Annotated in this window: 109 protein-coding genes, 1 tRNA gene and 1 pseudogene (1 of these 111 only partly in view); 58 read left to right on the forward strand and 53 right to left on the reverse strand. The window is 68.4% G+C overall.

Annotation, left to right across the window (positions count from 1 at the left end; genetic code table 11):
• The 4 genes from AC1DVI_RS06055 to rpmG form a co-directional block, all read left to right on the forward strand.
• The coding region (locus tag AC1DVI_RS06055) for a hypothetical protein (protein WP_476957163.1) at positions 1-246 on the forward strand (246 nt) is incomplete at its 5' end.
• Between the two features lie 114 nt (positions 247-360).
• Positions 361-2,646, forward strand: a complete 2,286-nt coding sequence (gene rnr, locus AC1DVI_RS06060; protein ID WP_476957164.1) for a ribonuclease R — start codon at positions 361-363, stop codon at positions 2,644-2,646.
• Positions 2,647-2,861: 215 nt separating this feature from the next.
• The gene (locus AC1DVI_RS06065; RefSeq protein WP_149165312.1) at positions 2,862-4,385 is read left to right on the forward strand and encodes a S41 family peptidase; all 1,524 of its coding nucleotides are present in this window, start codon (positions 2,862-2,864) and stop codon (positions 4,383-4,385) included.
• Positions 4,386-4,546: 161 nt separating this feature from the next.
• The gene (rpmG, locus tag AC1DVI_RS06070) at positions 4,547-4,714 is read left to right on the forward strand and encodes a 50S ribosomal protein L33 (protein WP_012974790.1); all 168 of its coding nucleotides are present in this window, start codon (positions 4,547-4,549) and stop codon (positions 4,712-4,714) included.
• 104 nt (positions 4,715-4,818) lie between these two features.
• Here rpmG and AC1DVI_RS06075 read toward each other — a convergent pair whose 3' ends face one another.
• The 5 genes from AC1DVI_RS06075 to AC1DVI_RS06095 form a co-directional block, all read right to left on the reverse strand.
• Positions 4,819-6,216, reverse strand: coding sequence for a PleD family two-component system response regulator (locus tag AC1DVI_RS06075; RefSeq protein WP_476957165.1), 1,398 nt, complete (start codon positions 6,214-6,216; stop codon positions 4,819-4,821).
• Between the two features lie 27 nt (positions 6,217-6,243).
• Positions 6,244-6,621 carry a response regulator gene (locus AC1DVI_RS06080; RefSeq protein ID WP_149165310.1) on the reverse strand — a complete coding sequence of 126 codons (378 nt, stop codon included), beginning with the start codon at positions 6,619-6,621 and terminating at the stop codon, positions 6,244-6,246.
• 186 nt (positions 6,622-6,807) lie between these two features.
• On the reverse strand, positions 6,808-8,544 hold the full coding sequence (locus AC1DVI_RS06085; RefSeq protein WP_476957166.1) for a sensor histidine kinase: 1,737 nt from the start codon (positions 8,542-8,544) through the stop codon (positions 6,808-6,810).
• A gap of 108 nt (positions 8,545-8,652) precedes the next feature.
• On the reverse strand, positions 8,653-9,459 hold the full coding sequence (locus tag AC1DVI_RS06090) for a GGDEF domain-containing protein (RefSeq protein ID WP_476957167.1): 807 nt from the start codon (positions 9,457-9,459) through the stop codon (positions 8,653-8,655).
• A gap of 248 nt (positions 9,460-9,707) precedes the next feature.
• Complete coding sequence (locus AC1DVI_RS06095; protein ID WP_476957168.1) at positions 9,708-10,694, reverse strand: 2-hydroxyacid dehydrogenase; 987 nt, start codon at positions 10,692-10,694, stop codon at positions 9,708-9,710.
• Between the two features lie 105 nt (positions 10,695-10,799).
• On the opposite strand from AC1DVI_RS06095, the gene AC1DVI_RS06100 reads away from it, so the two are divergent.
• On the forward strand, positions 10,800-11,681 hold the full coding sequence (locus tag AC1DVI_RS06100; protein WP_476957169.1) for a cell envelope integrity EipB family protein: 882 nt from the start codon (positions 10,800-10,802) through the stop codon (positions 11,679-11,681).
• A 149-nt stretch (positions 11,682-11,830) separates the two neighbouring features.
• Positions 11,831-12,058: a hypothetical protein gene (locus AC1DVI_RS06105; protein ID WP_476957170.1), complete on the forward strand. Its 228-nt coding sequence runs from the start codon at positions 11,831-11,833 to the stop codon at positions 12,056-12,058.
• A 111-nt stretch (positions 12,059-12,169) separates the two neighbouring features.
• Here the strand turns inward: AC1DVI_RS06105 and aspS are convergent, their stop codons facing one another.
• A complete protein-coding gene (gene aspS, locus AC1DVI_RS06110; RefSeq protein WP_476957171.1) occupies positions 12,170-13,999 on the reverse strand; it encodes an aspartate--tRNA ligase in 1,830 nt (609 codons plus the stop codon).
• Between the two features lie 166 nt (positions 14,000-14,165).
• On the opposite strand from aspS, the gene rnd reads away from it, so the two are divergent.
• Both rnd and AC1DVI_RS06120 read left to right on the forward strand, forming a co-directional pair.
• Positions 14,166-15,332 (forward strand): ribonuclease D, encoded by a 1,167-nt coding sequence (rnd, locus tag AC1DVI_RS06115; protein WP_149165304.1) that lies wholly within the window; start codon positions 14,166-14,168, stop codon positions 15,330-15,332.
• A 264-nt stretch (positions 15,333-15,596) separates the two neighbouring features.
• Positions 15,597-16,886, forward strand: coding sequence for a hypothetical protein (locus AC1DVI_RS06120; RefSeq protein ID WP_476957172.1), 1,290 nt, complete (start codon positions 15,597-15,599; stop codon positions 16,884-16,886).
• Between the two features lie 30 nt (positions 16,887-16,916).
• On the opposite strand, the gene ppx is transcribed toward AC1DVI_RS06120, so the two are convergent.
• Together ppx and AC1DVI_RS06130 are read right to left on the reverse strand one after the other, a co-directional pair.
• A complete protein-coding gene (ppx, locus tag AC1DVI_RS06125) occupies positions 16,917-18,470 on the reverse strand; it encodes an exopolyphosphatase (protein WP_476957173.1) in 1,554 nt (517 codons plus the stop codon).
• 19 nt (positions 18,471-18,489) lie between these two features.
• On the reverse strand, positions 18,490-20,637 hold the full coding sequence (locus AC1DVI_RS06130) for an RNA degradosome polyphosphate kinase (RefSeq protein WP_145623822.1): 2,148 nt from the start codon (positions 20,635-20,637) through the stop codon (positions 18,490-18,492).
• Between the two features lie 216 nt (positions 20,638-20,853).
• Here AC1DVI_RS06130 and AC1DVI_RS06135 point away from each other — a divergent pair, with 216 nt between their 5' ends.
• Both AC1DVI_RS06135 and AC1DVI_RS06140 read left to right on the forward strand, forming a co-directional pair.
• On the forward strand, positions 20,854-21,372 hold the full coding sequence (locus AC1DVI_RS06135) for a SixA phosphatase family protein (protein WP_476957174.1): 519 nt from the start codon (positions 20,854-20,856) through the stop codon (positions 21,370-21,372).
• Positions 21,373-21,443: 71 nt separating this feature from the next.
• Positions 21,444-23,066, forward strand: coding sequence for a CYTH and CHAD domain-containing protein (locus AC1DVI_RS06140; RefSeq protein ID WP_476957175.1), 1,623 nt, complete (start codon positions 21,444-21,446; stop codon positions 23,064-23,066).
• A 97-nt stretch (positions 23,067-23,163) separates the two neighbouring features.
• Here AC1DVI_RS06140 and AC1DVI_RS06145 read toward each other — a convergent pair whose 3' ends face one another.
• The 5 genes from AC1DVI_RS06145 to AC1DVI_RS06165 form a co-directional block, all read right to left on the reverse strand.
• A complete protein-coding gene (locus tag AC1DVI_RS06145; RefSeq protein ID WP_476957176.1) occupies positions 23,164-23,943 on the reverse strand; it encodes an SDR family oxidoreductase in 780 nt (259 codons plus the stop codon).
• Complete coding sequence (locus AC1DVI_RS06150) at positions 23,882-24,646, reverse strand: HdaA/DnaA family protein (protein ID WP_476957177.1); 765 nt, start codon at positions 24,644-24,646, stop codon at positions 23,882-23,884. The genes AC1DVI_RS06145 and AC1DVI_RS06150 overlap by 62 nt, the downstream gene beginning before the upstream one ends.
• A gap of 13 nt (positions 24,647-24,659) precedes the next feature.
• Positions 24,660-25,721, reverse strand: a complete 1,062-nt coding sequence (locus tag AC1DVI_RS06155; RefSeq protein WP_476957178.1) for an AI-2E family transporter — start codon at positions 25,719-25,721, stop codon at positions 24,660-24,662.
• Entirely contained in the window at positions 25,718-26,278 is a 561-nt protein-coding gene (locus tag AC1DVI_RS06160) for a CDP-alcohol phosphatidyltransferase family protein (protein ID WP_476957179.1), read from the reverse strand. The genes AC1DVI_RS06155 and AC1DVI_RS06160 overlap by 4 nt, the downstream gene beginning before the upstream one ends.
• 88 nt (positions 26,279-26,366) lie before the next feature.
• Positions 26,367-27,821 carry a DUF2066 domain-containing protein gene (locus AC1DVI_RS06165; RefSeq protein ID WP_476957180.1) on the reverse strand — a complete coding sequence of 485 codons (1,455 nt, stop codon included), beginning with the start codon at positions 27,819-27,821 and terminating at the stop codon, positions 26,367-26,369.
• Positions 27,822-27,977: 156 nt separating this feature from the next.
• On the opposite strand from AC1DVI_RS06165, the gene purM reads away from it, so the two are divergent.
• The 3 genes from purM to AC1DVI_RS06180 all read left to right on the forward strand — a co-directional run bounded on the left by purM (position 27,978) and on the right by AC1DVI_RS06180 (position 29,918).
• Entirely contained in the window at positions 27,978-29,012 is a 1,035-nt protein-coding gene (gene purM / locus AC1DVI_RS06170) for a phosphoribosylformylglycinamidine cyclo-ligase (protein ID WP_476957181.1), read from the forward strand.
• Positions 29,000-29,668, forward strand: coding sequence for a phosphoribosylglycinamide formyltransferase (gene purN / locus AC1DVI_RS06175; protein ID WP_476957182.1), 669 nt, complete (start codon positions 29,000-29,002; stop codon positions 29,666-29,668). The genes purM and purN overlap by 13 nt, the downstream gene beginning before the upstream one ends.
• A 100-nt stretch (positions 29,669-29,768) precedes the next feature.
• A complete protein-coding gene (locus AC1DVI_RS06180) occupies positions 29,769-29,918 on the forward strand; it encodes an aa3-type cytochrome c oxidase subunit IV (protein WP_109072472.1) in 150 nt (49 codons plus the stop codon).
• A 42-nt stretch (positions 29,919-29,960) separates the two neighbouring features.
• Here the strand turns inward: AC1DVI_RS06180 and AC1DVI_RS06185 are convergent, their stop codons facing one another.
• Entirely contained in the window at positions 29,961-30,440 is a 480-nt protein-coding gene (locus AC1DVI_RS06185; protein ID WP_476957183.1) for a hypothetical protein, read from the reverse strand.
• A gap of 172 nt (positions 30,441-30,612) precedes the next feature.
• Complete coding sequence (gene ndk / locus AC1DVI_RS06190; RefSeq protein WP_145623832.1) at positions 30,613-31,035, reverse strand: nucleoside-diphosphate kinase; 423 nt, start codon at positions 31,033-31,035, stop codon at positions 30,613-30,615.
• A gap of 215 nt (positions 31,036-31,250) precedes the next feature.
• Between ndk and AC1DVI_RS06195 the strand changes: the two genes are divergently transcribed.
• From AC1DVI_RS06195 to AC1DVI_RS06205, 3 genes are all read left to right on the forward strand, one after another.
• Entirely contained in the window at positions 31,251-33,146 is a 1,896-nt protein-coding gene (locus AC1DVI_RS06195; protein ID WP_476957184.1) for an ABC-F family ATP-binding cassette domain-containing protein, read from the forward strand.
• Positions 33,143-33,847: an exopolysaccharide biosynthesis protein gene (locus AC1DVI_RS06200; protein WP_476957185.1), complete on the forward strand. Its 705-nt coding sequence runs from the start codon at positions 33,143-33,145 to the stop codon at positions 33,845-33,847. The genes AC1DVI_RS06195 and AC1DVI_RS06200 overlap by 4 nt, the downstream gene beginning before the upstream one ends.
• A gap of 245 nt (positions 33,848-34,092) precedes the next feature.
• Entirely contained in the window at positions 34,093-34,605 is a 513-nt protein-coding gene (locus AC1DVI_RS06205) for a class I SAM-dependent methyltransferase (protein WP_236778273.1), read from the forward strand.
• Positions 34,606-34,614: 9 nt separating this feature from the next.
• On the opposite strand, the gene AC1DVI_RS06210 is transcribed toward AC1DVI_RS06205, so the two are convergent.
• Positions 34,615-35,376, reverse strand: coding sequence for an SDR family NAD(P)-dependent oxidoreductase (locus AC1DVI_RS06210; RefSeq protein ID WP_476957186.1), 762 nt, complete (start codon positions 35,374-35,376; stop codon positions 34,615-34,617).
• A 124-nt stretch (positions 35,377-35,500) separates the two neighbouring features.
• Here AC1DVI_RS06210 and AC1DVI_RS06215 point away from each other — a divergent pair, with 124 nt between their 5' ends.
• Positions 35,501-36,367 (forward strand): YicC/YloC family endoribonuclease, encoded by an 867-nt coding sequence (locus AC1DVI_RS06215; protein ID WP_476957187.1) that lies wholly within the window; start codon positions 35,501-35,503, stop codon positions 36,365-36,367.
• A 10-nt stretch (positions 36,368-36,377) separates the two neighbouring features.
• A complete protein-coding gene (gmk, locus tag AC1DVI_RS06220; RefSeq protein ID WP_237905785.1) occupies positions 36,378-37,025 on the forward strand; it encodes a guanylate kinase in 648 nt (215 codons plus the stop codon).
• A 193-nt stretch (positions 37,026-37,218) separates the two neighbouring features.
• Here the strand turns inward: gmk and rsmA are convergent.
• The 5 genes and pseudogenes from rsmA to AC1DVI_RS06245 form a co-directional block, all read right to left on the reverse strand.
• Positions 37,219-37,854, reverse strand: a pseudogene (gene rsmA / locus AC1DVI_RS06225) (16S rRNA (adenine(1518)-N(6)/adenine(1519)-N(6))-dimethyltransferase RsmA); the annotation flags it as partial.
• A gap of 82 nt (positions 37,855-37,936) precedes the next feature.
• The gene (locus tag AC1DVI_RS06230) at positions 37,937-38,503 is read right to left on the reverse strand and encodes a hypothetical protein (protein WP_476957188.1); all 567 of its coding nucleotides are present in this window, start codon (positions 38,501-38,503) and stop codon (positions 37,937-37,939) included.
• A 119-nt stretch (positions 38,504-38,622) separates the two neighbouring features.
• The gene (locus AC1DVI_RS06235; RefSeq protein WP_476957189.1) at positions 38,623-39,474 is read right to left on the reverse strand and encodes an alpha/beta fold hydrolase; all 852 of its coding nucleotides are present in this window, start codon (positions 39,472-39,474) and stop codon (positions 38,623-38,625) included.
• A 28-nt stretch (positions 39,475-39,502) separates the two neighbouring features.
• Positions 39,503-40,312, reverse strand: coding sequence for a lytic transglycosylase domain-containing protein (locus AC1DVI_RS06240; RefSeq protein WP_149165285.1), 810 nt, complete (start codon positions 40,310-40,312; stop codon positions 39,503-39,505).
• A 76-nt stretch (positions 40,313-40,388) separates the two neighbouring features.
• Positions 40,389-40,943, reverse strand: coding sequence for a hypothetical protein (locus tag AC1DVI_RS06245; RefSeq protein WP_476957190.1), 555 nt, complete (start codon positions 40,941-40,943; stop codon positions 40,389-40,391).
• Between the two features lie 183 nt (positions 40,944-41,126).
• On the opposite strand from AC1DVI_RS06245, the gene AC1DVI_RS06250 reads away from it, so the two are divergent.
• Together AC1DVI_RS06250 and AC1DVI_RS06255 are read left to right on the forward strand one after the other, a co-directional pair.
• Entirely contained in the window at positions 41,127-43,433 is a 2,307-nt protein-coding gene (locus tag AC1DVI_RS06250) for a hybrid sensor histidine kinase/response regulator (RefSeq protein ID WP_476957191.1), read from the forward strand.
• A gap of 123 nt (positions 43,434-43,556) precedes the next feature.
• Positions 43,557-43,679, forward strand: a complete 123-nt coding sequence (locus AC1DVI_RS06255; RefSeq protein ID WP_476957192.1) for a hypothetical protein — start codon at positions 43,557-43,559, stop codon at positions 43,677-43,679.
• A 3-nt stretch (positions 43,680-43,682) separates the two neighbouring features.
• Here the strand turns inward: AC1DVI_RS06255 and pdxA are convergent, their stop codons facing one another.
• The 3 genes from pdxA to lptG form a co-directional block, all read right to left on the reverse strand.
• Positions 43,683-44,708, reverse strand: coding sequence for a 4-hydroxythreonine-4-phosphate dehydrogenase PdxA (gene pdxA / locus AC1DVI_RS06260; protein WP_476957193.1), 1,026 nt, complete (start codon positions 44,706-44,708; stop codon positions 43,683-43,685).
• Positions 44,708-46,153: a peptidylprolyl isomerase gene (locus AC1DVI_RS06265; RefSeq protein ID WP_476957194.1), complete on the reverse strand. Its 1,446-nt coding sequence runs from the start codon at positions 46,151-46,153 to the stop codon at positions 44,708-44,710. The genes pdxA and AC1DVI_RS06265 overlap by 1 nt, the downstream gene beginning before the upstream one ends.
• Before the next feature lie 139 nt (positions 46,154-46,292).
• Entirely contained in the window at positions 46,293-47,387 is a 1,095-nt protein-coding gene (lptG, locus tag AC1DVI_RS06270; RefSeq protein WP_476957195.1) for an LPS export ABC transporter permease LptG, read from the reverse strand.
• 226 nt (positions 47,388-47,613) lie between these two features.
• On the opposite strand from lptG, the gene AC1DVI_RS06275 reads away from it, so the two are divergent.
• From AC1DVI_RS06275 to AC1DVI_RS06285, 3 genes are all read left to right on the forward strand, one after another.
• Positions 47,614-49,116, forward strand: a complete 1,503-nt coding sequence (locus tag AC1DVI_RS06275) for a leucyl aminopeptidase (RefSeq protein WP_476957196.1) — start codon at positions 47,614-47,616, stop codon at positions 49,114-49,116.
• Between the two features lie 49 nt (positions 49,117-49,165).
• The gene (locus AC1DVI_RS06280) at positions 49,166-49,615 is read left to right on the forward strand and encodes a DNA polymerase III subunit chi (RefSeq protein WP_476957197.1); all 450 of its coding nucleotides are present in this window, start codon (positions 49,166-49,168) and stop codon (positions 49,613-49,615) included.
• A 200-nt stretch (positions 49,616-49,815) separates the two neighbouring features.
• Positions 49,816-51,063, forward strand: coding sequence for an ATP-binding response regulator (locus AC1DVI_RS06285; protein ID WP_476957198.1), 1,248 nt, complete (start codon positions 49,816-49,818; stop codon positions 51,061-51,063).
• Positions 51,064-51,480: 417 nt separating this feature from the next.
• Here the strand turns inward: AC1DVI_RS06285 and spbR are convergent, their stop codons facing one another.
• The 3 genes from spbR to uvrB all read right to left on the reverse strand — a co-directional run bounded on the left by spbR (position 51,481) and on the right by uvrB (position 55,262).
• Positions 51,481-52,596: a SpbR family protein gene (gene spbR, locus AC1DVI_RS06290; protein WP_476957199.1), complete on the reverse strand. Its 1,116-nt coding sequence runs from the start codon at positions 52,594-52,596 to the stop codon at positions 51,481-51,483.
• Positions 52,597-52,745: 149 nt separating this feature from the next.
• Positions 52,746-53,024 (reverse strand): neuropeptide-like protein 29, encoded by a 279-nt coding sequence (locus AC1DVI_RS06295; protein WP_476957200.1) that lies wholly within the window; start codon positions 53,022-53,024, stop codon positions 52,746-52,748.
• A 99-nt stretch (positions 53,025-53,123) separates the two neighbouring features.
• Positions 53,124-55,262 (reverse strand): excinuclease ABC subunit UvrB, encoded by a 2,139-nt coding sequence (gene uvrB, locus AC1DVI_RS06300; protein WP_237905770.1) that lies wholly within the window; start codon positions 55,260-55,262, stop codon positions 53,124-53,126.
• 271 nt (positions 55,263-55,533) lie between these two features.
• Here uvrB and AC1DVI_RS06305 point away from each other — a divergent pair, with 271 nt between their 5' ends.
• The gene (locus tag AC1DVI_RS06305; protein WP_476957201.1) at positions 55,534-55,914 is read left to right on the forward strand and encodes a type II toxin-antitoxin system RelE/ParE family toxin; all 381 of its coding nucleotides are present in this window, start codon (positions 55,534-55,536) and stop codon (positions 55,912-55,914) included.
• Positions 55,884-56,228, forward strand: coding sequence for a helix-turn-helix domain-containing protein (locus tag AC1DVI_RS06310; RefSeq protein ID WP_476957202.1), 345 nt, complete (start codon positions 55,884-55,886; stop codon positions 56,226-56,228). The genes AC1DVI_RS06305 and AC1DVI_RS06310 overlap by 31 nt, the downstream gene beginning before the upstream one ends.
• Positions 56,229-56,360: 132 nt before the next feature.
• On the opposite strand, the gene AC1DVI_RS06315 is transcribed toward AC1DVI_RS06310, so the two are convergent.
• Entirely contained in the window at positions 56,361-57,233 is an 873-nt protein-coding gene (locus AC1DVI_RS06315; protein ID WP_476957203.1) for a branched-chain amino acid aminotransferase, read from the reverse strand.
• Between the two features lie 140 nt (positions 57,234-57,373).
• On the opposite strand from AC1DVI_RS06315, the gene AC1DVI_RS06320 reads away from it, so the two are divergent.
• Entirely contained in the window at positions 57,374-57,886 is a 513-nt protein-coding gene (locus tag AC1DVI_RS06320; RefSeq protein WP_476957204.1) for a MarR family winged helix-turn-helix transcriptional regulator, read from the forward strand.
• Between the two features lie 38 nt (positions 57,887-57,924).
• Here AC1DVI_RS06320 and AC1DVI_RS06325 read toward each other — a convergent pair whose 3' ends face one another.
• Positions 57,925-58,200, reverse strand: a complete 276-nt coding sequence (locus AC1DVI_RS06325) for a hypothetical protein (RefSeq protein WP_149165270.1) — start codon at positions 58,198-58,200, stop codon at positions 57,925-57,927.
• A gap of 154 nt (positions 58,201-58,354) precedes the next feature.
• Entirely contained in the window at positions 58,355-58,561 is a 207-nt protein-coding gene (locus AC1DVI_RS06330) for a cold-shock protein (RefSeq protein WP_014197503.1), read from the reverse strand.
• A 324-nt stretch (positions 58,562-58,885) separates the two neighbouring features.
• Here AC1DVI_RS06330 and AC1DVI_RS06335 point away from each other — a divergent pair, with 324 nt between their 5' ends.
• From AC1DVI_RS06335 to AC1DVI_RS06365, 7 genes are all read left to right on the forward strand, one after another.
• Complete coding sequence (locus AC1DVI_RS06335) at positions 58,886-61,069, forward strand: hybrid sensor histidine kinase/response regulator (protein WP_476957205.1); 2,184 nt, start codon at positions 58,886-58,888, stop codon at positions 61,067-61,069.
• Between the two features lie 63 nt (positions 61,070-61,132).
• Positions 61,133-61,831, forward strand: a complete 699-nt coding sequence (locus tag AC1DVI_RS06340; RefSeq protein WP_149165268.1) for a response regulator — start codon at positions 61,133-61,135, stop codon at positions 61,829-61,831.
• 37 nt (positions 61,832-61,868) lie between these two features.
• The gene (locus tag AC1DVI_RS06345; RefSeq protein ID WP_476957206.1) at positions 61,869-63,230 is read left to right on the forward strand and encodes an ATP-binding protein; all 1,362 of its coding nucleotides are present in this window, start codon (positions 61,869-61,871) and stop codon (positions 63,228-63,230) included.
• Positions 63,231-63,252: 22 nt separating this feature from the next.
• Positions 63,253-63,585: an HNH endonuclease gene (locus AC1DVI_RS06350; protein WP_476957207.1), complete on the forward strand. Its 333-nt coding sequence runs from the start codon at positions 63,253-63,255 to the stop codon at positions 63,583-63,585.
• An 89-nt stretch (positions 63,586-63,674) separates the two neighbouring features.
• Positions 63,675-64,853 carry an NAD(P)/FAD-dependent oxidoreductase gene (locus AC1DVI_RS06355; RefSeq protein WP_476957208.1) on the forward strand — a complete coding sequence of 393 codons (1,179 nt, stop codon included), beginning with the start codon at positions 63,675-63,677 and terminating at the stop codon, positions 64,851-64,853.
• A 65-nt stretch (positions 64,854-64,918) separates the two neighbouring features.
• The gene (locus tag AC1DVI_RS06360; RefSeq protein WP_014197509.1) at positions 64,919-65,074 is read left to right on the forward strand and encodes a hypothetical protein; all 156 of its coding nucleotides are present in this window, start codon (positions 64,919-64,921) and stop codon (positions 65,072-65,074) included.
• A 90-nt stretch (positions 65,075-65,164) separates the two neighbouring features.
• Complete coding sequence (locus AC1DVI_RS06365; protein WP_149165265.1) at positions 65,165-65,416, forward strand: hypothetical protein; 252 nt, start codon at positions 65,165-65,167, stop codon at positions 65,414-65,416.
• Between the two features lie 163 nt (positions 65,417-65,579).
• On the opposite strand, the gene AC1DVI_RS06370 is transcribed toward AC1DVI_RS06365, so the two are convergent.
• Positions 65,580-65,673: transfer RNA gene (locus tag AC1DVI_RS06370), tRNA-Ser, on the reverse strand.
• A 198-nt stretch (positions 65,674-65,871) separates the two neighbouring features.
• On the opposite strand from AC1DVI_RS06370, the gene AC1DVI_RS06375 reads away from it, so the two are divergent.
• Complete coding sequence (locus tag AC1DVI_RS06375) at positions 65,872-66,105, forward strand: hypothetical protein (RefSeq protein WP_149165264.1); 234 nt, start codon at positions 65,872-65,874, stop codon at positions 66,103-66,105.
• Between the two features lie 19 nt (positions 66,106-66,124).
• Here AC1DVI_RS06375 and AC1DVI_RS06380 read toward each other — a convergent pair whose 3' ends face one another.
• The 4 genes from AC1DVI_RS06380 to gatC all read right to left on the reverse strand — a co-directional run bounded on the left by AC1DVI_RS06380 (position 66,125) and on the right by gatC (position 71,579).
• Positions 66,125-68,239 carry a PAS domain S-box protein gene (locus tag AC1DVI_RS06380; protein WP_476957209.1) on the reverse strand — a complete coding sequence of 705 codons (2,115 nt, stop codon included), beginning with the start codon at positions 68,237-68,239 and terminating at the stop codon, positions 66,125-66,127.
• 98 nt (positions 68,240-68,337) lie between these two features.
• Complete coding sequence (gene gatB, locus AC1DVI_RS06385; protein WP_476957210.1) at positions 68,338-69,789, reverse strand: Asp-tRNA(Asn)/Glu-tRNA(Gln) amidotransferase subunit GatB; 1,452 nt, start codon at positions 69,787-69,789, stop codon at positions 68,338-68,340.
• 21 nt (positions 69,790-69,810) lie between these two features.
• Positions 69,811-71,292, reverse strand: a complete 1,482-nt coding sequence (gene gatA, locus AC1DVI_RS06390; protein WP_476957211.1) for an Asp-tRNA(Asn)/Glu-tRNA(Gln) amidotransferase subunit GatA — start codon at positions 71,290-71,292, stop codon at positions 69,811-69,813.
• A complete protein-coding gene (gene gatC / locus AC1DVI_RS06395; protein WP_014198426.1) occupies positions 71,292-71,579 on the reverse strand; it encodes an Asp-tRNA(Asn)/Glu-tRNA(Gln) amidotransferase subunit GatC in 288 nt (95 codons plus the stop codon). Before gatC ends, gatA begins: the two co-directional genes overlap by 1 nt.
• A 264-nt stretch (positions 71,580-71,843) precedes the next feature.
• On the opposite strand from gatC, the gene AC1DVI_RS06400 reads away from it, so the two are divergent.
• Positions 71,844-73,520 (forward strand): methyl-accepting chemotaxis protein, encoded by a 1,677-nt coding sequence (locus AC1DVI_RS06400; protein WP_476957212.1) that lies wholly within the window; start codon positions 71,844-71,846, stop codon positions 73,518-73,520.
• Between the two features lie 37 nt (positions 73,521-73,557).
• On the opposite strand, the gene AC1DVI_RS06405 is transcribed toward AC1DVI_RS06400, so the two are convergent.
• Positions 73,558-74,097, reverse strand: coding sequence for a GNAT family N-acetyltransferase (locus tag AC1DVI_RS06405; RefSeq protein WP_476957213.1), 540 nt, complete (start codon positions 74,095-74,097; stop codon positions 73,558-73,560).
• A 135-nt stretch (positions 74,098-74,232) separates the two neighbouring features.
• Between AC1DVI_RS06405 and ruvX the strand changes: the two genes are divergently transcribed.
• From ruvX to AC1DVI_RS06420, 3 genes are all read left to right on the forward strand, one after another.
• The gene (gene ruvX / locus AC1DVI_RS06410; protein WP_476957214.1) at positions 74,233-74,820 is read left to right on the forward strand and encodes a Holliday junction resolvase RuvX; all 588 of its coding nucleotides are present in this window, start codon (positions 74,233-74,235) and stop codon (positions 74,818-74,820) included.
• 7 nt (positions 74,821-74,827) lie between these two features.
• Positions 74,828-75,757 (forward strand): AEC family transporter, encoded by a 930-nt coding sequence (locus AC1DVI_RS06415; RefSeq protein ID WP_476957215.1) that lies wholly within the window; start codon positions 74,828-74,830, stop codon positions 75,755-75,757.
• A 243-nt stretch (positions 75,758-76,000) separates the two neighbouring features.
• Complete coding sequence (locus AC1DVI_RS06420) at positions 76,001-76,717, forward strand: hypothetical protein (RefSeq protein WP_476957216.1); 717 nt, start codon at positions 76,001-76,003, stop codon at positions 76,715-76,717.
• A gap of 28 nt (positions 76,718-76,745) precedes the next feature.
• Here AC1DVI_RS06420 and AC1DVI_RS06425 read toward each other — a convergent pair whose 3' ends face one another.
• Together AC1DVI_RS06425 and AC1DVI_RS06430 are read right to left on the reverse strand one after the other, a co-directional pair.
• Positions 76,746-77,159 carry a GFA family protein gene (locus AC1DVI_RS06425; RefSeq protein ID WP_476957217.1) on the reverse strand — a complete coding sequence of 138 codons (414 nt, stop codon included), beginning with the start codon at positions 77,157-77,159 and terminating at the stop codon, positions 76,746-76,748.
• Positions 77,160-77,196: 37 nt separating this feature from the next.
• Positions 77,197-77,439, reverse strand: a complete 243-nt coding sequence (locus AC1DVI_RS06430; protein ID WP_476957218.1) for a DUF1127 domain-containing protein — start codon at positions 77,437-77,439, stop codon at positions 77,197-77,199.
• 163 nt (positions 77,440-77,602) lie between these two features.
• Here AC1DVI_RS06430 and AC1DVI_RS06435 point away from each other — a divergent pair, with 163 nt between their 5' ends.
• The 6 genes from AC1DVI_RS06435 to plsY are packed head-to-tail and all read left to right on the forward strand — an operon-like array spanning position 77,603 to position 82,379.
• On the forward strand, positions 77,603-78,556 hold the full coding sequence (locus tag AC1DVI_RS06435) for a transcriptional regulator GcvA (RefSeq protein ID WP_476957219.1): 954 nt from the start codon (positions 77,603-77,605) through the stop codon (positions 78,554-78,556).
• Positions 78,557-78,586: 30 nt separating this feature from the next.
• The gene (locus AC1DVI_RS06440) at positions 78,587-78,943 is read left to right on the forward strand and encodes a DUF6152 family protein (RefSeq protein ID WP_476957220.1); all 357 of its coding nucleotides are present in this window, start codon (positions 78,587-78,589) and stop codon (positions 78,941-78,943) included.
• Positions 78,944-78,956: 13 nt separating this feature from the next.
• Positions 78,957-79,463 carry a DUF6644 family protein gene (locus AC1DVI_RS06445; RefSeq protein ID WP_476957221.1) on the forward strand — a complete coding sequence of 169 codons (507 nt, stop codon included), beginning with the start codon at positions 78,957-78,959 and terminating at the stop codon, positions 79,461-79,463.
• Between the two features lie 55 nt (positions 79,464-79,518).
• The gene (locus AC1DVI_RS06450; RefSeq protein ID WP_476957222.1) at positions 79,519-80,481 is read left to right on the forward strand and encodes an aspartate carbamoyltransferase catalytic subunit; all 963 of its coding nucleotides are present in this window, start codon (positions 79,519-79,521) and stop codon (positions 80,479-80,481) included.
• Positions 80,474-81,778 (forward strand): dihydroorotase, encoded by a 1,305-nt coding sequence (locus AC1DVI_RS06455; protein ID WP_476957223.1) that lies wholly within the window; start codon positions 80,474-80,476, stop codon positions 81,776-81,778. The genes AC1DVI_RS06450 and AC1DVI_RS06455 overlap by 8 nt, the downstream gene beginning before the upstream one ends.
• Before the next feature lie 4 nt (positions 81,779-81,782).
• Entirely contained in the window at positions 81,783-82,379 is a 597-nt protein-coding gene (gene plsY / locus AC1DVI_RS06460; protein ID WP_476957224.1) for a glycerol-3-phosphate 1-O-acyltransferase PlsY, read from the forward strand.
• A gap of 8 nt (positions 82,380-82,387) precedes the next feature.
• On the opposite strand, the gene AC1DVI_RS06465 is transcribed toward plsY, so the two are convergent.
• Positions 82,388-82,771: a response regulator gene (locus AC1DVI_RS06465; protein ID WP_200483842.1), complete on the reverse strand. Its 384-nt coding sequence runs from the start codon at positions 82,769-82,771 to the stop codon at positions 82,388-82,390.
• 90 nt (positions 82,772-82,861) lie between these two features.
• Positions 82,862-84,751 (reverse strand): DEAD/DEAH box helicase, encoded by a 1,890-nt coding sequence (locus tag AC1DVI_RS06470; protein ID WP_476957225.1) that lies wholly within the window; start codon positions 84,749-84,751, stop codon positions 82,862-82,864.
• A gap of 243 nt (positions 84,752-84,994) precedes the next feature.
• On the opposite strand from AC1DVI_RS06470, the gene AC1DVI_RS06475 reads away from it, so the two are divergent.
• The 7 genes from AC1DVI_RS06475 (at position 84,995) to AC1DVI_RS06505 (ending at position 92,423) form a co-directional block, all read left to right on the forward strand.
• On the forward strand, positions 84,995-85,294 hold the full coding sequence (locus AC1DVI_RS06475) for a cupin domain-containing protein (RefSeq protein WP_014198409.1): 300 nt from the start codon (positions 84,995-84,997) through the stop codon (positions 85,292-85,294).
• A gap of 26 nt (positions 85,295-85,320) precedes the next feature.
• A complete protein-coding gene (locus tag AC1DVI_RS06480; RefSeq protein WP_114857400.1) occupies positions 85,321-85,740 on the forward strand; it encodes a hypothetical protein in 420 nt (139 codons plus the stop codon).
• A gap of 213 nt (positions 85,741-85,953) precedes the next feature.
• Positions 85,954-86,607: a metal-dependent hydrolase gene (locus AC1DVI_RS06485; protein WP_476957226.1), complete on the forward strand. Its 654-nt coding sequence runs from the start codon at positions 85,954-85,956 to the stop codon at positions 86,605-86,607.
• 231 nt (positions 86,608-86,838) lie between these two features.
• Entirely contained in the window at positions 86,839-88,437 is a 1,599-nt protein-coding gene (locus AC1DVI_RS06490; RefSeq protein WP_476957227.1) for a hypothetical protein, read from the forward strand.
• 181 nt (positions 88,438-88,618) lie between these two features.
• Positions 88,619-89,155 (forward strand): (2Fe-2S)-binding protein, encoded by a 537-nt coding sequence (locus AC1DVI_RS06495; protein WP_476957228.1) that lies wholly within the window; start codon positions 88,619-88,621, stop codon positions 89,153-89,155.
• The gene (locus AC1DVI_RS06500) at positions 89,152-90,150 is read left to right on the forward strand and encodes an FAD binding domain-containing protein (RefSeq protein ID WP_476957229.1); all 999 of its coding nucleotides are present in this window, start codon (positions 89,152-89,154) and stop codon (positions 90,148-90,150) included. The genes AC1DVI_RS06495 and AC1DVI_RS06500 overlap by 4 nt, the downstream gene beginning before the upstream one ends.
• Positions 90,147-92,423: a xanthine dehydrogenase family protein molybdopterin-binding subunit gene (locus tag AC1DVI_RS06505; protein ID WP_476957230.1), complete on the forward strand. Its 2,277-nt coding sequence runs from the start codon at positions 90,147-90,149 to the stop codon at positions 92,421-92,423. Before AC1DVI_RS06500 ends, AC1DVI_RS06505 begins: the two co-directional genes overlap by 4 nt.
• Here AC1DVI_RS06505 and ahpF read toward each other — a convergent pair.
• Both ahpF and ahpC read right to left on the reverse strand, forming a co-directional pair.
• Positions 92,354-93,949 carry an alkyl hydroperoxide reductase subunit F gene (ahpF, locus tag AC1DVI_RS06510; RefSeq protein ID WP_476957231.1) on the reverse strand — a complete coding sequence of 532 codons (1,596 nt, stop codon included), beginning with the start codon at positions 93,947-93,949 and terminating at the stop codon, positions 92,354-92,356. The two genes, AC1DVI_RS06505 and ahpF, sit on opposite strands and share 70 nt — an antisense overlap.
• A gap of 231 nt (positions 93,950-94,180) precedes the next feature.
• The gene (ahpC, locus tag AC1DVI_RS06515) at positions 94,181-94,744 is read right to left on the reverse strand and encodes an alkyl hydroperoxide reductase subunit C (RefSeq protein WP_014198402.1); all 564 of its coding nucleotides are present in this window, start codon (positions 94,742-94,744) and stop codon (positions 94,181-94,183) included.
• Between the two features lie 234 nt (positions 94,745-94,978).
• Between ahpC and AC1DVI_RS06520 the strand changes: the two genes are divergently transcribed.
• Positions 94,979-95,935, forward strand: coding sequence for a hydrogen peroxide-inducible genes activator (locus AC1DVI_RS06520; RefSeq protein WP_476957232.1), 957 nt, complete (start codon positions 94,979-94,981; stop codon positions 95,933-95,935).
• A 7-nt stretch (positions 95,936-95,942) separates the two neighbouring features.
• Here AC1DVI_RS06520 and AC1DVI_RS06525 read toward each other — a convergent pair whose 3' ends face one another.
• The 5 genes from AC1DVI_RS06525 to AC1DVI_RS06545 form a co-directional block, all read right to left on the reverse strand.
• A complete protein-coding gene (locus tag AC1DVI_RS06525; protein WP_476957233.1) occupies positions 95,943-96,539 on the reverse strand; it encodes a helix-turn-helix domain-containing protein in 597 nt (198 codons plus the stop codon).
• Positions 96,540-96,586: 47 nt separating this feature from the next.
• On the reverse strand, positions 96,587-97,603 hold the full coding sequence (locus AC1DVI_RS06530) for a sulfate ABC transporter substrate-binding protein (protein WP_476957234.1): 1,017 nt from the start codon (positions 97,601-97,603) through the stop codon (positions 96,587-96,589).
• Positions 97,604-97,796: 193 nt separating this feature from the next.
• Positions 97,797-98,702 (reverse strand): prephenate/arogenate dehydrogenase family protein, encoded by a 906-nt coding sequence (locus AC1DVI_RS06535; RefSeq protein ID WP_476957235.1) that lies wholly within the window; start codon positions 98,700-98,702, stop codon positions 97,797-97,799.
• Between the two features lie 160 nt (positions 98,703-98,862).
• Positions 98,863-99,957 (reverse strand): histidinol-phosphate transaminase, encoded by a 1,095-nt coding sequence (gene hisC, locus AC1DVI_RS06540; protein WP_476957236.1) that lies wholly within the window; start codon positions 99,955-99,957, stop codon positions 98,863-98,865.
• 24 nt (positions 99,958-99,981) lie between these two features.
• The gene (locus AC1DVI_RS06545) at positions 99,982-100,893 is read right to left on the reverse strand and encodes a chorismate mutase (protein ID WP_174440306.1); all 912 of its coding nucleotides are present in this window, start codon (positions 100,891-100,893) and stop codon (positions 99,982-99,984) included.
• A gap of 145 nt (positions 100,894-101,038) precedes the next feature.
• On the opposite strand from AC1DVI_RS06545, the gene metX reads away from it, so the two are divergent.
• From metX to AC1DVI_RS06560, 3 genes are all read left to right on the forward strand, one after another.
• The gene (metX, locus tag AC1DVI_RS06550; protein WP_476957237.1) at positions 101,039-102,262 is read left to right on the forward strand and encodes a homoserine O-acetyltransferase MetX; all 1,224 of its coding nucleotides are present in this window, start codon (positions 101,039-101,041) and stop codon (positions 102,260-102,262) included.
• 10 nt (positions 102,263-102,272) lie between these two features.
• Positions 102,273-102,923: a methionine biosynthesis protein MetW gene (gene metW / locus AC1DVI_RS06555; RefSeq protein ID WP_476957238.1), complete on the forward strand. Its 651-nt coding sequence runs from the start codon at positions 102,273-102,275 to the stop codon at positions 102,921-102,923.
• A gap of 98 nt (positions 102,924-103,021) precedes the next feature.
• On the forward strand, positions 103,022-103,606 hold the full coding sequence (locus AC1DVI_RS06560) for a PRC-barrel domain-containing protein (protein ID WP_476957239.1): 585 nt from the start codon (positions 103,022-103,024) through the stop codon (positions 103,604-103,606).
• Positions 103,607-103,610: 4 nt separating this feature from the next.
• On the opposite strand, the gene AC1DVI_RS06565 is transcribed toward AC1DVI_RS06560, so the two are convergent.
• Together AC1DVI_RS06565 and AC1DVI_RS06570 are read right to left on the reverse strand one after the other, a co-directional pair.
• Complete coding sequence (locus tag AC1DVI_RS06565) at positions 103,611-104,174, reverse strand: RBBP9/YdeN family alpha/beta hydrolase (protein WP_476957240.1); 564 nt, start codon at positions 104,172-104,174, stop codon at positions 103,611-103,613.
• Positions 104,175-104,235: 61 nt separating this feature from the next.
• Positions 104,236-105,012, reverse strand: coding sequence for a class I SAM-dependent methyltransferase (locus AC1DVI_RS06570; protein ID WP_035678754.1), 777 nt, complete (start codon positions 105,010-105,012; stop codon positions 104,236-104,238).
• A gap of 61 nt (positions 105,013-105,073) precedes the next feature.
• On the opposite strand from AC1DVI_RS06570, the gene gloB reads away from it, so the two are divergent.
• The 3 genes from gloB to AC1DVI_RS06585 are packed head-to-tail and all read left to right on the forward strand — an operon-like array spanning position 105,074 to position 106,953.
• The gene (gene gloB / locus AC1DVI_RS06575) at positions 105,074-105,835 is read left to right on the forward strand and encodes a hydroxyacylglutathione hydrolase (RefSeq protein ID WP_476957241.1); all 762 of its coding nucleotides are present in this window, start codon (positions 105,074-105,076) and stop codon (positions 105,833-105,835) included.
• Positions 105,836-105,889: 54 nt separating this feature from the next.
• The gene (locus tag AC1DVI_RS06580) at positions 105,890-106,495 is read left to right on the forward strand and encodes a glutathione S-transferase N-terminal domain-containing protein (RefSeq protein ID WP_476957242.1); all 606 of its coding nucleotides are present in this window, start codon (positions 105,890-105,892) and stop codon (positions 106,493-106,495) included.
• A 29-nt stretch (positions 106,496-106,524) separates the two neighbouring features.
• Positions 106,525-106,953, forward strand: coding sequence for a cupin domain-containing protein (locus AC1DVI_RS06585; RefSeq protein ID WP_476957243.1), 429 nt, complete (start codon positions 106,525-106,527; stop codon positions 106,951-106,953).
• A gap of 99 nt (positions 106,954-107,052) precedes the next feature.
• Here AC1DVI_RS06585 and yddG read toward each other — a convergent pair whose 3' ends face one another.
• The 4 genes from yddG to ade all read right to left on the reverse strand — a co-directional run.
• Positions 107,053-107,970 (reverse strand): aromatic amino acid exporter YddG, encoded by a 918-nt coding sequence (gene yddG / locus AC1DVI_RS06590; protein ID WP_476957244.1) that lies wholly within the window; start codon positions 107,968-107,970, stop codon positions 107,053-107,055.
• A gap of 226 nt (positions 107,971-108,196) precedes the next feature.
• On the reverse strand, positions 108,197-109,039 hold the full coding sequence (locus AC1DVI_RS06595) for a restriction endonuclease (protein WP_476957245.1): 843 nt from the start codon (positions 109,037-109,039) through the stop codon (positions 108,197-108,199).
• Between the two features lie 332 nt (positions 109,040-109,371).
• Positions 109,372-110,088, reverse strand: coding sequence for a hypothetical protein (locus tag AC1DVI_RS06600; RefSeq protein ID WP_476957246.1), 717 nt, complete (start codon positions 110,086-110,088; stop codon positions 109,372-109,374).
• A 154-nt stretch (positions 110,089-110,242) separates the two neighbouring features.
• Positions 110,243-111,261, reverse strand: the 3' portion of a protein-coding gene (gene ade / locus AC1DVI_RS06605; protein ID WP_476957247.1) for an adenine deaminase. 691 nt of this gene lie beyond the right edge of the window; 1,019 of the gene's 1,710 nt are visible here — the last part of the coding sequence; its start codon lies beyond the right edge, outside the window; its stop codon occupies positions 110,243-110,245.

The following is a 111,261-nucleotide window of genomic DNA, read 5'->3' on the forward strand; positions in this document are numbered from 1 at the left end:
TTTTCCCGGCAAAAGCGGTGCGATCCGCTCCCATTGATCATCCTGCAGCACCAATCGGTCCAAGGCCACCTCCTGCTCGGCAGCCTTGAATCAGGTTTCGCAAGCCGCGGGAACCCCCCTTCGCCACATGAATGTCAACAGACCCTAGTCCCCCAACCAATTTTTTCCTTTCCGATTGCCTTTTCCGTCGTTGCATCGAGCCTGAAGACGGTTGGCATCGCCCTCAGCAGCACCTTTCGATTTTGAAAACAGCCAACGAACGCTTTTGAAGCGTTCTTGCAACGGCGCGATGGCGTCGCGGTTGGATTCGCCGCCTCCAGGGCTTACTTAAGCGGTCCACCCTCCACGGCACGAATTCCCTTGAACGACACGCCCCGCCGCTCCGGCAGCTTTCCCGATAAGGACACGATCCTCTCCTTCATCCGCTCCAGCACGACGCCGGTCGGTAAGCGCGAGATCGCGCGCGCCTTCAAGCTGTCGGGCAGCGACGACCGCGAAAGACTGAAGGAGCTTCTCAAGGAGTTGGAGGCCGACGGTGCCGTGGAGCGCGGGCGCAACAAGCGCGTCGCCCCGCCGCAGTCGCTGCCGGAAGTCGCCGTGCTGGAGATGACCGGTGTCGATCCGGACGGCGAGGTCACCGCCCGCCCGATCACCTGGACGGGCGAGGGCAACCCGCCGCGCATCTTCATGATGCCGGAAAAGAAGGGCCATCCCACACTGGGAGCGGGAGACCGGGTGCTGGCGAAGCTGAGCCGCATCAACGACCGGCTGTACGAGGCGCGCACCATCCGACGGCTGGACGGCACCGTTGGACGCGTTCTCGGCGTCTATCACCCGTCGGCGGACGGCGGGCGCATCATCCCCACGGACAAGCGCAACAAGACCGAACTGCTGGTCCTCCCGGCCAACCGCAACGACGCCGAGCCGGGCGAACTGGTGCTGGCCGACCTGCTCCCCGCCGCCCGGCTGGGGCTGCCGCAGGCGCGCGTGGCGGAGCGGCTGGGCCACACGGCGGAGCCGCGCGCCGTCAGCCTGATCGCCATCCACACCCACGGGCTTCCTACCGACTTCCCGCCCGCCGCCCTGCGCGAGGCGTCACACGCCGCGGCTCCTTCCCTGACGGGACGGACCGACCTGCGCGCCCTCCCGCTGGTGACCATCGACGGCGCCGATGCCCGCGATTTCGACGACGCGGTGTGGGCTGAACCGGACCCCGACCCGATGAACCAGGGCGGCTGGCACCTGCTGGTCGCCATCGCCGACGTGGCCTATTACGTGCGCCCAAATTCGGCGCTGGACCGGGCGGCCTTCGAGCGCGGCAACTCCGTCTACTTCCCCGACCGCGTCGTGCCGATGCTGCCGGAGGCGCTGTCCAACGACCACTGCTCGCTGCGCCCGCAAGAGGACCGCGCCTGCCTCGCGGCGCATCTGTGGATCGACCGCCACGGCGCTCTCCTGCGGCACCGCTTCGTGCGCGGCCTGATGCGCTCCGCCGCGCGCCTGACCTACGAGCAGGTGCAGGCGGCTCGCGACGGCGCTCCGGACGAGGCGACGGCACCGCTGCTGGAGACGGTCATCGCCCCGCTCTACAGCGCCTACGCCTGCCTGTGGGCGGCCCGGCAGCGGCGCGGCACGCTGGAACTGGACTTGCCGGAACGGCGGGTGCGGCTCGACGCGCGCGGGCGGGTGGCGGAGATCGCAGCGCGCGAGCGTTTCGACAGCCACCGGCTGATCGAGGAGTTCATGATCTGCGCCAACGTCGCGGCGGCGGACGGCTTGGAGCGGGCGGGCATGCCCGGCCTGTTCCGCGTGCACGACCAGCCGTCGCTCGACAAGCAGGAGGCGCTGCGGGAGTTCCTGACCGGCCTCGGCTACACGCTGCCGCGGGTGCCGCGGCTGACCCCGGCCCATTTCACCGCGATCCTCGACCGCGCCGCCGGCACGGCGGACTCGCAACTGGTCAGCGAGGTCATCCTGCGCAGCCAGTCGCAGGCGGAATACAGCCCCGAGAACATCGGCCATTTCGGCCTGTCGCTCGACCGCTACGCCCATTTCACCTCACCGATTCGCCGCTACGCCGACCTGATCGTGCACCGGGCGCTGATCCGCGCGCACGGGCTGGGACCGGGCGGGCTGGACGACGCGGCCATGGCCGGTCTGACCGACATCGGCGAGCACATCTCGACGACCGAACGCCGCGCCGCCACGGCCGAGCGCGACGCCATCGACCGCTTCACCGCCGCCTTCCTGGCCGACCGCGTGGGCGCCCTGTTCACCGGGCGGATTTCCGGGGTGACCCGCTTCGGCCTGTTCATCCGGCTCGACGAGAACGGGGCCGACGGGCTGATCCCCGCCAGTACCCTGCCCGACGACCAGTACGAGCATGACGAGCGCGCCCACGCCCTGGTCGGCCAGCGCACCGGCCGCACCTACCGGCTGGGCGCCGCGGTGAAGGTGGTGTTGATGGAGGCCGATCCACTGACCGGCAGCACCCTGTTCGCCCTGCCCCGCGCGGAGGGGGATCCCTCCGGGGGATTTGCTGGCGGTACGGATCATCCGTTGCAATCCAGCCACCCTGACGACACCCGGCGTGGCACGCGGTTCGCTGGCCGCACAACCCAAAAGCAACTGAAGCGTGGCCGCTGAGTCACAGTGGTGGACATTCCACGACAAAGAGTCTTGCCCCCGTCTTTTGTCCCGCCAGCCCTCATTTCTGAAGTGCTATTCCTTATCCGTTCGAATCCGGTGGGAAACCATCCGGGTCCGCCTGTGGGAAAGGAGGCCGCGTACGGCGCGCCATGGGCATACGGAAACGAGGATTTTCGCCGCGCGGGCGTCTTTCGGTCCCACTCGCGGCCGCCATGCTCGCTGTCGGCCTCGGAAGCCTCGGCGGGACGCTGCCCCGTCCGGCCGAAGCCGCGACCGAAGCCGCCTTCATCAGCGAGCAGGTCTTCGCCGTCGCGTACGGCAAGATCGCCGAAGTGTATCTCCAACAGGTCGATTTCGGCCGCCTTGGTCTGGACGGGCTGAAGGGTCTCGCGACCATCGATCCGACCGCCCGCGCCGAGCGCCAGGGCAACTCCGTACGCCTGTACGTGTCTGGCAGCCTGATCGCAGAGTACGCCGCACCGTCCCTGTCCGACGCCGCCGGCTGGGCCGCCCTGACCACCAAGGCGGTGGAACGCGCCCGCCTCTATTCCCCCACCCTCTATCAGGCGGTGCCGGAGCGGGTCTATCAGGTGGTCCTCGATTCCGTGATGACGGATCTGGACGGCTATTCCCGCTACACCGGCACCCAGCGCGCCACCAGCGAGCGTGCCCAGCGCGAGGGATACGGCGGCATAGGCCTGTCGCTGGAGACGGCGAACGGGCGCACCCTGATCCGCAACGTGCTGCCGCGCAGCCCGGCCGACCGCGCCGGCATCCGCGGCGGTGACCAGCTTCTGGCGATCGACGGCGACCTGACCGCGCGCCTGACCGAGACGGATATGCGCGACCGACTGCGCGGCCCGACCGGGACCATGGTCCTGCTGACCGTGGCACGCGACAGCAACCCGCCGCGCCGCGCCCCCATCCGGCGGGAGCGCGTGGTCCCCAACACGGTGAACGCCAGCGTGTCCGAGCAGGTCGGCGTGCTGAAGGTGGACCGCTTCAACGCCGCCACCGCGTCCAACCTGCGCGACGCCGTCCTGTCCACGCGGCAGAGCATGGGCAAGGGCCTGCGGGGTTTCGTGCTCGACCTGCGCGGCAACCCCGGCGGCCTGCTCGACCAGGCGGTCGCCGTGGCCGACCTGTTCATCGCCCAGGGCAAGATCATCACCACCGAAGGCCGCCACCCCGACAGCCGCCAGCGCTTCGAGGCCGGTCCCGACGACATCGCCGACGGGATGCCGCTGGTCGTTCTGGTGGACGGGCGCTCCGCCTCCTCCGCCGAGGTGGTGGCGGCGGCACTCCAGGACTCCGGTCGGGCGGTGGTGGTGGGCGCCTCCTCCTACGGGAAGGGCAGCGTCCAAACGGTCACCCGCCTGCCCAACGACGGCGAATTGTTCCTGACCTGGAGCCGCATCTACACGCCCGCCGGCTACACCCTGCACCGCCAGGGCGTGCAGCCGACGGTCTGCACCAGCCGCACCGGGCAGGACGATCCCGTCGCCCTGCTGTCCGACCTGCGCGACGGCCGGGCGCGCCCGATGACCCAGTTCGCCGGCTGGCGCGCCCGCGCCGCCGACGACGAGGACGCCCTGGCCCGCCTCCGCGAAGCCTGCCCCTGGAAGGAGCATGAGCCGGAACTCGACCTGAAGGTGGCGCTGCGCCTTCTCGCCGAACCGGCGCTCTACCAGCGGGCGGTCGCCCTGTCCTCCACCAACACGGTGGCGGAGCGCTGAGTCGTTTTCCGCCCCGAATACAGGCGAAAACAAGGACGTCGATCGGCCCTTCCGGCCACTTTACAAAGGCTTGACATCGCGGCTGTAGCGGGTATCTTCCCCCGCTACGACGCCGCCCCGCCGGGCTGGCGGGTTTCGGATTTTTAGTCGGGATTGAGATCATGGCGAAGCAGAACACCGTCCTCATCAAGCTGGTGAGCACGGCCGACACCGGCTTCTTCTACGTGAAGAAGAAGAACCCGAAGAAGACCACCGAGAAGCTGTCGTTCCGCAAGTACGACCCGGTGGCGCGCAAGCACGTCGAGTTCAAGGAAGCCAAGATCAAGTAAGGTTTCCCGGACTGCCGGAATCAGAAAGGCCGCCTTTTGGCGGCCTTTTGTTTGTCCGGAAGCTGTCCGGCTTTTCCAAGGGGACAGCTTTGTCAGCCGCCCCGTCAGGGAGCCAGCAGGGCGTTGGCGGAAGGGTCGGCGATGGTGCAGTTGCGCCCGGCGCGCTTTGCCTCGTACAGAGCGTCGTCGGCACGGCGGATCAGCCCTTCGGCGGTGTCGCCCAACCGGCCGCCCACCGTCACGCCGATGGACACCGTGACCGGGATCTCGCCCACATCGGCGGACACTTTGAACAGCGTGTCGGCGATGCGGCTGCGCAACCGCTCGGCCACCGTCAGAGCCGCTTCCGCGTCGGTGTCGGGCAGGATGACCACGAACTCTTCACCGCCCAACCGCGCCACCAGATCGAAGGTGCGCAGGTTGCGGCTGGCGCGGCTGGACACCTCCTTCAGCACCTCGTCGCCCACGGTGTGGCCGTAGCTGTCGTTGACGACCTTGAAATGGTCGATGTCGAACAGCAGGATCGCCACCGGCTTGTGGTTGTCGATCGCCCTCTCCAGCAACCGCGGCAGGTGGGCGTTGATGTAACGGCGGTTGAAGACGCCCGTCAGGCTGTCGGTCAGCGCCATGGACAGGCTGTGTTCGTAGTTCGCGCGCAACCGCTCCTGGTAGCGCTTGCGCCGGATCTGGGTGCGGGCGCGGGCCAGCAGCTCGTTCCGGTCGATGGGCTTGCTGATGTAGTCGTTGGCGCCGAGTTCCAGCCCCTTGGCGGCGCGGTTCAGGTCGCCGTCCTCCACCATCAGCAGGATTGGCACCTGCCGGGTCCGCTCGTGCGAGCGGAGCTGGGAGCACAGGCGCAGGCCATCCTCGTTCAACAGGGTCAGACTGATGACCACAAGGTCCAAATCGTCGCCCAGCGCGCGCTCCAGCGCCGTGGCGCAGGTGTCGGCGGCCATCGCATGGGCGTGGTCGCGCTTCAGCGTCTCAGTGACCCTGTCCAGATCAAGAAGCGAATCCTCCAGCACCAGGACGCGGGCACCCTCGAAGGATTCGCTGTTCAGCGTACCGGTTGGCTCCAGAACCCCCAATTGGCCGGAGGTCGTCTCGCGCAGCCGCCATTCGTCCATCATCATCTTCAGACGGACAAGCGACCGCACCCGCGCGAACAGCGCGACGTCATTGACCGGCTTGGTCAGGAAATCGTCGGCGCCGGCCTCCAGCCCGCGCACTCGGTCGGCGCCGTCCGACAGGGCGGTGACCATCACCACCGGGATGTGCATGGTCGCGGGATCGGAGCGGATCTTCTCGCACACCTCGAACCCGTCCATGCCGGGCATCATGACGTCGAGCAGAACGATGTCCGGCGACTCCCGCCGGACCATCTCCAGCGCCTCAGGACCATTGCTGGCGGTGATGACGTTGAAATACTCGCGCGTCAGCTTCGCCGCGAGCAGCTTCACGTTCGGAAGGACATCGTCGACGACGAGGACGCGAGCGGACATGGAACGTGCGACCGATCCCGTAACAGGTTAGCGAAGGAATTTCTGAACGGCTTCCAGGAACTTCGTCACCGAGATCGGCTTGGCGATGTAGTCCTCGCAGCCGCCCTCGCGGATCTTCTCCTCGTCCCCCTTCATCGCAAAGGCGGTCACCGCGATGATCGGAATGGACTTGAGCGCCGGATCATCCTTGATCCAGCGCGTGACCTCCAACCCTGACACCTCCGGCAACTGGATGTCCATGAGGATCAGATCCGGACGGTGCTCCCGCGCCATGGCAAGGGCATCCATCCCGCTGCTGGTCTGAAGCGTCGCGTAGCCGTGCGCTTCCAGCAGATCGTGGAAGAGCTTCATGTTCAGCTCGTTGTCCTCGACGATCAGGACACGCTTCACGGTTCGGTCGTCCATCGGCGCCTTCTTGGGGCTGTTCGGTTCCGCGAGCATCGTGCCACCCGCGCTCCTGCTTGCAGCGACCACACCCGGAGAGACCGGTATAGCCCGTTCACTGTCCCGCCGCGACGGTTAAATTGTCGTTAGCGATGCCTCCCGCAGCCCGCTGTTTCCCTCGAAGTCCAGAGGATTCAACAGATTCCGTCATGCGATCAGCCGCTCCGGCGGGAAATGCAGGTCGATGCGCGTGCCCTCCCCCGGCGCGCTGGACAGGGTCAGCCGACCGCCATGGGCCTCCACCAAGGAGCGCACGATGGACAGGCCCAAGCCGGTCCCGGCGCCGCTGCGGATGCGTTCGCCCGGCACCTGCCGGAAGGGCTCAAGCACGGTGAGGCGGTGCTCCTCCGGAATGCCGATTCCGGTGTCGACCACGGCGATGCACAGCCCGGTTCCGGTCTCTTCCTCGGTACGCGTCACGTCAATGGCGACGCGACCACCCGCCGGGGTGAACTTCACGGCGTTGGACAGCAGGTTCAGCAGGATCTGTCGTAGCGACCGGCGGTCCGCCCGCAGGCGAGGCAGCGGCCGGGGAAACGAGGCGTCGAAGGAAAGCCCCGACGATGCCAGGGACAACTCCTGGAGGGCGTAGACCTCGCCCACCACAACCGCGATATCGACATCCTCGTCGTGCAACTCGACGTGCCCAGCCTCGATCTTCGACAGATCCAGCACGTCGTTGATGAGTTCCAGAAGATGCGCGCCCGAAGCGCGGATGTTGCCGATGAAATCGCGCTGCCGGTCGGTCAACGGACCGGTCCCCGGATGCAACAGGAAATCCGCGTAGCCGATGATGGCGTTCAGCGGCGTGCGAAGCTCATGGCTCATCCCGGTGAGGAAGTCCGACTTGGCCCTGTTCACTTCCGCCTGCCGCGCGGCTTGAGCGACGCGACGTTCCCGCTCCACGGCGCGTTCGGCGGTGTCCAGCATCAGGCTGAGCGCGTCGGCGGCCATGGCGGCCAGCATCCGGGTTGAGAACGGCACCACATAGGGCCGCCGGTGATGGCCGGAAATCACCCCCCAAGGCTTGCCGCCGTGGGCGACCGGCACGGTCAGGGCGGCTCCCGCCCCCATCCGTCGCAGGAAATCGAGCCGGTCCGGCGGTGGGCTGCGCAGCTGCGCGTGGGCCAGATCGGGCGGTGGGGCCGCGGTGTCGGCGTGCAGCAGGGGAACCGGCTGCGCCGCATGGTCGGGGATCACGCGCACCCGCGGATTCCCGTCCGGGGCGCCATCGAAGGCGGTCGCCGGCAGGGCGGCGCCCGGGTGAAGATCCGGGGCGGCGTGGTCCCAATCCGGCGCTTGGTCCTTCGCCACCACCTCGCCGTTGCCGAAGGCGTCGAAACGGCAGACGATCACCCGGTCCAGCCCGGTCAGACGGCGGACGGTGTGGGCGGTATGAGCCGCGATGGCCTCCAGCCCCGCGGCGTCGCGCAGGGCGGCGATCCCGGGCAGCACGCCGGCCGGCGGTGCCGTGGCGGCGCGGCTCTCCAGTCCGGCGGGCGGCCGCTCAACCTCCAGGATTGCCCGCCCGCCATGCTCATGCAGGAAGGCCAGCAGCGGCTCTCCTCCCGGCGGTGTCACGGTGGCATGCAACCCCAACGCCCGCAGGTCCGACGGCAAGGCGTGCAGTTCCGTCAGCAACGCCGCAAGCTCGGGCAGTTCCAGCACGTCGACGCTCCGACCCAACAGCCGCTCCGGAGCCAAGCCGAGGAATTCCGCCGTGTTGGCGCTGCAAGCAAGGATCGTCGCGCCATCGCTGCGCAAAGCCACCAGGGCGCCGTGCGGCTGTATCGCATCGGCGGCAGCGCAGATGGATGATTGCTCAGCCGGGGATTGGGGTGACGGGGGATTCGGGCGATCCGAAGACGTGTTCAGAGCGGGCACCTTTGCGACGGAAAGGTGCAGATGCTGCGGCGGGATCAGCGTCCGGTCAAGCGCGGCTTGGGGGGTGCGACAGGCTGACCGATCCGGGTTCCGGCGGCCCGCCCCAGTTCAGCCGCTGGCCCGACGGTTCGCCGCCGAACGCGCGCCGGGCTGCCCGGCCTTGCCTCCCGGCGAGCGTGGGCGGCGCCCCGCCTTGTTGCTGTACATGTGGGAGTCGGCGAGACGGATCACCTCCTCCTCCCGGTCTTCGGCCCCATAGGCCTGCACCCCGAAGGAGAAGCGGATCGGAAGGTCGGTGTTGTTCCACTGGACGCCGCGCCGACAGGCTGCCGCGGCGATCTGCCGGGCGCGGGCGGTGCCGCAGGCTGCATCGGTGTTCGTCAGCAGCAGAGCGAACTCGTCCCCGCCCAGGCGGGCCACCACGTCCTCCTCGCGAACCGCACCGACGAGCAGCCGGGCGACCTGCCGCAAATAGGCGTCGCCGGCCATATGGCCGTGGGTGTCGTTGATCCGCTTGAAGCCGTCCAGATCAATGATGACCAGAACCCCACCGCCCTTGCCGCTTCCTTTGGCCCTCTGCCGCCGCGCGGCGGCGATCTCACGCCGGAAATGGCTGAAGAAGCCGCGGCGATTCAGCAGACCGGTCAGTTCGTCCGTCATGGACAGACTTTCCAGGTAGGCGATTCGGTCACGCTGTTCGGCGATTGTGGCGCGGGCCTCGGCAAGCTGGCTTTCCAAGGCCGGTGCTTCGACGGTCACGACCGCCGCCGAATGGGCGATGCGGCCCCCGCGCAAAGGGGGCATCCGCAGCAGCCGGTCGTGGTTCCCCCGGTCGAAAGGCAGCCCGTCGTGGTGATCGGCGGCAATGGCTTCCAGATCCCGGGCCAGATCCTGGGCGGTCACGACGGCGCTCATGGGCTTTCTCCACATGATCGGCACTAGCTGCGCCGAACTCGAAGCAATCGCCGTGCCATATGAGGAAAACCAGAAGACTAGGCCGTTCGTCCCGGCAACTTCTGCCGGGCACGGCCGCCCCCAGGCAGAATTTGCCTGGAGAACGACCTGTTACGGAAAATTTTATCTATTTTTGATTTATTTTTTCTTTTGAACGGCTTTCGAACAATCGGCTTGTCCGGGATCGGACCGGCCCGCTTGCGACGACGTCACACCACACGGTCGGGCGGCGCCGCCCCGGCGAAGAAGGCGTCCAGATTGTCCAGCGCCTTGAATCCCATGGCGTTGCGGGTTTCGACCGTGGCGCTGCCCAGGTGCGGCAGAAGGAAGGCGTTTTCCAGCCCGCGGTAACCGGCGTGCAGGTTCGGCTCGTTCTCGAACACGTCCAGACCCGCCGCTGCGAGCCGCCCGGAGGCCAGCGCGGCGATCAGGGCCTCGTCGTCGACGACGGAGCCGCGGGCGGTGTTGACCACGACGGCCCCCGGCGGCAGGCGCTCGATCCGCTCCGCGTTCAGCCAATGGGTGGTTTCCGGAGTCGCCGGAAAATGCAGCGACAGCACGTCGCAGACCGCCAGCATCGCCTCGGGCTCGGCGTGGTAGACGGCGCCGGCCTCCTGCTCCGCGGGTAGGCGCCGCCGATTGGAGTAGTGGATGGTCATGCCGAAGGCCCGCGCCCGCTGCGCCACCGCCTGCCCGATTCGGCCCATGCCGATGATGCCCAGCCGCTTTCCGCCGAGATGGGTGCCGAGAAGCTGGGTGGGCGTCCAACCGCTCCAGGCTCCGGCGCGGATCATCCGCTCGCCCTCCGACGCGCGCCGCGCCGCGCCGAGCATCAGCAGCAGGGCGATGTCGGCGGTCGCGTCGGTCAGCACGTCCGGGGTGTTGGTGACGATCAGGCCGCGGGCCTTGGCCGCGTTCAGGTCGATGTGGTCGGTGCCGACCGAGAAGGTGGCGACGATCCGCACGGCGTCGGGCAGGGCCGCGATGGCCGCGGCGTCCAGCCGGTCCCCGGCGGTGCACAGGATGCCCTGGGCGCCGGCTTCCCCCGCCAGGGCGGCGATGTCCGCGCCGGACAGCGCGCGGTCCTGCGGGTTCAGCCGGGCGTCGAAATCGCGCGCGGCGCGTGCCTCCACCGCTTCGGGCAGGCGCCGGGTCACCAGGAGTACGGGCCGTGATGCGGGAGAGTCGCTGCGCATGAATCCGTCCTCAGCCTTCCGTTTATTCGGGGGGTCGGGCCTTCCGCTCCGACACCGAAACACCCATAATCCATCCGACGCTGCCAATCACCTGTGGATGTCGCTTTGCAGAACCGCCGCTCCGCCGCCCGCCTCGCCCTTTGCGCGACCTTCGGCGCGTTCCTGGTGTCCCTGACCGCCCTTCCCGCCACCGGCCCGGCCCAGGCGGCCCCCGCCGGCGCGGCCATGGGGGCGGCGGCCGGGGCGGCGGCCGGGGCGGCGGCGAACATCCAGCCTCACCGCGCCGTCTACAAGATGTCGCTGCTGTCCGCCCGCAACAGTTCCAAGGTCAGCGACGTGCGGGGCCGCATGCTGTTCGAATGGGCCGACGCCTGCGACGGCTGGACGACGGAGCAGCGTTTCCAGCTCCGTTTCGTCTATGCCGAGGGCGACGAGATGGCGATGACCACCAATTACACCACATGGGAGGCCAAGGACGGCCAGCGCTACCGCTTCAACGTCCGCAAGCTGATCAACGGGGAGGAGGACGAGGAGGTGCGCGGCGACGCCCGGCTGGCCAAGGACGGCACCGGCAGCGCCGCCTTCTCGAAGCCGGAGCCCCAGGACATGGAACTGCCCCCCGACACCATGTTCCCGACGGCCCACACCCTGGCGGTGCTCGACCACGCCGGCGCCGGCGACACCTTCTTCAACCGGGTCGTTTTCGACGGGGCCGATTCGGAAGGGGCGACCGAAGTGTCGACGGTCATCGGCGCGGCGGTCCAGACCAAGGAGGACAGCGCCGACCCGCTGCTGAAGGGCAAGAAGGCGTGGCCGGTGCGCATGGCCTTCTTCCCGTTGAAGAGCGATTCGGCCCAGCCGGAATATGAGATGAGCCTGCGGCTGCTGCAGAACGGCGTCGCCGAATCCATGCAGATCGACTATGGCGACTTCACCGTGAACGCCATCCTGGAGAAGGTGGAGGCGCTGCCGAAATCGGGCTGCTGATCGCCAAACGCAAAGCTCACAGCGCGTGGCGCATTTCGTTACAATTCATTCCGCCCTGTTTTGAGGTAAGTGGCCTAGACTGTGCATGGTTGCGCACTACGCCTCAGCGGATTCGTGGCGCGCACCGACAGCAGGATGAGGGTTTTCCTATGGCCAAGAAGCAGGTTTTGGTGGGACAGGTGTTCCAGACCGTTGGCGCGACCAACGGGCGGTCCTGGCGCGTGCGGGAGACCGTGACCCTGTTCGGCATCCCGCATGCCCGCGTGGTCAGCACGGAGGATGAGGGCGACGCTAAGACGCTGAGCTGCCTCGTTCTTGTCGATTCCAATTATTACCGCATGATCGGATCGCCCGCCGCCGGCAACGTCGCGGCCTGACGCCTTTCCGTTCCCAACAAGAAAGCCCCCCGGCCTCGCGGACGGGGGGCTTTCTTGTTGGCCGCCCTTCCCTCCCCGCCGAAGCGGGAAGGGAGGGAAGAGCCCGGATGGTCAGGTGGCGGCCTTCGGCGTCTCGGCGGCGACCTTCGGCTTCGGCAGGTCCAGCTTCAGGTGCAGTTCGCGCAGACGGGCCTGATCCACCGGGGCCGGAGCCTGCATCAGCAGGTCTTCCGCGCGTTGGTTCAGCGGGAAGGCGATGACCTCGCGGATGTTCGGCTCGTCGGCCAGCAGCATCACGATGCGGTCGATGCCCGGGGCCGAGCCGCCGTGCGGCGGGGCGCCCAGCTTGAAGGCGCTGAGCATGCCGCCGAAGCGGGCTTCCAGCTCCTCCGGCGGGTAGCCGGCGATCGCGAACGCCTTGTACATCACCTCCGGCAGATGGTTCCGGATGGCGCCCGACGACAGCTCCACGCCGTTGCAGACGATGTCGTACTGGTACGCCTTGATGTCCAGCGGGTTCATCGTGTTCAGCGCCTCCAGGCCGCCCTGCGGCATGGAGAAGGGGTTGTGGCTGAAGACGACCTTGTTGGTTTCCTCGTCCAGCTCGTACATCGGGAAGTCGACGATCCAGCAGAAGCGGAAGGCGTTCTTCTCGATCAGGTCCAGCTCCTCGCCGATCTTCGTGCGGGCAAAGCCGGCCAGCTTGGCCGCCGGGCCGGGCTGGTCGCAGACGAAGAAGACCGCGTCGCCGTCCTCCACGCCCGCCGCCGTGCGCAGTTCCGCCTGGGCGGCCTCCGGCACGAACTTGGCGATCGGGCCCTTGCCGCCCGCCGCCTCGAAGATGATGTAGCCGAGGCCCGGAGCGCCGAGGCCGCGCGCCCAGTCGTTCAGCTTGTCGAAGAAGCTGCGCGGTTTGTCGGACACCTTCGGGGCGCGGATGGCGCGGACCACGCCGCCCTTCTCCAGCGTCTGCTTGAAGGCGCGGAACTCCACGTCGTCGCGCTTGAAGACGGCGGTGACGTCGGTGATCTCCAGCGGGTTGCGCAGGTCCGGCTTGTCGTTGCCGTACTTCAGCATCGACTCCGCGAAGGAGATGCGGCGGAAGGGCGGCTTGTCGATGGCCGGCGGCGTCTCGCGGCGGAAGCCGCCGAACTCGTCGAAGATGCCGTGCAGCACCGGCTCGATGGCGGCGAACACGTCCTCCTGGGTGACGAAGGACATCTCGAAGTCGAGCTGGTAGAACTCGCCCGGCGAACGGTCGGCGCGGGCGTCCTCGTCACGGAAGCAGGGGGCGATCTGGAAGTAGCGGTCGAAACCGGCGACCATCAGCAGCTGCTTGAACTGCTGCGGCGCCTGGGGCAGCGCGTAGAACTTGCCCGGATGGTTGCGGCTGGGCACCAGATAGTCGCGGGCCCCCTCCGGCGAGGAGGCGGTCAGGATCGGCGTCTGGAACTCGGTGAAGCCTTGCTCGATCATGCGCCGGCGGGCCGACGCGATGACGCGCGAACGCATCAGGATGTTCTCGTGGATGCGCTCGCGGCGCAGGTCGAGGAAGCGGTAGCGCAGGCGCACGTCCTCGCCGGCGTCGGTGTCCTGGTTGACCTGCAGCGGGATCTGCTCCGCCTCGCCCTGCACGGTCAGTTCGGCGATCTGCACCTCGATGCGGCCGGTCGGCAGGCGGTCGTTGATGGTCTCCGCCGTGCGCTTGACCACCTTGCCGGTCACGGTGATGACCGATTCCAGCTTCAGCCGCTCCGCCGCCTGGAAGGCCGGGTTGGAGGTGTCGACCACGCACTGCGTCAGGCCGTAATGGTCGCGCAGGTCGATGAACAGGAGCTGTCCATGGTCGCGCTTGCGGTTGATCCAGCCCGACAGGCGGACAATCTGACCGGCGTTCTCTTCGCGAAGCTGGCCGCAGGTGTGCGTGCGGTAGGGGTGCATGGGTCGAAACACCTTGGAAAAGGTCGGAATCCTGCGCGGAAAGGCGGCCCGACACACCACACCGACAGCGCGGGAATGTCAAGTCGCCATCCGCGTTCGCTGCACGCCGGGAGAGTTGCCGAAGGGCGAGCTTTCGCGCGGACGCGCGCTCGTGTATGAAGCCCGCATGACACTGATCACGACCACCGAAGACCTTGACGCCTTCTGCCGCTCGCTGGCCGGGGTGGACTACATCACCGTCGACACCGAATTCCTGCGCGAGAAGACCTATTGGCCGCAGCTCTGCCTCGTGCAGGTCGGCGGACCGAACGGCGCGGTCGCCATCGACCCGCTGGCCGAAGGCATCGACCTTGCGCCGCTGTTCCGCGTGATGGTGGACCCGGCGATCCTCAAGGTGTTCCACGCCGCCCGGCAGGACGTGGAGATCTTCTGGCACCTGTCCGGCCAGATTCCCCACCCGCTGTTCGACACCCAGGTCGCGGCCATGGTCTGCGGCTTCGGCGAAAGCGTCGGGTACGAGACGCTGGTCACCAAGCTGGCCGGGGCGCGCATCGACAAGTCCAGCCGCTTCACCGACTGGTCGCACCGCCCGCTGACCGAGCGGCAGCTGACCTACGCCCTGTCCGACGTGATCCACCTGCGCCCGGCCTACGAGAAGCTGAAGCGCCGCCTCGTCCGCTCCGGCCGCGCCCATTGGCTGGAAGAGGAAATGGCCGTCCTGACCGATCCGGCCACCTATCAGGCGGACCCGGACAGTTCCTGGCTGCGGTTGAAGGTGCGGACCAACAAGCCGCGCTTCATGGCCGTCCTCAAGGAATTGGCGGCATGGCGCGAGCGCGAGGCGCAGCGCCGCGACCTGCCCCGCTCCCGCGTGCTGCGGGACGAGGCGCTGCTGGAGATCGCCGCCCATGCCCCGACCAGCGTGGACGACCTCGCCCGTACCCGCGGCATGGGCCGCGGCTTCGCCGAGGGACGGCAGGGCGCCGACGTGCTGGCCTGCGTTCAGAAGGGTCTGGACCTGCCGGACTCCGAACTGCCACGCGTCGAGCCGCGCGAGGAACCGCCGCCTGGACTGCAACCAGTCGTTGAGCTGCTGCGCGTGCTTCTGAAGATGAAGTGCGATGAGAACAATGTGGCGTCAAAGTTGATCGCTTCCGCCGCCGATCTGGAGGCGATCGCCGCGGACGATGGGGCCGATGTCCCTGCGATGCAGGGCTGGCGCCGCGAATTGTTCGGCGAAGACGCGTTGGCGCTGAAACACGGTCGCATCGGATTGGCGGTGCTCGACCGTCGTGTCCGCATCGTTCCGGCCGGCAATGGAGAGGGGTCGTAAACGGCCCCATCCAGAATCGTTCCAGAATGGCCCAAGAGTCGGTCCGGGACGTTACAGGTTCAGGTGGCTCCGAGACGTTTAGCCAAATTTATGAAACAATTCATCGCAATTAACAGCGCTTTAAGGCATTGTTAAAAAAGGTCAGGGCTAATAAGTCACGGGCTCCGTATCCATGCCGTGTATCGGTGCGGTTTGGTTCGCGGATGGAATTCTCGCCTATAAGGTGCGCACACGCCCTATGCGCACACCCGGGGGATTTCGCGTATGAGCAGGTTCGGCGGCAAACCACCCATGGGACGCGACCGCGTCCGCCTCTCCACGACGGAGAAGCAGGCTGCGGTCGCCGCCGCGAAGGACCAGAAGCCCGAATTTGACAACGACAAGCTGCTGAATCTGCTCCGCTCTGCGAAATCCGAACTGCAGGGTATGCGACTGATCCACATGCACCTGTCGCTGCTGCGGGACAAGGACCCGTCCAGCCAGATGATCGTCCGCACGATCATCCAGGAACTGGCGAGCAAGGCCTCCTATCTGCAATCCTTCAACATCTCCAACGGCGACGTCATCATCCTCTACAAGGGGCTGAAGCTGACCGGCGTCACCGATGTCTGCCAGAAGGTGGAGCAGATCTTCCTGGCCAAGACGACGCTGATCGGGGCAAACCCCTACAAGGAATTCTCGCTCTACTCGATCATGGAACTGGCGCTGAACTTCATCAACGTCATCCGTTTCATCGAGGAATTGCAGGCCAGCGAGACCGGCGATCATTCCAACGAAACGAAGCCGCCGATCACTCTGGAAGAGATGGCCAAGCTCGAACGCTCGATGCAGATGTTCGACCTGTCGCCTTTCCTCTTCAACCAGGCCATCGCCAACATCGGTCGCAACGCCGAAGAGGACATGGCCTATTTCGAACTCTACATCTCCATCAAGCTGCTTCAGGAGCGGCTCTGCCCGGACTACGACATCACGGCCAACAAGTGGCTGTTCAACTATTTCACGGCCAACCTCGACCAGTCGGTGCTGCGCGCGCTGAACCACGGGCTCAGCTTCATGCGGGGCCGGCGCATCGGCATCAACATCAACCTGTCCACCGTCATCTCCACCGGCTTCGTGAAGTTCGACGAGCGTCTCCCCCTCGATTTCCGCGGACAGGTGGTGCTGGAGATCTCCAAGGGCGACCTGATCGAGAATCTGTCGCTGTTCAACGAGGTCGTGGAGTTCGCCCAGGACCGCCGCTACCAGATCGCCGTGGACGGGCTGAACCCCTTCTGGGTGACGAACTTCGACCTGGAATATCTGAACGCCGACTACGCCAAGATCTTCTGGTCCAACGACATGCTGGAAATGGACCCGACCTTCGAGAAGTACTTCATGGAGCGCATCCAGGAGCAGGACCGCTGCAAGTTCATCCTGGCGCGCTGCGACAGCGTGTCGAGCCTCGTCTACGCCCACAAGGTCGGCATCACGATGGTGCAGGGCCGCGCCGTGGACAACATCCTGCGCAAGGGCGTGAGCGTCCGCGAAGCCATCGCCCACGCCAAGGTGGCGTGAGGGCGGCGGCTCCTCCGCCGCCCCCCGCTCCTACTCCGCCGCTTGCGGCCGGGCCGGCGGCACGATTTCACCCTTGCGGTTCAGCGCCTTCGCCAGCGCGTCCAGGCGCCGCTGCACCGTCTCGCCGGCCGGCACGCTGAAATCGTCCGGCAGGGTCAGCACCAGCCGCTCCCCCGACACCTTCAGAGCCGTACGCTGCAGCAACGCGGTGGCCCCACCGGTCAGCGTGTGCGCCAGCCGCAGCGCCAGCCCCAGCACCAGCGCCTTGCGCGCCTGGGCATCGCTCAGCAGCGACCGTGGCCCCGCGGTGACCGCGTTGGGCGTGCCCGGACCGTCGATGGAGCCTGCGTAACGCGCATAGACGGCCAGCGCCAGGAAGGCCCGCTCGTCATGGTCGATGCCGGGGAACGGGTAGCGCAGAATGCGCAGGCAGGCGTGCTCCGCCCGGTAGTCGGGATGCTCGGCCCAGCCGACGTCGCTCAGCAGGCAGGAGGCCTGCCGCAGCCGCAGGGCCGCGTCGTCCTCCCCGGCGAAGAGGTTGCCGGTCCAGGACACCAGCAGAGCGGGGTCGCCGATGCGGACGAAGCGTTGCGCCCAATCCTCCACCGCGGCGATCAGCGGGTCCTGCCGCTGTCCCTCCGGATCGAGCAGCGCGTACAGATGCCCTTCCCGCAACCCGTAAGCCGAGAACACCACGCTGGAGGGCTGGACCATCCGCAGCAGCCGCTCGAACACCAGCGCCGCGTAGGGCAGCGTGTCGATCCGGCGGCGGGAGCCGGACATCTTCTCCAGCGAGGACCGGCTCTGCTTGGCGATCAGCCCGGCGAAGTCCCGCGCCTCGGCGAAGGGCACCGTGTAGTGGTGGATGATGTGCAGCGGGTGCTTCACATGCTCCATGTGCAGCTTCGCCAGGGCCCGCCAGCCGCCGCCCACCGGGAAGAAGGGCTTCCCGCGCATCTGGGCCAGCCAGTCCAGCTTCTCCAGATGCTGGTCGATGGCGCGGACCAGCCCGTTCGGCTTGGCCGGGTTCATCTCCATCAGGCGCAACGGCCCCAGCGGCATCGTCAGATGCTCGCCGATCACGCCGCGCTCCAGCCGCACCAGTTCCAGGCTGCCGCCGCCGAGGTCGCCGACCAGCCCGTCCGCGGCGGGAGTGCCGGACAGCACGCCCATGGCGGACAGCCGAGCCTCCTCCTCGCCGCTGATGACGCTGACGTCGAGGCCGGTGCGGTCCTTCACCCGCTGGATGAAAGCCGCCCCGTCCGTGGCGTCGCGCACCGCCGCGGTGGCGATGACATCCAGCCGGCCGACGCGCATGCCGGCGACCAGAAGGGCGAAGCGTTCCAGGGCCTCCAGGCCCTGGGCCACGCCGTCCGGGTTCAGGCGGCCGGTCTTCTCCACGCCGCGGCCGAGCCCGCACAGGACCTTCTCGTTGAAGACCGGCAGGGGCGACCGCTTCAGAGCGTCATAGACGACGAGCCGGATCGAGTTGGACCCGATGTCGATCACGGCGATCCGCTCGCCCTTGTCGACCACCCTCTCAACGGCCTTGGTAGCGACCGTGTGTTCCTGCGCCGGCGTCATAGGCAACCGATGTCCTCAATCAAATGACCGTACGCAGCTTCAACCGCGGCGGCGTCTTTTTGCTGCTGAGCGCGCTGCCGCGCCCCGACAGGCTGGGGTTCGTCATGAAATAGTTATGGGCGCTGAACGCGTCCGGACCAGCCTCCACCCGATGATAAACGCCATCGGGGCCGAGTTTCCAGGTGTTCGCCTCGTCCTTCAGGTTGGCGACCATGATCTGGTCCAGCACCTGCTCGTGCACCGTCGGGTTCTCGATGGGCACCAGCGTCTCGATGCGGCGGTCCAGGTTGCGCGTCATCCAGTCGGCGGAGGAGATGAAGAGCTTGGCCTGCGGGCTGGGCAGCGCGTGGCCGTTGGCGAAGCAGATGACGCGCCCATGCTCCAGGAAGCGCCCGACGATGCTGCGCACCCGGATGTTTTCCGACAGGCCCTTGACGCCGGGACGCAGGCAGCAGATGCCGCGGATCACCATGTCGATCTGCACGCCCTTCTGCGACGCCTTGTAGAGCTGGTCGATGATCTCCGAATCGACCAGCGAGTTCAGCTTCACCCAGATGTGGGCGGGTTTGCCGGCGGCGGCGTTGGCGACCTCGGCGTCGATCAGCTGGCCCAGCTTCTGGCGCAGCGTGATCGGGGCGATGGCGATCTTCTCCAGCAGCTTCGGCGTGGCGTAGCCGGTCATGTAGTTGAACATCACCGCCGCGTCGTGGCAGAGCGCCGGGTCGCAGGTGAAGAAGGACAGGTCGGTGTAGACCTTCGCGGTGATCGGGTGGTAGTTGCCCGTCCCAAAATGGACGTAGCTGCGCAGCGCCTTGTTCTCGCGCCGCACCACTAGCGACACCTTGGCGTGCGTCTTCAGATCGACGAAGCCGTAGACCACCTGGGCGCCGGCACGCTCCAGGTCGCGCGCCCAGCGGATGTTGGCCTCCTCGTCGAAGCGGGCCTTCAGCTCGACCAGAGCGGTCACCGACTTGCCGGCCTCCGCCGCCTCGATCAGCGCGGCGACGATCGGGCTGTCCTTGCTGGTGCGGTAGAGCGTCTGCTTGATGGCGACCACCTGCGGGTCGCGCGCGGCCTGCCGAATGAACTGCACCACCACGTCGAAGCTCTCGTACGGGTGGTGGACGACGATGTCCTTGTCGCGGATGGCCGCGAAGCAGTCGCCGCCGAAGTCGCGGATGCGCTCCGGGAAGCGGGCGTTGAAGGGGCGGAAGACCAGATCCGGCCGCTCGTCGACGATGAGCTGGCGGGTGTCCGACAGGCCGATCAGTCCATCGAGCACGAACACGTCGTCGTTCGACACGCGCAGCTCGTGGCGCAGGAACTCGCGCAGGTCGGCGGCCATGCCGGCGTCGGTGGCCAGCCGGATGACGCTGCCGCGGCGGCGGCGCTTCAGCGCGCTTTCGAAGGTGCGGACCAGATCCTCCGCCTCCTCCTCGATCTCCATCTCGCTGTCGCGAAGGACGCGGAAGACGCCGTGGGCCTTCACCTGGAACGGCGGGAACAGCCGGTCGATGAACAGCATCACCAGCTTTTCCAGCTGGATGAAGCGGATCTCCGACCCCGGCAGGCGTATGAAGCGGTCGAGTTGCGCCGGCAGCGGGACCAGCGCGTCGAGATGCCGCCCCTTCACCGGCTCGTGCAGTTGCAGCGCCAGCGAGAAGCCCAGGTTGGGCAGGAAGGGGAACGGGTGCGCCGGGTCCACGGCGATGGGTGTCAGGATGGGGAAGATGTCATCCAGGAACTTGGCCTCCAGCCAGTCCTTCTCCCCCTCGGTCAGGTCCTCGGCGCCGACCACCATGATGCCGGCCTCGCGCAGGTCCTGCTTCAGGCTGCGCCACATGGTCTGCTGCGCGTTCATCAGCTCGACGATGCGCTGGTTCACCGCGGTGAGCTGCTGGGCCGGGGTCAGGTTCTCGGCGCTGGGGGTCTTCACCCCCGCGGCCACCTGCCCCTTCAGGCCGGCGACGCGGACCATGTAGAATTCGTCGAGGTTGCTGGACGAGATCGACAGGAACCTCAGCCGCTCAAGCAGCGGGTGGTTCGGGTTGGACGCCTCATCCAGGACGCGCTGGTTGAAGGCCAGCCACGACAGTTCGCGGTTGATGAAGCGCTCCGGCGCGTCCGCTTCAATGCAGGTCGCTTCCAAGTCCTGAAGTTCGGTCACAGCAGCCTCGGGCTTTTGCGTGATGGGTGGTGCCGCTACAGTCCGGTCGGGCCGGACCGCCCGCCGCGGTCGGCGGGCCAAGCAACCTACCCCAACTACGTTACGGTTTTGGGTCAGACAGCATAATACTGCCGTCACGATAATACCGCTGCGAAAACAGTCGCACCCCCCGCGCATCCCGCTGGGCCGCGATCCGGACAGGAAGGGACAGCCTCGATGAAGACCCTGTATCTCATGCGCCACGGCAAGTCCGCGTGGGACGATCCTTCCCTGGACGACCACGACCGCCCGCTGGCGCCGCGGGGCAGGAAGGCGGCCCGGCTGGTCGGCCACGAACTGAAGGACCGCGGAGCGCGCATCGGGCTGGTGCTGTGCTCCACCGCCCGGCGCGCGGCGGACACCGCCGACCGGCTGCTGGAGGTGATGGACGCGCCGGACATCCCTGTGGAGCGCGAGCGCGGCCTCTACCTGTGCGGAGCGCGGGTCCTTCTGGAACGGCTGCGCGACGCACCCGACTCTGTGTCGTCGCTGATGCTGGTCGCCCACAATCCGGACCTCCACGACCTCGCCCGTGAGCTGACCGGCAGCGGCGAGGAACGGCACCGCGCGGCGCTGGCGGAGAAGTTTCCGACCGGCGCCTGCGCGGTTCTTCTGTTCGAAGCCTCCCGCTGGGCCGACCTGGACAGCGGGGCGGGACGGCTGGCCGATTTCATCCTGCCGCGGAAACTCTCTTAACGCCCTTTTGCCAAATGGGGTATTTCAACCCCGAACCGAGCAGGCCCGGAACCGAGCAGGAGTCGCCCCCCGTGTCTTCCGCGCCCCAGAACAACGCGCCTCCGGGTGCAACCGCCGCGGTGTCGGCCACGGTGTCCGCCATGCGCGAGGTGGAGATGAAGCTCCACCTCGACCCGCGTGATCTTTCCCGCGTTGCAGACCTGTCCGCCCTGAAGGGCGCGGCGGAAGGTGCTCCGGCCGTCCGCAACCTGCGGACCGTCTATTACGACACGCCGGACCGGCGCTTGTTCCTGGGGGGCGTGGCCCTGCGGGTGCGGCAGGACGGCGACCGCTTCTTGCAGACGCTGAAGACCCTCAACGCCGCCACCCCCGGCGATTCGGCCGCCGTGGCCATCCGCAAGAAGTGGGATTGGACCATCCCCACGGCCGCCCCCGACATGACGCCCCTCGAAGCCGAGGGCGTGGCTGCCCTGGTGCCGGAGGACGCGCGGGCGGCGCTGGTTCCGCAATTCACGACGGAGTTCCGGCGCACCACCCTGCTCGTCCGCCCGGACGCCCTGACCTCCATCGAGGTGGCGGTGGACGAGGGCCGGATCACCGCCGGCAACGCCTGCGCCCGCATCAGCGAAGTCGAGCTTGAGCTGAAATCGGGCCGCATCGGCCGCCTGTTCGACCTCGCGCTGGCGCTCCAGCGCCGCGTTCCGGTTCGCATCGGGACGGAGAGCAAGGCGGAGATCGGCGATCGCCTCGTCACCGGACGCCTGCCCGCCCCCGCCCTGCCGGAACCGCTGGGCCTCACCCCGGTCACCACGGTGGCCGAGGCCTATCGCCACATCGTGCGGCACGGTCTGCGCCTGCTGCTCGCCAACGAGGCCTGCGCCCTGGCCGGGGGCGACGTGGAGGGGCTGCATCAGATGCGCGTCGCGCTGCGCCGCCTGCGCACCGCCATCCGTCTGTTCCGTCCCCTGGCCGGTGTGCCGGACGGCTGCCGAGCCAGGAACGACATCCGCTGGTTTTCCCGCCAGCTCGGCCCGGCGCGCGACTGGGATGTGCTGCTGTCCCACGGGATCGCGCCCTTCGCGGCGACGGAGAAGGCCCCGGCCGACGGAATCGCCGCGCTGACCGCCGCGGTGCGGGAAGCCCGTCGGGCGCCCGCGCTGGCGGCGGTGGAGGCGATCCAGTCGCCGCGCTGCACCGGGCTGATCCTGGCGCTCGGCGCTTGGCTGGAGGACGGGGCGTGGCAGTCCGGCGCCGCTCCGGAGGTTCGCGCCCAGCTCGACCGCCCGATGGTCGAACTGTCCGGCCTCTGGCTTGCCGCCCAGCACGCCAAGGCGCTGAAGGCTGGGGCGTCGAAGGCGGGCCGCGACCTGGACGGCGCCGACACCGCGACGCGCGACCGGCTGCGCCGCCGCCTGCGCAAGCTGCGCCACACGGCGGAGTTCTTCCGCGGCCTCTACGCTGAAACCGCAACGGTGCCTTTCATCGCCGCGCTGGACGCCCTGCTGGGTGCGCTCGACGCCGAGCACGACGCGGCGGTGGCCGGTGGACTTCTGCGCCGCTTGTCGGCGGATCGGCCGGAGCAGCGGCCCGCCACCGAAGCAACCGCCCGCTGGCTCGCCAAGCAGGCCGACAAGCGCCGCAAGACGCTGCCGGGGCTGTGGAAGGCGTTCCGCGACGGGCCGGTGTTCTGGTGAGGGCGTAACGTTGCCCCCATCCTAACCCTCCCCTGCGAAAGCGGGGGAGGGCCGGGGTGGAGGCCAGTTCCCTAAGACGGGCGTCTCAACCAGCCGCCTACAGCGTCCCCGCATAAGCGCCGCCGTCCATCAGCACGTTCTGCCCGGTCATGAAACCGGCGTGGGCGGAGCAGAGAAAAGCGCAGGCCGCACCGAACTCCGCCGGATCGCCGAAGCGGCCGGACGGGTTGCCGGCGCGACGGAGGTCCATCTCCTCGTCCAGGCTGCGGTTGTTGGCCTTGGCCCCGCCTTCCATGGTGGCGCGCAGGCGGTCGGTCTCGAAGGGGCCGGGCAGCAGGTTGTTGATCGTCACGTTGTGCCGCACGGTCTGGCGCGACAGCCCGGCGACGAAACCGGTCAGCCCCGCCCGCGCCCCGTTGGACAGGCCGAGGATCGGGATCGGCGCCTTCACCGCCGCCGAGGTGACGTTGACGATCCGCCCGAAGCGGCGGCCGATCATGCCGTCCACCGTCGCCTTGATGAGGAAGATCGGGGCCAGCATGTTGGCCTCGACGGCACGAACCCAGTCGTCGCGCTCCCAATCGCGGAAGTCGCCCGGCGGCGGGCCGCCCGCGTTGTTGACGAGGATGTCGGGCTCCGGACAGGCGGCCAGCGCGGCGGCGCGCCCCTCCTCCGTCGCGATGTCGCCGGCGGCGGTGGTCACGGTGGCGCCGGTCTCCTTGCGGATCTCCTCCGCGGCTGCCTCCAGCAGGTCGCGGCCGCGCGCGGTGATGGTGACCTGCACCCCTTCGCGCGCCAGCGCCATGGCGCAGGCCTTACCCAGTCCCTTGCTGGCTGCGCACACGATGGCGCGGCGTCCGGCAATTCCCAGATCCATCCTCGTCTCCTCCCTTCCCGGCCTCCAGACCGGCCAGCACCTCGCGGGCCAGCGGCACGGTCAAGGGACGGTGCGCGGCCAGCGAGGCGCGGTCAAGCGCCGCGACCACCCGACCCGCCGCCTCCAGCGACCGCTCCATCCGGGTCAGCAGATAGGTGATGAGGTCCATGCCCGGCCGCAACTGGCGGTCGGCGAACAGCTTGACCAGCACGGCGGCGAGCAGGGCGTCGTCCGGCGCATCCACCCCCACCGCGGGGGCTGCCTTGATGCGGGAGCGCAGGTCGGCCAGTTTCATCCGCCAGCGTGACGGCGGGCGGCGCGACAGCAGGAGCAGATGCCCGCCCGAGTCGCGGGCGAGGTTGTAGAGGTGGAACAGCGCCTCCTCCCGCGCCGGCGCGCCGGTCACCCGGTCCGCGTCCTCCACCACCACGGCGTTGGCGCGGGCCAGCAGGGCGTGCGGGTCGATCTGGTCCAGGGTGTCGCCCATGGCGATGGGGGCGTGGCTGCGCGCCCGCCAGACATGGCCCAGATGGGTCTTGCCACAACCGTCCGGCCCATACAGCGTCAGGGCCGGCGCCGGCCAGGACGGCCAGCGGTCGAGCCACGCCACCGCCTCGGCGTTGCTGGGCGCCACGAGGAAATCCTCGCAGCCCATGGCGGCGCGGTGTCCGAGGTCGAGCGGTATCTGAGCCGCAAGGGTCATGAGGCGGGAGCCATCAGGAAGGGGTACCGCGGTAGTAGGGGCTCTCAAGATAGCGCCCCAACGCGAAGCGTGTCAGCACCCCGATCACCGCCGCCACCGGAACCGCCAGCAGGACGCCGACGAAACCGAACAGCGACCCGCCGGCCAGCAGGGCGAAGATCACCCAGACCGCGTGCAGCCCGACCTTCTCGCCCACCAGCTTCGGCGTCAGGACGTTGCCCTCCACCGCCTGCCCGAACAGGAAGATCGCGATGACGAAGGCGACCCGCCACGGGTCGTCGAACTGCAGCAGGGCCAGCCCGGTGCTCGACACGAATCCGAACAGCGAGCCGACATAGGGGATGAAGGACAGGAGCCCCGCCATCAGCCCGATCACCAGCCCGAAATCCAGCCCCGCCAGCGACAGCGCCACCGCGTAGAACACCCCGAGCACGAGGCAGACCAGCGCCTGCCCGCGGACGAATCCGGCCAGCGTCTCGTCCACCTCGCGCGCCTGCTCCCGGATGGTCGCGGCGTGGTGCAGGGGCAGCCAGCCGTTCACCTTGTCGACCAGGATGTCCCAATCGCGCATCAGGTAGAAGGCCACGATGGGCGTGATGAACATCACCGACAGCACATCGAACAGCGCCAGCCCGCCGGACAGGATGTGCTTCAGCACCCGCCCGACCCAGCCGACGACATCCCCGGCGTAATTGCCGGCGGCGCCGCGCAGCCGCTCCACATCCTCCGTCGACAGGCGGTGGATCAGCCGGTCCAGCATCGGCAGCAGCCGATCCCGCGCCGCGTTGGCGTAGTTGGGAAGCACCTCGATCAGGTGGGACACCTGGGCCTGCACCAATGGCAGCAGCAGCAGGACCATCAGGACCAGCACCAGGACGAAGGACAGCAGCACCAGCGTCGTCGCCAGCCAGCGTGGCAGGCGCCATCGTTCCACCCGGTCGACCACCGGGTCCAATAGATAGGCGACCGCCAGCCCCATCACGAAGGGCAGCAGCATGCCGGACAGAAGCCACAGCACCAGAACGAACAGGCCAAGGCCGATCAGCCAGAAGCGGATCTGCTTGCCCGCCGTCACGGCACCCCTCCGTGCCGGCTGAACAGAAGACCGCCGCGGTAGACGTAGGCCAGCCCCGACAGCACCGTGGTTCCGGCGCAGGCCCAGATCAGCAGCGGCACCAGCTCCCGCCCGAACAGGTGGAAGTCGGGCAGCCCCAGCCCCGCCGGGGCAAGGACCGCCGCCGCCAGGGCAAGCTGCACCGCCGTGTTGATCTTGCTGACGTAGAGCGGCTGCATCGCCAGCGACTCCTTCAGCGTGTAGAGCAGCATCACCCCGCCGATGATCATCAGGTCGCGGAACACCACCAGGATGACCAGCCACAGCGGCAGCACGCCGATGTGGCCCAGCGAGACGTAGACGCTGACCAGCAGCGCCTTGTCGGCGATCGGGTCGAGATAGGCGCCGAGCACCGTGCGGGCGCGGAACATGCGGGCCACCGCGCCGTCCACGGCGTCGGAAACCCCCGCCCCGACGAACAGCCAGAAGGCGACCCCCAGCTCCCCGGCCAGGATGAAATAGACGGCGACCGGCACCACCAGGATGCGGCCGAAGGTGATGATGTTCGGGATGCTCACCGCGGTGCCTTCTGCCGTTGTCCCTTGCGCCGGCGCCCCGTCAAGGGCCGGTACCGGCCCGTCTGTAACGCCGTCACGCCCTCTACCGTCACGGGCGCGCCGTGCCTGCCGGCAGCGTGCCCAAAATGCGCGGCGGCGCCCCCGGTGCCGCCTGCGGCGCGCCGACCGGGGCCGGCGCCACGCCGGGATAGGCCGACGGCGCGGCGGTGGCCGGCGAGAAGACGGACGGAGACGCCGGGACGGATGCCGGCGAAACGGCGGCGGGCTGTGCCAGGGACGACGCCCCGGCGCCCTTCGCCAGCACCTGGAGCTGCCATTCCGGCGTGGGCGCGACCGGCGGGAGCGGCTGGCCCGGAACGGGCACCGGAACCGGCGCTGCGACCGCCCCGGTGCGGGCGAGGCCGAGATCGCGGCGGGCCAGCGCCTGGCGCAGCCGCTCGACGTCGCCGCGGTGGGTCAGCGCGACCAGCGCCTCGTAGCGGCTGATCGACAGCACGTCGGTGCGGGTGACCGCGTTGACCATGCCCAGCCGCTTGCGCGTCTCCACCCAGTCGTTGAGGCTGGCCAGCGGCACGCGCACCAGCGTCGCCTGCTCCGGCCCGCTCGCCACGGTGTTGTCGCGGCGGTAGGATTCGTCGATGGCGGCCGACACGAAGGTGGTCGCGCGGGTCAGGAAGTCGCCGGCCCGGTCGGCCATGTCGGCCTTCACGTTGACCGTCTGCTGGTCCCGCGCGCCGTCGGGGGTGTAGTGGGTCACCTCGACCGCCAGCGGACGGCCGAGATCCAGACCGCCCGCCGGCAGGTCGGTCTTGGCGACGATCACGCCCCCGGCGTTGTAGCGCTGGGCGATGCGGGCCAGAGCTTCCTGATCGCCGGACAGCGCCTCGTTCACGCCGATGGCGGAGATGTCAGCCAACTCCCCATCCGGGACGACCAGCGGCACCAGCGAGGCGCCGGTTTGCCGACCCTCCCAGGCCTCGCGCCAGTCGGTGCGGTCCTCCCACAGGACGGGGCGCCCGTCCACGACGGTGACCGGCAGGATCACGTAGGGCCGGGCCGGCGGCTCGACATACTGCTGGCCGCCGCCGGCCAGCGTTTCGCGCACGGAATTGGGGCGGAAGCGCACGGTGATGCTGCCGACATAGCGGGTGGCCGACACCTTCTCGTCGTCGATCTCGAAGCCCTGGACCAGCCGGGCGAGTTCGATGTCCGACACCCGCGGCACGCTGGGGGCGGTGGGGACGAGGCGCTTGTACAGCTCCGCCCACGCCTTCACCTGCGCGTCGCGGATCGCCTGATCGCGGGCGGCGTTGGCGTTGGCCGCGCTGACATCGACCTTCACGCCCGACACGGTGAAGGGGTCTGCCGCCGGAACCGCCGCGGGTACCGTCCCCGAAGCTGCCCCCGGAACGGCCGCGGGCGCCGCCACCGCGGGTGGAGCGGCGCCGGGCACCTGCGCGTCCACGGGGCCGGCCGGAACGGCCAGGGCCACGGTGATGGCGGCGAAGCCCGCAAACAGCGGCGCATGGCGGCGGTGGAGCATTGCAAAGCCTTCCGATTCGAGTATGTTCGGCCCGTTCCCTTATGACCCGGCCCAAAATGACCCGGTTCAGGTGGCCCAGGTATATAGCTCAGCCCAAGCGAGGATACCATCAGCACCCAGTCTAATAACACGTCCGACGCCTACAAGCAGGCCGGCGTGGACATTGATGCGGGCAACGCGCTCGTTGACGCGATCAAGCCGCTCGCCCGTTCCACCGCGCGCCCGGGCTCCGACGCCGGGCTGGGCGGGTTCGGCGCCCTGTTCGACCTGCGCGCGGCCGGGTATCACGACCCGCTGCTCGTCGCCACCACGGACGGCGTCGGCACCAAGCTGAAGGTCGCCATCCTGGCGAACCGGCACGACACGGTGGGCATCGACCTCGTGGCGATGTGCGTGAACGACCTCGTCGTCCAGGGCGCGGAGCCGCTGCTGTTCCTCGACTACTACGCCACGGGCAAGCTGGACGTCGCCGCGGGCCGCGCCATCGTCGCCGGCATCGCGGAAGGCTGCCGGCAGGCCGGCTGCGCGCTGGTCGGCGGCGAGACGGCGGAAATGCCGGGCATGTACGCCGAGGGCGACTACGACCTCGCCGGCTTCTCGGTCGGTGCGGTGGAGCGCAAGGACGCGCTGACCGGCGCCACCGTGCAGGACGGAGATGTCGTGCTCGGCCTCGCCTCCTCCGGCGTGCATTCCAACGGCTATTCGCTGGTCCGCAAGCTGGTCGAGACGTCCGGCCTCGGCTACGACTCGCCCTGCCCCTGGGACGCCGGGAAGACGCTGGGCGAGGCGCTGCTGACCCCGACCCGCATCTATGTGAAGAGCACGCTGGCCGCGGTGCGCGCCGGCACGGTGCGGGCGATGGCACACATCACCGGCGGCGGCCTGATCGAGAACATCCCGCGCGTCCTGCCGGACGGGCTGGGCGTCACGCTCGACGCATCCACGTGGCCGCTGCCTCCGGTCTTCAACTGGCTGATGAAGACGGGCGGTCTGACCCCGCTGGACATGGCGCGCACCTTCAACACCGGTCTCGGCATGGTCGTCGTGGTCCCGGCGGACAAGGCGAAGCAGGCGGCCGAGATCCTGGCCCAGGGCGGCGAGACGGTCTTCACCGTCGGTACCGTGCATGCGGTCAAGGATGGCGACGCCCGCGTCACCGTCACCGGCATGGACACGGCATGGTCGGCCTGACGCCAAACTCTCTGAAGGTTGGCGTCCTGATCTCCGGGCGCGGCAGCAATCTGCAGGCGTTGATCGACGCCTGCGCCGCCCTGGACTTTCCGGCGGAGATCGCGCTGGTGCTCTCCAACAAGGCCGACGCCTATGGGTTGGAACGTGCCGCATCCGCCGGAGTGCCCGTCGCCGTGGTCAGCCACCGCGACTTCCCCGGCGACAAGCGGTCGTTCGAGGAGGCCATGGACGCGCGCCTGCGCGAGGCGGGCGTGGAACTGGTCTGTCTGGCCGGTTTCATGCGGCTGCTGTCGCCCTGGTTCGTCGAGCGCTGGCACGACCGGATGATCAACATCCACCCGTCGCTTCTGCCCTCCTTCAAGGGGCTGGACACGCACCAGCGGGCGCTGGACGCCGGGGTGCGCTTCCACGGTTGCACGGTGCATTATGTGCGTTCGGAGATGGACGAGGGGCCGATCATCGCCCAGGCCGCGGTGCCGGTCCTGCCCGGCGACGACGCCGACCGGCTGTCCGTCCGCGTGCTGGAGGCCGAGCACCGGCTCTACCCCCAGGCGCTGCGCCTGATCGCCGAGGGCCGCGCCCGCGTCGAGGATGGCCGGGTGACCCTGTCAGGCCCGGCGGCGGCGCTGCCGACGCTCATCAACCCGCCGGCCTGAGCCGTCCCAAGCGGGGCCTTTGGCCAAGCGGGACCCTTGCCGCAACCGTCCGCACTCCCCACATTCTCCGCCGGAACCATAAAAGGGGAGGCAAAGCGCGATGGCGGTTACCGATCACGGCCACAATCCGGTCAGCGAGGATGTCGTCCGCCGTCACGAGGCGGGCTGGCACGCCTTCACCCGCTTCATGACGCTGGCGACCGCAGGGGTGATCGCCGTGCTGGTCTTCATGGCGATTTTCCTGGTCTAGCGGCTCTATCCGGCCGCCGACCGATCGGCCGCGGCGGGGCGCTTACGCCCCGTCCGGCAGACGGCCCAGCAGCAGGTCGCGCATTTCGCCGACCAGAGCGTCCACCTGCTCCTCCCACGTCTCGGTGCCGCCCTGAATGGCGTGCATGACGTGCGTCGCGAGGTGGATCAGCGCGGCGCGCACGCAATCCTCCGCCGGGAAATCCAGCCCCACCGTGTCCTGAAGGAACTGGCCGAGCTGGTCGGCGGCGTTCCAGGGATGGACGACCACCGTGTCGAAGCCGCTGGTCCCCAGGAACACCGCGTTCAGGGCCGTCGCCTGCGCGTTGATCGCGTCGATGGCCGCGTCCTGCTCGACGTTGCCGCGCAGCACCTCTTGGAAGGCCGCCAGGCACTGGTCGACGTAGCCGCGCACCAGCAGTTCCACCACGCCCGGATCGCTCAGGTCGTTCCTGCCCTTCACGAGGGGCGGCAGCGGTTCCAGCAGGGCCGCGACGATCGGCTTGACGTGCGGATTTTCCATGGCGGGGGTACTCCTAGCGGTAGAATCCCCGAATACTCGACTTCGCCACGCCTGTCCACGACGCCGTTACGCTGTCCAGGCGACAAGTTGCGGGCGGAAGAGCCTGAATCGAAAAGGGCCGCCCCGGTCGGGACGGCCCTTCGCGCAAGGCTGCGAAGCGGACGAGCCGCGATCAGCCCACCAGCTCAATGCCGGCGAAGAAGAAGGCGATCTCCTGAGCGGCGGTCTCCGGAGCGTCGGAGCCGTGCACCGAGTTGGCCTCGATCGACTCGGCGAACTCCTTGCGGATGGTGCCCTCGGCGGCGTTGGCCGGGTTGGTGGCGCCCATGATCTCGCGGTTGCGGGCGATGGCGTTCTCGCCTTCCAGGACCTGGAGCACGACCGGGCCGGAGATCATGAAGGAGACGAGGTCGTTGAAGAACGGACGCTCGCGATGCACGCCGTAGAACTGCTCGGCCTGGGCCTGGGACAGCTGGACGCGCTTCTGCGCGACGATGCGCAGGCCGCCGTCCTCGAACTTGGCGTTGATCTTGCCGGTCAGGTTGCGGCGGGTGGCATCGGGCTTGATGATCGAGAGGGTGCGTTCGACGGCCATGGCGGTGGGCTCCTGCTGGAAATGCGTTATGGGCGCCGCTGGTTTGGCCGGGGCGCCGGTTGCGCGGGGTTATATAGCCGCTTTTCGGCCACGGCAACCGGTTCGTGAGGCCGCTTCGCGAGGCCGCGCCGCGCGCCGCCGCGCGGCTGCCATGAAGGGTTGCCCCGCGGGTCGCGCTTCAAATCGCGGTTTCCCCGTGGTAAACCGGCGCCGATATGCTGCACATCAACGACCTGACGTTCCGCTACGGCGGACGTGTGCTGTTCGACCGCGCCACCGCGGTCGTGTCGAAGGGCCACCGCGTGGCGCTGGTCGGCCGCAACGGCACCGGAAAATCCACCCTCCTCAAGCTCATCGCCGGCCAGCTCCAGACGGACGCCGGAGCCATCGGCGTGCCCACCGGCACCAAGATCGGCATGGTGGCGCAGGAGGCCCCGAGCGGCGCCACCACCCTGATCGACGCCGTCCTGGCCGCCGACACGGAGCGCACCGCCCTGCTGGCCGAGGCCGAGACGGCCACCGACCCGATGCGCATCGGCGAGATCCACGCCCGGCTGGCCGACATCGAGGCCCATTCGGCGCCGTCGCGCGCCGCCCAGGTGCTCTCCGGCCTGGGGTTCGACGCCGACGCGCAGGCGCGGCCCTGCTCCGACTTCTCGGGCGGCTGGCGGATGCGCGTGGCGCTGGCCGGCGTGCTGTTCGCCCGGCCCGACCTGCTGCTGCTCGACGAGCCGACGAACCACCTCGACCTGGAGGCGACCATCTGGCTTGAGGGGTACCTCAAGAACTACCCCCACACGATCCTGCTGGTCAGCCACGACCGCGACCTCTTGAACTCGGTCCCCACGACGACCATCCATGTGGACCAGGGCCGGCTGGTGACCTACGCCGGCAACTACGACCAGTTCCTCAAGCAGCGCCGCGCCAACATGGAGCGGCTGCAGGCCATGGCGACCAAGCAGGAGGCCAAGCGCAAGCACATGATGGCCTTCGTCGAACGCTTCCGCTACAAGGCGACCAAGGCCCGGCAGGCGCAGAGCCGGCTGAAGGCGCTGGAGAAGCTGGAGACCATCACGCTGATGGAGGACGACGCCGAGGTCGTCTTCAACTTCCCCCAGCCGGACGAGATGCCCCCGCCGCTGATTTCGCTGGACGGGGTGACCATCGGCTACGGCGACCGCGCCATCCTGCGCCGCGTCAACCTGCGCATCGACATGGACGACCGCATCGCCCTGCTCGGCGCCAACGGCAACGGCAAATCGACGCTGGTGAAGCTGCTGGCCGGACGGCTGGAGGCGATGGCCGGCGAGGTGAAGCGCCCGACCAAGCTGCGCGTCGGCTATTTCGCCCAGCACCAGCAGGACGAGTTGGACCTGTCCCTGACCCCCATCCAGCAGACCCAGCGCATCATGCCGCTGGCGCCGGAGGAGAAGGTGCGCGCCCATCTCGGCCGCTTCGGCTTCCAGCAGAGCAAGGCGGAAACCCGCATCTCCGACCTGTCGGGCGGCGAGAAGGCCCGGCTGCTGCTGGCCCTGATGAGCCGCGAGACGCCGCACATCCTGATGCTGGACGAGCCGACCAACCATCTCGACGTGGACAGCCGCGAGGCGCTGATCGAGGCGATCAACGGGTTCGAGGGCGCCGTCATCCTCATCAGCCACGACCCGCACCTGATCGAGCTGACCGCCGACCGGCTGCTGCTGGTCGCCGACGGCACGGTGCAGCCCTACGACGGCGACCTCGACGACTACCGCCGCTTCCTCCTGGACCGCGCGCGGGCCGAGCGCGCCGCCGCCAAGGGCGGCGAGGCGGCGGACGCCGGGGCGAGCCGCAAGGACCAGCGCCGCGCCGCGGCGGAGGCCCGCGCCACCCTGGCCCCGCTGAAGAAGAAGGCCACCGACGCGGAGTCGCAGGTCAACAAGCTGACCGAGGAGAAGCGCAAGATCGAGGCGAAACTGGCCGATCCCGCCCTCTACAGCGGTCCCAGCGACAAGCTGCGGAAGCTGCAGATCGATCTCGGCGTCGTGGACAAGAAGCTGTCCGCCGCCGAGGAGGCATGGCTGGAGCATCTCGAAGCCTATGAGTCGGCGGCGGCGGAGGCCGGCGTATGAGCGTGCCGCGCAACGTGGCCTTCACCGGAGCGGGCTCGCTCCCCGCCACGGTCGCCCGCCGGGGACGCCAGGACCATGGGGAGGAGCGGACCTCCGACGTCCTGGCGGCCTTCCGCGCCAACCTGCCGGACGGGCGGGTGTCGCTGGGCGACCTGATTAAGGCGTTGGGCGACCGCTCGCTGGGCACCATCCTGCTGGCCCTGTCGCTTCCCACCATCGCGCCGGTGCCGCTGGGCGTGTCCTGCCTGTTCGACCTGCCGATCCTGCTGTTCTCCGCCCAGATGGCCTTCGGCAGGCGCGGCGCCGCCCTGCCCGGCTGGATTCTGCGCCGCTCGGTCAGCCGGTCGCTCGCCGCGCGGATGATCGACAAGGCGATGCCGCGGCTGACCGCCATCGAACGAATGCTGAAACCGCGCCACAGCCGCTTCGCCAGCATCGACGGAGAGCGCTGGTTCGGCGTGCTGGTCCTTCTGCTGTCGCTGACCTGCGTGGTGCCGCTGCCGCTGACCGGCTGGCTGCCCGGCTTCGCCCTCGTCCTGCTGTCGCTGGGCCTGATCGAGCGCGACGGGGCCGCGGTCGCGGTCAGCCTCGCCCTCACCGTGGCCGCGCTGGTCTTCTTCGCGCTGGTCGCCAGCAGCCTGTCCTACGCCGGGCAGACCTTGCTGTCTCTTGCACCGTCATATCCCGCGTTTATGGCATAGCTTCCGCCGCTTCGGCCGGTTGCGGGGGAACCCGGGATGCGACATAAGTGCGCTCTGGGATTGTTAGGTTCGGGACCCCCTGAGGCTCCAGCTTGTTTAGCCCCGGGGTAAAACGCTCAACAGCCAACGGCGAAAGGCCGATCATGACACCAACGGAAATCACCGTCGCGGAGAAGCAGAAAAGCGGCAAGACGCCGCCGGCCGCGTGGCTTTTCTTCCAGCGTTGGTTGGCAAATCCCCTTTCCATGGGTTCCGTTACACCATCCTCGGGCGCGCTCTGCCGGCTGATCGGGGAGCAGGTGCTGTGCGGGCCGGATCAGGTCGTCGTGGAGTTCGGCGGCGGCACCGGCGCCATCACCAAGGCCCTGCTTCAGCGCGGCATTCCGGGCAACCGCATCTTCACCTTCGAGATCGACGACCATCTGTCGCGCTTCCTGCGCGGCCATTACCCGGACGTCAACGTCGTCCATGACGACTGCCGCAAGGCCGCCGACATCCTCGGCCCGGAGCTGGTCGGCAAGGTCGGCACGGTGGTCATCGGCATCCCCATGCTGAACCTGCCGATGCGCGCCCAGAAGGAGGTCGTCGAGGCCTGTTTCCGCATCCTGCCCGAGGGCGGGCGCTTCGTTCTCTATACCTACGGCCTCGTGTCGCCGCTGAACCAGCGCGCGCTGGGCGTCAAGGGCAAGCGGCTGGGCTTCACCCCGCTGAACGTCCCGCCGGCCTCCGTCTGGGGCTATTGGAAAGCCAAGCCGTAATCCCCCCTATCACTCCTTGCGCGGCGCCTGCCGCAGCAGGACATCCGTCAAGCCCACCGGCAGAGCCGCCAGCAGCCACACGGTGGCGGCCATCGGCCAGGGGAAGGCGATGCGCGCCTTGTTGCGGGCCAGCCCGCTCTTGATGACCCGGGCGGCGCGGTCCGTCTCCATCAGGAAGGGCATGGGGAAGCGGTTCACCGCGGTCATCCGGCTTTTCACGAAGCCCGGACAGATCACCGTCACGCCGATCCCCTGCCCCGCCAGATCGCCGCGCAGCGACTCGCCATAGACCCGCACCGCCGCCTTGCTGGCGCAATAGGCGGGCGCGCCGGGCATGCCGCGGAAGCCGGCCAGCGAAGCCATCAGGGCGATCTGTCCGCGCCGCCGCTCCTGCATGCCGGGCAGCAGCGGGTGGACGCTGTTCAGCACGCCATCCACATTCACCTGGAAGATGCGCCGCGCCTGCTCGGCGCTTTCCACGCCGCCCCCGGTGCCCGCGGAGATTCCGGCGTTGGCGATGACCAGATCGACCGGCGCGCGGGCGTCCAGCGCGGTCAGCCACGCCGCCATGGCCTCGCGGTCCGCCGCGTCGACGAGCGCCGTTTCCACCGCCGCCCCGGCGGCACGGCAGCGCTCCGCCACCGCCTCCAGCCGCGCGGAGTCGCGCCCGCTCAGGCCCAGCGCGACGCCGGGAGCGGCGTAGGCGCGGGCCAGTTCCTCCCCGATGCCGCTGGACGCCCCGGTGATGACGATCGAGCGCGGATCGCGCATGCCCCTGTCCCCCTTGTCCCTGACGCTTGTTGCCTTGGCCGCCCGACGCTATAACGTGAGCCTCCCGATCCCACAAATACTCGTCGAGGCCGCTTTGCCCGCCCAACGCTCCGCCGTATCCAGCATGACCGGTTTCGCACGCGTGGACGGGCATGCCGACGGCTACAGTTGGACCTTCGAGGTGAAGAGCGTCAACGGGCGCAACCTCGACATCCGCTGCCGCCAGCCCGCCGGCTTCGACACGCTGGAGGCCGCCGCCCGCGCCGAGATCCCCAAGCGGCTGGCCCGCGGCAGCGTCAACCTGAACCTGACCGTCACCCGCAGCCAGTCGGTGTCGCAGCTCCGCATCAACCGCGAGCTTCTCGCCCAGGTGCTGGAGCTGGCGCGCGAGATCGAGGGCGCCGGCGCCGCGCCGCCGCGGCTCGATTCGCTGCTCGCCGTCCGTGGCATCATCGAACCGGTGGAGGAGGACGAGGGCGAGGCGCGGGAGCGGGTGGAGGCCGCGCTGAAGGCCGACCTCGGCCGGCTGATCGGCGAACTGGTCACCGCCCGCCTGTCGGAGGGGGCGCGTCTGGTCACCGTCCTGAACGGCCATCTCGACGAGATCGAGCGGCTGATCACCGCCGCCGCCGCCTGCGCCAGCACCCAGCCCGAGGCTTTGCGCGAACGGCTGCGCAATCAGGTCGCCGCCCTGCTCGACGCCGCGCCGGCCCTGCCGGAGGAGCGGCTCGTCCAGGAGGCCGCCATCCTGATCGCCAAGGCCGACGTGCGCGAGGAGATGGACCGCCTGCGCGCCCATATCCAGGCCGCCCGCGACATGCTGGCGGAGGGGGGCGCCATCGGCCGCCGCTTCGACTTTCTGTGCCAGGAATTCAACCGCGAAGCCAACACCCTGTGCTCCAAGTCCGCGGACGTGGAGCTGACCCGCATCGGCCTGTCGCTGAAAGCCTCCATCGAGCAGCTTCGCGAGCAGGTCCAGAACATCGAGTGACACCCGCCCCATGCCCGAGACCATGAACACGAAGATCGCCCGGCGCGGCCTGATGCTCGTGCTGTCCTCCCCCTCCGGGGCGGGCAAGACCACCATTTCGCGCCGCCTGCTGGACCGCGACCCCGGCATCACCCTGTCGGTGTCCGTCACCACCCGTCCGATGCGCCCCGGCGAGCAGCCGGGCGTCCATTACTATTTCGTCGACATGCCGGAGTTCGACCGCATGGCCGGCCAGGGCGAGTTGCTGGAGCACGCCCGCGTGTTCGGCAACTGCTACGGCACGCCGCGCCACGCCGTGGAGACCGCGCTGAGCGCCGGGCGCGACGTTCTGTTCGACATCGACTGGCAGGGCATGCAGCAGCTGGCGGCCAACGCCCGAGCCGATCTGGTCAGCATCTTCGTCCTGCCGCCCTCGGGCACCGAGCTGGAGCGCCGCCTGCACTCGCGCGGCCAGGACTCGGCGGAGGTGATCGCCCAGCGCATGGCGAAGGCGTCGGACGAGATCAGCCACTGGGGCGAGTACGATTACGTGATCGTCAACAACGACGTCGACGAGAGCGTCACGGCGGTCCAGGCCATCCTGCGCGCCGAGCGGCTGCGCCGGACGCGGCAGGTCGGGATGCCTGCGTTTGTGGAGAGCGTGCAGGCGGCGCTGTAAGGCGACGGCGCATTGCCCCCACCCTTCCCACGCTCCGCGTGGGCCCCTTCCCTCCCCCGCTTCGCAAGGGAGGGAATTATCCCCTCCCCTGCGTCAGCGGGGGAGGGTTAGGGAGGGGGCAAGGCGTCGCGACTCAGACTCTTCTCAATGCGCCCCATGGAAGGTGCGGCTGATGACGTCCATCTGCTGGCTCCGGGTTGGCGCGCGGGGTCAGGTGGACGATGGTGGACTCCACCTTGGGCGGCGGGGTGAAGGCCTTGGCCGGCAGGTTGAACAGCACCCGCGCGTCCGACCGCCACTGCGTGATGACCGACAGGCGGCCGTAGGCCTTGCTGCCCGGCTTGGCGACCAGACGGTCCGCGACCTCCTTCTGGAACATCAGCGTCAGGCTGACGAACTCCTCGATCCGCCCCAGCCAGCCGATCAGCAGCGGCGTCGCCACGTTGTAGGGCAGGTTCGCCACGATGGCCCGCGGGGCCGGGGCGATGTGAATGGGGTCGACCTCCAGCGCGTCGCCCTCGACGATGGACAGCCGCCCGTCCGCCGCCTGGATCACGTCCTGCAACGCCTCGATGAAACGGTGGTCGCGCTCGATGGCGATGACCTGCTTCGCCTTGGTCGCCAGAAGGGCACGGGTCAGCCCACCCGGCCCGGGACCGATCTCCACGACCGTCACGCCGGTCATGTCGCCCGCCGAGCGCGCGATGCGCCCCGTCAGGTTGAGGTCGAGCAGGAAGTTCTGCCCCAGCGCCTTGCGGGCATCCAGCCCGAAGCGGGCGATCACGTCGCGCAGCGGCGGCAGGGCCTGCGGATCGAAAGCGGTGGGCATGGGGGCGGAGTCGGGCGTGGCGTCGGTCATGGCCGCACTTATAGGACGGCGCAAGCCCGCCGTCATCTGCCGCGCATCATCGTCACCCTTCGCTTTTGAGCGCGATGTTCTCCGGCGCGGCGTCGAGACGGCCCGTGCAGGTGATGCGGCGCCCGTCGTCGAAGGCCTGGGACGGCTTCGGCCCGATGGTCACCTGCAGGACCACCGTGTCGGCCAGCTGATCGCCGAGATCCTGGGGCCGGTCGCCGCCCTGGGAATCGTGGCTGAAGACGCTTTCCAGATACCAGGCCGCCCCGCCGGCTCCCTGCGGCCCGCCGCGGACCAGCGCGCCGGCCAGCCGGGTGTAGACGTCCTTGCACACCTCCTCGGTCCGATTGCGCGGCAGATCGACGAAGTTGGCGTAGGCGACGATCCGCCGGTCCTGAAAGCGGTAGAAGACGCCGCTGCGCGACACCTCCGTCCGCAGATCGCGGGACAGCCCGTCCACCGTGTCGTGCAGGTCGCCGCGCAGCCGGGTCATGCCCCAGTCGAGCAGGGTCACCGGTTCCCGCGACAGCCAGTCCAGAGCGTCGCGGGCCTGAACCGGCCCTGAGACGAAGGGCAGAAACATGAAGGACAGCAACAGGACGAGCGCGGCGAAACCCCTCATGGCGTCGGGCCTCCGGACCATCGTTGCGGTGCGACCTTGGCAGCGATGCTAAGCCAGGAGCGCGGCCATAGCCAGCCGGATTCCGGGCCGCATGCCGCGCCCAAGCCGGGGTACCCCCGTCAATCCTCCAGAAGGAAGTCGCGCACCGCGGCGATCTGGTCCCCGGTCATCAGCGCCGGGGCGTGGCCGGTGTGGGCGAACTCCATCAGACGGGCCTTGGGGCCGCGGCGGGTCATCTCCTCCGCCGTCTCCGCCGGCAGAATGTCCGAGGTGGCGCCACGCAGCACCAGCACCGGGCAGCGGATGCGGTCCCAGACGGCCCAAAGGTCGACGTCCTCCATCGGCTGCGCCTTGAACGCCTCGGCGATGGCCGGGTCGTATGCGAGGCCGTAGCAGCCGTCCGGGCGCAGGCGGGCGCTGTGCTCGGCCATGTGGCGCCACGCCTCGTCGGAAAGCCGCCCGAAGCCCATCAGGACGAAGCGCAGGTAGGACTCCACCGCCGCCAGATCCTCGAACACCGGGTCCTTGCCGACGTAATCGGCGATGCGCTGCAAGCCCGCCTTCGGGATGAAGGGGCCGATGTCGTTGACGACCAGCCGGCGGATCGGGCTGTCCGGCTGGGCGGCCAGCAGCATGCCGATCAGCCCGCCCATGGAGGTGCCGACCCAATCCACCGATTCCACCCCCAGCCGGGCGATCAGCGCCGCCATGTCGGCGCAATATTGCGGGTAGCCGTAGAGCGTCGGGTTGCTCAGCCGGCCGCTCTTGCCGCGCCCCACCACATCCGGGCAGGCGACGCGGTAGCGGTCGGCCAGATCGAGCGCCAGCGCGTCGAAATCGCGGCCGTTGCGGGTCAGGCCATGCACGCAGACGGCGGTGCGGGACGCGTCCTCGCGCCCCCACTGGGTGTAGGCGACGCGGTGGAACCCCGCCGCGCTGAGACCGAGAAAGCTGCGTTCGGACATCGGCACGGGCGGCCCCTCCCCTGTTGGTTCGTCCTCAGCCCTTGCCGGGCTTCGCCAGCTCCGCCGCCTGCCGGACGACCATGGGCGACGGGTCCGCCACCGCGGCGTCGAAGGGATGCCGCGGTGCGTCGTACAAGCGGCGGATGGAGCGCACGTAGTTCCGCGTCTCCTCGTAGGGCGGAACGCCCCGGTAGCGGTCCACGGCCCGCTCCCCCGCGTTGTAGCCGGCAAGGGCCAGCGTAACGTCCCCCTGGAAATAGGCCAAGAGCCAGCGCAGGTAGCGTACGCCGCCGCGGATGTTCTGGGCGGGGTCGAAGACGTCGGACACCCCGAAGCGCTCCGCCGTGTCGGGGATGAGCTGCATCAGCCCCGCCGCCTCCTTGGGCGACACCGCGTCGGAACGGAAGGCGCTCTCCACCCGGATCACCGCCATGACCAGCGCCGGATCCAGCCCGTATTGGGGCGCGGTCTTGTGGACCAGCGCGATGATTTCCGGCGGCGGTGGCGACGCCTCGCGCAGCGGGGCCGCGCCGGGGCGGCACCAGGGACGGACATGGCCCATGCGGCCCGGCACATAGGCGACCAGCCGCCGCGCCTCCTTGTGGCCGCGCGACGCCGCGGCGCGCAGCCACGCCGTGCCGACCCGCTGGTCGCGCTTCACCCCGACGCCGAACAGGAAGCGCCGCGCCATGCGGTAGGACGCCTCCGGATCGCCCTTCTCCGCCGCCTCGCAGTCGGCCATGCGCGACTCGCGCGAGGAAACGGAGCCGGACTTGCCCGCGGCAAGGGCGGCGGGGGCCGCCAAAGCAACGAGAAGGGCGAACATCAGGGGGAGGAAACGCACGGGTTGGCCTTGGAACGGTCTGCAAAACCGCATTGATATGAGGCTGCCCGCAAGTCGCGGCAAGCGCAGGACAGGGTTACCCTCTTTTCGACACAGCGCGCAGGCGGCCGCGCAGCGACCGCGCCCAGCCGCGAACCACCGCCAGCGCCGGACGAATCGCCTCGCGCACCCGCCCCACCACCCGCCCCACCACCCGCATGGCGGCCAGCCAGGGCGGCAGGGCGGTCAGCCAGGCCAGCCAGCGCACCACCCGCACGTAGCACCAGGCGAAGGCCGGGATGGTCAGCAGCTTGTCCTTGCCAATGTGGAACAGCCGCTCCACCAGCGTGACCTTCACCAGTTCCACGCCACCGAGCAGCAGCGCGCCCTGGACCGCATGCCCGGTCCCCATCAGATACAGGCCGACCGGCTTCAACGGCTCCAGAATCACCAGCGGAACCACGAACAGCGCCAGCGTCGGATAGGGGCTGAGCCGGCGGATGCGCGCGGCCAGCCGTTCGGCGAAGCGCTGCCGGCCGATCCAGGCGGCCAGCGGGCGCACCGCCTCCAGCGCGACCGCGTCGATCAGGAAGTAGACCAGCGCCGCGACGGTCAGCAGCGGCCGCAGCACGAAGCGGCGCAGCGGTCCCACCAGCCTCCGACCCAAGCTCCGACCCAAGCTCCGAGAGGAGGAACTTCCGTTCGAGGTAGCCATTAGGTCTTTCGTCAGGCGTACAGGGGCGTTTCGCCGGCTTGGGTTCGCTGCGGATTTCCACTATCAAACGTTATTGCCATTGCGCGTCCGTCCTCTCGTCCACTCTCGGTGCGCCCCATCGTGCTCGGCCATTACGATCCTTACCTCGTTGCGCTGTCCGTTGTCGTCGCCTCTTTCGGCGGCTATGTGGCTCTGGACCTCGCCTCTCACGCGCGGGAGGCCGGGCGGGGGCGGAACGGCTGGCTGGGCGCCGCGGCGCTCGCCCTGGGGGCGGGGATCTGGTCGATGCACTTCATCGGCATGATGGCGATGCGCATGCCCGTGCCGGTGTCCTACGACATCCTGCTGACCGCGTTGTCCTTTCTCCTGGCGGTCGGGGTGTCCGGGACCGGACTGTTCGCCGTCGCGCATGGCGGGGGGGGCCGGGCGACCCTGGCGGCGGCGGGTATGCTGACCGGATTCGGGATCGTCGCCATGCATTACGTCGGCATGGCCGGCATGCGGCTGCCGGTGCCGCTGATCTACGACACGCTTCTGGTCGCCGCGTCGGTGGTCATCGCCGTCGCCGCCTCCACCGCCGCGCTCTGGCTCGCCTTCCGCACGGCCAGCCCCCTGCAGCGCCTGTTCGGCGCGCTGGTGCTCGGCGCCGCGGTGGTCAGCATGCATTACGTCGGCATGGCCGCCGCCAGCGCCGTCGAGAACACCATTGGGAAAGCCATTGGGCACGCCGCCCATCTGGACGCCGTTCCGGCCGGGGACGACCTCGGCCTCGTGCTGTCCACGCCGTCTCTCGCCGTGGGAACCGGGATCGGGACGCTGCTGATTCTCTCGCTGGGGCTGCTCTCCGTCCTGATCGACCGCCGCCGTTCGGCGGAGCGCGCGGCGGGGCAGGAGGCGCGTTACCGCTCCGTCGTCGACACCGCCGTGGACCCAATCGTGGTGATCGACGAGACCGGCACCATCCAGTCCTTCAACCGGGCGGCCGAGACGACCTTCGGCTACGGCGCGGAAGAGGCCATCGGCGCGAACGTCCGCATCTTGATGGCGGAGCCGCACCGCTCCGCCCATGACGGCTACATGGCGCATTTCCGCGAAACCGGCGAGCGGCGGATCATCGGCATCGGGCGCGAGGTGGAGGGACGACGCAAGGACGGCTCCCTCTTCCCGCTGGAGTTGTCGGTGGCCCAATGGCACGACGGGCGGCAGCGCCTGTTCACCGGCATCATGCGCGACATCACCGCCCGCAAGGCGGCGGAGGTCGCCCTGCACCGTGCCAAGGCGGAGGCGGAGCGCGCCCGCGAGGAGGCGCTGGCCGCCCGCGACAAAGCCGAACGGGCGGACATGGCCAAGACCAAGTTCCTCGCCGCGGCCAGCCACGACCTGCGCCAGCCCGTGCAGTCGCTGTTCTTCTTCGCCCACGCCCTGTCCGACCGACTCGACGGCCATCCCGCCTCCCCCCTGCTGGCCAGCATGAGCGAGTCGCTGAACGGCCTGCGCACCCTGCTGGACAGCCTGCTGGACGTGTCGCGGCTGGACGCCGGGGCGGTCACCCCCGCGGTGACGGAATTCGCGCTGGGTCCCCTGTTGCAGCGTTTGGCCGAGGAATACCGGGGCCGCGCGGAGGAGGTGGGGATCGCGTTGCGCCACGTCCCCACCGACGCCTGGACGCGCAGCGACCCGGCGCTGGTCGAGCGCATCCTGCGCAATCTCGTGGAGAACGCCATCCGCTACACGGAGAGCGGGCGGATCCTGATCGGCTGCCGCCGCACCGGCAACGGCCTGCGGGTCGAGGTGCTTGACACCGGCATCGGCATCCCCGAGGACAAGCGCGACGAGGTGTTCGTCGAGTTCGCCCAACTCGCCAACCCCGAGCGCGACCGGCGCAAGGGGCTGGGGCTGGGGCTCGCCATCGTGAGGCGGCTGGCCGGTCTGCTCGGCCACGAGGTGACCCTGCGCTCCCGGCCGGGACGGGGCAGCGCCTTCGGCCTGACCGTGCCGTCGGTCGCGCCGCGCCAAGTGATGAAGACCTGCCGCCCGGCCGCCCAGCCCGCCGCCAACGGCGGAAAGGGTCTGGTCGTGGTGGTGGAGGACGACGCCATCATCCTGCTCTCCATGCGGACCATGCTGGAGGAATGGGGGTACGAGGTGGTGGCCGCCGTCTCCGCCGACGAGGCGGTGGGCACGCTGACCAGCCTCGGCCAGCGCCCCGACATGATCGTCGCCGATTACCGCCTGCGCGAGGGGCGGACCGGTCTTCAGGCCATCCGGGACATCTACGGCGTGTGCGGGGTGCGGGTGCCCGCGCTGGTGCTGACCGGCGACACCGACCCCGCGCGCATCGCCGAGGTCCAGCAGAGCGGCCACCGCCTCCTGCACAAGCCGGTGGCGCCGGAGGAGCTGCGCAACGCGCTGACCTCCGCGGCGTAGGCACCGCCGCTTCCAGCCGAGTCCCGAGTGTGGTTGAAAGCGCGCTCCGCCCCGCTTATGGTCTTGGAAAATGGCGTGTTTGCGCCGAAACCACAACCAAAGCCAGGCTCCAGGAGCGCCCCCATGAAAGCCATGCTGCTCGGCTTCGCCGCCGCCATCGTCATCGCCGTCGGCGCGTCGATCGCGCTGACCTCCATCGACCACAGCTCGGCCAGCCGCTTCTCCAGCAGCTCGGTCCGCCTCTGACGCTTACGCGCGGCGGCGGGCGGCCATGGCCTCCGCCGTCGTCAGGGCGGCGATCAGGCTCGACGCGCCGGCCTTGCCCGTGCCGGCGATGTCCAGCGCCGTCCCATGGTCCGGCGAGGTGCGGACGAAGGGCAGACCCAGCGTGATGTTGACCCCGGTGTCGAAGTCGATGGTCTTCAGCGGGATCAGCGCCTGATCGTGGTACATGCACAGCGCCGCGTCATAGCCGCGCCGCGCCGCCGCGTGGAACAGCGTGTCGGCGGGCCGCGGCCCCACCGCGTCGATTCCCTCCGCCCGCAGGTCGGCGATCGCCGGGGCGATGACGTCGATCTCCTCGCGTCCCATGGCGCCGCCCTCCCCCGCGTGGGGGTTCAGGGCAGCGACGGCCAGCCGGGGCCGGGCGATGCCGAAGTCGCGGGCCAGCGCCGCCGCGGTGACCCGCCCGGCGTGGCGGATCGCCTCCCGCGTCACCAGCGGCACGGCGTCGCGGACGGAGACATGGATGGTCACCGGCACAACGCGCAGGTCCTGCGCGGCCAGCATCATCACCGGCTCGCCCGTCAAACCAGCGGCCAGACCGGCCAGATGGGCGAGATACTCCGTGTGCCCGGGATGGCGGAAGCCGGCGGCGTAGAGCGCCGACTTCTGGATCGGGTTGGTGACGACCGCCGACGCCTCCCCCCAGCGGACCAGTTCGACCGCCCGGTCGATGCTGGCGATCACCGCCGCTCCGTTGGCCGGGTCGGGTCGGCCCGGCGTCACCGGCGCCGCCAGCGGCTGCGGCAGCACCGGCAAGGCCGCGCCGAACAGCGCGGCACCCTCGCCCATGCTGCCGACCGCCCTCACCGGGACCGGCAGGCCGAGCCGGGCGGCGAGCGCCTCCAGGCGGGCGGGATCGTCCAGAAGGACGAAGGGCGGCMCCGCGCCGTCCGCGCGGGCCGCCCAGGCCTTTAGAGCGATCTCCCCGCCGATCCCCGCCGGCTCGCCCATGGTCAGGGCGAGCGGCGGCCGGACGCCGGATTCGGTCATCAGTTGCGGATCTCCACGAAGGCGGTGCGGCGCAGGTCGCGCAGGTAGCGGCGGGCCAGCAGGTCGGCGCGCTCGTTGATCAGGTCGCGCTCGATCTCCTCGCGCGGCGGCATCTTGATGTCCTTGGGATCGATCGGCGGCGGGGCCGGGGTGGCCACTGGCTGCGGCTCGGCTTCCGGCGGCGGCTCGATCATCGGCACGTCGCGCTTGCAGACGATCAGGATGACGGCGCCGCCCGGGCTCATCAGCACCGGGCTGGGCTGGCCGAGCGGGATGCCGACGGCGAGTTGCTGGAGGCCCGGCGCGAGGTCCTTGACCCGCAGCGTGCCCATGTCGCCCGACTCCGGAATGCCCATGGCACGCGCCTTCTCGTCGAAGTCGGTGCAGCTCTTGATCGACTTGCGCAGCTTCTCCGCCTGGGCCTGGACCGCCTTCAGCTCCTCCTTCGAGGGGGCCGGAATGACGATCTGCTTCATGTTGACCTTGGCCTTGGCCAGATCGGGCTTCGGCTGGGGCCGCGGGCGCGGCGGCGGGGCCGGCGGCGGGGCGGTGGAGGCGGTGCTGCCGAAGGGGCGCTGGTCGCGCACCAGCAGGACGTGATAGCCGGTCGCCGTGCGGACCGGGGACGAGAGTTGACCGGCGCGCATGGTGGACAGCGTCTTGTCCAGCTCCGCGTTCAGCTCACCCGTGCGCACCCAGCCCATGTCGCCGCCCGAGGCGGCGCCGGCGGACTGCGAGAACTGGCGGGCCAGCGCGGCGAAGTTGCCGCCGCGGCGCACCTCCTCGACCAGCCGTTCGGCGTTGCGCCGCACCTCCTCGTCCTGGTCGGGGCTGTCGACGGCCAGGAAGATCTCGGCCACCAGATATTCCGGCTTGCCGATGTTGGCCTTGATGCGCTGCATCACGGCGTCGATCTCCTCGTCGCCGATCACCACCTCCTGCCGGATGCGACGCTGCATCACGCGCTGCCAGGACAGCAGCGCCCGCACCTGCTCGCGCAAGGTGGAAAGCGGAACGTTCTGGGTCTTCAGCATGGCTTCGAGCTGCGGGCGGCCCATGCGGTTCTGTTCGGCGATGCGCCCGATCGCCTCGTCGATCTCCTTCGACGGGACCGAGACGCCCAGCCGCTTGGCCTCCTGGAGCTGGAGCCGCTCATCGATCAGCTGGCGGAGCACCTGCGGAGTCAGGCGCTGGCGAGTCTCCGCGCTGTCCTGGGCACCGGCGTTCAGCAGAGCGAGGCGGATCCGCGCGTGCACGTCGGACAGCGAGATGACCTCGTCGTTGACGACGGCGGCGATGCGTTCCGCGGGGCCTTGCGTTGCCGCCGCTGGGCTGTTCGGAGCGTTGGGAGCCCGCGTCTGGGCCGCGGCCGGCGCGCCGGCGGCAAGAAGGGCGCAGGCGGTCGCCACGGCGAAGGCAGACCGGACGGCTCGCAAACTCTGCATGGTGCTCCAGACTCCAGAGGTGGTTGCCGTTTAATACGGCCCCCCCGAGCGCGTGTAAACGGAATCGTGGGCCGCATCCTGGAACGGAATTGTGTCCAAAGACCGGGCGGCCGGCGTCGCCCCTACTCGGGATCCCGCGTCAGCCGTCTTCCAGATGCAGCAGCACCGCGGTGCCCAGCAGCACGCTGACGCAGGCCGGGCTCCAGGCCGCCATGGCCAGCGGGATGGTTTCGGAGATGCCGAAGGTGCGGATCACGTCGGTCATCACGAACAGCACGAATCCGGTCAGAACGCCGCCGGACACCATCGTCATGGTGCCGCCGCGCCGCGGCAGCCGCAGCGAGAAGGCCGCGGCGAACAGCACCATCGCCACGTAGAGCAAGGGCTGCGACAGCAGCGACTGGTAATGCAGCCGGTGCCGGACCGCGGGGAAACCGGTAGCCTCCAGCGTGCGGATGAACTGCGGCAGGTCCCAGAAGGAGATCGTCTCCGGCGAGGCGAAGCTCTCCTCGATGGTGGTCCGGTTCAGCTCCGTCGGGATGACGTAGGTCGGGACCGTCTCCGATTCCTTCTTGCCGAGGTTGATCGTGGCGTCCTGCAATTCCCACTTCCGGTCGCGCAGCACGGCCCGCGGCGCGTCCACCCGGCCGATGTAGGTCATGTTGCTGTCGAAGCGCAGGACGATCACTTGGCTCATCTCGAAGGACAGCGGGTTCACCCCGTCGGCGTGGATGAAGTACTGCTCCCCCGCCTCCTGCTGGCGCAGCCAGAGGCCGCTGCGCGAGACGTCGAAGCTGCTCGACTTCAGTTTCAGATAGCGGTCCTGGAGCTGGTTGTACTTGGCGATGAAGACGGCACCGACCGGGTTGATCATCGTCACCTTCACCGCGCCGATCATCAGCACGGCGATCAGCACCGGGGTCAGGAACTGCCACGCCGACACGCCGACCGCACGGGCCACCACCAGCTCCGCACTGCGCGTCAGCCGCCAGAAGGTGAACATGCCGCTGAACAGGATCACGAAGGGAAAGATCTGCTGGCCGATCTCCGGCAGCTTCAGCAGGGCCATGCGCAGGACCAGCCAGAAGGTGATGTCCGGCTTGGTCCCGGCGCGGCGCAACAGCTCCACGACGTCGAGCAGGAGGATGATCGACAGCAGGATGCCGAGCAGCAGCAGAAACCAGATGACGAACTGGCGCCCGATGTAGCGCGACAGCGTAGCGGATGAATACATGGGCTCCGGCCTCCCCGGCCGATCGACGGGCGGTACGCGCCGCGCCGGGGGCTTCCGTCACGGCGTGCCGGGGCTATGTACTGCGGACGGGCGCGGGAAACAACCGGTCCGCGCCTTGACAGGGCGCACGGGAAGGTCTTTATCCCAGGGTGGTTGCGGATCGATCCCACCCGCCCCGGCGCCCGCGCGCCGGCCGTTCCAGTCGAGAGGAGCCCGAGAGGAGCCGATGAAGTTCGCCTTTGCGAAGCCCGCGCTGCCCAAGTCCGGCACCGTCGCCGTCACCGTCGCCACCGATCGCGCGCTCGGCGCCGCGGGGCGGGATCTCGACCAGAAGACGGGCGGCACGCTGTCCCGCGCCATGAAGGCCAGCCGCTTCACCGGCAAGAAGGAGGAGACGCTGGCCATCCTCGCCCCCGCCGGGGTCGAGTTCGACCGCGTCCTTCTCGTCGGCACCGGCAAGGGCGAGGATCTGTCCGAGGCCACCCTCCAGGCCGTCGGCGGCGCCATCGTCGCCGCCTTGGACAAGTCCGGCGAGACGGAGGTTTCCGTCCTGCTGGACCTGCCGGACGGCGGCACCGTGGCTCCCGACGCCGCGGCGGCGGAGCTGGCCTTCGGCGCGCAGCTCCGCTCCTACCGGTTCGACAAGTACCGGACGACCGAGAAGAAGGAGGCCAAGCCCTCCCTCAGGAAGATCATCGTCCTGACCGCCGAGCCGGACGCCGCCAAGCGCGCCTATGGCCGCCTGGAGCCGCTGGCCGAGTCCGTCGCCTACACCCGCGATCTGGTGTCGGAGCCGGCCAACGTCCTGAATCCGGAAAGCCTCGCCGACCGCTGCCGGGACCTGACCGACGTCGGTCTGCAGGTCGAGGTGCTGGACCTCAAGAAGCTGAGGAAGCTCGGCATGGGCGCGCTGATCGGCGTCGCCCAGGGCAGCGCCTTCGAGCCGCGCGTCGTCGTGATGCGCTGGGACGGCGCCCCCGACGCCGAGGACCGCCGCCCGCTGGCCTTCATCGGCAAGGGCGTGACCTTCGACACCGGCGGCATCTCCATCAAGCCCGCCGCCGGGATGGAGGACATGAAGTGGGACATGGGCGGCGCCGCGGTGGTCATCGGCACCATGCGCGCGCTCGCCGCTCGCAAGGCCAAGGTCAACGCCGTCGGCATCGTCGGCCTGGTCGAGAACATGCCCTCCGGCACCGCGCAGCGGCCCGGCGACGTGGTGACCTCGCTGTCCGGCCAGACCATCGAGGTGATCAACACCGACGCCGAAGGCCGCCTCGTCCTGGCCGATTGCCTGACCTACGCGCAGGAGACCTTCAAGCCGCGCCTGCTGGTGGACCTCGCCACGCTGACCGGTGCGGTCATCATCGCGCTGGGGCATGAGCACGCCGGCCTGTTCGCAAACGACGACTGGCTGGCCGAGAACCTGCTGGCCGCCGGCAAATCGGTGGGCGAGCCGCTGTGGCGCCTGCCGATGGGCGACGCCTACGACAAGGACATCAACTCCGACATCGCCGACATGAAGAACGTCGGGTCGGGCCGCGGCGCCGGCAGCATCGTCGGCGCGCAGTTCCTGAAGCGCTTCGTCGAGGACCTGCCCTGGGCGCACATCGACATCGCCGGCGTCGCCTGGTCGAAGAAGGACACGGCCACTGTCCCAAAGGGCGGCACCGCCTTCGGTGTCCGCCTGCTCGACCGCTTCGTGGCGAACTACCACGAGAGCAAGTAAGGTTTAGCCCTCTCCCCTCCGGGGAGAGGGCCATCTCGACAATGAGGCCATGACCGAGGTCCGTTTCTATCACCTCCAGCGGCGCACGCTCGAACAGGCGTTGCCGAAGATCCTGGAGAAGGTTCTGGAGCGAAACTGGCGCGCCGTCGTCCTGGCCGGCTCGCCGGAGCGGGTGGACGCGCTCAATCAGCATTTGTGGACCTACGACCCCTCCTCCTTCCTGCCGCACGGTGCCGCCCGCGACGGCTTCGCCGCCGAACAGCCGGTCTGGCTGACCGCCGAGGAGGAGAACCCCAACGGGGCCACCGTCCTGGTTCTGGTGGACGGGGTGACCAGCGACGCGATGGGCTCCTTCGACCTCGTCTGCGACCTGTTCGACGGCAACGACGGGGACGCGGTGTTGGCCGCGCGCGACCGTTGGAAAGTCTGCAAGGCCGCCGGGCATTCCCTCACCTACTGGCAACAAAACGACCGCGGCGGTTGGGAAAAACGCGCCTAAACCTACAGTCGTCGTAGGTTTTAAAGAATCCTGCGGGTGATACCGCTAACGCGACACAATATTGCATTTATTTGTCCCCACCGGTCTTGACGCGCCTCCTGTGCACAAGGTTAATCTAAAACCCGTAAAATTCCGCGGGACGGCGCACAGGTGGAGGTCAGTATGCACAAGCGCGTCCAACGGGCGTTGACGGCACCGTCATGACCCGCAGCGCTCTCGACCCGACCCTGGCGCGGGAGGTCAAGGATGCCGCCATCCTGATCGTCGACGACAACGCGTCGAACGTCGCTTTGGTGCGCGACATCCTGACCCACGAAGGCTACACCGCCGTGCGGGGGGAAACCGATCCCCGCCAGGTTCCCGCGCTCTGCGAGGCCCAGCGCTTCGACCTTCTGCTGATCGACATCCGTATGCCGCACATGAGCGGTTTCGATCTGATGGAGCGGATCAACGTCCTCTACGGCGACGATTACGTGCCCATCCTGGTGCTGACCGCCCACACCGACCAGGAGACGCGGCGGCGTTCGCTGGAGTTGGGCGCCAACGACTTCCTCACCAAACCCTTCATCGCCTGGGAGCTGCTGCACCGCGTGCGCAGCGTGCTGGAGATCCGCAAGCTCTACCAGCGCGCGGCCGAGCAGAACCGCGGGCTGGAACGCCGCGTGTCGGAGCGCACGGCGGAACTCAGCGCCGCCCTGGAGGCCGCCCGCCAAGCCGACCGGGCCAAGCTCGACTTCCTCTCGGTGACCAGTCACGAGTTGCGGACTCCGTTGAACGCCATCATCGGCTTTGCCGAGGTGCTGTCCAGCGAGGCCAATGGGCCGCTCGGCCACCGCGACTATCTGGACTATGTCCGGCTGATCGAGGAGAGCGGCAAGGCGCTGCTCGGCATGGTCAACAACATCCTGGACTTCACCCGCGGCTCCGGCGGCATCGACCTCGCCGAATCGACCATCGAGCTGCCGGGCCTGCTGATGCACTGCATCGATCTTCTCGGCGCCAAGGCGCAGGCCAAGTCACAGACCATCACGCTTCAGCCCGGACCGCCCGTCACGCTGCGCGCCGACCGGCGCCGCTTGGCGGAGATGATCGTCCATCTGCTGGACAACGCGGTGAAGTTCGGTCACCGGGGCGGGCGGGTCTCGCTGCGGATCGCCCTGCAGGGCGGGATGGTCGCCATCGCCGTCGCCGACGACGGCCCCGGCGTCCCACCGGACATCGTTGATCACGTCTTCAGCCCGTTCATCCAGGGCGAATGCTCGCTCGTGCGCCAGCATGAGGGGATCGGGCTCGGCCTGCCCATCGTCCGCCGCTTCGCCGAATTGCATGGCGGCAGTGTGGAGTTGGACAGCGCGCCGGGGCGGGGCACGACCGTGACCATTCTCCTTCCCGTCACACGTCTGACGGCCCCACCCATCGCGGGCCTGAAGGAATCGCGGGCGGGGTAGCGGCACCTGACCAATCCCGACCGGATCGGGTGATCGGCTTCGTCAAGTCTACTCGGCGAGGCTGGGTTGCTCCAAAGGTCCCGGTTCGGCGTCGACGGAACGGGCCGGCCAAACTGGTCACCAACCCGACCTCCAACTGGCTCCAACGCTGCTGGGTCACCGGGAAAACGGTGAGATAGGGGCCGAGCGCCCCACGCACGTCCGCCAGAAGGAAATTCACGGCGTCCAGCGACGCCGGCCGGAAGCAAAGGTTAGGAACAGCGGACACCGCGAGATGGCACCACGGAATGGGCCACCCAAGGTGATCGCGCCCGGATGATCAGATCACCGCAAAGCCATGGCAAATGAACGGTTACCGGGGCTGCTTGAAGCAACAACCGCAAACGGCGCGTTGGGCAATTTTCGCAGCCCTCGGCGTTATTCCGCTTCCACACGCATGAGGTCGCCCAGCTTGTCGAGCAGATAGTCCAGGTCCTCGGCCGCCAGATCCTCATACTGGGTCAGGATGCGCTCGATCACCCGGCGGCGGTGGCGCTCGATGTCGTGCGCCTCGCCGTCGTAAGGGGTTTCCTTCAGCACGTCCAAGGCGATCCGGCAGGCCGGCAGCAGGGCCGGCGGCTGCTTCGCCTTGTCGTAGATGGATTTCAGACCCAGCCGTCCGGCGTCGTGGATCAGCAGGCGGGCGTTGGTCAGCGGCACGTTGGCCAGATGGGACAGGGCCGTCTCGAAAAAGGCGCTGTCGCCCATGCACAGCGCCCGCACCAGCAGCGACGGCGTCAGCCGGCCGCTGCGCGACAGTTGCGCGACCAGCCGTTCCAGCGCGCCCTCATCGCTTTCCCCGGAGAAGAGGGCGACGGTGGCGCGTTCGCGGCTTTGCAGGATCAGGTCGGCGGCGACCTTGGCCGGAAGGTCGTGGTTGGTCACCAGATGCTGCTGGAGCTTTTCCGAGACCACGGCGACCAGCCGTTCGGCGATCGTGATCGGCAGGCGGGCGCGCTGGACCAGCGGTTCCTGCACGGTTTCGCTGTCGGCGAAGCGCTCGATGACCCGGCCGAGCGTGCGCTCGCCGAGATCCGCGCTTTCGTTGGCGACCAGGACCGCCACCGCCCCTTCCGACGCGGTGTCGATCAGCGCGTCGGCGACGCTGGCCGACAGGGCCGGGCGCTGCGCGATGGCGGTGTGCTTGGCGTCGGTGCCGGTTCGCACCAGCTCGACGAGGTCGGCATCGGTCAGCACCGTGGAGACGCTGAGCACCGGAATCGCCACGGCCTCCACGTCGCGCGCCAGCATCAGCGCGACGTCGCGCGGCAGCGCCGGGTTGGCCTTCAGATTCTCGGCCAGCGACTGGCGCACGCGCACCACCGCGTCGCGCGCCATGAAGCGGATGATGTCCTCGGCGAGCCGGCGTTCGCCGTCCGTCAAGGTGGCCGCGGAGAATTGCCTGGCAACCTTGACCGCCAGTTCGGAGCGGCTGTTCGGCGACGGGTCCGACAGCAGCCGGGACACGTCGTCCTTGGTGAGTTGGTCGCTCATGGGTCCCTGACCCTTTCCTGCCCTGCGTCGCCCCCCGCGCCTCGGATTCGTGCATCAGCGGGAGCGAATGTATTCAGGTCATGATCGGACCAAAGCATTGAGCCTTTGTTAATGACGATTTCCGACGACGGGCAGGTCCCGGCCGCTTCTCACCAGCCGCCATGCCGGTGCCCGCCGTGCCGTTGATGGTGACGGGGGCCGCCATGGTGACCACCGCGATGCCCCCCATAGTAGCCGCCGTAGTAGGGGCGGCCATACACCACGGGCGGCGGCCCGTAATGGCGGTACAGCGGGCGCTCGTAATAGCCGTACCCATAGGAACGGTGTCCATAGCCATAGACGGGTCCGGGTGTCCCGGCGGCGACGTAGCAGCCGGACAGCAGAAGGGCGGCGAAGGACAGAAGGGACAGCGAGCGGAGCGTCGTCATTGGCGTTCCTGTGCCAGGGGTCGCGGCCCGACGGGCGGGCCGTGCTGACAGGATGAACGCCTGCGACGGGGATATTATTCCGCAGGTGGCGCCTCCCGGTCAGCGCCGTCCCCGGCGTCCCTGCTTCTTCGGAGCGCCCTCGGGAATGCCGCGGCCCTGGCGGGCGGAACTGATGCCGATGCTGCCCGGCTGCTCCAGCCCGAGGTCCATCGCCTCCAAGCGGCGGAGTTCGTCGCGCAGGCGGGCGGCCTCCTCGAACTCCAGGTCGGCGGCAGCGGCCTTCATGCGCTTCTCCATATCGGCCATCACGGACTTCAAATTGTGGCCGACCAGTTCCGACGCGTTCAGGCCGGTCTTCACGGTGACGTGGTCGCCGCGCTCGTACACGCTCTCCAGGATGTCGCCGATGGCCTTCTTCACGGATTCCGGCGTGATGCCGTGCTCCAGGTTGTACGCCCGCTGCCTCTCGCGGCGGCGCGCCGTCTCGTCGATGGCGTACTGCATGCTGCCGGTGATCCTGTCGGCGTAGAGGATCGCCCGCCCCTCGATGTTGCGGGCGGCGCGGCCGATGGTCTGGATCAGCGAGGTCTTGGAGCGCAGATAGCCCTCCTTGTCGGCGTCGAGAATGGCGACCAGCGAGCATTCGGGAATATCCAGCCCCTCGCGCAGCAGGTTGATGCCGACCAGCACGTCGTAGGCGCCGAGCCGCAGGTCGCGGATGATCTCGATGCGCTCCAGCGTCTCCACGTCGGAGTGGATGTAGCGCACGCGCAGCCCCGCCTCGTGCATGTATTCGGTCAGCGCCTCGGCCATCTTCTTGGTGAGCGTGGTGACCAGCACGCGGTTGCCCTTCGCCACCACCTCCTTGCACTCGTGGATCAGGTCGTCCACCTGCGTCTCGGTGGGGCGGATGATCACCTCCGGGTCGATCAGGCCGGTTGGGCGGACCACCTGCTCGGCGAAGACGCCGCCGGTGCGCTCCATCTCCCACGGGCCGGGGGTGGCCGAGACGAAGACCGTCTGCGGGCGCATGCCCTCCCACTCCTCGAACTTCAGCGGGCGGTTGTCCATGGCGCTGGGCAGGCGGAAGCCGTATTCCGACAGCGTTTCCTTCCGCATGCGGTCGCCGCGGTACATGCCGCCGATCTGCGGCACCATGACGTGGCTCTCGTCCACGATCAGCAGCGCGTCGCCCGGCAGATACTCGAACAGCGTCGGCGGCGGCTCGCCCGCCGCGCGACCGGTCAGGTAGCGGGAGTAGTTCTCGATGCCGGCGCAGGCGCCGGTGGCCGCCATCATCTCGATGTCGAAGGTCGTGCGCTGCTCCAGCCGCTGCGCCTCCAGCAGCTTGCCCTGGGCGTTGAACTCCTCAAGCCGGAGCTTCAGCTCGCGCTTGATCTGCTCGATGGCCTGATTGAGCGTCGGCTTGGGCGTCACATAGTGGCTGTTGGGATAGATGCGCACGGCCTCCAGCGAGGCGATCTTCTCACCGGTCAGCGGATCGATCTCGTGGATGCCCTCGATCTCGTCGCCGAACAGCGAGATGCGCCAGGCGCGGTCCTCCATGTGGGCGGGGAACAGCTCCACCGTGTCGCCGCGCACCCGGAACAGGCCGCGCCCGAAGGCCGCGTCGTTGCGCTTGTACTGAAGCTCGGTCAGCTTGCGCAGCAGGTCGGGCTGGGCGACCACCTGGCCCTTGCGCAGATCGACGGTCATCTCCGAATAGGTCTCGACCGAGCCGATGCCGTAGATGCAGGACACCGACGCCACGATGATGACGTCGTCCCGCTCCAGCAGCGCCCGCGTCGCCGAGTGGCGCATCCGGTCGATCTGCTCATTGATCGAAGACTCCTTCTCGATGAAGGTGTCGGTGCGCGGCACATAGGCTTCCGGCTGGTAGTAGTCGTAGTAGGAGACGAAGTATTCCACCGCGTTGTTCGGGAAGAAGGACTTCATCTCGCCATAGAGCTGCGCCGCCAGTGTCTTGTTCGGGGCGAGCACCAGGGTGGGGCGCTGGACGTGCTGGATGACGTGCGCCATGGTGAAGGTCTTGCCGGACCCCGTGACGCCGAGCAGCACCTGATCCTTCTCACCGGCGCGCAGTCCCTCGGTCAACTCCCCGATGGCGCGCGGCTGGTCGCCGGAAGGCTTGAACTCCGACACCAGTTCGAACTTCTTGCCCGCCTCCAGCTTGGGCAGGGACTTCTGCGGGAGGGCGGTCAGGACGGGATGGGACATGCGGGTGCGCTCGCGCCAGGGGTACGGAACGGGAACCGAGTATATGGCCCACCCCACCCCCGCTGTCGAGCGTGGGCTTGTCCGGAGTCTGCTGCGCGTCCCCTCCACATTGCCAATGCCATTTTTGGCATTGACGGCATGCTTGTTCTGGCATATATCACTACAAGCAATCTGCAAAAGCAGAGATTAGAAAAAAAACTCCTGCGGAAGGAACCCTTCATGCCCACGGTCAAAGCGATTTCTCTAACCGATAAAGTGCAAGGAACAAGAAATGCCATCAGAGGAAAGGGCTGTTTTGTGGGTCTCCGGCGCCAAGGCTGATCTCCTGGGATTTCCTGACGCCGTCAAAAGAACAATCGGCTTCGCTGTCCACTTGGCACAAGTTGGACTGAAGCATGAGCAAGCCAAGCCTTTGCATGGCTTCGGTGGAGCGTCGGTGCTGGAGGTCGTGGAAGATCATCGCGGAGATGCCTACCGGGCCGTCTATACGGTTCGCTTCGAGGACGCCGTGATCGTGCTTCATGCCTTCCAGAAGAAGTCCAAACGAGGAATTGCCACACCAGCCCACGAGATCGACCTGATCCGTCAGCGGTTGAAGGTGGCAGAGGAGTTGTACGCGCAATGGAAGACAGGAAAGACAAAGCCAAGCTGACGCTCGTCGAGGGAGGCGGCAACGTCTTTGCCGACCTGGGCTTGGCGGATGCCGAGGAAACCATGGCGAAGGCACGGCTGGCGGGACAGATTGCGCTCGCCATCCGCGACTTGGACCTGACGCAGAAACAGGCTGCGGAGCGGATGGGTCTGGATCAGCCCAAAGTATCCGCACTGATTCGCGGGAAGCTGACGGGCTTTTCGATCGAGCGGTTGGTGCGCGGACTGGTGGCGCTTGGCCGTGATGTCGAGATCACGGTCCGCCCGAAACCGGACTCGCGGGATCATGCACGCGTTGTGGTGATGGAGCGATAAGCGCCTTACAATGCTTGCCCCCTCCCTGGCCCTCCCCCGCGCTCGGCGGACCTATGGTCCGCCTGCCGCGTCAGCGCAAACCTTTGGTTTGCGCGAGAGCTGCGCAGGGGAGGGAAAAAAAGGGCGTGCCCCTTACCCGCGCACCAGCGCGTCGTAGTCCTTCACCAGCGTCTCGCAGACGCGGCCCGGCGTGAAGCGGTGCTCGCCGATCTGGCCGACCGGGGTCACCTCCGCGGCGGTGCCGGTCAGGAAGACCTCCTGGGTGTTCGCCAACTCGTCCGGTTGGATGTGGCGCTCGATCACCTCAATGCCGCGGGCCTTGGCGAGGTCGATCACCGTGCGGCGGGTGATGCCGTCCAGGAAGCAGTCGGGCTTCGGCGTGTGGATCTTGCCGTCCATCACCAGGAACAGGTTCGCCCCGGTCGCCTCGGCCAGATAGCCGCGGTAGTCGAGCATCAGGGCGTCCTGATAACCCTCGGCCTCCGCCGCGTGCTTGGACAGCGTGCAGATCATGTAGAGACCGGCCGCCTTCGACGCGGTGGGGGCGGTGTCCGGGGCCGGGCGGCGCCAGGGCGCCCAGGTCAGCTTGATGCCGGCCATCTTCGCCTCGGGGCTGAAGTAGCTCGGCCACTGCCAGACGGCGATGGCGACGTGAATGCGGCTGGCCTGCGCCGCCACGCCCATCATCTCGCTGCCCCGCCACGCCACCGGGCGGACATAGGCGTCGGTGAAGCCCATCGCCTTCACCGTCTCGTTGGTCGCCGCGTCGATCTCCGCCACCGAGTAAGGAAGCTCGAAGCCCAGGATGCGGGCCGAGGCGGCCAGACGCTCGCTGTGCTCGGTCAGCTTGAACACCGTACCGTTGTAGACGCGCTCGCCTTCGAACACGCAGCTCGCGTAATGCAGGCCGTGCGACAGGACGTGCAAATTCGCGTCGCGCCACGGCACCAGCGCGCCGTCGTACCAGATCACGCCGTCGCGATCGTCGAAGGGAAGGATGGACATGGCGGCTCCCACCTTGGTCTTTGGCCCGTTGCTCGGGACTTGGAATGGAATTGTCGAAAGCCGCGCTTGTCTCGCGGCCTTTGTTCGTTTATGTCTGGCTTATTGACCCATTTGTAACGAATCGCACCGATCACGTCAACATGGCTGACATAAAAGCGGGCGTGAACCAGCTTTTCCTGCGCGAAGAGGAACTTCGCACGGGCATGGAGCTGCTGTTCTACGCCTATCGGGAATTCACCGCGGAGCCGGACGAGATCCTGGCGCAGATCGGCTTCGGCCGGGCGCACCACCGCGTCATCTATTTCGTCGGACGCTATCCGAAGATCACCGTGTCGGAGCTTCTGGCGATCCTGAAGATCACCAAGCAGAGCCTGTCGCGCGTGCTGGGGGAGCTGGTCCGGCAGGAATTCATCCAGCAGCAGACGGGCGTGCGGGACCGGCGGCAGCGTCTGCTGGAACTGACGGAAAAGGGCGTGGAGTTGGAACGCCAGCTGTCCGAAACGCAACGGCAGCGGATCGCCCGCGCCTACCGCATGGCCGGGGCGGAGGCCGTCGAGGGCTTCCGCAAGGTGATGCTGGGCATGATGGACGAGGAGGACCGGGTGAAGTTCGCGCCCCCGGTGCCGGCCCGGCTCGCCGCCGKGAAGCGGTAGGAACCGGGCCGGAAGACCGGTCTCAGGCAAGCCCTCGATCAGGCATCCTTGGCCGGGGTCGTCTCGGCGGCGGCCGGGGTCGTCTCAGCGGCGGCGGTGGAAGCCGCATCCGCCGGCGGGGTGCCGGCGACGCCCTCCGCCCCGTCCTTGCCCGCGGCGTTCGCGGCGCCACGGCGGCGGAAGGACGTGCGCTTGTACACCACGCTGTCCGAAGACCCCGGCGGGCACTGAACGATTTTACCCCCCTTCGCAAGAAACTCGCGGGTCATGGAGTCCAGATCATTCCGATCCGCGCTGCGGTTATCGGATGCCATGCATGCCTCCTGTGATCGTCATCGTGCCCCATGGCACCATCCGGGCGGTCCCGGCGGTCCATGGAGCATGCGTTTCTTTTGTGAAGCGGCTGTTACAGGATTGGGGGCAATCGGCCCCTGAATGAGCGGCCCCGACAGAAATCGGAGCTGAAAATTACGCCTCTTTCAGGTTGGCCGCGGCGCTCTTGCCCTTCTTGGGGTCGCGCTGGAGTTCGTAGGACAGCTTCTGGCCTTCATGAATATTGATGCCCGACCGCTCAACGGCGGAGATGTGGACGAACACGTCGGCCGTCCCGTCATCCGGCTGGATGAAGCCGTAGCCCTTGGTGGTGTTGAACCATTTCACGGTTCCAGTAGCCATCTGGTAGTTCCTTGAACGAGGTTTCCCATGGCGCTCATGCCACGGGTTTACATCAAATCACCGAGGGGAAGGACCAGACGCAGCGATCTGCAAGCGGACCGTAGACCCAAAGAAATTCGACTCTTCTCACGTGGGGATCGAAAGGCCGCAATGCAACCCGAACCCCTCGGCCAAAGCCCGGACACTTGTTCCGACTCACGACTCTTGCCTCGTTCGTCGGAGTCGGCCCTGCCCTTCGGCGGAGTTGTCCCGGGCTTGTTGCTTAGCCCATAGTTTTGGCACCCTGATTCTTTTGTCTTAGCTTTCCTGGAAGGAGCCGGCGGCATGCAGCGTGCCCATCTTGTGGCCGCGTTCCTGACCTTTGCCGCCTTGTGCGTCGGCGTGTCCGCCCTGTCGGTGTCGCGCGACCGCCACGCCACGCTGGAACAGGCCCGCCGCGAGTTCGCCGCGACCGCTCACCTCCTCGACGAACACGCCAGCCGCGCCATCGAATCGGGGGATGCCCAACTGCGCATGCTGCTGGCCGAGTTGGAGCGGTGGGACCGCCGCGACTCCGCTGAAGGACAGCGCATCCAGGCGGCGATGCGCGCCCGCGCCGAACGACTGCCGCAGATCGGCGGCGTCTGGGCGCTCGATGCGCAGGGCCGGCTGCTTCTGGACAGCGCGGAACACCCGCCACCGCCCCGCGACCTGTCGGAGCGGGACTATGCCCAGGCTCATCTGGACACCACGCGGGGACCGCCGCCGGGTCTCCATGTCGGGCCCCACCTGCCCGACGGTGCCGGCGTCAACCAAGGGCGCTTCACCATCAGCCGCGCCCTGCGCGACGACGAGGGAGGTCTGCAGGCGATCGCGGTGGCGGGCATCCAGAACACCTATTTCTCTCAAATGTACGGGGAGGCCGGCTGGGGCGAGGGCGCGCGTCTGGCCCTGTTCACCAGCGGCAAGGAGAAGCTGGCGGAATGGCCGCCGGACAGCGCCGTCGCTCCGCCCTCCACCGCCTGGCCCCAGCCCTGGGACCCGCCGGAAAGCCCGGCGATCGTGGAGGGGAGGCAGATCACCGCCGCGCGGATGCTGACCGGTTTCCCGATCGTGGTGGTGGCGAGCCGCCCCTTGGCCGAGGTGTTGGCCCCCTGGCGGGAACGCGCCCTGTGGACCACCGCGGTCAGCGGCGGCATCCTGACCGGCGCGACGGTGCTGTTCGTTTTCGCCCTGGCCGGCGCCCGGCGGGAGGAAGCGGTCCGGGCGGAGCTTCTGCGCGCCAACCAGAGCCTCGACGACCGCGTCCGCCAGCGGACGGCGGAGCTGGAGAAGGCCCTGCGCAGCGCGGAAATGGCCAGCCTCGCCAAGATGAAGGTGCTGGCGACCGTCAGCCACGACCTGCGCCAACCCTTGCAAGGTCTGGCCGCCTTTCATGAGCTGCTGTTGAAGGAGGCGCCGAACCCGACGCTCAAGCAATTGGGCGCCATGGCCTCGGCGTCGCTCCAGGCCGGGCAGCGGCTGCTCGACGATCTGCTGACCCTGTCGCGGCTGGAGGCCGGCGTGGTGCCGGTGGAGGTCGGAGTCTTTCCGCTCGCCCCGCTGCTGGAGCAACTGGCCGCCGAATTGCAGGCGGAGGCCGAGGGCAAGGGCCTGCGGCTGACCGTGATGCCCACCAAAGCCTGGGTGCGCAGCGATCCGGCGCGGCTTCAGCCGATCCTGCGCAACCTGCTGTCCAACGCCGTCAAATACACGGCGCGCGGCGGGGTGGTCGTCGGGGCGCGGCGGCGCGGCGACGCCCTGCGGGTGGAGGTCTGGGACAGCGGCCAGGGCATCGCCAGCGCCGAGCTGGGCACGATCTGGGAGGAGTTCTACCAGATCGGCAACCCCGCCCGCGACGGCTCGCGCGGCGCCGGCCTCGGCCTGTCCATCGCGGAGCGCACCGCCCGCCTGCTCGGCCATCCGCTGGAGGTCCGGTCGCGGGTCGGCCGCGGTTCCGTCTTCGCGGTCACTCTGCCCAGCGTTCGGTCCTCCGCCATCCCGGCGCCGGTGGCGCGCCCCCGGCCGGAGGGGGCGACCGCAGCGGACCCCGCCCCGGACCGCCCCGCCGAACGGTCCCTCGGTCGCCTGTCCGGACGGCGGGTGCTGGTGGTCGAGGACGATCCGTTGCAGCGCAGCTCCCTGACCTTGCTTCTGGAGCAGGCCGGGGCCGGTGTGATGGCGGCCGACAGCTTCGATTCTGCCCTCGCCGCCGCCCAAGCAACCCTCCAGGCGCCCTCGGCGATCCTCAGCGATTACCGGCTGCCCGGCGGCACCGACGGGCTGAGCGGCATCCAGACGCTTCGCGGGGTGTTGGGACGGGACGTTCCGGCCATCCTGCTCACCGGGGAATTGTCCGCCGACCTCGTGCGCGCGGCCAAGGATGCGGGCTGTCTCGTGCTGACCAAACCCGCAGCACCCAACCGCATCCTGTCCACCCTGGCGGAGCTGACCGCGGGCGCCGATGCCGCCGCCGGATGTGGGACCTGATGCCCTGCCCGGCCGCCGCCGCTTCCCTTGGTGCGCGGCGCGCTGTTGCGCTACAGTCGCGTCATGACCGAAGAAGACCAGCCCCACATCCTGGTCGTCGATGACGACACCCGTCTGCGCGAGCTGCTGCGCAAGTACCTCGCCGGCAACGGCTTCCTGGTGACCACCGCGAAGGACGCCGCGGAGGCGCGGGCCAAGCTGGCCGGGCTCGCCTTCGACCTGCTGGTGCTCGACATCATGATGCCGGGCGAGACCGGGCTGGAGCTGACCGAATCGCTGCGGCGGGAGCGCGACCTGCCCATCCTGCTGCTGACCGCGCGGGGCGAGCCGGACGACCGCATCGCCGGGCTGGAGGCCGGGGCCGATGATTACCTCGCCAAGCCCTTCAACCCGCGCGAGCTGCTGCTGCGCATCAACTCGATCCTGCGCCGGCAGGCCAGCCGCCCGGCCGACCCGGTGCCGCCGCAGCCGGTGAAGCTCGGCCCGATGATCTACCTGCCCGACCGCGACGAGCTGCGGGCGGGCGACGAGGTGGTCCGGCTGACCACCGCGGAGGCCGGGCTGCTGCGCGTGCTCGCCGCCTCCCCCGGCACCATCTTCTCGCGTGAGGAGTTGACGGAGCGCAGCAAGGTCGCCGGCAACGCCCGCACCATCGACGTGCAGGTGACCCGCCTGCGCCGCAAGATCGAATCCGATCCGCGGGAGCCGCGCTACATCCACACGGTGCGCGGCGAGGGCTATGTGCTGAGGCCGGACCCGTAACGGGGCCGCCAGAGCGCCAGGAACAGGACCAGGACCAATGACCACCGACACCGCTGCCGGACCGATGCCGATGCCGCGCCGGGAAAAGACGGGGCTGCTGAAGCGGTTCCTGCCCCGGACGCTGTTCGGCCGCTCGCTGCTGATCATCGTGACGCCGGTCATCCTGGCCCAGGCGGTCGCCACCTGGATTTTCTACGACCGGCATTGGGACACCATGACGAACCGGCTGGCCTTCGCGGTGGCCGGGGACATCGCCATGGTCATCGGCATGCTGGAGCACGACCCGACCCCGGAAGGCCGCAACTGGACGCTGGCCGCCACCGCGCGCAGCACCGACCTGATCGTGACGCTGGAGCCCGGCAGCACCCTGCCCGACCACCCGCCGAAGCTGCGCGGCATGCTGGAGAACACGCTCAGCAAGGCGCTGCACGAGCGGGTGCGGCGGCCCTTCGCCATCAACACCCGGATCACCCGCGAATGGTACGAGATCCGCGTGCAGATGCCGGACGGCGTGCTGTCGGTGATGTCACCGGAACGCCGCCTGTTCAGCCCGACCAGCTACATCTTCATCCTTTGGATGGTCGGCTCGGCCCTGGTGCTGTTCACCGTCGCCATCATCTTCATGCGCAACCAGATCCGCCCCATCAAGCGGCTGGCCGCCGCCGCGGACGCGCTGGGCAAGGGCCGCGACGTGCGCAACTTCAAGCCGGAGGGGGCGACCGAGGTCCGGCAGGCCGCCGTCGCCTTCATGCGCATGCGCGAGCGCATCCACCGCCAGATCACCCAGCGGACGGAGATGCTGGCCGGCGTCAGCCACGACCTGCGCACGCCGCTGACCCGCATGAAGCTGGCGCTGGACATGCTGGGCGACGGGCCGGAGGTCGAGGAGCTGCTGACCGACGTCTCCGAGATGGAGACGATGATCGAGGGCTATCTGGCCTTCGCCCGCGGCGAGGGGACGGAGGCCGTTCAGCCGACCGACCTGACCCGCATCCTGAACGAGGTGGTCTCCGGCGTCCGCCGCGAGGGGGCGGAGGTCGCCCTGGTCGCACCGGACGGGCTGACCCTGCCTCTGCGCCCCAACGCGACGCGGCGCTGCCTCGCCAACCTGCTGTCCAACGCCCGGCGTCACGGCGACCGCATCTGGGTGCGGGCGGAGCGGGAGGACGGCTTCATCGACATCCTGGTGGACGACGACGGACCGGGCATCCCGCAGGCGTCGCGCGACGACGTGTTCAAGCCCTTCTTCCGCCTGGACAGCTCGCGCAACCAGGCGACCGGCGGCGCCGGGCTGGGGCTGACCATCGCCCGCGACGTCGCCCGCAGCCACGGCGGCGACATCACGCTCAGCGACAGCCCCTACGGCGGCCTGCGCGTGCTGATCCGCCTGCCGGTGTGAGCCTCGCAGGAGAGCCCCCGCCATGCCCGTCGGCCCCGACGACTACCGCCTCATGGACGTGCTGCAGGGTGGGCTCTGCTTCTATTGCGAGGAGCCGGTGGGGGCCAAGGCGACCTTCGACCATCTGATTCCGCTGGCCTATGGCGGACTAGACGCGGCGCCGAACGTCGTTCTGGCGCACCGCCGCTGCAACCAGCGCAAGGCCGACCGCCTGCCGACGGCGGAGGAGATCGAGCGTTTCGTCACCCAGCGTCGCCGCAGCCGGCTTGGCGTCTGGCCGCCCCTGCTGGCCCTGCGCGACGCCGAGCCGGGTGACGAGTGGATGACCGTCGCCCGCGCCATCGCCGGGCTGTGAGCGCCGGCCCTACTGAGCCCTCTTGACGGCGGCCCCGCCTTCTGGCCCGATCACCGGAACGATAAACAAGGTTAATTCGGGAGCGTTCGATGGCGGATCGGTACGACGTCGTGATCGTCGGCGGTGGTGTGATGGGCTGCGCGGTGGCCTATTTCCTGGCGAGCGACCCCGGCTTCGGCGGCAGCGTGGCGGTGGTGGAGCGGGATCCGACCTACCAGCGCGCCTCCTCCGCCCTGTCGGCCAGCTCGATCCGTCAGCAGTTCTCGACCCCGGCGAACATCGCCCTGTCGCAGTTCGGCCTGTCCTTCATCCGCAACGCGACTCAGCATCTGTCCGTGGACGGCGACCCGGTGGACCTGGGCCTGCGCGAGCCGGGCTATCTTTATCTGGCGACCGGCGCCGGGGCGGACATCCTGCGCCGGAACAACGCCATCCAGCTCTCCTGCGGCGCCGACATCGCCCTGCTGTCGCCGGAGGAGCTGGCCGCCCGCTTCCCCTGGCTGTCGGTCGAGGGAATCGCGCTCGGCTCACTGGGACTGTCCGGAGAGGGCTGGTTCGACGGCTACAGCCTGATGCAGGCCTTCCGCCGCAAGGCCAAGGCGCTGGGCGTCGCCATGATTGCCGGGGAAGTCGCGGGCATCGACGCCGCCGACGGCAAGGTCACCGCGGTGCGTCTGGCCGACGGCCGGCGGCTGTCCTGCGGGGTGGCGGTCAACGCCGCCGGGCCGCAGGCCCGCCACGTCGCCACCATGGCCGGGGTGGACCTGCCGGTGTCGGCGCGCAAGCGCTGCGTCTTCGTGTTCGACTGCCGCGAGGAGCTTCCCGGCTGCCCGCTGGTCATCGACCCGTCCGGCGTGTGGTTCCGCCCCGAGGGCAAGCAGTTCATCTGCGGCGCCCCGCCGCCCGCCGACCGCGACCCGGACACCGACGACCTGACGGTGGAGCACGACCTGTTCGAGGAGATGATGTGGCCGGCGCTGGCCGGGCGCGTTCCCGCCTTCGAGGCGATCAAGGTCACCACCGCCTGGGCCGGCTTCTACGAATACAACGAGATCGACCAGAACGCTGTCATCGGGCCGCATCCTGAGCTTCGCAACTTCCTGTTCTGCAACGGCTTCAGCGGCCATGGCCTGCAACAGGCGCCGGGCGCCGGGCGCGGGCTGGCGGAATTGATCGCGACCGGCGCCTTCCGCAGCCTGAACCTGTCGGCCTTCGCCTACGACCGTCTGGTGGAGAACCGCCCCCTGCTGGAGACGAATGTGATCTGAGGGAACGGGCGCGAGCCTGGCCGGTTGATGGGGTGACCATTCCGAACGGAGCATGAGGCCCCGCGATGAAGCAGCCCCACACCGAAGAGACCGTCAAGCACACCGACGACCAGCAGAACACCGGCAACCACAAGAAGCCGGATGCTCCCGACGCCAAGGGCGCCGACCGCTTCGGCGGCACCCGCAAGGGCGCCGAGAATGTGGAGCCGACCAAGGACTGATGGCGGCCTGAAAGGCTTGCACCGGTGGGGGCGGACGTGCCACATCCCCTGGCGCGTCCGTCTCCACTCCGCAGGCCGGGAGCCTCTCCCATGGCTCACGCCATGTTCAAACGCTACAAGATTCTATTCACCCGCCCCCTGCCCGGCCTGCGTCCGGGCCGGCCCGAGCGCGACGCCATGGTGGAGCGGGTCAAGCGCTTCGCCAGCCAGAACGGCATGGCCGGCGACCTGCACGCGATCGCGCCCAACGCCGGCTTTGGCATCCTGGAAATCCAGTGCACGGACAAGCTGGCCCGCCGCCTGAGCGACCTGTCCGAGGTCGAATCCGTTTTGGAGGCGTAGGCGCCGAACCGTCAGATCTCCACAATTTGCGGCAACCTGGAAGTGACGGAGATTCGTCTGGGGTGTATCCCGATCAATATTGGCGCACAGGCCACGGTTTCTCCTGGGTTGCATCCCCAGGAAACCGCCAAATCAGCCAGCTAAGTATTTGATTTGAAAGGAATGGCGGAGGGGATGGGATTCGAACCCACGATAGGGGTTTGAGCCCCTATAACGGTTTAGCAAACCGCCGCCTTCAGCCTCTCGGCCACCCCTCCTACCGGGTCGACGCTCTGTGGCGCCGCTGGCGTGGGTGCGTTCTAACGATCCGAATGGGACCTGTCAACGCTTACTCGCCAAAAATTTGGAACGAGCCAGAAAAGAACGAAATCTGTATAAAATTTTATGTACTTTTTAGAAAATCAAAGGTAGTTTACCACCGGAACGCGATAGCAATCTTTGGTCAGGGGGACGCCATGAGCTTGTCACGCCGCTGCGCCGAAACGCTGATCGATCTGGTCGAGATCAAGCTGAGCTGCTTGGAGATCACCGACCGCGAGGACCTTCGCGAAAAGGAACTGCTACTGCGCTGTGTTGAGGAATTGAAGGCGGAAGCGCGCGGCGAAAATGGGGCCACAGCCGCATTCGAGGCGCCCAAGCGGCGTGGTCGCAGGCCCAAGCATTTGCAGATCCAAGATCTCCACGCCTGACGAGATCCGTCGGCAGCCATCAGACCGGCACCACCGGCCCCGGCCGAGGCGCCTGCACCATCGGCATGGCGGCCTCCCGTGCGATTCGGCGAGGCAGGCGCAGGGTGAAGCCCGTGCCGTACCCGGCCGCCGACCGCACCGCCACCGTACCGCCCAGCACGCCTGTCACCGTACTCTGCACGATGTGCAGGCCGAGCCCCGAGCCCCCCTCGCCGCGCTTGGTCGTGAAAAAGGGTTCGAACACCTTTTGCAGATGATCCTCGGGGATGCCGGCCCCGTCGTCGGAAAAGTCAATGACGACATGATCGCCGCCGTCCGCACGGACCACGATCCGGATGATCCCCCGTTGCTTCTCGTCATAGGCGTGAATCAACGCGTTGATCACGAGGTTGGTCAGCACTTGGCTCAACGCGCCGGGAAAGCTGTCCATCTCAAGCCCCTCCGGACAGTCCACCTCGACCGTCACCTGCGTGCGTTTCAAGCGCGGCCGCAGGGAAAACAGCACCTCGTCGACGTAGGTCCGCAGATCGAAGGACCGCCGCTCGCCGGACGTTTGGTCCACCGCCACCTGTTTGAAGCTCTGCACCAGCGCCGCCGCCCGGTTCATGTTCGAAACGAGCAGACGGGCGGCCTCCGTCACCGTGTCCAGATACTCGGCCAGGATGGTCTTCTTCAACGTGCCCGAATCGAAACGGGCACGCAGGTCGCGGGCCTGTTCGGCGATGTGGCTGGCGGCGGTGAGACCGATGCCGATGGGGGTGTTGATCTCGTGCGCGACCCCGGCGACCAGTTGTCCCAGCGAGGCCATGGCCTCCGCCTGGATCAGGCTCTCTTGGGCGGCGCGCAGGTCGGCCAGTGCGCGCTCCGCCTCGTCGCGGGCAGCCGCCATGGCAGCCTCCGCCGCCTTGCGGTCGTTGATGTCGTAGAGCCAAGTCAGCAGCGCCGACTCCCCGTCCATCTCGATCTCGCCCCAACTCGACAGCACCCAGACGATCGTTCCGTCCGGCTTGCGGAAGCGCACCTCGGCGTCGCGGAACGGGCCTTCCCGTTCGAAGCGGTCGATCAGGGCCTGGCGGTCCGCCGGGTCGGCGTACAGCCGCTCGGCGGGCATCGGCAGCAGGTCGTCGCGCGACCGGCCCAGAATGATCTCCGACTGCGTGTTGCAGAACACCAGCAGACCATCGCGCCGCGTGATGTTCACCGCGATGGGGCTGGCCTCCAGTATCCGCAGCAGCCGTTCCTTGCCGGCGCGGACCTCCTCCTCCTGGCGGCGGCGCTCGGTGATGTCGGTCATGATGCCGACGTAGCGCACCGCCTGCCCGGCACCGTCGCGAATCGCCCGCCCCTGAGCGGCGATCCACATCCAGCCGCCATCCTCACGGCGCAACCGATAGTCATAGGCGTAGGCCGCCGTCTCGCCCCGCAGGTGGGCATCGATGGTGGTCAGCACGCGCCGCCGGTCGTCGGGATGCAGACGCAATTCCCAAAAGTCGGCGGGCATCTCCGGTGGCTCGGCGTAGCCCAGCATGCGCGGAAAGCTGTCGGACCACCAGCAGGTTCCCCGCTGGATGTCGGTGTCCCACACCGCCGCACCGGTGGCGTCCAACGCCATCTCCAGGCGGTCGGCCAGATCGCGGCGAACCGCGTCGGCCTTCTTCTGCTCCGTCAGATCGTAGAACCAGCTGATGTGGCAGCGCCGCCCTTCGAAATCGATGACGGTCGAACTCAGCGAACCCATGCAGGTTTCGCCGTTGCCGCGGCGCAGCAACACCTCCTGTCCGTCGAAGAGGCCATCGGCGTAGAGACGGTCGATGGCGGTCCGGCGGTCCCGCGGGTCATGATAGAGCGGCCACATGCCGTCGCGCCGGAGTTGCTCGCCGCTGACTTTGAAACAGGTGATGGCGCTGGGGCTGTGGTAGAGGTTGTCGCCGTCGCGCGTGTTGATGAGAACGCCGATGGGAGCGGTGTCCAGGATGGCGCGCAGCCGGTCCTCCGTCGCGCCGGAGGCGTTTGAGAGGCCCCCTTCTGAAGGCCCTGCCCCCATGCGCCGCGCCGCCAGAAAACCGGCGAGAAATCCGGCCAGGAGACCGGCGCACAGCGCAAGCAGCGCCACCGTCAGCGAATTTGCAATCATTGGGCCTCCCGCCGGCCCCAATTGAAACCGACGGGAGAACAAAATCAACGGTTATGACGCCGCACCATGCCATGGCATGGCGCCACAACCGTCGCCAATCAGCCTTTCAGCTTGGTCATCAGGATTTCGTTGACCAGGGCCGGGTTGGCCTTGCCCTGGGTCGCCTTCATGACCTGACCGACGAAGAAGCCGAACAGCTTGTCCTTGCCCGACCGGAACTCCGCCACCTTGTCAGCGTTGGCAGCCAGCACGGCGTCGATGGACGACTCGATGGCGCCGGTGTCGGTGACCTGGCGCAGGCCTTTCTTCTCGACGATGTCGGCCGGCTTCTCACCCGTTTCGAACATCGCCTCGAACACCTCCTTGGCGATTCGGCCGGAGATGGTGTTGTCGGCGATCAGGTCGATCAGGCCACCGAGGTTCTCCGCCGAGACGGGGCTCTCCTCGATCTCCTTGCCGGCCTTGTTCAGATAGCCGAACAGCTCGCCGGTGACCCAGTTTGCGGCCAACTTCGGGTCGCGGCCCTTGGCCACGGCCTCGTAGAAGTCGGCGCGGGCCTTCTCCGACACCAGCACGTTGGCGTCATAGGGCGACAGCTTGTACTCGCTGATGAAGCGGGCCTTCTTGTCGTCCGGCAGTTCCGGCAGGGTCTTCTTGATGTCCTCGACCCAATCCGGATCCAGTTCCAGCGGCAGAAGGTCGGGATCGGGGAAGTAGCGGTAGTCGTGCGCCTCCTCCTTGGAGCGCATGGAGCGGGTCACGAACTTGGTCGTGTCCCACAGCCGCGTCTCCTGGTCGATCTTGCCGCCGTCCTCGATGATCTCGATCTGGCGGCGCGCCTCGTACTCGATCGCCTGCATGACGAAGCGGATCGAGTTGACGTTCTTGATCTCGCAGCGCGTGCCGAAGGGCGCGCCCGGCTTGCGCACCGACACGTTGACGTCGCAGCGCATGGAGCCTTCCTCCATGTTGCCGTCGCAGGTGCCGAGGTAGCGCAGGATGGAGCGCAGCTTGCGCACATAGGCGCCGGCCTCCTCCGCGGTGCGCATGTCCGGCTCCGACACGATCTCCATCAGCGCCACGCCCGACCGGTTCAGGTCGATGTAGGTCTTGGCGGGATGCTGGTCGTGCAGCGACTTGCCGGCGTCCTGCTCCAGATGCAAGCGCGTCACGCCGACCGTGCGCGACGAGCCGTCCGGCAGGTCCAGAACGATCTCGCCCTTGCCGACGATGGGCTGCAGATACTGGCTGATCTGATAGCCCTGCGGCAGGTCGGCGTAGAAGTAGTTCTTGCGGTCGAACACCGAGTGCAGGTTGATCTGCGCCTTCAGCCCCAGGCCGGTGCGCACCGCCTGCTCGATGCAACGCTCGTTGATGACCGGCAGCATGCCGGGAAAGGCGGCGTCGACGAAGCTGACCTGGCTGTTCGGCTCCGCGCCGAAGGCGGTGGCGGCGCCGGAGAACAGCTTGGCGTTCGAGATGACCTGGGCATGGACCTCCAGCCCGATCACGATTTCCCAATCGCCCGTTTCGCCCTGAATGTACGACATCGGTCTCTTCTCTCGTCCGGCTCAGGCCATGAACGGCGGGGTGGCGGTGACGGCGGCGGCCTTTTCGATGACCTGACCGACGCGCAGCACGGTTTCCTCATCGAAGGGCCGTCCCAGCAGCTGGAGCCCCAGCGGCAGCCCGTCCGACCCGACGCCCGCCGGAACCGACATGCCCGGCAGGCCGGCCAGCGAGGCCGGGACCGTGAACACGTCGTTCAGGTACATCTGGATCGGATCGTCCATCTTCTCGCCGATGGCGAAGGCGGTGCTCGGCGCGGTCGGCGTCAGGATGACGTCGCACTGCTTGAACGCCTCGTCGAAGTCCCACTTGATGCGCGTGCGCACCTGACGGGCCTTGTTGTAGTAGGCGTCGTAATAGCCCGCCGACAGCACGTAGGTGCCAATCAGGATGCGGCGGCGGACCTCCTTGCCGAAGCCGGCGCCGCGGGTGTTCTCGTACATGTCCTTCAGGCTGGCGCCCTCGACCCGCAAGCCGTAGCGCAGGCCGTCGTAGCGCGCGAGGTTCGACGACGCCTCGGCCGGAGCGACGATGTAGTAGGTGGCCAGCGCGTACTTGGTGTGCGGCAGGCTGATCTCCACCGGCTCGGCGCCGGCCTGCTTCAGCCACTCGATGCCCTGGTCCCAGATCGCGGAGATCTCGGCGGGCATGCCCTCCACCCGGTATTCCTTGGGAATGCCGACCTTCAGGCCGCGGATGTCGCCGGTCAGCGCGGCGCGGAAGTCCGGCACCGCCATGTCGACCGAGGTCGAATCCTTCGGGTCGAAGCCGCACATCGAGCGCAGCATGATCGCCGCGTCCTCGACCGTGCGGGTCATCGGGCCGGCCTGATCCAGCGAGGAGGCGAAGGCGACCACGCCCCAGCGCGAGCAGCGGCCGTAGGTCGGCTTGATGCCGACGATGCCGGTGAAGGCGGCGGGCTGGCGGATCGAGCCGCCGGTGTCCGTGCCGGTGGCGCCCAGCGCGGCGCGCGCGGCCACCGCCGCGGCCGAGCCGCCCGACGAGCCGCCGGGGACGAGCTGGCGCGACCAGTTGCCGACCTCGCCCGGGCTCCACGGGCTGATGACGTTGCCGTGGTGCGAGGTGATGTTGGCCGAGCCCATGGCGAACTCGTCCAGGTTCACCTTGCCCAGCATGACGGCGCCGTCGCGCCACAGGTTGCTGGTGACGGTGGACTCATACTCCGGCTTGAAGCCGTCGAGGATGTGGCTGGCCGCGGTGGTCGGCACGCCCTTGGTGCAGAACAGGTCCTTCACCGCGATGGGCAGGCCCTCCATCGGGCCGGCCTCGTCCTTGGCGCGGCGGGCGTCGGAGGCCTTGGCCATCGCCAGCGCCTGCTCCGGCGTCTCGGTGATGAAGGCGTTCAGCGGGCGGATCGTCTCCACCGCCTTGACGTGGGCCTCGGTCAGTTCGACCGCGGTGAACTCCTTCTTGGCGAGGCCGTCGAGGGCCGCCGCCATGGTCAGATGCGTAAGACCGGTCATCACTCGACCACCTTCGGAACGACGTAGAAGCCTTCGGCCGTCTCCGGGCCGTTGGAGAGGACGGCGTCGCGGTAACCGCCGTCGGTCACCTCGTCCTTGCGGCGGCGCAGCGTCTGCGCGGCCACGCTGGTCATCGGCGGCACGTCCTGCGTGTCGACCTCGCCCAACTGTTCGACGAAGGTCAGGATTTGGCTCAGCTCACCCGCCAGGTGATCCAGTTCATCGTCCGGCACCTTGATGCGGGCCAGATGCGCGATCTTGGCCACGGTGGCCTTGTCGAGCGACATGCCTTCCACTCTCTTCCGAAACGTCTGGAAAAACGGCTTGGAAGCTATCACCCGAATTCTATTACCGCAATGATTCAGGGATATCCCTTCCACCGGCGTGCGCATCCGGACCGGCGGCGAGAGGCGCCTGGAGGAGAAAGCGCGGCAAAAAGTGTCGGGGCCGACGCCGCGTGGTGCGTTGGCGGGTTCCCTGTTAGATTGCCGAACATACCAATCAAATTCGCGCCGAAGCCACCTCACCTCACCCAACCGGGCAGGCTCTCAATGACGACATCACTGACGCTGGCGAAACGCCTTTTCCTCGGCTTCGGCATCGGCGTGGCGGGCTTTGCCGCCGTCGCCCTGTTCAACAACCTCGCGATGGCGCGGCTGAGCGACCTGCAGCAGGAGGGGATGCGGCGGGTCGCCGACGCCACGACGCTGACCGAACTCGCCGGCTATGACGGTCGTCTCTACAAGATCGTGGCCGACGCGCAGATCAACGGCTACAGCCCGCAGCACGCCGAACAGTGGAAGACCGTCCGCCAGAACGCCGAACTCTACATCCGCAAGACCGCCGGGGTGATGGACACGCCGGAAGAGCGCGGTTGGGCGGAGGAGGCGGAGAAGCACTTCGGAGCCGCCGTGGACATCTTCGAGAAGGAGATGCTGCCCATCCTGCGCAGCGGTCCCGCCGACGCACGGACCCGCGCCATGGACGACCGCATCGACGGCGAACTGGCCGCCATGTCGGACCTGTACGAGAAGATCAAGATGTCCACCGCCCGCGAGGCCAGGGAAGCGGACGAGGAGTTTGACGACACCGCCCGGCGTTACGGCATGGTCGGGGCGTCGATCTCGGTGGCGATGACGGCCATCCTGCTGCTGACCGCGCTGCTGACCACACGTGCGGTGGCCGGGCCGGTGCGCGCCATGACCGAGGCCATGCGCCGGCTGGCCGACGGGGATCTCTCCATCGCCGTTCCCGCGCAGAACCGGCGCGACGAGATCGGAGCGATGGCCGGCGCCATGCTGGTCTTCAAGGACAGCCTCCAGCGCAACCGCGTCATGGAGGAGGAAGCCCGGCAGGCCGACCAGCGCGCAACGGCGGACAGGCGGCGGCTGATGAACGAATTGGCGGACTCCTTCCGGACCGGCGTGCAGGACATGGTCAGCGCCGTCGCGGCGGCGGCGGGGCAGCTTCAGGGCAGCGCGCGCAGCATGACGGCCATCGCCGAACGGACAACGGTCCAGGCATCGTCCGTCGCCGCGGTGACCGAGCAGGCGTCGGACAACGTCCAGACCGTCGCCTCCGCCGCTGAGGAACTGAGCGGTTCCATCACCGAGATCGCCGATCAGGTCGACAGCGCCGCGCGCACCAGCCGGGCCGCTCTTGAGGAGACGCAGCGCACCAACGCCACGGTGGAAAGCCTGTCCGGCACGGCGGAGCGCATCGGCAGCGTGGTTCAGCTCATCCAGCAGATCGCCTCGCAGACCAACCTGCTGGCGCTGAACGCCACCATCGAGGCCGCCCGTGCCGGTGAGGCCGGCAAGGGCTTCGCCGTCGTCGCCAACGAGGTGAAGGGCCTCGCCAACCAGACCGCGCGCGCGACGGAGGAGATCACGTCCCAGATCCAGGCGATCCAGAAGGAGACCCACGACGCCGTGTCGGCGATCCGCGACATCGCCGACACGGTGCGGCAGGTGAACGACATCGCCGGCGCCATCGCCCTGGCCGTGGAACGCCAGTCCGCGGCGACCGGGGCGATTTCGCGCAATGTCCAGCAGGCCGCCCAAGGCACCGCCGACGCCTCGCGCAGCATCCTGCAGGTGAACGACGCTTCCCGCGAGGCCGGGCAGGCGGCGGCGGATGTGCTGGCGGCCGCCAATAGCCTGGGCAACCATGCCCAGGCCATGCGCCGAGCGGTGGACGAGTTCGTCCAGCGCATCCGCAGCGCCTGACCTCGCGAAGGCGCCCGACGCCGGACGTTGGGCCGCGTCAACCTTCGCCGCGTGCCGCGTCCCAACGCACCCGGTCGATGCGCAGGGTGAAAAGGGCAAGCCGGTCGCCCCAGGGCGCCCTCCGCTCCTCGACGGCGATCGGGACGAATCCCAGCGCGGCGTAGAGAAGAAGTCCCGGGGTGTTGGTGTTGAAGCAACGCAGCACAAGCTCGGGCAAGCCGTGATGGTCGAATGCGCGGTCCATCATGATGCGCACCAGATGCTTCGCCACGCCGGTTCGCCGAGCCCAGGGCGCCACACTGACATTGCCCAGGCTGGCGCTGCATTCCGCCTCGAAGGTGGCGAAGTTCGCATAGCCGACCACCTCGCCACCGCGCAGCACCACCATGGGATCGCGGCGTACGGCCAGCGAGGCGCGCACCTGTTCCGGAGTCAGCGGCCACGTCGCGCGGGGGAAGAGGAAATACAGCTCCTCCCGATCACGGGCGAACCGGCAGAGGTTGGGAATGTCGGCATCGGCCAAAGGGCGGTGGCTGAATGCAGCCGCGGGAGCCGGATCGGTGGCGGAGGTGGGCATGGAGGGACTCCGGAATTCACATGCGCTAGAATAAGTATGCCGGAGAACAACTCAAGCGGCTTCGCTGCGCCATTGCATCGCCCAACATCTCCGCCGGGCTTGCCGTTCCGGCAGACGGCTTCTATGGTTCGCGGCATGATCCATACGCTTCCCGAACTGGCCGCCCGCCTGGGCCGGGGCCAGCGCCTGCTCGGCCTCGACGTCGGCACCAAGACCGTCGGCATGGCCGTGTCCGACCCGAACTTCGTCGTCGCCTCGCCGATCGGCACGCTGAAGCGCACGAAGTTCACCCAGGACGCCCGCGAGCTGTCGCGGACGCTGCGCGATTACGGGATCGGCGGGCTGGTGATCGGGTTGCCGCTGAATATGGACGGGTCGGAGGGGCCGCGCGCCGAATCCACCCGCGCCTTCGCCAAGAACCTGATGGAGCGGTCCGACCTGCTGGGCTGGGACGCCGAGATCGCCTTCTGGGACGAGCGGCTGTCGACCTCCGCGGTGGAGCGTTTCATGATCGGCGAGGCCGACATGACCCGCAAGCGCCGGGACGAGGTGGTGGACAAGATGGCCGCCGCCTACATCCTGCAAGGCGCGCTGGACGCGCTCGCCCACATCCGCCGCATGGAGCGGGAGCAGCGGGAGCGCGACGAGTACGACAACGACATTGGCGGCCACCGCGGCGGTGACAGCGGCGGCGGCCACAGCGGCGACAACGGGGACGCCTGACGGCCCCATGCTGCCCATCGCCGGGGCGCTGGCCCCGATCTTCCTGCTGATCCTGTTCGGCCAGGGGCTGCGCCGCCGCGCCGTGATCCCCGACTACGCCTGGCCGTCGCTCGACCGGCTGACCTATCTGCTGTTCTTTCCCTGCCTGATCGTGGACGAACTGACGCGGACCGACCTGCGCGCGCTGTCCATGGGCTCCATGGGCGGGACGATGGCGGCGGGGATATTCGCCGGCGCCGCCCTGGCGCTCGCCGTCCGGCGCCCGATCGGGCTGGACGGTCCGGCCTTCACCTCGGTCTTCCAGGGGGCGATCCGGCCCAACACCTATGTGGGGCTTGCGGGGGCCAGCGCGCTCTACGGGTCCGCCGGGCTGACGCTGACGGCGGTGGGCATCGCCGTGGTGGTGCCGCTGGTCAATCTGCTCTGCGTCACGGCGATGGTGCACTATGGCCGCGTGACGGACGGAGCGCCGCAGCGCAACGGCGTCGGCGCGGTGGTCTCCGGCATCCTGCGCAACCCGATCATCATCGCCGTCGCCATCGGCGCCGCCCTGAACCTGGGCGGGATCGGCCGGATTCCGGTGATCGGGGACGTGGTGGGCATTTTGGCGCGGGCCGCCCTGCCCATGGGATTGCTCTCGGTCGGCGCCGGGCTGGACCTCGCCGCGGCGCGCGGCGCCGGGCTCGGCGTGGCGCTGTCCAGCGTCCTGAAGCTGTTGCTGGTCCCTGCCGCGACGGCGCTCGCCGGGTCCTGGCTGGGGGTGGGCGGGCTGCCGCTGACCATCGCGGTGCTGTTCAACGCCCTGCCCTGCTCGGCCAGCTCCTACGTCCTGGCCCGGCAGATGGGCGGCGACCACGCGCTGGTGGCCGGCATCATCACCGTTCAGACGCTGGCTTCCGCCGCCACGCTGCCCTTGGTCGTCACCTTGGCGGGATGACGGTCCGTCGTCCTTAATGATTCGTTAGGCACCGAGCGCGAACACTACCCTGGATAGTTCATGCCAGAAGCTTGCGCAGCCATGACCATCCTCCCCGCAGCGTCCCACAGCCCAAGCCCGTCCTTTGCGGCGTCGGGAAAGGTTTCAGGACATGGTCCGATTGCAGCGACCTCCCCGTCGGCCGAACCACCCTCCTCCGGGCCTGTGGACACGGTCAGCCTCTCCACTGAGGCGCAATTTCGGATGAGCAACGCGACGAGGTTCACCGTAACCGCCGACTCGCTGGCTCAAGCCGCGGCGGCCGCGAAGACGATACCGGGACTGAACGCCGACGCGGAACGCTTCACACCCGAAGCAATGGCAGCCCATGCCGAGTGGCGGGAAAAGCACACGGACTATAAAGGCAAGGTCCGCGATCTCGTCGACCAGACTTTCGGTCTCAGCGCCGACCGAAACGGTTGGGCGGCGGGCGGAGCCGCGCTGACCGCCATAAAGAACCTGGCGGAAAAGAATGGTCTGATCGAACCGAAAATGCCCCCGGCCGTAGCCAACATGCTGCAGACGACGGGTGAAAGCATGTGGACCGACAAAAGCGGCGGAACCACCGGCATGTTCGACATCGCTTTCCTGCCGAATGGCGCGGAGAAAGGCGGCAACCTCCGCATCCTGTTCGACAGCGGCAAGAAGCCCGGCGCCGACGGCTCTCTGGTCGATTTGAAGAACGGCGGTGCGAACGCTCAGGACGCCTTGGCCAAAATCAAGACCTCGGCGCTTGGCGCATCGCTGGACAGCGCGGGCGGTTGGAATCCAGGCGGCTCGGCCAACGCCTACGCTCTCACCAACGGCAAGAACGGCGGCGGCGCCGAAGTCTTCGGCATGGTCATTGCCAACAACGCCGACGATTACGCCAGGGTGAATTCCAAGACGATCTTGGAAACCATCCACAGCCTCCTTGGCTGAGGCTGCCGCAACGGTTTTCCGTGACCGCTCATGGCGGTTCGGGTGCTCCCTGCGGGAAACACTCCAGCCCGTCGTCGATGGCGTAGTAATCGCCCTTGTCCGCCGCATAGATATGCCGCAGCGTCGTCAGGCCGGTCGGCTGGTCCATCGTGCCGGCGGCGATGTCGAACAGGTCCGACTCGTCGCCACTCCAGAACAGCGACGAACCGCAGCGCGAGCAGAAGCCACGCTGCGCCTTCGCCGAGGAACGGTACCAGGACAAGGTGTCCTGCGCCTCGATGACGACCGTCTCGCGCGGAATGGTGATGTAGGCGCCGAAATGGCCGTGGAAGCGCCGGCACTGGCCGCAGTGGCAGTTCACCACCCCCATGGGCCGCTCGGTCGCCTTGTACCGGACGGCGCCGCACAGGCAACCGCCCGTCAGAACTCCGCTGTCGCTCATCGGTCCGCTCCCGTCCGTTTCCTCGATAAGGGGTAGGTCAGCCCTGCCAGAAGGGCTTGTCGGCCTCGGTCACCGCGTCGGCGCGGGACAGGCCGATGTCCTGCAACAGATGATCGGGCAAAGCCTCCAACGCGCGCCGCTGGCGCCGCCGCTCGTTCCAGGTCGCCACCGTGTCGAACAGGACGACCAGCGTACCGCCAATCCCCTGGCCGGGCCGCTCCCGCGCATCGCTACGGGTGCTCATGCTGCCGTTCATGCCGTCATTCATGCTCTGGGCCATGACCGCGTCTCCTCTTGTGTCGGTCGTCGGAGCCTGTCGCCCGACGTTCCGGACTGTGTTCCGTGACTGGAGGATGGGCCACCCGGTCCTTGCGCACAAACGACGCTTTCTCATAGTTTGGATTAGGAAAACTAATCCGAAGACAACGTCCCGGAATCACTCCATGGCCCGCCGCCTGCCGCCGCTGAACGCCCTGCGCGCCTTCGAATCCGCCGCCCGCCACCTGTCCTTCACCAAGGCGGCGGAGGAGCTTCACGTCACCCAGGCCGCGGTCAGCCATCAGATCAAGGGGCTGGAGGAATGGCTGGGCATGCCGCTGTTCCGCCGGATGAACCGCGCGCTGATCCTGACGGAGACCGGGCAATCCTATCTGCCGCCGGTGCGCGATGCGCTCGACACGCTGTCGCACGCCACGGAACGGCTGTTCCGTATGGACGGGTCCGGCGCGCTGACCATATCCACCATGCCCAGCTTCGCGGCGAAATGGCTGGTCATGCGGCTGGGCCGTTTCCAGGCCCGCCATCCGGAGCTGGAGGTGCGGCTGCACACCACCCCGCAGCTCGTGGATTTCACCCAGCAGGACGTGGACATCGGCATCCGCTTCGGCGCCGGAAACTGGCCCGGCCTGCGCTGCGAGCGGCTGATGACCGAGGACATCTATCCGGTGTGCAGCCCGTCCCTTCTGGCCGGCCCCCGCCCCCTGTGCCGACCGGAGGATCTGCGCCACCATACGCTGCTCCACGACGACTATTTCATCACCTGGGGCACCTGGGGCGAGGCGGCGGGGATCGAGGGGCTGGACCACGCCCGCGGCCCGCGCTTCGACGATTCGGCGCTGCTGCTCCAGGTCGCGGCGGAGGGCGGTGGCGTGGCGCTGGCGCGCGGCGTCCTGGTGGCGGACGACGTGGCCGCCGGTCGGCTGGTCCGGTTGTTCGACGTCCATCTGCCAGGCAACTACGCCTATTATGTCGCTGCCCCGCCCCATTACTTCTCGCGCCCGAAGGTGAAGGCGTTCCGCGACTGGCTGTTCGAGGAGGCCGCCGCCGATCCAGCCGCCGGCCACAGCCGGGCCTTGTCCGCGGCCGAGTCCGCCACAACCTTTTCTCCAGACGCCTGAACAGACGCCTGACCGGGGAAAGGTTGCGCCATGACGCCCGCACGCCCACTCGCCCTCGCCGCCCTCCTGTCCGCTTCACTGACCTGGCCCGCCGCCGCCCACCACGGCTGGGGCGGTTACGAGTCGGGGCAGGAGATGACGCTGACCGGCACCGTGCAGCAGATCGCCTTCGACAACCCGCACGCCATGCTGAATCTCCAGGCCGACGGCAAGCTCTGGCACGTCGTGCTCGCCCCGCCCAGCCGGATGAGCACGCGCGGCCTGCCCGCCGATTCGATCAAGCCCGGCCAGACCGTGACGGTGGTCGGCTATCCCGCCAAGTCCGACCCGGCGGAGTTGCGGGCGGAGCGCATCACCGCCGCCGACAAGACCATCGAGCTGCGCTGACGGCGGCCCCCGCATGGACCATGACCTCGGCCCCACCGGCCCCGACTGGCTCGTCGCGCTGGAGACGTCCGGGCTCGGCGAGTCGCTGCGCCAGTCGATCTGGCTCTACCCGCTGGTCGAGATCGCGCACATCCTCGGATTTGCTGTGCTGGTCGGGTCGATCCTGGCCTTCGACCTGCGGCTGATCGGGGTTCGGGCGCCGCTGCTGCCGGCCGATGCGCTGGCGCGGCTGATCCTGCCGGTGGCGGTGACGGGATTCGCGCTGGCGGTGCCGACCGGCCTCCTCCTCTTCACGACGGAGGCGACGGCGCTGGCCGGCAACCCGGCCTTTCTGGCGAAGCTGGCGCTGATCGGGCTGGCCTTGCTGAACATCCTGGCCTTCCACCGGTTCGCCGGACGGCGCATGACGGACTGGAGCCTGTCGGACCGCCCCCCGCCGGGCGCCCGGTTCGCGGGTGCCGCCTCGCTCGCGCTGTGGGTCGGCGTCCTGGCCTGCGGGCGGCTCATCGCCTACCTTTAAAAAGGTCATAGGGCGCGCTTGCGGGCGTCCGGGACCGCTCCTATAGTCGCGGCCCATGACCGGATCGCCCCATTCCACGACGGTTTTCCCGCACCGCCACCTCCTTGGCATCGAGGGGCTGACGGCAGGCGAGATCACCACCATCCTCGACCTCGCCGACGGCTACGTCGAGCAGAACCGCCAGCCTTCGAAGAAGTCGTCGCTCCTCGATGGGCGGACGATCGTCAACCTCTTCTTCGAGAATTCGACCCGCACCCGCACCAGCTTCGAGCTGGCCGGCAAGCGGCTCGGCGCCGACGTCATCAACATGTCGTCGGACGGCAGCTCGGTGAAGAAGGGCGAGACGCTGATCGACACGGCAATGACGCTGAACGCCATGCACCTCGACGCGCTGGTCGTTCGCCACGCCGATTCGGGGGCGGTGAAGCTGCTGGCCGACAAGGTCAACTGCTCGGTCATCAACGCCGGCGACGGCCACCACGAGCACCCGACGCAAGGGCTCCTGGACGCGTTGGCGATCCGCCGCCGGCTGGGCACCCTCGACGGTCTGATCGTGGCGATCTGCGGCGACATCCTGCACAGCCGCGTCGCGCGCTCCAACATCCATCTGCTGAACGCCATGGGCGCCCGCGTCCGCGTCGTGGCGCCGCCGACGCTGATCCCCTCGCAGATCGACCGGCTGGGCGTCGAGATCCACCACTCCATGGCGACCGGCCTGAAGGACGCCGACGTGGTGATGATGCTGCGTCTCCAGACCGAGCGGATGAGCGGCCAGTATGTCCCCTCGACCCGCGAATACTTCTACTTCTACGGCCTGGACTACGAGAAGCTGGCGGTGGCGAAGCCGCACGCGGTGGTCATGCATCCCGGCCCGATGAACCGCGGCGTCGAGATCGATTCGGAGGTCGCCGATGACCTCAAGCGCTCCATGATCCTCGATCAGGTGGAGCTGGGCGTGGCCGTCCGCATGGCCGTGCTCGACCTTCTCACCCGCGATCGCCGGGGGACCGATGTCTAATTCCGCCACGCGCGTCGCCTACCGCAACGCCCGCCTGCTAGACCCCGCCAGCGGTCTGGACCAGCGCGGCGACCTGCTGACCGAAGGCGCAAAGATCGCCGACTTCGGCCCGTCCCTGTTCGCCGACGGCGTGCCGGAGGGGATCGAGGTCGTCGACCTCCAGGGCCAGTGCCTCGCCCCGGGCCTCGTCGACATGCGCGTCCTGATCGGCGAGCCCGGCGAGGAGGAAAAGGACACCATCAAGAGCGCGTCGCGCGCCGCGGTGGCCGGCGGCATCACCGCCGTCGTCCTGCTGCCCAACACCGACCCGGTGACCGACGAGGTGGCGAGCCTGGAGTTCATCGCCCGGCGCGCCCGCGAGGTCCGTCTGGTCAAGGTCTTCGCCTACGCCGCCGCCACCCGCGGGACGGACGGCAACGAGATCACCGAGATGGGCCTCTTGTCCCGCGCCGGGGCCGTGGCCTTCACCGACGGCACCAAGGCGATCGCCAGCGCCAAGGCGATGCGCCGCGCGCTCAGCTACGCCCGCACCTTCGACAAGCTGATCGTCCAGCATCCGGAGGAGCCGAGCCTCGCCAGCGGCGGCATGATGAATTCGGGCGAGCGGGCCACCCGCCTCGGCCTCGTCGGCATCCCGCGAGAAGCCGAGATCATCATGATCGAGCGCGACCTGCGCCTGCTCGAACTCTCCGGTGGCCGCCTGCACTTCGCCCACATCTCGACGGGTGAGTCGGTGGACCTGATCCGCCGCGCCAAGGCGCGCGGGCTCAAGGTCACCTGCGACACCGCCCCGCATTACTTCGCCCTGACCGAGACGGACGTCGGCGATTACCGCACCTTCGCCAAGGTCTCCCCGCCGCTGCGCGGCGAGATGGACCGGCGGGCCATCGTGGAGGGTCTGGCCGACGGCACCATCGACGCCATCGCGTCCGACCACACGCCACAGGACCAGGACCAGAAGCGCCTGCCCTTCGCCCAGGCCGCCTGCGGCGTAATCGGGCTGGAGACGCTGTTCCCGCTGACGCTGGAGCTGGTGCACAAGGGCGCCATGCCGCTGCTGAAGGCGCTGGCCTGCGTGACCGTGAAGCCGGCCGAGATCCTCGGCCTGCCGCTCGGCCGCATCGCCAAGGGGGCGCCCGCCGACCTGATCGCCTTCGACCTGGACGTGCCGTGGAAGGTGGACGTGGCGGCCTTCAAGTCGAAGTCGAAGAACAGCCCCTTCGAGGACCGTCCCGTCCAGGGCCGTCCGCTGCGCACCGTGGTGGACGGGCGCACCGTCTGGCAGTTCGAGGGCTGACAGGGTGACGATCCTCATCTCGGCCCTGCTGGGCTATCTGCTGGGCTCGATCCCCTTCGGGCTGGTGCTGACTCGGCTGGCCGGCCTGGGCGACATCCGCCAGATCGGCTCCGGCAACATTGGCGCCACCAACGTGCTGCGCACCGGCAACAAGCCGCTGGCCGCCGCCACCCTGATCCTGGACAGCGGCAAGGGCGCCATCGCCGCCCTGCTCGCCCTCGCCTGGGCGGGGCCGGAGGCCGCGGTCTTCGCGGCGGGCGGCGCCATGCTGGGGCACACCTTCCCGGTCTGGCTCGGCTTCAAGGGTGGCAAGGGCGTGGCGACGGCGCTCGGCGTGCTGCTGGCCGTGTCCTGGCCGGTCGGCGTGATCGCCTGCGCGACGTGGCTCGCCATGGCCTTCCTGTTCAAGATCTCGTCGCTGTCGGCCCTGACCGCGCTTGGCCTCAGCCCGATCTTCGGCTGGATCTTCGGCGGGCCGCTGGTGGCAGGCCTGTGCCTGTTCATCGCCGTGCTGGTCGCCATCCGCCATTCCGCGAACATCAAGCGTCTGCTGAAGGGCGAGGAACCGAAGATCAGCTTCGGCAAGAAGAAGGTTGGATGAGCGTCCGCTCAGGTCTTTAGGAACACCTGCTCCATCGCCGTCAGCAATTCCCCCGCCAGGACGGGCTTCCTCAGGATCACCAGCGGTCCACCCTCCCCGTCCTGCAATCCGGGGATTCCGTCCTCGGGCGGCGAAGCCGACAGGACGACGATGGGCAGGTCGGGCCAGTCGAAGCGCAATTGACGGATCATCGCTTCGCCGCCCAGCCGGGGCATCACCAAGTCGGTGATCAGCGCATCGAAGGAGCCTTCGGCCAGGGCGCTCAGCCCTGCCTCCCCATCCGTCACGGTGGTGACCGTGCAATGGGCCATTTCCAGCATGCGGGCCATCGCCATGGCGGTGAGCGAGTCATCCTCCACGAGAAGAATATTGAGTGACCTCGCGAAACGCACCGGTAACCTCCACGGGTGGCGAACGGGCCGACACTCTCCACGAAGGCCGGTTGCTTCGCTCCTGCAAAAAAGTGTGGCGGCGTGCGTTATTTAGGACGCCGGCTTCACGGTACCATGGGGTGGCGTCCGGCGGGATGGTTTTGAAAAGGCCGTGAGCGACCCCGCCCCACGGGCCTTGCGGCGGCTCGACCAGCGGTATTGCGGGTCGTCGGCGATCAGATGCAGATGGTCGGAGATGCGGTTGCGCTCCAGCCAGCCGAGGGCGGCCTCCAGTTCCGACAGGGTCATCTCCGACCGCGCCTTGTTCATGCAGCGCTTCAGCACGGCGTTGTAGGTGTGGTAGCTGACCGGCCCCTCGGCGACGAGGTTGTTGTCCTGGTCCTCGATCACCTGGGCCGCCACGATCTGGCCGATGCGCTGGCGCAGATGATGCTCCACGGCGCTCGGCACCTGCACCCCATCTTTTGATGCGCGCTCGGCCGAGGGGCGGTCGGCGGAATCGTGCCCCGGCGACGGGTTGCCGAAATCGGGGCCGGGAGCGACCACGGCGAAACGCAGGGCCGTCGCGTTGGATTCCAGCGGGATGATCTCCGGCTCCGCCTCCACCGTGCGCTCGAAGGGGAGCTCGTGCTGGCGCCGGGTCTTGACCATGGCCCGCGTCCCCTGCTGGGTTTCCACCATCTGGCGGAACCGCTCGAACATCATGTCGGAGGGGTGGTAGATCACCGCCCGCTGCTGCTCGTAGGCGCCGGCGTGGGGATCGACGCGGGTGGCCCGCGCGATGGCCTGCTCCAGCCAGGGGCGGGAGCGGATGTGGGTCAGGCAGGCGACGTGCGAGATGGCCGGCGCGTCCAGCCCCTCGTAGGCCATGGCGACGGACACCAGCACGGCGGGTTCCGGGCGCAGGCGGAAGGCGGCCACCACCTCCTGCGCGTCGCGCCGTTCGGAAATGGCGATCTGGGCCATCCGCGCCGCCTGCGCGCCGGGCATCCAGCCGCGCAGCGTGTCGAGGTAGTTGCGGGCGGTCTCCTGGTCCGGCGCGATCACCAGCAGCTTGCCCAGCCCTGCGCCCTCCGGACCGTTCCCCGAACCCTTCCCTGCCGCGCGCCGCTTCGCCCGGTGCTCGCGGCAGGAGCGGTAGGCCTCGCGCAGCATGGCCTGGGCGAAGCCGGTGCGCAGCGCGGTGAACAGGGCGTCGCGGGTGTTCTCCCCGGCGCGGGAGAGCGCGTCGACGCTGCGCGTCGTCCGCTCCGCGTCCAGCCACGTCGCGGTGCCGTCCATCGCCCCGAAGGTCACCGGCAGAATGGCCTTCTCGGCCAGCGCCTGCCGCCGCGAGTAGCCGACGATGGCCCAGCCCGGCGCCTTAAAGTCGATCTCGCGCACCCGTCGCACCCCCTGCGGCGCGCGGTAGGGCAGCCAGAGGATGGGGCGCCCGTCCGCCCGTTCCAGCGTGCCGCTCATCAGCAGCCGTGCGGCGGCGCTTTCCAGAAGCGGCAGGATGGAACGGCTCCAGGCCGTCTCGTCCTCCGCCGTGGCCGCCGTTCCGGTGTCGGCGACGGCGGGCAGGTGGTGCAACTCGTCCACGGCCAGCAGGTACCGGTGGCGGCGGAACTCCTGAAGGTGCAGGTCCGGCGCCGCGGCGACCGCCTGATAAGTGGTGACGTAGCCCTGGAGGCCACGGCAGGGATCGCGCCCATTCTCCGCCGCCCGCAGCGCGATCCCGTGGCCCAGCGCCTCGCGCCAGCGCGGGTCGGCGAAGGCCTCCTCCGCCTGCCGGCGCAGGCTGTCGCGCGGCACGATCCAGCAGATGCGGTCGATCAGCCCGGCGCGCATCAGCGCCGCCCCCATGATCACCGGCAGCAGCGACTTGCCCCCACCCGGCGTTACCGCGGCCAGAACGTCCCGCACGTCCGTCTGCCGCTGCGCGATGGCCGCGGCGACGCCGGCGACCATGGTCTGGTGGCTCCTCAACGCTGGCATGCCGGCCTGACGCCCCTCCCTGACGGTTTCCGCGGTACGGACCGGCAAGGCTAAGCTGCGGGGAGTCGTCGGGTCACGGATTCAATCGTAGGTAGGACTCCCCCAAAGGAGGGGGGCGCTCGCCAAAGGAGTCCGAAGGAAATACGCCGGGTGCGCTTCGGTCTGGGCGCGGATCGGGCTTCGTGGTACACGAATTGTTCTTTTGCAAAGACCCAACGGGAAGAGCAAGGAGGGCACCGAGAAATGAGCACCCGTCCGCAGGCGGTTTCCACCCAGCATGTCGAGAACGAGCGCACCCGCGTCACCGAATGGCGCCTTGTGCCGGGGGCCGAGACCGGCGCCCACGTGCACGGCTACGACTATGTGATCGTCCCAGTGACGGCCGGCGCCTTCACCATCGTCGATCCGGACGGCAACGCCCGCCAATTCCCGCTGGAACCGGGCCGCTCCTATTTCCGCAAGGCCGGCGTCAGCCACAACGTCATCAACGACGGCGACAGCGACATCGTCTTCGTCGAGGTCGAATTCCTCCAGCCCGGCTGACCTCTCACGCCCGATCCGACTGACCGATGCACCGCGGCTCCACCATGTTCGACTATGGCCAGGACGGCGATGAGCCGCTTCCCGACGCCGTCATCCGCACCGGCGGGCCGCGGTCCGTCCAGCATTTGCTGCTCTCGCTGTCGCCGGAAAACCCGCTCTACCTCTACGCCGACGCGGCGGACGCCGGGGGCGGGGCCTATTACCGGGACTCCCGCGAGGTCTGGCAGTCGCTGGCCGACGGGGAGGGCCAGCGCTGGCGCTGGTTCGTCGGCAGCCAGGGCCGCGTCGTCGAGGCCGCTCCCGGCGACGTCCATGGCCTGCGCCGCGCCGCACCGGTCGCCCTGACGATCACCTGGTACAGCCTGCCGGACCGGGAGAGCGTCGGGCGGGTGCGCAACGCCCTTCGCGCCATCGGCGCCACCTGCAGCCGCGGCCCGGCCGGCTGAGGGCGTAGCTCCATCGCGGACGCGCATGAACGCATAGGCGCCATGTCATTTCGGAATCCCTCTTGATCAGGCCGGGATTGTGTGGGCGCGACTTCTGTCCTAGTGTTAGGAACCAGGAATCCGGGAGCATCCGACAGAGTGGCCGTCACCCAGGCACAGCCTCCGCGCGTTCAAACGCCCTGTGCCTCATCGTTCATCCGGCGGTGACCGACCATGATGGCGTCCTCCCACATGATCGTCGGCGGGGCGGCGTGGTTCTACGCCTCGGCGCGTTTCGGTCTGCCCTTCGACGTGGTGGCCTTCGGGGCGGCGGTGGTCGGGTCGCTGGCGCCCGACATCGACCACCCGAAATCGACGCTCGGCCAGTTGATGCGGCCCCTGTCGAACATCATCTCCGCCGTTTTCGGGCATCGCGGCGTCACCCACTCCACGCTGGCCATCGTCGGCTGCCTGTGGGTCCTGCACGAATACGCGGACTACTCGCACCTGATCCTGCCCTTCCTGATCGGCTATCTGACCCATCTGGCGGGTGACCTGCTGACCCCGGCGGGGCTGCCGCTGCTCTGGCCGATCAAGCGGCGGCGCAACTTCGCGCTCCCGATCCTGAAGACCGGCGGGTTCTCGGAGCAGTTGGCGGTCACCCTGCTGGCCGGCTGGATGATCTCCGGCCTGTTTTCCGCATCCTGGCCGGGCCTGCCCCTCGACCGCCTGCCCTTCGAGAACTGGATGGCGATGGACCGCCCGTGGCGTTCCGCCGTCGTCGCGGCGCAGGGCTTCCTCGGAGAGGAGGGGCGGGAGCGCAGCGCGCCACCGATCCCCGCCCGCAAGCCCACAGAGCCCGCAAGGACCCGTCCGCTGAAAGGATGAAGCATGACCTCTCGGGTTGTGTTTTAAATGTAACGGTCAATGACTTATCTTTGCCTTCTGCTTCGTCAACCTTGTTGCATTTCGTCATGGAGACCGCGGAAACCTGTCTTTGTCACCGCTTAGCGATTCGTTAGGCTTTTTAGGCATATTCTAACGACCATATCCAATCGATCTTAGATTGAATTTCCACACGCTTCGATGCGGATGGGTCCGACCATGGCAAAGCTCCGGATGTCGAAAGAGACACAGGCTGTTGAGGGCGTTTCGCCCAACGCGGTGACGGCGATGCCGCTCCACCTCGCCCTGCCCGATCTGCCCGGCGGACAGGACAACAGCCTGAAGCGTGTCTCCGATGTGCTGGCCCCGCTGGACCACGGGCAGAAGCTCCAGCTCTACAAGATGATCCGCGACGGGTATCTGGACGACATGGCCGAGCCGGTCGCCCAGATGCTGGTCACCATGCTGAACGGGCGGCGGTCCGAGCACGCGCGCCGCGTCTGGACCGGCCTGTTCGACGCGCTGATCCTGCGCGACGATTCCCTGCTGACCAGCGGGGTCCGGCTGGCCGGCGCCCTGCATCTGGCGGACGTCAGCGCCTGGTGGTTCGCCCTGGCCCCGCGCCTGGAGCCGCTGGTCGGCCGCGTCCAGGAGACGGTGGCCCGGCTCGCCAAGGACCAGCCGCTGAACGAGATCTTCGCCTCCGCCGAGGCACAGGTCTGGGCCGACGAGCTGCGCCAGCGCAGCCTCGCCGTGCTGGCTCGCCTGCGCGCCACGCCGACGGAGGCGACCGCCTTCCTGGCCGAGGTGTCGGGCTTCCGTGCGCAGATGTTGAAACGTCACGGCGTGCGCCAGCGCGAAGGCGTCTCCCGCGCGGAGCTGGAGCGGATGGAAACCATCCTTCAGGCCGCCCCCGCCTGGGCGGGCCAGCCCCTGCCCTCGCTGCTGCACGGCGACCCGGTGCGTCTGGCGCGGGAGATGGTGCGGCGCGGCGACTGCACGCGCGAAGGGGCGGCCATGTTCGCGGTGGCCGGCCTGCACCGGCGCGACGATGCCGCCCTGGCGACCCGCCTGTTCGAAGCCTTCCCCGTCGCCGTGGCCAAAGACGCGATCATCGGCCGGCTTCTGGTCGCCGCGGAGGCGCTGAAGGCCACGCTGACCGGCAGCTTCCTCAGCAAGCCGGGCCTGCTGGTGGCGGACGCGGTGGACGACCGCGACCATCCCTCGTCCCAGCTGCAGCATTTCCTGGCTTGGTACGACGCCGTCCACGCGCTGGAGCTGGACACCACCGACCGCGAACGCAACATGGTCCATCAGGCGTTCCGCGAGCTGAGCAACGCGGTGCATGAGGATCTCGCTCCGGTCCTGGCGCGGCGGATCGAGGCGCTGACCATGCACAGCGTGCTGGACCCGCTGATGGAGCGCGTGCGCTTCGTGAACGAGTTCCAGGCGCAGCTGGCGCGGCGCGGCATCGTGTCGTCCGGCAAGCCGTGGCGGGCCGAGGACGGCAACCACGTCGCCACGGTCTTCCGCCGCCTGTCCTCCACCGGCGCCGCGGAAGGGCTCAGGATGCTGGGGCAGCTCGCCGATCTGGCGGACATGCTGAGCTACCCCATCGAGATCACCGCGCTCGACATAACGCTCGCCGGGGTGATCGAGGCGGCCTTGCGACAGCAGAAGACGTTCGGCGCGGCCGAAACCCGCCTGATCGACCGCGTGATCGCCGTGTCGAGCGACGAGCGCAAGCGCTGCCGCTGGTGGGTCGCCCCGGAGGTCGTCACCCTGCTGGATGCTGCGGAGAAGTCCGGCATCGCCGGCACCGCAAAGAAGTAACGGCGAGCCGCCGAACCCCATTATTTCAGCGTGTGCCCAGGATGCGGCGGCGCCCGTTCCCGGCTGGTTCATTCCGGCTTCGGAACGGCGGTGCCAACCTCCTGTTGGTCCGGACATGTGAAGCCGGCGCAGCCCTTGTTCGTGGCGGCGTCCGGCGCTCCCCCGCAGATCCGGAGTCTCCATGGCACCGCTCAAGGCCAGCCTGCGCCCGGCCCCCGCGCCGCCCCCAGCACCGATTCCCGTCACATTGAACGTCAACGGGGTGGAGCGGACGCTTCACCTCGCGCCGTGGACGACGCTGCTGGACGCGCTGCGCCTGCAACTCGACCTGACCGGCACCAAGAAAGGCTGCGACCACGGCCAGTGCGGGGCCTGCACCGTCCTGGTGGACGGGCGGCGCATCAACTCCTGCCTGACGCTGGCGGCGATGCAGGACGGTCGCAAGGTCACCACCATCGAGGGGTTGACCACCGGCGACGCGCTCCACCCGCTCCAGGAAGCCTTCATCGAGCATGACGCCTTCCAGTGCGGCTACTGCACGCCCGGACAGATCTGTTCCGCCGCCGGGCTGATCGCCGAGGGCAAGGCCACCACCGACGACGAGATCCGCGAGTTGATGAGCGGCAACCTCTGCCGCTGCGGGGCCTATCCCAACATCGTCGCGGCGATCCGGCAGGCCATGGCCACCGCCGCCCCGAAGGCGGAGGGCGCGCCATGAGATCCTTCACCTATGCCCGCGCCGACAGCGCGGCGGACGCGGTCGGACGGGCCGGCGCCTCCGGGACGGCCTTCGTCGCCGGGGGGACCAACCTGCTCGACCTGATGAAGGCCGACGTGCTGCGCCCCGAAGAGCTGGTCGACATCTCCCGCCTGCCGCTGGACCGGATCGAGGAAACGGCGGGGGGCGGCCTGCGGCTGGGCGCGCTGGCCCGCAACGCCGACACGGCCTACGACGAGCGCGTGCAGACCCGCTACCCCATGCTGTCCAAGGCGATTCTCGCGGGAGCTTCGGCGCAGCTCCGCAACATGGCGACCAACGGCGGCAACCTGTTGCAGCGGACCCGCTGCTACTACTTCTACGACACCGCCACCCCCTGCAACAAACGGCAGCCGGGGTCGGGCTGCGGCGCGATCGGCGGGGTGAACCGCATCCACGCCATCCTGGGCGCCAGCGACCAGTGCATCGCCGTCCACCCCTCCGACCTCTGCGTCGCTCTGGCGGCGCTCGAAGCGGTGGTCCAGGTGACCGGGCCGGACGGTGAGCGCAGCATCCCCTTCGCCGAGTTCCACCGCCTGCCCGGCGACCGCCCGGAGATCGACACGGTCCTGCGGCCGGGCGACCTCGTCACCGCGATCGACCTTCCGTCCAGGGGCTTCGCCGAGCACTCCACCTATCTGAAAATCCGCGACCGTGCCTCCTACGCCTTCGCGCTGGTGTCGGTCGCGGCGGGTCTGGAGCTGGATGGGAGCACCGTCCGCGACGCCCGTCTGGCGCTGGGCGGGGTTGCCCACAAGCCCTGGCGCGACCCGGAGGCAGAGGCCGCCCTCATCGGCAAGCCCGCCACGCCCGACAGCTTCCGTGCCGCCGCGCGCGTGCTGCTGCGCGACGCCAAGGGGCACGAGCACAACGGCTTCAAGATCGAACTCGCCGAGCGCGCCATCGTCCGCGCCCTGAGCGAAGCCGCCGACCGCAAGGGAGCGTCCCGCCCATGACCGCCATTCCCAGCATTCCCGGCTTCCTGACGGAGCCCAACGGCCCGATCGGCAAGCCTGTCAACCGGGTGGACGGACGCAAGAAGGTGACCGGCAACGCCCATTACGCCGCCGAGTTCAGCTTGCCGGACCTCGCCCACGGCTGCATCGTCTCCAGCGCCATCGCGCGTGGGCGGATCACCCGCATCGACACGGCGGCGGCGCTGGCCCTGCCCGGCGTCATCCACGTCTTCACCCACGAAAACCGGCCGAGCCTCGCCTGGTTCGACCGCAAATGGAAGGACGACGACGCGCCCAAGGGGGCGCCGTTCCGCCCGCTCTACGACGCGGAGATCCACCACGCGCTCCAGCCGGTGGCGCTGGTGATCGCCGAGAGCTTCGAGCTGGCCCGCTACGCCGCCCGTCTCGTCCACATCGAGTATGAGGCGGCTCCCCATCAGACTGACTTGCGCGCCAACCGCGCGAACAGCTTCACCCCCGGCAAGGAGAAGGGCGGTTTCCAGCCCCCGCCGAAGCCGCGCGGCAACCCGGAACAGGCCTTCCTGGACTCACCCGTCCAAGTGGACGCGGAATTCACCCAGGCGGCGGAATACCACAACCCGATGGAGATGCACGCCACCACCGTCCTGCACCACGACGACGGCACGCTGACCGTCCACGACAAGACCCAGGGCGTGCAGAACTGCCACACCTACGTCTGCAACGTCTTCGGCCTGGCCAAATCCGCCGTGCGGGTGATGTCGCCCTTCGTCGGCGGCGCCTTCGGCTCCGGATTGCGGCCGCAGCATCAGCTCTTCATGGCCATGCTGGCGGCGACGCAGTTGAAACGCTCCGTCCGGGTGGAGCTGTCGCGCCCGCAGATGTTCAGCTTCGGCCACCGGCCCGAAACCATCCAACGGGTGGCCCTGGGCGCCGACCGCGACGGCACGCTGCGCGCGCTGATCCACGAGGCGGTGCAGGAAAGCTCGCGGAACGAGAATTATGTGGAGATCGTCGTCAACTGGTCGGGCCAGCAGTACGCCTGCGACAATGTCCGGCTGGACTACACGCTGTCGCGGCTGGACGTGCACACGCCGCTGGACCAGCGCGCGCCGGGTGCCGCGACCGGCGTCCCGGCTCTGGAGATCGCCATGGACGAGCTGGCCTGCAAGCTCGGCATGGACCCGGTGGAGCTTCGCCTGAGGAACTACGCGGAGACCGATCCGAACACCGGAAACCCTTTCTCCAGCAAAGAGCTGCGCGCCTGCTTCCGGCACGGGGCGGAGCGGTTCGGCTGGGCGAAGCGCAGCCCCGCGCCGCGCTCCATGCGCGAGGGCCGCGAGTTGATCGGCTGGGGCATGGCGACCGGCGTGTGGGACGCCATGCAGGGGCAGGCCGCGGCCAAGGCGGTCCTGGGCGTCGACGGGAAGCTGGTGGTGTCCAGCGCCACCGCCGACATCGGCACCGGCACCTACACCGTCATGACGCAGATCGCCGCCGACGTGCTGGGCCTGCCGATCGGGGAGGTGACCTTCTGCCTGGGCGATTCCTCGCTTCCCACCGCCCCCATCGAAGGCGGCTCCTGGACCGTCTCCACCGTCGGGTCGGCGGTGAAGGCGGTGTGCGACCGGGTGCGCTCACAACTGGTCACGTTGGCCGGAAAGCTGGAGGACAGCCCGCTGAAGGGCGTGGCGGAGGAGGACATTCTCTTCGCCGACGGCCATCTGATCGTCCGGGACGACCGGGCGCGGCGGCTGTCCATCACCGACGTGATGCGCGGCTCCGGCACCCTGTCCATCGAGGAGGAGGCGCGCGCCCTGCCCTATCTGCTGGCGCGGGCGCGGCACACCTTCGCCACCCATTCCGCCGTCTTCGTGGAGGTCCGGGTGGACGAGGATCTCGGCACCGTCCGGGTGGCCCGCGTGGTCAGCGCCATCGCCGCCGGCCGCATCATCAACCCCAAGACGGCGCGCAGCCAGATCCAGGGCGCCGTGGTTTGGGGCATCGGCATGGGTCTGGAGGAGGAGGCCTTCACCGACCACCGGCTGGGCCGCGTGATGAACCACGACTACGCGGAGTACCATGTCCCGGTGAACGCCGACGTGCCGGACATCGACGTGCTGTTCGTCGAGGAGCACGACGACAAGGTCAACGCGCTGGGCGCCAAGGGGGTCGGCGAGATTGGCATCGTCGGCGTTCCCGCCGCCATCGCCAACGCCATCCATCACGCGACCGGCGTGCGTGTGCGCGATTTCCCGATCACGCTGGACAAGGTGCTGGCGGGGCTGCGCTGACGAGGGCGGGTGGTCGCTAGGGCCCCCCTCCCGACCTCCCCCCGCTGCGCAGGGGGAGGAGAAAAGCCCTCCCCTGCGAACACGCCGGGGACGGAGGTCTGGCCGCGGGCGTCCACCTCGATCTCGCCGCGCGGGCTCAGCGCCACCGAGCCCTTCAGCCACTCGGTGTTGGGCACGAGGCCGATCTGCACGAAGATGCCTTCCAGATCGATCCGGTGCACCTCGCCGGTGTTGCGGTTCTTGTAGCTGAGGCCGGTCACCTTGGTGCCGTCGCCATGCACTTCGGTCGTCAGGCCCGAGGTGATGACGCGCACGTTGGGCAGGCTGCGCAGCTTGCGCTGGAGCACCTCGTCGGCGCGGAGCTGGCTGTCGAACTCGATCAGCGTCACCTCGGCGACGATGCCGGCGAGGTCGATAGCGGCCTCGACACCGGAGTTGCCGCCGCCGATGACCGACACGCGCTTGCCTTTGAACAGCGGGCCGTCGCAGTGCGGGCAATAGGCCACGCCCTTGTTGCGGTACTCGTCCTCGCCGGGGACGCCCATCTGGCGCCAGCGGGCGCCGGTGGACAGGATCACCGTCTTGGACTTCAGCGAGGCGCCGTTGGCGAGTTGGACCTCGATCAGGCCGCTCGGACCCTCGGCGGGGATCAGCTTCTCCGCCCGCTGCAGGTTCATCACGTCGACCTCATACTCCTTGACGTGCTGCTCCAGCGCCGCGGCCAGCTTCGGCCCTTCGGTGTGGGACACGGAGATGAAGTTCTCGATGGCCATGGTGTCCAGCACCTGCCCGCCGAAGCGCTCCGCCGCAACGCCGGTGCGGATGCCCTTGCGGGCCGCGTAGATCGCCGCCGCGGCGCCGGCCGGGCCGCCGCCGATCACCAGCACGTCGAAGGCGTCCTTGGCCTTGATCTTCTCGGCGTCGCGCTGCGCGGCGCCGGTGTCGATCTTGGCGAGGATCTGCTCCAGCCCCATGCGGCCCTGGCCGAACGGCTCGCCGTTCAGGAAGATCGACGGGACGGCCATGATCTTGCGCGAGTCGACCTCCTGCTGGAACAGCGCGCCGTCGATGGCGACATGCTTGATCCGCGGGTTCAAAACGCTCATCAGGTTCAGGGCCTGCACCACGTCGGGGCAGTTCTGGCAGGACAGCGAGAAGTAGGTCTCGAAGCTGTACTCACCCTCCAGCGCCTTCACCTGCTCGATGACCTCCGCCGACTCCTTGGAGGGGTGGCCGCCGACCTGCAGCAGGGCGAGGATGAGGGAATTGAATTCGTGGCCCATCGGCAGGCCGGCGAAGCGGACGCCAACATCGGTGCCGGTGCGCTTGATCGCGAAGGAGGGCTTGCGCGCGTCGTCGTCGCTGCGGACGAAGGTGATCTTGTCCGACAGGGACGCGATGTCCTGCAGCAGAGCCTGCATATCCTGCGATTTGGCGCCGTCATCCAGGGAGGCGGCCAGTTCGATGGGCTGCGTGATCTTGTCGAAATAGGCCTTGAGCTGGCCTTTGACGTTGCTATCCAACACGGCGAGGGCTCCCGAAAGTGGTTTTTCGAAGCGAGCCCGGTGGCGCCAGGGCGGGTCCGGGCAGCAGAATTTCGTTGAAGCGTTTCTTGTGGAACGGATGACGGCCACTCGTGATCCGGGCCCGGAATCGATCCGGGCCCGAAGCCGTGGCGCCGCGGCCGGCGTGGCCGTGGCCGAACCGCCCGGCCGCGGTTGCGGCCGGCGGTTCCCAGAGGATCAAGCCGGAGAGGCTTAGATCTTGCCGACGAGGTCGAGCGACGGAGCGAGCGTCTTCTCACCCTCTTCCCACTTGGCCGGGCAGACCTCGCCCGGGTGCGAGGCGACGTACTGGGCGGCCTTCACCTTGCGGAGCAGCTCGCGGGCGTCGCGGCCGATGCCGCCGGCGGTGATCTCGATGATCTGGATCTTGCCGTCCGGGTCGACGACGAAGGTGCCGCGGTCGGCGAGGCCCTTCTCCTCGATCAGGATCTCGAAGTTGCGGCAGATCGTGCCAGTCGGGTCGCCGACCATGGTGTAGGCGATCTTGCCGATGGCCGGCGAGGTGTCGTGCCAGGCCTTGTGGCAGAAGTGGGTGTCGGTCGAAACGCTGTAGATCTCAACGCCGAGCTTCTGGAACTCGCTGTAGTTATCGGCCAGGTCTTCCAGCTCGGTCGGGCACACGAAAGTGAAGTCCGCCGGGTAGAAGAAGACGACCGACCACTTGCCCTTCAGGTCGGCGTCGCTGACGTCGATGAACTTGCCGCCCTTGAAAGCGGTCGCCTTGAACGGCTTAATCTCGGTGTTGATCAAGGACATGATTTCTCCATCAGTCTGAATGATTGGAGCAAGCGTCACTCCGGTGTCCTGCCCGCTTGGCGCCGTCTCCCCGATGGTGTCCCATCCGGGTTACCGGTGCCGCGGCATCCCTGCCGGAAGTCTGCTCCCCCCTCGTTGGTCGCTTGACACCAGGGAAGTTAGGGGCAATGGGTCAGCGATGGAAGCGAAAAATACCAATCGCTTTGATCGATAAAACCGATTATTGTGCAGTGCATGAAGCCGCTTCCCACCCTGCGTCAGCTCCACTACCTCGTCGCCGTCGTCGATCGCTGCCATTTCGGCAAGGCGGCGGAGGCGTGCCTCGTCAGCCAGTCCACGCTCAGCGCCGGCATCCAGGAATTGGAGAATCTGCTGGGCGCCCCGCTGCTGGAGCGCACGCGGCGCACCGTCCTGCCGACCCCGCTGGGCCGCGAGATCGCCGACCGCGCCCGCACCGTCCTGAAGGGGGCGGAGGAGCTGGTGGACATGGCCCGCTCGGTGGAGGACCCGATGTCCGGGCCGCTCCATCTGGGCGTGATCCCGACCATCGGCCCCTTCCTGATTCCCCGCGTGATGCCGGCGCTGCGCGACAGCTTCCCCAAACTGAAGCTGTTCCTGCGCGAGGACCAGACCGCCCGGCTGCTCGACCGGCTGGAGTCGGGGGAGCTGGACGCGGCCATCCTGGCTCTGCCCTATCCGTCCGGCGACGTGGAATCGATCGACCTCGCCGAAGACCGCTTTTCCGTGGTCTGCACGCCCGAGCACCGGCTGAGCGACGTCACGGCGCCCCGTCCGTCCGACGTGGCGCTGGAGGATCTCCTGCTGCTGGAGGACGGGCACTGCCTGCGCGACCACGCGCTGGCCGCCTGCTCCATGGAGGGGGCGCGGCAAAGCGCCGCGTTCCAGGGCACCAGCCTGCACACGCTGGTCCAGATGGTCGCCAACGGTCTGGGGGTGACCCTGCTGCCGCAGATGGCGCTCGACTCGGGGATTCTGCGCGGTTTGGATGTGGTGGTTCGCCCGCTCAGCGGCGAGCGTCCCTTCCGCCGCATCGGGCTGGTCTGGCGCCGCACCTCCGGCCGCAAGGAGACCTTCCGGCAGCTCGCCGCCGCCCTGAAGACGGAGATGTCCCGCGACAGCGGACCGCAGGCTCCCGCCAACGGCGACGCCAGCGTGCGGACCGCGGCCTGATCCGACCTCAGAAGACGTAGGTCATCACGAGATACAGCAGCGCCTCGCCGTCGCCGACATTGCGGTAGGCGTGGGGGGCGTCGGCGTCGAACTGGATCGTGTCGCCCTCCTCCAGCCGGTGGGTGCCGTCGCCGGTCTCGATTTCGACCACGCCGCGCCCGACCAGGATGTTCTCCACCGTGCCGATGGTGTGGGCGTCGGCCCGCTCATCGGTGCCGGGAGCGAGGCGCAGCTCGTAAAATTCCACCTGCCGCTCCCCGCGGAAGGGAAACAGCGCCCGCGAGCTGAACCGCCCGTCGCGCGAGGCCAGCGGCCGGCTGTCCGCCCGCCGGATCACCGTGGTCCCGCCGCTGCCCCCGCTGCTGAGCAGGCTGGAGAAGGGCACGTCGAGCGCGCGGGCGATGGTCCACAGGAAGTCGATGTTGGACGGACCCTGCCCGGCCTCGACCGCCGTCAGCTCCGCCCGGCTATTGCCCGACAGCTTGGCGAGCGCGTCGACGGACAGCCCCTGGCGGAGCCGGAAGTTGCGGATGTTCTCGGCGATCACGGCGGTCAGCGGGTTGGCGTCGCCATCCGTGCTCCGGGGGGTCGATGTCGTGCTCATGGTGTTTGGCCCTCCCGTTCCATCACTGCGTGCTCATGCCCTGGGATTCAGCGGGGCGCCGCCTGGATCTGGTCAAACAGGGCGCCCTCCGCGAAATGGGCCGCCTGGGCGTTGCGCCAGCCGCCGAACACGTCGTCCACGGTCACCAGCGCCACCGGGGAGAAGCGCCCGGCATACTGCCGCGCCAGTTCGGGATGGCGGGGCCGGTAGAAATTCCGCGCGGCGATCTCCTGCCCCTCGCGGGTGTAGAGATACTGCACGTAGGCCTCGGCCACCTTGCGGGTGCCCTTGCGGTCGACCACGCTGTCCACCACGGCCACCGGCGGCTCGGTGAGGATGGACAGGGACGGCACGACGATCTCGAACTGGTCGGCGCCGAACTCCTGAAGCGACAGGAAGGCCTCGTTCTCCCAGGCCAGCAGAACGTCGCCGACGCCCTTGCGGGCGAAGGTCAGCGCGGCCCCGCGGGCGCCACTGTCCAGCACCGGGACATGCCGATACAGCTCGGCGACGAACTGCCGGGCCTTGGCCTCGTCGTTGCCGTTGGTCTTCAGCGCGTAGGCCCAGGCGGCGAGGTAGTTCCAGCGCGCTCCGCCCGAGGTCTTCGGGTTGGGCGTGACCACCTCCACGTCCGGCTTCACCAGATCGTCCCAGTCCTTGATCTGTTTCGGGTTGCCCTTGCGGACCAGGAACACGACGGTGGAGGTGTAGGGGGAGCTGTTGTTCGGCAGACGCGTCCGCCAGTCCTTCGCGATCAGCCCGGCGTCGGCGATGGCATCCACGTCGTAGCCCAGAGCCAGCGTCACCACGTCGGCGTCCAGCCCGTCGATGACCGAGCGCGCCTGTGCGCCCGATCCGCCGTGCGACTGGTGGATGACCACCGTCTCCCCCGACGCCTCCGCCCAGGTGCGGGCGAAGGCCGGGTTGAACTCCTCGTACAGCTCCCGCGTCGGGTCGTAGGAGACGTTCAGGATCGTGCTGCGGCTCGCGGCGCTGGCGGTCGCCAAAGCGGCCAGTGTCACCAGCCCGATGGCGATGAGGCTCTGGCTGAAGCGGGACGGCATGAACGGTGATCCCCAGGCTGACGGTCGATGGCGTTGTGCCGGGGATTATTGAACACGGCTGATCCCTATCAGGCAAGTCGTCTTTTGCCGCTTGATGTGTAATTCACATATGCACGATTATCATTTATCAAAACTTTAATGTGAAAACACGGCGTCAAACGGTTGCGCCCGCCGAACGGCGCAACCGGACCGGTCAGGCCTGCTTGGCGTCGATGATGCCGCGGCGGATGGCGCGGGTCTTGGTGAAATGGTCCTGCAACTGCTCCCCCTCGCCCCAGCGGATGGCGCGCTGGAGGGCGGTCAGGTCCTCGGTGAAGCGCTGGAGGATTTCCAGGACCGCTTCCCGGTTGTTCAGGAACACGTCGCGCCACATCACCGGGTCGCTGGCGGCGATGCGGGTGAAGTCGCGGAAACCGCCGGCCGAGAACTTGATGACCTCGGACTTGGTGTCGTCCTCCAGGTCGGACGCCGTGCCGACGATGGTGTAGGCGATCAGGTGCGGCAGGTGGGAGGTGATGGCCAGCACGCGGTCATGGTGGTTGGCGTCCATCAGTTCCACAGTGGAACCGATGCGGCGCCACATCGCCACCACCTTGTCCACCGCGCCCTCGTTGGCGCCAGGCGGCGGGGTGACGATGCACCAGCGCCCCTGGAACAGGGTGGCGAAGCCGGCCTCCGGCCCCGAATGCTCGGTACCCGCCACCGGGTGGCCGGGAATCAGGTGCACGCCGTCCGGGATGTGCGGCCCGACGTCGCGCAGCACCGCCTGCTTCACCGAGCCGACGTCCGTCACGATCATACCGGGGCGCAGCAGCGGCCCAAGCTGCTCCCCCACCTCGGCGAAGGCGCCGACGGGGGTCGCCAGGACCACCGCGTCCGCACCCTCCAGCGCTTCCGCCAGATCGGTGGTGGCGCGCTCGACGATGCCCAGTTCCATCGCCTTGGCGCAATGCTCCGGGCTGCGATCCGCGCAGACGACCTCACGCGCCACCCCGTAATGCGTGAGCGCCCGCGCCAGGGACGAGCCGATCAGACCCACGCCGACGATGGCGACGCGGTCGAACAACGGAGTGGCCGGGGTGGTGGCAATCTCGCTCATGATCTCAGGGCACCGGCTGCGGATGGGTTGCAGAACGCCCCGCTATAAAGCACCAAGGCGCCCCCTGACCAAGCGAAACTTTGCCCGGCCGCCTCGTGAGGAAACCGCGCGCAGCGGCGCGATTCCCTCTCCCGGGGCGGGAGAGGGGAAACCGTTCTGGTTACGCCGCCAGGAAGTCCTTCAGCGCCTGCACCACTTCGCGCATCTCGGCCTCCGTGCCGATGGTGACGCGCAGGCAGCTCGGCAGGCCGTAGGCGGGCATCTGGCGGACCAGGATGCCGCGGCCTTTCAGGAACAGGCGCGCCGCCTCGGCGTCGTCCTTCCCGGCGGTCTGTCCGGCGAAGTCGACCAGGACGAAGTTCGTCACGCTGGGATGGGTCTTCAGGCCCAGCCCGTGCACCTGCTGGACGAACCACTCCCGCCATTCGGTGTTGTGGCTGCGCGAGCGCTCCAGGAACGCGGTGTCCTCCAGCGCCGCCACCCCGGCGATCTGCGCCGCGGACGAGACGTTGAAGGGGCCGCGCACGCGGTTCAGCACGTCGGCGATCCCCGCCGGGCAATAGGCCCAGCCCAGCCGGACCGAGCCGAGCGCGAAGATCTTCGAGAAGGTGCGGGTCATCACCACGTTGGGGAAGCGGTCGACCAGCTCCTGCCCCGCCGAATAGTCATTGTGGTTCATGTACTCGGCATAGGCCGCGTCGATGACCAGGATGGCGTTCTCCGGCAGGCCGGCGTGCAGGCGGGCCATCTCGTCGGCGGTGATGTAGGTGCCGGTCGGGTTGTTCGGGTTGGCGACGAAGACCAGCCGGGTGCGCGGCGTGACGTGGGCCAGCAGCGAGTCCACATCGGTGGTCAGGTTCGTCTCCGGCGCCTGGACCGGGGTGGCGCCGACCGACTTGGCGCCGATCGGGTACATCAGGAAGCCGTGCTGCGAGTACAGCACCTCGTCCCCCGGCCCGGCATAGGCGCGGATCAGCAGGGCGATCAGTTCGTCGGAGCCGGCGCCGCAGACCACGCGCTCGGCGTCCAGGCCGAAGCGCTCGGCGATGGCCTTGCGCAGCTTGGCGGAGCCGCCGTCCGGGTAGCGGTGCAGCTCGCCCGCGGCGGCCTTGTAGGCCTCCACGGCGCGCGGGCTGGGGCCGAGCGCGCCTTCGTTGGAGGCGAGGCGGATGTGGCCCGCATGCTCGCCGCCGACGTAAGGGGCGATGTCGAGAATCCCCGGGCGGGGCGCCGGGCCGTTGTTCGGCTGGGTCATGTCAGGTCTCAGACCTTGCGGGCGTTATTGGAAAGATGAGGTGGAGAGATGAAGCGGGACGGCGTAGCCGCCCACGATGTTGATCCGCACCGGGATCTCGCCCAGCCGGCCGGCGAAGGCGGACAGGCGCGGGTCGGTGTGGTCGACGAAGTCGGCGACCTCGACCAGATGGATCGATGGGCCGGACGGGTCGCGGGCGTGCCAGGTGCAGAAATAGGTCGGGGCGAGGCCGCTCGTCTCCAGATGATCCTTGAGCCGGCCGCGGCTGAGGTCATGCCCCAGCTCGATCCCCAGCAGGGTGCGGTCGTCGCCGGTCGGCTCGTGCGGAACCAGCGCGATGGCCAGCGCGTCGCGGTCCTCGCCGCGGGCGTTGCCGCGCCCGGCGAAGGGCAGCCGCGCCACCACGCGCGGCGTGCGCGCGTCGGACGACACCAGGAAGCGCCACCAGGGGTCCGCGTCGTCCTCCGCCGGGTAGGGGACGACGCCGACGGTGGCCGTGCCCTCCGACACCGCGCGGATCGCCGCGGCGGGGGAGTTGACGGCGGTCATTGGAACGACGCTGCCGAAATGGTCGCGGGCCACGTCCCAGAATCCGCGGCGGTCCTCCGGCGCGTAGACCGCGACGGCGAAGGGGCCCTGGAGCCGGGTGAAGGCGGTGATCATCTCCCGCCACATGCGGGTGACGGCCATCGCCGGGAAGGAGCCGGCGTGGCGCGCCATCAGGCGGCGCAGGATGACCGCCTCGCGCGCCGGGCGCAGATAGATCGGGGTCTGTGGGTTCCCGCTGACCTGACCCTCGGCGGCCTCGATCTGGCTTTTCACGACGCCGACGCGCTCCACCACCGCGGCGCGGCGCATCAGCAGGTCGTGGATCGTATCGTCGATGTGATCGATCTCGCGGCGCAGATCGTCGAGCGGGGACTTGGGCGGAGGCATGGGGCGGGAAACCGTCAAATCCAGGGCGAATCCAAAGCCGGATAGTAGTAGTCCGCAAGCGACGCGAAATCAAAGAAAACGTTGACACTCCCAACCGCCGGTCCATAGCTATACCCTCCCGTTTTCCGGAGGCCCCCGACCCGTCATGTCCGCGCCGAACCCCGCCGCCGCCATGTCCGCAGACGTGCCCGCCGCCGTGCCTGCCGAGCCCGCGATGATGCCCGGCCACCGGGTCACGCTCGGGGTGGACCGGCCCATGCGGCTGGACAGCGGCGCGGAGCTGGGTCCTTTCGACATCGCCTACCAGACCTACGGCACGCTGAACGCCGACCGCTCGAACGCCGTCCTGATCTGCCACGCCCTGACCGGCGACCATTACGTGCTCGACCAGCATCCGGTGACCGGCAAGCCCGGCTGGTGGGAGATGCTGGTCGGTCCGGGCAAGCCGGTCGACACCGACCGCTATTTCGTCATCTGTTCCAACGTGATCGGCGGCTGCATGGGCTCCACCGGCCCGAAGGAGACCGACCCGGCGACCGGCAAGCCCTACGGCCTCGGCTTCCCCGTCATCACCATCGGCGACATGGTGCGCGCGCAGAAGCTGCTGGTGGAGCATCTCGGGATCGACCAACTCTTCTGCGTGATCGGCGGCTCCATGGGCGGCATGCAGGTCCTGCAATGGGCCGTGGCCTATCCGGAGTCGGTGTTCGCCGCGGTGCCGATCGCCACGGCGGCCCGCCACTCGGCGCAGAACATCGCCTTTCACGAGGTCGGCCGGCAGGCGATCATGGCCGACCCGGACTGGGCCGGCGGCAACTACCTGCTGGAGGGCACCCGCCCGCACCGTGGGCTGGCGGTGGCGCGCATGGCCGCGCACATCACCTACCTGTCGGAGCCGGCGCTGCACCGTAAGTTCGGGCGCAACCTGCAGAACCGCCAGACCGTCACCTACGGCTTCGACGCCGATTTCCAGGTGGAAAGCTATTTGCGCCACCAGGGCATCACCTTCGTCGAGCGGTTCGACGCCAACTCCTACCTCTACATCACGCGGGCGATGGACTATTTCGACCTTGCCGCGGATTACGGGGGCGGCACCCTGTCCAACGCCTTCCGCAAGGACGGCAAGGGCACGCCGGTGCGCTTCTGCCTGGCCAGCTTCTCCAGCGACTGGCTGTTCCCGACCTCCGAATCGCGGGCCATCGTGCACGCGCTGAACGCGGTGGCCGCCAACGTCAGCTTCATGGAGATCCGCACCGACAAGGGACACGACTCCTTCCTGCTCGACGAACCGGAATTCCATCAGGTGATCCGCGGATTCCTGGACGGCTGCGCCGAACACCGCGGCCTGACACGCCCCTCCAGACCATGACATCCCGGCCATGAGCCCCCTCGACGACATTCAGCCATCCGCCCGCAGCGCCTCCGGCAACGGCATCCGCTCCGACCTGAAGCTGATCGCCGAGATGGTGGAGCCGGGCAGCCGCGTGCTCGACGTCGGCTGCGGCGACGGCGCCCTGCTCGCCTTCCTGTCCCGCCGGAAGGGGGTGGACGCGCGTGGGATCGAGCTGTCGATGGACGGCGTGCACCAGTGCGTGGCCCAGGGCCTGTCGGTCATCCAGGGCGACGCCGAAACCGACCTGAAGGACTACCCGCCGGGCGCCTTCGACTACGTGATCCTCAGCCAGACCCTCCAGGCGATGCGCGAGCCGCGGACGGTGCTGGAGACGATGACCCGCATCGGGCGCCGGGCCATCGTGTCGGTCCCCAACTTCGGTTATTGGCGCATCCGCGTGCAGCTCCTGCTGACCGGGCGCATGCCGGTGACGGAGAAGCTCGGCTACCAGTGGTGGGAAACGCCCAACATCCATTTCTGCACGATCCGGGACTTCGTCGTCCTGGCGGAGGAGATGGGCATCCGCATCGAGCGCTGCATGATCGTGGACCGCGCCGGCCGGGTCACCGGCCACGCCCATTCCGGGCTCGCCAACCTGCTGGGCGAGCAGGGCGTCTTCCTGCTGCGCCGGGACTGATCGGCCCCCGCCGGGTGGCGGCGATGCAACCCCTGCCCCGCTGGCGTTGTTGAACAGGCAAAGTCCGTTCAACAACAGACCAGCGGGAGCCACGCACCATGCGCCTCGTCCCCTCCTCCGTCCTGGCCGCATCGGCCGCCGCCCTGCTGCTGTCCGGCGCCGCATCGGCGCAAACGCCGCAGGCCCAGGCAGCGCAGGCGTCACCGGACGCCGCGCGGCCCCCGCTGATGACGGCGCCGCGCCCGGACGACACCCCGGCCACCCCGCCCACGGCCTCGCCGGAGGGACTCGGCGGCGACGCGCCCTCCGACGAGATGAAGCGCGCGGCCCCCTCCGTCGCCGCGATTCCCCATCTGCTGACCCCGGAGGAAGCGCGGACCCTGATCGGCAAGGAGGTGCGGACCCGCGACGGCCAGCCCGGCGGCTCCATCAAGGACTTCACGCTGGACGGCAGCGCCGCCTCGATCGAGCGGATCGTGCTGGCCCCCGCGCAGGGCAGCGGGGCGGACGGCAAGCTGCGGTCCCTGCCGGTCAGCATGCTGCGCACCGACATCGCCGGCGCGTCCGCCGGCGGCGACGGCTCCACGCCGCCGACGCTGGACCTCCCGGCCGCCGAACTCGCCCGGGCGCCGGAATTCACCTACGGCGAGGGCGTGAAGACGGTGAGCGGCCAGCCGCAATGACGGCTCAGGCGCCGCTGTCCACCGCGCGCAGGAGGTCGAGAACAAGACGCTCGCCGTCCGGCCAGGGACCGTAGCCGGCGGCGGTGTTGATGTGGTCGAGGTCGCCGCCGTCGATGAAATCGGCGCCCCACCCCACCGCGAACCCGCAGGAGCGCGCGATCGCGGCGTACGGGTCGTTGCGGCTGGCCAGCACGACCGTCCGGAAGGGAAGCGGGTCGGTGGGCACCGGGGCGAAGCCGTGGACCTCCGGCGGCGTGTGGTCCGCCGACTCCACATCGGGCGGGGCGACCAGCAGGGCGGCGGCGACCTTGCCGACCGATGAGCCTACCCGCACGCCCCAATGGGCCACCGTCATGCAGCCCAGGCTGTGCGCGACCAGCACCACCGGCGCAGACGCCGCGGCCACGGCATCCTCCAGCGACCGCACCCAATCCTCCAGGTCCGGCGCGTCCCAGTTGGCCTGCTCGACCCGCGTGAAGGACGGGTGGCGCCGCTGCAGCCAGCTTTGCCAGTGGTCCGGACCGGAATTGCCGAGTCCGGGGACGATGAGAACGCTCGACTTCGCCATGGGGTCCGATCCGCTGCGGTGAACCGGAAGGTTACAAACCGCGACGGCCCGGAAGCAAGGCTTACGGCTCCTCCGACACCCGCCACGCGCCGGACCCCGCCGGACGGCGCGCCGGGGCCGCCCCGCCGGGAAGCGGGACGATCAGGCGGCGCTTGGCCGGCTGCTGGGTCTTGCGCGAGACCCCGGCGAAGATCTGCTTGGACGCCTCGATCATCGTGACCCCGGCGAAGGCCTTGAACCAGCGGCAGCCGACCTCCTCCCAGGCCGGGGCGGTCTTCATCAGGAAGCGGGAGCGCAGCGGCGGCAGGAATAGGGCATGCCCGGTGCGCTCCGGCACGAACATGGTGTCGCGCAGAACCTGCTTCAGTTGGGAGGCCGAATAGGGAAAGCCGTGCCCAAAGGGCGTCCAGTCGGCCCGCGCCCACAGGCCGCGGCGGTTCGGCACCACCACCAGAACCCGCCCGCCGCCGGCCAGCACGCGCCAGATCTCCCGCATCATCGGGCGGAGTTGCTCCGTCCCCTCCAGCCCGTGGACGAGCAGCACGCGGTCCACCGACATGTCGGCCAGCGGCAGGTCCGCCTCGTCGCCCAGGGCCACCAGCCCCGGCCCGCCCGGCGGCCAGAAGGTCACGCCCTGGGTCGCCGGCATGATCGAGAACACCCGCTCCGCCTCGTCGCGGAAGGGCTGCAGGTATGGCGTGGTGTAGCCGACCCCCAGCACGATCTGGCCGCGCAGGTCGGGCCAGATGGTGCGGATGCGCCGGCGGATCATCCGCCGCGCCGCCTGACCAAGCCCGGACTCGTAGAATTCACGGAGATCGACGATATCGGTGTACATGGTCATCCCAGGCTATCACGTTTCGATCGAACGTCCATTCATGCGGGAGGGGCCCAAGCCCATGGACATCCACCTGATTCCGGCCTTCGCCGACAACTACGTCTACCTCCTGCGCGATCCGGCCAGCGGCGCCGTCGGCGTCGTCGATCCCGGCGACGCACAGCCCGTGCTGGCGGAGTTGGACCGGCGCGGCTGGACGCTGACGCACATCTTCAACACCCACCACCACAACGACCACATCGGCGGCAACCACGCGCTGAAGGCGCGCTATGGCGCCGGCGTGATCGGACCGCGCGCCGACGTCGCCCGCATTCCCGATATGGAGACGTGTCTGGGCGAAGGCGAGACCATTTCGTTCGGATCGCACACCGCGCAGGTGTTTTTCGTCCCCGGCCACACTTCCGGCCACATCGCCTTCTGGTTTCCGGAGGCCAAGGCGCTGTTCAGCGGCGACACGCTGTTCGCGCTCGGCTGCGGGCGGCTGTTCGAGGGCACGCCGGCCCAGATGTGGGCCTCGCTGGTGAAGCTGCGCGGCCTGCCGGACGACACGCGCGTCTATTGCGGCCACGAATACACCCTGTCCAACGCCCGCTTCGCCGTGACGGTGGAACCGGCCAACGCCGCCCTGACGTCCCGCGCGGCCGACATCGCCGCGCAGCGCGAGCGCGGCGAGCCGACCATCCCCTCCACGCTGGGCGTCGAGAAGGCCACCAACCCCTTCCTGCGCGCCGACGTGCCGGAGGTCCAGTCCGCCCTCGGCATGGCCGGGGCCGACCCGGTGGCGGTCTTCGCCGAAATCCGCGGTCGCAAGGATCGCTTTTGAGAACGGGCGCCGACGCATTACCCTGACGCCCACAGAACGGGAGGAGAGATTCTGATGAAGCTGCGCTGGAGCCCGACCTCGCCCTACGTCCGCAAGGTCGCGATGGTCCTCATCGAATGCGGGCTGGACTCGGCGGTCGAAAAGCAGGTGACCAACGCCTGGGCGCCCGACACCGACCTGCCGACGGACAACCCGCTGGGCAAGGTGCCGGCCCTGATCCTGGACGACGGCTCGGCGCTCTACGACAGCCCGGTGATCGCGGAGTATCTGGACACGCTGCACGACGGCCCGCGCCTGTTCCCGGTCTCCGGCCCGGCACGCTGGACGGCGTTGCGCCAGCAGGCCCTGGCCGACGGCATCTGCGACGCCGCCATCCTGCGCCGCCTGGAGCTTCAGCGGCCCGACGGCGAGCGCTCCGAATCCTGGGCGGACCGCCAGCGCCGCGCCGTCGCCCGCGCGCTCGACGTTCTGGAGGCCGAGGCGCCGGCCCTCGACGGCACCCTGACCATCGGCACGCTGTCCCTCCTGGTGGCGCTCGGCTACCTCGACTTCCGGTTCGGGCACGAGGATTGGCGGGCAGGCCGTCCGGAGCTGGCGGCATGGTTCGCCGCCGCCTCCGACCTCGACAGCTTCCGCCGCACCGCACCGCCTCCGGCATGATGGCGGGCGGCGTGAGAGAGGGCGACGCCATGGAGTCCCTGACGCCCGACCGCATCATCGCGATGCTGGGCATGCAGCCCCATCCGGAAGGCGGCCACTATGTGGAAACCTTCCGGGACGCCCCGCCGGGCGGCGGGCGCGGCGTGAAGACCGGGATCTATTACCTGCTTCAGGCGGGTGAGCGCTCCCACTGGCACCGTGTGGACGCGGTGGAGATGTGGCACTGGCACGCCGGCGGGCCGCTGGAGTTGTCCATCTCCAGCGATGGGAGGTCGGTGGAGCGGTTGATCCTCGGGATGGAGCTCGCGGGCGGCCAACGCCCGCAGGGGGTCGTCCCGGCACACGCGTGGCAGGCGGCGCGGCCGTTGGAGAGCTGGGTTCTGGTCGGCTGCACCGTGTCCCCGGCCTTCGAATTCGCCGGCTTCGAAATGGCGCCGAAAGGATGGGAGCCGGGGTGATGAGGCCGGTTGGAAGCGGTCGGGCGGGCCTCCGCCCGACCCTCGCAACCTTCGGCGGGAGAAAACACATCTCCCGCCTACGCTTCCCCGTTCAGCGCCCTAACGATCGCCGCGCAGCATATCGCGGCTGGCCAGCACGGCCCCGCCCATGATGAGCGCGCAGGCCACCCAGACGGTCCAGCCCCCCGCCGCCTGCCCGAACAGGATCAGCAGCAGCGTGGAGGTCAGCGGCGTGGCGTAGGACAGCACGCCCAGCGCCCGGATGTCGCCGCGCTTCACCCCATGGTCCCACACGAAGAAAGCCGCGCCGACCGGCCCGATCCCCATGGCGAGCACCGCGAGCCACTCGCCACCGGACGGCGCCACGGTGGTTTCGAACAGCAGATGCGACAACCCGGCCAGCACCGCCGTGGCGAGGCAGAAGCCGCCGACCGCCTCGGTCGGGACGTCGCCGAAGCGGCGCGACAGCACCGAATAGGAGGCCCAGAGCACCGCCGCGGCCATGGCCGACAGGTAGCCCGGCGTGTCCCCGGCGTCGAGCGACAGGCCGCGCGCGCCGCCCGTCACGATCAACACCGTCCCGGCCAGCCCGCACAGGGCGCCCAGCACATGGCCGCGCTTCAACCGCTCCCCCGGCAGCAGGGCGGAGAACAGGACAATCAGCAGCGGCCAGAGATAGTTCAGCAGATTGACCTCGACCGCCGCACCCGGGGCGAGGCGGAAGGCCAGGAAGTAGAAGAAATGGTAGCCGAACAGCCCGGCGACACCGAGCAGCCAAACCCGCCAGGGCTGACGCAGCACGCCGATCACATCCTTGCCCCGCGCAGCCCCCGCCGCCGTCCCGATGATGAAGGCGACGCCGAAGGACATCGCCACAAGCTGGAACGGCGGAATGGTTCCCGACAGCGCCGTCAGCAGCGCCAGCGTGGACCACATCAGGATGGCCAGACCACCGATGGCAGTGGCGCGGCGGACGGCGGGGGCCGAGGAGGCAGAGGTCGGGAGGGTGTCGGTCATCATACCGCACCCTTAGCGCACCGGCAGGGCGCGGGCAATTGTCATGGTGGCGAAGCCGCGACGCGTCGGAGGCCGGCCGGCCGGACAGATTGTTTCTTCGAGTCATCCGTGCATGAAGCGCATCCTTGCAGATCAGTTGAGATCAACAAAGCTGCACAGACGAACTACACAGCATTCATAAACTACGCAAATTTTGCGCCATCACCCCCCTGAGTAATTGATTGAATTATTCATATTTCCTTTTTAATGCGATATCCAGAGGAGGGAGATCATTGTTATAAACTTCTATGTTCTTCATTAATCTATCGGCGTCAACCAACTCAATTTCAAAAGACCCGTAATGTTTTGTCACCTTCTGGGAATCGGCTATCGCTTTGCTGGAAAAATGACTGCTTGTCACTATCTTCAGCCCCTTGACCGGGCCATTGTCGACTTCGTATAGAAATTTTGCTCCTATAAAATTACGTACAACGTCGATGCCTACTTTTCTTGACCTGCTGTATCTTTTGCACTCAACTATGATCTGTTCCCCCGAGCCCCCCTCAAGCAACACCATATCAAGACCGCCGTCTTTGGTTTGCTGCGTAAGACGAACATGATACCCCATGTTTAGATAAACGTCCGCAACAAGCTCTTCAAACTTTCTCGGGTCCAGATTGTAGATGTCAGAGAATTTCCTCTTTAAATGCGACCCCAAATCGGACAGCCCGACAGCGGAATCATTTATATTGAACTTTTTCAGCAATGAATACTTGATGTCGGTGACCTTGAAGCTATAAATGCTCATATTTATGCCTTCATACCAAAATCCACATCTTTTGCATTTGTAGCCATCGCCAAATAAAGAACGAGGCTTGGCACTTTTAGTCGAGTATTTTGCCAGATCAGGCTCAAATGAATGGAAGCGCGATCCACAATACGGGCAGAATTTTTCCAGATTGCTAAAATTCTTCTCATCCTCCTCCAGTTGCAGCTCCCTAATCAACAGAACGCTTGGAGGGATTGGGGATTGCTCTTCCGACTCGACCTCTCCCTTCCATAAAAATATGGCGCCATCGTCTTGAGGCATGGTACACCTCCATATTCTATTTAATGGTTATTGTATTATAGCTAGAATACCCGCAATCGCTTCCCATCTCCCTTTGATCAAGTGTCTCATCTACTCCGGTCGGTGGTTGGAGAAGAGCTTCGAGACAGTGATTGGGATTTTCCATGTATATTAGCTCAAAATCCCCAAAAAAAGAAGGTGTATTGAGTGAATTGATTGCAGTTCAACTGACATGCCGGACGGAGACCAAGATGCAGGCGCCAGCGACACGAGCCCGCTGCAACCGCAATAGGCTGTGCTTGCTCTGGCGCTCCAACTATCTGCATTGAATTCGATCAGGCTTCGAGCCGAACTTAGAAAAGCCCGTTCAGCAGAGACCCGCGCCCGCTGTAGCCGCCGCTGCCACCGGTGAGGATACCCAGCGCACCGGAACTGGTCGTGCCACCACCCATCAGCAGCGAGGTCAGGCGCTGAAGCTGCGGCGTCTGCTGGAGCGGATTGTCACCCTTGGCCGGCTGCTTGGCGATGGTGTCGTAGTCCTTGCTGTAGTCGCCCATGCGGAGCTGGAGGCCGTAGTTCTTCTCCTCCTTGGCCGCCACGCCCTTGTCGCGGGAGACGCGCAGCGTGTAGTCGCCGCGGTCGAGCGACAGCGTGCCCGCCTCGAACTTCTTGTAGGTGTCGTAGGTAGCGCCGGCCTCGCTGTTGCTGTCGGCGACGATCTTGCCCTGCTTGTCCATCAGCTGGACGCGCACGCCGGTGTCGCCGACGCGGCCGAGGGCGACCTCGCCGGGCGTCGCCAGATTGAATTTGTAGAAGTCCGCCGGGTCGTTGGCGGCCAGCGTGCTGAGCACGTTGAGGCGGCTGGTGTCCTTGACCAACGTGCCGACGTTGGTCGCGAAGGGCGCGGCGTTCAGGGCCGACTTGCGGACGGTCTGCTCATACTCCTGGACCTCACCGCTGGGCTTGGCGTCGGTCGCCTGCTTGGCCTGTTCCTGGACGCGCTTCATCGCCGCGTCGATGGACGTCTGGATGCTCTGCGCCAAGCCGCTGATGTCGCTCATTCCAACCATGGCACGCCTCTCCGACCGGCATTCTTCGTGTTCGTCGGACCGGTCCTTGCAGGCGGCGGGCCAAATGGCTTTCCATGGTTTTCAATGGGTTGAACGAAAACTGTCACGGGAAGGGCGGCAAGTTCCGCCGCCCCTCCGGCAGGATCTGCCGGGGTTACGCTTGCACCAGCGCGAATTTGTCGACGTCGACCAGCCCGCGGTCGGTGATCTTCAGATGCGGGATCACCGGCAGCGGCAGGAAGGCCAGTTGCAGGAAGGGCTCGGCCAACGGACAGCCCATCTGCCGCACCGAAGCGCGCAGGCTGCGCAGGTGGCGCTCCACCGTCTCGAAGGGCTCCAGGCTCATCAGCCCGGCCAGCGGCAGGGCCAGTTCGCCCACCACCTTTCCGTTGCGCACCGCGACGAAGCCGCCCTGAAGCTCGATCAGGCGGTTGACGGCGATGGCCATGTCCTCGTCCGACGCGCCGACCACGCAGATGTTGTGGCTGTCGTGCCCGACCGAGGAGGCCAGCGCACCCTCGCGGATGTGGAAGCCGCTGGCGAAGCCACGCCCGACATTCTGGTTGGTGCCGTGGCGGGCGAAGACGCAGATCTTCAGGATGTCGCGGTCCGGGTCGGCCACCAGCTTGCCGTCCTTCGCCGGCACCTCCAGCCGCAGGTGGGCGGTGATGATCTTGCCGGGCAGGACCCCGATCACCGACTGGACGGAGCCGCGGGCGGGCACAGCGAAATCCGCTGCCGTCACCGGGTGGAGCTTGACGGAGCGCAGGCCCACCGGGCTGACCGCCGGGCGCCCGGCGAAAGTCTCAGGCGTCACCACCCGCCCGTTGCGGATGACCCGGTTGACCGAGCACTCCTCCAGATCGTCCAGCAGGATGAGGTCGGCGCGCTGGCCCGGCGCCACCAGCCCACGGTCGAACAGGCCGAAGCCGCGCGCCGCCGACCATGTGGCCGCGCGGTAGACATGGGCCAGCGGGGCGCCCAGCCGGATCGCGCTGCGGATCAGATGGTCCATGTGCCCCTCCTCGGCGATGTCGAGGGGGTTGCGGTCGTCGGTGCAGAAGCCCAGGAAGGGCGAGGTTTCCGGCTGGATCACCGGGGCCAGCGCGTGCACGTCCTTCGACACCGACCCGTCGCGGATCAGCACCTGCATGCCCTTGCGCAGCTTCTCCA

It is taken from the genome of Azospirillum sp. P4_B5 (genome assembly GCF_056402275.1).

Excerpts from the sequence above, each read along its gene's own strand:
- gmk (WP_237905785.1), top strand. The coding sequence starts at position 36,378 with ATGCCCGAGACCATGAACACGAAGATCGCCCGGCGCGGCCTGATGCTC.
- AC1DVI_RS06295 (WP_476957200.1), bottom strand. The coding sequence starts at position 53,024 with ATGACGACGCTCCGCTCGCTGTCCCTTCTGTCCTTCGCCGCCCTTCTG.
- AC1DVI_RS06435 (WP_476957219.1), top strand. The coding sequence starts at position 77,603 with ATGGCCCGCCGCCTGCCGCCGCTGAACGCCCTGCGCGCCTTCGAATCC.
- aspS (WP_476957171.1), bottom strand. The coding sequence starts at position 13,999 with ATGCACCCCTACCGCACGCACACCTGCGGCCAGCTTCGCGAAGAGAAC.
- AC1DVI_RS06380 (WP_476957209.1), bottom strand. The coding sequence starts at position 68,239 with ATGATTGCAAATTCGCTGACGGTGGCGCTGCTTGCGCTGTGCGCCGGT.
- ppx (WP_476957173.1), bottom strand. The coding sequence starts at position 18,470 with ATGACGCCGGCGCAGGAACACACGGTCGCTACCAAGGCCGTTGAGAGG.
- AC1DVI_RS06075 (WP_476957165.1), bottom strand. The coding sequence starts at position 6,216 with ATGTCCGCTCGCGTCCTCGTCGTCGACGATGTCCTTCCGAACGTGAAG.
- AC1DVI_RS06185 (WP_476957183.1), bottom strand. The coding sequence starts at position 30,440 with ATGGAAAATCCGCACGTCAAGCCGATCGTCGCGGCCCTGCTGGAACCG.
- uvrB (WP_237905770.1), bottom strand. The coding sequence starts at position 55,262 with ATGTCCCATCCCGTCCTGACCGCCCTCCCGCAGAAGTCCCTGCCCAAG.
- AC1DVI_RS06450 (WP_476957222.1), top strand. The coding sequence starts at position 79,519 with ATGACCGGATCGCCCCATTCCACGACGGTTTTCCCGCACCGCCACCTC.
- AC1DVI_RS06255 (WP_476957192.1), top strand. The coding sequence starts at position 43,557 with ATGAAAGCCATGCTGCTCGGCTTCGCCGCCGCCATCGTCATCGCCGTC.
- AC1DVI_RS06080 (WP_149165310.1), bottom strand. The coding sequence starts at position 6,621 with ATGGACGACCGAACCGTGAAGCGTGTCCTGATCGTCGAGGACAACGAG.
- AC1DVI_RS06430 (WP_476957218.1), bottom strand. The coding sequence starts at position 77,439 with ATGGCCCAGAGCATGAATGACGGCATGAACGGCAGCATGAGCACCCGT.
- gatC (WP_014198426.1), bottom strand. The coding sequence starts at position 71,579 with ATGTCGCTCGACAAGGCCACCGTGGCCAAGATCGCGCATCTGGCCCGC.
- AC1DVI_RS06165 (WP_476957180.1), bottom strand. The coding sequence starts at position 27,821 with ATGCTCCACCGCCGCCATGCGCCGCTGTTTGCGGGCTTCGCCGCCATC.
- AC1DVI_RS06355 (WP_476957208.1), top strand. The coding sequence starts at position 63,675 with ATGGCGGATCGGTACGACGTCGTGATCGTCGGCGGTGGTGTGATGGGC.
- yddG (WP_476957244.1), bottom strand. The coding sequence starts at position 107,970 with ATGACCGACACCCTCCCGACCTCTGCCTCCTCGGCCCCCGCCGTCCGC.
- AC1DVI_RS06545 (WP_174440306.1), bottom strand. The coding sequence starts at position 100,893 with ATGCCTCCGCCCAAGTCCCCGCTCGACGATCTGCGCCGCGAGATCGAT.
- AC1DVI_RS06340 (WP_149165268.1), top strand. The coding sequence starts at position 61,133 with ATGACCGAAGAAGACCAGCCCCACATCCTGGTCGTCGATGACGACACC.
- ndk (WP_145623832.1), bottom strand. The coding sequence starts at position 31,035 with ATGGCCGTCGAACGCACCCTCTCGATCATCAAGCCCGATGCCACCCGC.
- AC1DVI_RS06305 (WP_476957201.1), top strand. The coding sequence starts at position 55,534 with ATGCCATCAGAGGAAAGGGCTGTTTTGTGGGTCTCCGGCGCCAAGGCT.
- AC1DVI_RS06445 (WP_476957221.1), top strand. The coding sequence starts at position 78,957 with ATGGACCATGACCTCGGCCCCACCGGCCCCGACTGGCTCGTCGCGCTG.
- AC1DVI_RS06535 (WP_476957235.1), bottom strand. The coding sequence starts at position 98,702 with ATGAGCGAGATTGCCACCACCCCGGCCACTCCGTTGTTCGACCGCGTC.
- AC1DVI_RS06065 (WP_149165312.1), top strand. The coding sequence starts at position 2,862 with ATGCTCGCTGTCGGCCTCGGAAGCCTCGGCGGGACGCTGCCCCGTCCG.
- AC1DVI_RS06095 (WP_476957168.1), bottom strand. The coding sequence starts at position 10,694 with ATGCGCAGCGACTCTCCCGCATCACGGCCCGTACTCCTGGTGACCCGG.
- AC1DVI_RS06600 (WP_476957246.1), bottom strand. The coding sequence starts at position 110,088 with ATGGTTGGAATGAGCGACATCAGCGGCTTGGCGCAGAGCATCCAGACG.
- AC1DVI_RS06565 (WP_476957240.1), bottom strand. The coding sequence starts at position 104,174 with ATGGCGAAGTCGAGCGTTCTCATCGTCCCCGGACTCGGCAATTCCGGT.
- AC1DVI_RS06275 (WP_476957196.1), top strand. The coding sequence starts at position 47,614 with ATGAAGTTCGCCTTTGCGAAGCCCGCGCTGCCCAAGTCCGGCACCGTC.
- AC1DVI_RS06405 (WP_476957213.1), bottom strand. The coding sequence starts at position 74,097 with ATGCCCACCTCCGCCACCGATCCGGCTCCCGCGGCTGCATTCAGCCAC.
- AC1DVI_RS06470 (WP_476957225.1), bottom strand. The coding sequence starts at position 84,751 with ATGCCAGCGTTGAGGAGCCACCAGACCATGGTCGCCGGCGTCGCCGCG.
- gatB (WP_476957210.1), bottom strand. The coding sequence starts at position 69,789 with ATGTCGTACATTCAGGGCGAAACGGGCGATTGGGAAATCGTGATCGGG.
- AC1DVI_RS06090 (WP_476957167.1), bottom strand. The coding sequence starts at position 9,459 with ATGAGCGCCGTCGTGACCGCCCAGGATCTGGCCCGGGATCTGGAAGCC.
- AC1DVI_RS06485 (WP_476957226.1), top strand. The coding sequence starts at position 85,954 with ATGATGGCGTCCTCCCACATGATCGTCGGCGGGGCGGCGTGGTTCTAC.
- AC1DVI_RS06230 (WP_476957188.1), bottom strand. The coding sequence starts at position 38,503 with ATGAGGGGTTTCGCCGCGCTCGTCCTGTTGCTGTCCTTCATGTTTCTG.
- AC1DVI_RS06375 (WP_149165264.1), top strand. The coding sequence starts at position 65,872 with ATGAGCTTGTCACGCCGCTGCGCCGAAACGCTGATCGATCTGGTCGAG.
- AC1DVI_RS06325 (WP_149165270.1), bottom strand. The coding sequence starts at position 58,200 with ATGGCATCCGATAACCGCAGCGCGGATCGGAATGATCTGGACTCCATG.
- metX (WP_476957237.1), top strand. The coding sequence starts at position 101,039 with ATGTCCGCGCCGAACCCCGCCGCCGCCATGTCCGCAGACGTGCCCGCC.
- ahpC (WP_014198402.1), bottom strand. The coding sequence starts at position 94,744 with ATGTCCTTGATCAACACCGAGATTAAGCCGTTCAAGGCGACCGCTTTC.
- rpmG (WP_012974790.1), top strand. The coding sequence starts at position 4,547 with ATGGCGAAGCAGAACACCGTCCTCATCAAGCTGGTGAGCACGGCCGAC.
- AC1DVI_RS06360 (WP_014197509.1), top strand. The coding sequence starts at position 64,919 with ATGAAGCAGCCCCACACCGAAGAGACCGTCAAGCACACCGACGACCAG.
- AC1DVI_RS06105 (WP_476957170.1), top strand. The coding sequence starts at position 11,831 with ATGGCCAAGAAGCAGGTTTTGGTGGGACAGGTGTTCCAGACCGTTGGC.
- spbR (WP_476957199.1), bottom strand. The coding sequence starts at position 52,596 with ATGAGCGACCAACTCACCAAGGACGACGTGTCCCGGCTGCTGTCGGAC.
- AC1DVI_RS06595 (WP_476957245.1), bottom strand. The coding sequence starts at position 109,039 with ATGCCTCAAGACGATGGCGCCATATTTTTATGGAAGGGAGAGGTCGAG.
- lptG (WP_476957195.1), bottom strand. The coding sequence starts at position 47,387 with ATGTATTCATCCGCTACGCTGTCGCGCTACATCGGGCGCCAGTTCGTC.
- AC1DVI_RS06585 (WP_476957243.1), top strand. The coding sequence starts at position 106,525 with ATGGAGTCCCTGACGCCCGACCGCATCATCGCGATGCTGGGCATGCAG.
- metW (WP_476957238.1), top strand. The coding sequence starts at position 102,273 with ATGAGCCCCCTCGACGACATTCAGCCATCCGCCCGCAGCGCCTCCGGC.
- AC1DVI_RS06420 (WP_476957216.1), top strand. The coding sequence starts at position 76,001 with ATGAGCAACGCGACGAGGTTCACCGTAACCGCCGACTCGCTGGCTCAA.
- rnd (WP_149165304.1), top strand. The coding sequence starts at position 14,166 with ATGACACTGATCACGACCACCGAAGACCTTGACGCCTTCTGCCGCTCG.
- AC1DVI_RS06335 (WP_476957205.1), top strand. The coding sequence starts at position 58,886 with ATGCAGCGTGCCCATCTTGTGGCCGCGTTCCTGACCTTTGCCGCCTTG.
- AC1DVI_RS06570 (WP_035678754.1), bottom strand. The coding sequence starts at position 105,012 with ATGTACACCGATATCGTCGATCTCCGTGAATTCTACGAGTCCGGGCTT.
- AC1DVI_RS06195 (WP_476957184.1), top strand. The coding sequence starts at position 31,251 with ATGCTGCACATCAACGACCTGACGTTCCGCTACGGCGGACGTGTGCTG.
- AC1DVI_RS06505 (WP_476957230.1), top strand. The coding sequence starts at position 90,147 with ATGACCGCCATTCCCAGCATTCCCGGCTTCCTGACGGAGCCCAACGGC.
- AC1DVI_RS06205 (WP_236778273.1), top strand. The coding sequence starts at position 34,093 with ATGGGTTCCGTTACACCATCCTCGGGCGCGCTCTGCCGGCTGATCGGG.
- AC1DVI_RS06310 (WP_476957202.1), top strand. The coding sequence starts at position 55,884 with ATGGAAGACAGGAAAGACAAAGCCAAGCTGACGCTCGTCGAGGGAGGC.
- hisC (WP_476957236.1), bottom strand. The coding sequence starts at position 99,957 with ATGACCCAGCCGAACAACGGCCCGGCGCCCCGCCCGGGGATTCTCGAC.
- AC1DVI_RS06200 (WP_476957185.1), top strand. The coding sequence starts at position 33,143 with ATGAGCGTGCCGCGCAACGTGGCCTTCACCGGAGCGGGCTCGCTCCCC.
- AC1DVI_RS06265 (WP_476957194.1), bottom strand. The coding sequence starts at position 46,153 with ATGCAGAGTTTGCGAGCCGTCCGGTCTGCCTTCGCCGTGGCGACCGCC.
- AC1DVI_RS06135 (WP_476957174.1), top strand. The coding sequence starts at position 20,854 with ATGAAGACCCTGTATCTCATGCGCCACGGCAAGTCCGCGTGGGACGAT.
- purN (WP_476957182.1), top strand. The coding sequence starts at position 29,000 with ATGGTCGGCCTGACGCCAAACTCTCTGAAGGTTGGCGTCCTGATCTCC.
- AC1DVI_RS06525 (WP_476957233.1), bottom strand. The coding sequence starts at position 96,539 with ATGAGCACGACATCGACCCCCCGGAGCACGGATGGCGACGCCAACCCG.
- AC1DVI_RS06365 (WP_149165265.1), top strand. The coding sequence starts at position 65,165 with ATGGCTCACGCCATGTTCAAACGCTACAAGATTCTATTCACCCGCCCC.
- AC1DVI_RS06280 (WP_476957197.1), top strand. The coding sequence starts at position 49,166 with ATGACCGAGGTCCGTTTCTATCACCTCCAGCGGCGCACGCTCGAACAG.
- AC1DVI_RS06480 (WP_114857400.1), top strand. The coding sequence starts at position 85,321 with ATGCACCGCGGCTCCACCATGTTCGACTATGGCCAGGACGGCGATGAG.
- AC1DVI_RS06415 (WP_476957215.1), top strand. The coding sequence starts at position 74,828 with ATGCTGCCCATCGCCGGGGCGCTGGCCCCGATCTTCCTGCTGATCCTG.
- AC1DVI_RS06560 (WP_476957239.1), top strand. The coding sequence starts at position 103,022 with ATGCGCCTCGTCCCCTCCTCCGTCCTGGCCGCATCGGCCGCCGCCCTG.
- AC1DVI_RS06285 (WP_476957198.1), top strand. The coding sequence starts at position 49,816 with ATGACCCGCAGCGCTCTCGACCCGACCCTGGCGCGGGAGGTCAAGGAT.
- AC1DVI_RS06120 (WP_476957172.1), top strand. The coding sequence starts at position 15,597 with ATGAGCAGGTTCGGCGGCAAACCACCCATGGGACGCGACCGCGTCCGC.
- ruvX (WP_476957214.1), top strand. The coding sequence starts at position 74,233 with ATGATCCATACGCTTCCCGAACTGGCCGCCCGCCTGGGCCGGGGCCAG.
- AC1DVI_RS06145 (WP_476957176.1), bottom strand. The coding sequence starts at position 23,943 with ATGGATCTGGGAATTGCCGGACGCCGCGCCATCGTGTGCGCAGCCAGC.
- AC1DVI_RS06215 (WP_476957187.1), top strand. The coding sequence starts at position 35,501 with ATGACCGGTTTCGCACGCGTGGACGGGCATGCCGACGGCTACAGTTGG.
- gloB (WP_476957241.1), top strand. The coding sequence starts at position 105,074 with ATGGACATCCACCTGATTCCGGCCTTCGCCGACAACTACGTCTACCTC.
- AC1DVI_RS06495 (WP_476957228.1), top strand. The coding sequence starts at position 88,619 with ATGGCACCGCTCAAGGCCAGCCTGCGCCCGGCCCCCGCGCCGCCCCCA.
- AC1DVI_RS06580 (WP_476957242.1), top strand. The coding sequence starts at position 105,890 with ATGAAGCTGCGCTGGAGCCCGACCTCGCCCTACGTCCGCAAGGTCGCG.
- AC1DVI_RS06315 (WP_476957203.1), bottom strand. The coding sequence starts at position 57,233 with ATGTCCATCCTTCCCTTCGACGATCGCGACGGCGTGATCTGGTACGAC.
- gatA (WP_476957211.1), bottom strand. The coding sequence starts at position 71,292 with ATGACCGGTCTTACGCATCTGACCATGGCGGCGGCCCTCGACGGCCTC.
- AC1DVI_RS06150 (WP_476957177.1), bottom strand. The coding sequence starts at position 24,646 with ATGACCCTTGCGGCTCAGATACCGCTCGACCTCGGACACCGCGCCGCC.
- AC1DVI_RS06425 (WP_476957217.1), bottom strand. The coding sequence starts at position 77,159 with ATGAGCGACAGCGGAGTTCTGACGGGCGGTTGCCTGTGCGGCGCCGTC.
- AC1DVI_RS06475 (WP_014198409.1), top strand. The coding sequence starts at position 84,995 with ATGAGCACCCGTCCGCAGGCGGTTTCCACCCAGCATGTCGAGAACGAG.
- AC1DVI_RS06520 (WP_476957232.1), top strand. The coding sequence starts at position 94,979 with ATGAAGCCGCTTCCCACCCTGCGTCAGCTCCACTACCTCGTCGCCGTC.
- AC1DVI_RS06400 (WP_476957212.1), top strand. The coding sequence starts at position 71,844 with ATGACGACATCACTGACGCTGGCGAAACGCCTTTTCCTCGGCTTCGGC.
- AC1DVI_RS06530 (WP_476957234.1), bottom strand. The coding sequence starts at position 97,603 with ATGCCGTCCCGCTTCAGCCAGAGCCTCATCGCCATCGGGCTGGTGACA.
- AC1DVI_RS06210 (WP_476957186.1), bottom strand. The coding sequence starts at position 35,376 with ATGCGCGATCCGCGCTCGATCGTCATCACCGGGGCGTCCAGCGGCATC.
- AC1DVI_RS06455 (WP_476957223.1), top strand. The coding sequence starts at position 80,474 with ATGTCTAATTCCGCCACGCGCGTCGCCTACCGCAACGCCCGCCTGCTA.
- AC1DVI_RS06180 (WP_109072472.1), top strand. The coding sequence starts at position 29,769 with ATGGCGGTTACCGATCACGGCCACAATCCGGTCAGCGAGGATGTCGTC.
- AC1DVI_RS06345 (WP_476957206.1), top strand. The coding sequence starts at position 61,869 with ATGACCACCGACACCGCTGCCGGACCGATGCCGATGCCGCGCCGGGAA.
- AC1DVI_RS06500 (WP_476957229.1), top strand. The coding sequence starts at position 89,152 with ATGAGATCCTTCACCTATGCCCGCGCCGACAGCGCGGCGGACGCGGTC.
- AC1DVI_RS06330 (WP_014197503.1), bottom strand. The coding sequence starts at position 58,561 with ATGGCTACTGGAACCGTGAAATGGTTCAACACCACCAAGGGCTACGGC.
- AC1DVI_RS06350 (WP_476957207.1), top strand. The coding sequence starts at position 63,253 with ATGCCCGTCGGCCCCGACGACTACCGCCTCATGGACGTGCTGCAGGGT.
- AC1DVI_RS06440 (WP_476957220.1), top strand. The coding sequence starts at position 78,587 with ATGACGCCCGCACGCCCACTCGCCCTCGCCGCCCTCCTGTCCGCTTCA.
- AC1DVI_RS06490 (WP_476957227.1), top strand. The coding sequence starts at position 86,839 with ATGTCGAAAGAGACACAGGCTGTTGAGGGCGTTTCGCCCAACGCGGTG.